The organism is Mucilaginibacter gossypiicola (assembly GCF_900110105.1).
GTDB lineage: Bacteria > Bacteroidota > Bacteroidia > Sphingobacteriales > Sphingobacteriaceae > Mucilaginibacter > Mucilaginibacter gossypiicola.
In genome coordinates this window covers 1-101471 of record NZ_FOCL01000021.1, presented here as the reverse complement: position 1 = coordinate 101471, position 101471 = coordinate 1, and the positions used below count along the sequence as shown (strand labels likewise).

At 42.0% G+C, this 101471-nt stretch carries 82 protein-coding genes; 28 read left to right on the top strand and 54 right to left on the bottom strand.

What is annotated here, in order from left to right; all coding sequences use genetic code 11:
• The 9 genes from BMX50_RS35250 to BMX50_RS33590 all read right to left on the bottom strand — a co-directional run.
• The coding region (locus BMX50_RS35250) for a transposase (protein WP_394332332.1) at positions 1-297 on the bottom strand (297 nt) is incomplete at its 3' end.
• Between the two features lie 348 nt (positions 298-645).
• Positions 646-1368, bottom strand: a complete 723-nt coding sequence (locus BMX50_RS33625; RefSeq protein ID WP_091222521.1) for an SDR family NAD(P)-dependent oxidoreductase — start codon at positions 1366-1368, stop codon at positions 646-648.
• A gap of 208 nt (positions 1369-1576) precedes the next feature.
• Entirely contained in the window at positions 1577-2353 is a 777-nt protein-coding gene (locus BMX50_RS33620; protein WP_091222517.1) for a siderophore-interacting protein, read from the bottom strand.
• Between the two features lie 192 nt (positions 2354-2545).
• Positions 2546-3520, bottom strand: coding sequence for a purple acid phosphatase family protein (locus tag BMX50_RS33615; RefSeq protein ID WP_091222513.1), 975 nt, complete (start codon positions 3518-3520; stop codon positions 2546-2548).
• A gap of 9 nt (positions 3521-3529) precedes the next feature.
• Complete coding sequence (locus BMX50_RS33610) at positions 3530-4849, bottom strand: purple acid phosphatase family protein (RefSeq protein WP_091222511.1); 1320 nt, start codon at positions 4847-4849, stop codon at positions 3530-3532.
• 93 nt (positions 4850-4942) lie between these two features.
• Complete coding sequence (locus tag BMX50_RS33605; RefSeq protein ID WP_091222509.1) at positions 4943-6412, bottom strand: SusD/RagB family nutrient-binding outer membrane lipoprotein; 1470 nt, start codon at positions 6410-6412, stop codon at positions 4943-4945.
• A gap of 10 nt (positions 6413-6422) precedes the next feature.
• Complete coding sequence (locus tag BMX50_RS33600; protein ID WP_244281167.1) at positions 6423-9881, bottom strand: SusC/RagA family TonB-linked outer membrane protein; 3459 nt, start codon at positions 9879-9881, stop codon at positions 6423-6425.
• Positions 9882-10031: 150 nt separating this feature from the next.
• On the bottom strand, positions 10032-10994 hold the full coding sequence (locus BMX50_RS33595) for a FecR family protein (RefSeq protein ID WP_091222505.1): 963 nt from the start codon (positions 10992-10994) through the stop codon (positions 10032-10034).
• Between the two features lie 67 nt (positions 10995-11061).
• Complete coding sequence (locus tag BMX50_RS33590; protein ID WP_091222500.1) at positions 11062-11664, bottom strand: RNA polymerase sigma factor; 603 nt, start codon at positions 11662-11664, stop codon at positions 11062-11064.
• Between the two features lie 184 nt (positions 11665-11848).
• Between BMX50_RS33590 and BMX50_RS33585 the strand changes: the two genes are divergently transcribed.
• Entirely contained in the window at positions 11849-12418 is a 570-nt protein-coding gene (locus BMX50_RS33585) for a Crp/Fnr family transcriptional regulator (protein WP_091222494.1), read from the top strand.
• Between the two features lie 26 nt (positions 12419-12444).
• Here BMX50_RS33585 and BMX50_RS33580 read toward each other — a convergent pair whose 3' ends face one another.
• The 8 genes from BMX50_RS33580 to BMX50_RS33540 form a co-directional block, all read right to left on the bottom strand.
• A complete protein-coding gene (locus BMX50_RS33580) occupies positions 12445-12759 on the bottom strand; it encodes a DMT family transporter (protein WP_091222545.1) in 315 nt (104 codons plus the stop codon).
• 374 nt (positions 12760-13133) lie between these two features.
• The gene (locus BMX50_RS33575; protein ID WP_244281166.1) at positions 13134-16115 is read right to left on the bottom strand and encodes a DEAD/DEAH box helicase; all 2982 of its coding nucleotides are present in this window, start codon (positions 16113-16115) and stop codon (positions 13134-13136) included.
• Positions 16116-16155: 40 nt separating this feature from the next.
• Complete coding sequence (locus BMX50_RS33570; protein WP_091222489.1) at positions 16156-17514, bottom strand: ATP-binding protein; 1359 nt, start codon at positions 17512-17514, stop codon at positions 16156-16158.
• Between the two features lie 290 nt (positions 17515-17804).
• Complete coding sequence (locus BMX50_RS33565; RefSeq protein ID WP_091222485.1) at positions 17805-18125, bottom strand: helix-turn-helix transcriptional regulator; 321 nt, start codon at positions 18123-18125, stop codon at positions 17805-17807.
• 895 nt (positions 18126-19020) lie between these two features.
• Complete coding sequence (locus BMX50_RS33555) at positions 19021-20571, bottom strand: hypothetical protein (RefSeq protein WP_091222478.1); 1551 nt, start codon at positions 20569-20571, stop codon at positions 19021-19023.
• Positions 20572-20991: 420 nt separating this feature from the next.
• A complete protein-coding gene (locus BMX50_RS33550) occupies positions 20992-21411 on the bottom strand; it encodes a hypothetical protein (protein WP_208864857.1) in 420 nt (139 codons plus the stop codon).
• Positions 21396-21980: a hypothetical protein gene (locus BMX50_RS33545; protein WP_091222474.1), complete on the bottom strand. Its 585-nt coding sequence runs from the start codon at positions 21978-21980 to the stop codon at positions 21396-21398. Before BMX50_RS33545 ends, BMX50_RS33550 begins: the two co-directional genes overlap by 16 nt.
• A gap of 4 nt (positions 21981-21984) precedes the next feature.
• Positions 21985-22554 carry a toll/interleukin-1 receptor domain-containing protein gene (locus tag BMX50_RS33540; protein WP_091222470.1) on the bottom strand — a complete coding sequence of 190 codons (570 nt, stop codon included), beginning with the start codon at positions 22552-22554 and terminating at the stop codon, positions 21985-21987.
• 94 nt (positions 22555-22648) lie between these two features.
• On the opposite strand from BMX50_RS33540, the gene BMX50_RS33535 reads away from it, so the two are divergent.
• The 5 genes from BMX50_RS33535 to BMX50_RS33515 are packed head-to-tail and all read left to right on the top strand — an operon-like array spanning position 22649 to position 27112.
• A complete protein-coding gene (locus tag BMX50_RS33535; protein WP_091222467.1) occupies positions 22649-24085 on the top strand; it encodes an SIR2 family protein in 1437 nt (478 codons plus the stop codon).
• Between the two features lie 16 nt (positions 24086-24101).
• The gene (locus tag BMX50_RS33530; protein ID WP_091222463.1) at positions 24102-24986 is read left to right on the top strand and encodes a nucleoside triphosphate pyrophosphohydrolase family protein; all 885 of its coding nucleotides are present in this window, start codon (positions 24102-24104) and stop codon (positions 24984-24986) included.
• The gene (locus BMX50_RS33525; RefSeq protein WP_091222458.1) at positions 24987-25997 is read left to right on the top strand and encodes a nucleotide kinase domain-containing protein; all 1011 of its coding nucleotides are present in this window, start codon (positions 24987-24989) and stop codon (positions 25995-25997) included.
• On the top strand, positions 25961-26455 hold the full coding sequence (locus tag BMX50_RS33520; RefSeq protein ID WP_091222454.1) for a TIR domain-containing protein: 495 nt from the start codon (positions 25961-25963) through the stop codon (positions 26453-26455). The genes BMX50_RS33525 and BMX50_RS33520 overlap by 37 nt, the downstream gene beginning before the upstream one ends.
• A 3-nt stretch (positions 26456-26458) precedes the next feature.
• The gene (locus tag BMX50_RS33515) at positions 26459-27112 is read left to right on the top strand and encodes an Nmad2 family putative nucleotide modification protein (RefSeq protein ID WP_091222451.1); all 654 of its coding nucleotides are present in this window, start codon (positions 26459-26461) and stop codon (positions 27110-27112) included.
• Positions 27113-27190: 78 nt separating this feature from the next.
• On the opposite strand, the gene BMX50_RS33510 is transcribed toward BMX50_RS33515, so the two are convergent.
• From BMX50_RS33510 to BMX50_RS33500, 3 genes are all read right to left on the bottom strand, one after another.
• Positions 27191-27790: a recombinase family protein gene (locus BMX50_RS33510; RefSeq protein ID WP_091222448.1), complete on the bottom strand. Its 600-nt coding sequence runs from the start codon at positions 27788-27790 to the stop codon at positions 27191-27193.
• Positions 27791-27942: 152 nt separating this feature from the next.
• Entirely contained in the window at positions 27943-29250 is a 1308-nt protein-coding gene (locus BMX50_RS33505) for a 5-methylcytosine restriction system specificity protein McrC (protein WP_091222445.1), read from the bottom strand.
• Positions 29234-31105 carry an McrB family protein gene (locus BMX50_RS33500; protein WP_091222441.1) on the bottom strand — a complete coding sequence of 624 codons (1872 nt, stop codon included), beginning with the start codon at positions 31103-31105 and terminating at the stop codon, positions 29234-29236. Before BMX50_RS33500 ends, BMX50_RS33505 begins: the two co-directional genes overlap by 17 nt.
• A gap of 109 nt (positions 31106-31214) precedes the next feature.
• Here BMX50_RS33500 and BMX50_RS33495 point away from each other — a divergent pair, with 109 nt between their 5' ends.
• The 3 genes from BMX50_RS33495 (at position 31215) to BMX50_RS33485 (ending at position 32412) form a co-directional block, all read left to right on the top strand.
• Positions 31215-31493 (top strand): helix-turn-helix transcriptional regulator, encoded by a 279-nt coding sequence (locus tag BMX50_RS33495; protein WP_143065331.1) that lies wholly within the window; start codon positions 31215-31217, stop codon positions 31491-31493.
• A gap of 153 nt (positions 31494-31646) precedes the next feature.
• Complete coding sequence (locus BMX50_RS33490; RefSeq protein WP_143065330.1) at positions 31647-32051, top strand: hypothetical protein; 405 nt, start codon at positions 31647-31649, stop codon at positions 32049-32051.
• A gap of 13 nt (positions 32052-32064) precedes the next feature.
• Positions 32065-32412 carry an LPXTG cell wall anchor domain-containing protein gene (locus BMX50_RS33485; protein WP_091222435.1) on the top strand — a complete coding sequence of 116 codons (348 nt, stop codon included), beginning with the start codon at positions 32065-32067 and terminating at the stop codon, positions 32410-32412.
• Positions 32413-32529: 117 nt separating this feature from the next.
• On the opposite strand, the gene BMX50_RS33480 is transcribed toward BMX50_RS33485, so the two are convergent.
• The 6 genes from BMX50_RS33480 to mnmE all read right to left on the bottom strand — a co-directional run bounded on the left by BMX50_RS33480 (position 32530) and on the right by mnmE (position 38737).
• The gene (locus tag BMX50_RS33480) at positions 32530-33456 is read right to left on the bottom strand and encodes a DUF6371 domain-containing protein (protein WP_143065329.1); all 927 of its coding nucleotides are present in this window, start codon (positions 33454-33456) and stop codon (positions 32530-32532) included.
• A gap of 93 nt (positions 33457-33549) precedes the next feature.
• On the bottom strand, positions 33550-35094 hold the full coding sequence (locus BMX50_RS33475; protein WP_208864856.1) for a DNA primase family protein: 1545 nt from the start codon (positions 35092-35094) through the stop codon (positions 33550-33552).
• A complete protein-coding gene (locus BMX50_RS33470; protein WP_091222426.1) occupies positions 35091-35441 on the bottom strand; it encodes a helix-turn-helix domain-containing protein in 351 nt (116 codons plus the stop codon). Before BMX50_RS33470 ends, BMX50_RS33475 begins: the two co-directional genes overlap by 4 nt.
• A gap of 4 nt (positions 35442-35445) precedes the next feature.
• Positions 35446-35658, bottom strand: a complete 213-nt coding sequence (locus BMX50_RS33465) for a helix-turn-helix transcriptional regulator (protein WP_091222423.1) — start codon at positions 35656-35658, stop codon at positions 35446-35448.
• Between the two features lie 299 nt (positions 35659-35957).
• Positions 35958-37055 carry a tyrosine-type recombinase/integrase gene (locus BMX50_RS33460; protein WP_091222419.1) on the bottom strand — a complete coding sequence of 366 codons (1098 nt, stop codon included), beginning with the start codon at positions 37053-37055 and terminating at the stop codon, positions 35958-35960.
• Between the two features lie 314 nt (positions 37056-37369).
• Positions 37370-38737 (bottom strand): tRNA uridine-5-carboxymethylaminomethyl(34) synthesis GTPase MnmE, encoded by a 1368-nt coding sequence (gene mnmE, locus BMX50_RS33455; protein WP_091222415.1) that lies wholly within the window; start codon positions 38735-38737, stop codon positions 37370-37372.
• A gap of 191 nt (positions 38738-38928) precedes the next feature.
• Here mnmE and BMX50_RS33450 point away from each other — a divergent pair, with 191 nt between their 5' ends.
• Together BMX50_RS33450 and BMX50_RS33445 are read left to right on the top strand one after the other, a co-directional pair.
• On the top strand, positions 38929-39987 hold the full coding sequence (locus BMX50_RS33450) for a nucleoid-associated protein (RefSeq protein WP_091222411.1): 1059 nt from the start codon (positions 38929-38931) through the stop codon (positions 39985-39987).
• Positions 39988-40152: 165 nt separating this feature from the next.
• Complete coding sequence (locus BMX50_RS33445) at positions 40153-40362, top strand: hypothetical protein (protein WP_091222408.1); 210 nt, start codon at positions 40153-40155, stop codon at positions 40360-40362.
• Between the two features lie 10 nt (positions 40363-40372).
• Here BMX50_RS33445 and BMX50_RS33440 read toward each other — a convergent pair whose 3' ends face one another.
• The 5 genes from BMX50_RS33440 to proS all read right to left on the bottom strand — a co-directional run bounded on the left by BMX50_RS33440 (position 40373) and on the right by proS (position 44933).
• Entirely contained in the window at positions 40373-41212 is an 840-nt protein-coding gene (locus tag BMX50_RS33440) for a TIGR02757 family protein (RefSeq protein ID WP_091222404.1), read from the bottom strand.
• Between the two features lie 18 nt (positions 41213-41230).
• On the bottom strand, positions 41231-41638 hold the full coding sequence (locus BMX50_RS33435) for an SMI1/KNR4 family protein (protein ID WP_091222401.1): 408 nt from the start codon (positions 41636-41638) through the stop codon (positions 41231-41233).
• Between the two features lie 22 nt (positions 41639-41660).
• A complete protein-coding gene (locus tag BMX50_RS33430; protein WP_091222397.1) occupies positions 41661-42800 on the bottom strand; it encodes a cystathionine gamma-synthase in 1140 nt (379 codons plus the stop codon).
• Positions 42801-42924: 124 nt separating this feature from the next.
• Positions 42925-43296 (bottom strand): four helix bundle protein, encoded by a 372-nt coding sequence (locus tag BMX50_RS33425; RefSeq protein ID WP_091222394.1) that lies wholly within the window; start codon positions 43294-43296, stop codon positions 42925-42927.
• A gap of 164 nt (positions 43297-43460) precedes the next feature.
• Positions 43461-44933, bottom strand: coding sequence for a proline--tRNA ligase (proS, locus tag BMX50_RS33420; RefSeq protein WP_091222390.1), 1473 nt, complete (start codon positions 44931-44933; stop codon positions 43461-43463).
• Positions 44934-45033: 100 nt separating this feature from the next.
• Here proS and BMX50_RS34835 point away from each other — a divergent pair, with 100 nt between their 5' ends.
• The 3 genes from BMX50_RS34835 to BMX50_RS33405 all read left to right on the top strand — a co-directional run bounded on the left by BMX50_RS34835 (position 45034) and on the right by BMX50_RS33405 (position 49486).
• A complete protein-coding gene (locus tag BMX50_RS34835) occupies positions 45034-45990 on the top strand; it encodes a hypothetical protein (RefSeq protein WP_208864855.1) in 957 nt (318 codons plus the stop codon).
• 33 nt (positions 45991-46023) lie between these two features.
• Positions 46024-47505, top strand: coding sequence for an OmpP1/FadL family transporter (locus BMX50_RS33410; RefSeq protein ID WP_091222380.1), 1482 nt, complete (start codon positions 46024-46026; stop codon positions 47503-47505).
• 196 nt (positions 47506-47701) lie between these two features.
• The gene (locus tag BMX50_RS33405) at positions 47702-49486 is read left to right on the top strand and encodes a DUF885 domain-containing protein (protein ID WP_091222376.1); all 1785 of its coding nucleotides are present in this window, start codon (positions 47702-47704) and stop codon (positions 49484-49486) included.
• A 325-nt stretch (positions 49487-49811) separates the two neighbouring features.
• Here the strand turns inward: BMX50_RS33405 and BMX50_RS33400 are convergent, their stop codons facing one another.
• The 3 genes from BMX50_RS33400 to kduI form a co-directional block, all read right to left on the bottom strand.
• Positions 49812-50591 (bottom strand): DUF4350 domain-containing protein, encoded by a 780-nt coding sequence (locus BMX50_RS33400; protein WP_091222373.1) that lies wholly within the window; start codon positions 50589-50591, stop codon positions 49812-49814.
• Positions 50592-51052: 461 nt separating this feature from the next.
• On the bottom strand, positions 51053-51868 hold the full coding sequence (locus BMX50_RS33395) for an SDR family oxidoreductase (RefSeq protein WP_091222364.1): 816 nt from the start codon (positions 51866-51868) through the stop codon (positions 51053-51055).
• Between the two features lie 27 nt (positions 51869-51895).
• The gene (gene kduI / locus BMX50_RS33390) at positions 51896-52726 is read right to left on the bottom strand and encodes a 5-dehydro-4-deoxy-D-glucuronate isomerase (RefSeq protein WP_091222359.1); all 831 of its coding nucleotides are present in this window, start codon (positions 52724-52726) and stop codon (positions 51896-51898) included.
• A 267-nt stretch (positions 52727-52993) separates the two neighbouring features.
• Between kduI and BMX50_RS33385 the strand changes: the two genes are divergently transcribed.
• Positions 52994-53608 (top strand): NanQ anomerase/TabA/YiaL family protein, encoded by a 615-nt coding sequence (locus tag BMX50_RS33385; RefSeq protein WP_091222352.1) that lies wholly within the window; start codon positions 52994-52996, stop codon positions 53606-53608.
• A gap of 119 nt (positions 53609-53727) precedes the next feature.
• On the opposite strand, the gene BMX50_RS33380 is transcribed toward BMX50_RS33385, so the two are convergent.
• A complete protein-coding gene (locus tag BMX50_RS33380) occupies positions 53728-54246 on the bottom strand; it encodes a lipocalin family protein (protein ID WP_091222349.1) in 519 nt (172 codons plus the stop codon).
• A gap of 111 nt (positions 54247-54357) precedes the next feature.
• Here BMX50_RS33380 and BMX50_RS33375 point away from each other — a divergent pair, with 111 nt between their 5' ends.
• Complete coding sequence (locus BMX50_RS33375; protein WP_091222345.1) at positions 54358-55158, top strand: SDR family oxidoreductase; 801 nt, start codon at positions 54358-54360, stop codon at positions 55156-55158.
• 132 nt (positions 55159-55290) lie between these two features.
• Here BMX50_RS33375 and BMX50_RS33370 read toward each other — a convergent pair whose 3' ends face one another.
• From BMX50_RS33370 to BMX50_RS33320, 11 genes are all read right to left on the bottom strand, one after another.
• On the bottom strand, positions 55291-57468 hold the full coding sequence (locus BMX50_RS33370) for a GH92 family glycosyl hydrolase (protein WP_091222341.1): 2178 nt from the start codon (positions 57466-57468) through the stop codon (positions 55291-55293).
• Positions 57469-57474: 6 nt separating this feature from the next.
• Positions 57475-59781, bottom strand: a complete 2307-nt coding sequence (locus BMX50_RS33365; RefSeq protein WP_167668174.1) for a glycoside hydrolase family 3 N-terminal domain-containing protein — start codon at positions 59779-59781, stop codon at positions 57475-57477.
• 246 nt (positions 59782-60027) lie between these two features.
• Positions 60028-62298: a beta-N-acetylhexosaminidase gene (locus BMX50_RS33360; protein ID WP_091222330.1), complete on the bottom strand. Its 2271-nt coding sequence runs from the start codon at positions 62296-62298 to the stop codon at positions 60028-60030.
• A 21-nt stretch (positions 62299-62319) separates the two neighbouring features.
• Positions 62320-63480: an acyltransferase family protein gene (locus BMX50_RS33355; protein ID WP_091222325.1), complete on the bottom strand. Its 1161-nt coding sequence runs from the start codon at positions 63478-63480 to the stop codon at positions 62320-62322.
• Positions 63481-63498: 18 nt separating this feature from the next.
• The gene (locus BMX50_RS33350) at positions 63499-66264 is read right to left on the bottom strand and encodes an alpha-L-rhamnosidase (protein WP_091222321.1); all 2766 of its coding nucleotides are present in this window, start codon (positions 66262-66264) and stop codon (positions 63499-63501) included.
• Between the two features lie 174 nt (positions 66265-66438).
• Positions 66439-67932 carry a RagB/SusD family nutrient uptake outer membrane protein gene (locus tag BMX50_RS33345; RefSeq protein WP_091222317.1) on the bottom strand — a complete coding sequence of 498 codons (1494 nt, stop codon included), beginning with the start codon at positions 67930-67932 and terminating at the stop codon, positions 66439-66441.
• Between the two features lie 44 nt (positions 67933-67976).
• Complete coding sequence (locus BMX50_RS33340; protein WP_167668173.1) at positions 67977-71297, bottom strand: TonB-dependent receptor; 3321 nt, start codon at positions 71295-71297, stop codon at positions 67977-67979.
• A gap of 269 nt (positions 71298-71566) precedes the next feature.
• Positions 71567-72724, bottom strand: a complete 1158-nt coding sequence (locus BMX50_RS33335) for a FecR family protein (RefSeq protein ID WP_091222308.1) — start codon at positions 72722-72724, stop codon at positions 71567-71569.
• Between the two features lie 152 nt (positions 72725-72876).
• Positions 72877-73461, bottom strand: coding sequence for an RNA polymerase sigma-70 factor (locus BMX50_RS33330; protein WP_091222304.1), 585 nt, complete (start codon positions 73459-73461; stop codon positions 72877-72879).
• 271 nt (positions 73462-73732) lie between these two features.
• Positions 73733-74356 carry an alpha/beta hydrolase gene (locus BMX50_RS33325; RefSeq protein ID WP_091222300.1) on the bottom strand — a complete coding sequence of 208 codons (624 nt, stop codon included), beginning with the start codon at positions 74354-74356 and terminating at the stop codon, positions 73733-73735.
• A gap of 8 nt (positions 74357-74364) precedes the next feature.
• Positions 74365-75300 (bottom strand): ring-cleaving dioxygenase, encoded by a 936-nt coding sequence (locus BMX50_RS33320; protein WP_091222295.1) that lies wholly within the window; start codon positions 75298-75300, stop codon positions 74365-74367.
• Between the two features lie 181 nt (positions 75301-75481).
• Here BMX50_RS33320 and BMX50_RS33315 point away from each other — a divergent pair, with 181 nt between their 5' ends.
• From BMX50_RS33315 to BMX50_RS33290, 6 genes are all read left to right on the top strand, one after another.
• Positions 75482-77791 carry a glycoside hydrolase family 20 protein gene (locus tag BMX50_RS33315; protein WP_091222291.1) on the top strand — a complete coding sequence of 770 codons (2310 nt, stop codon included), beginning with the start codon at positions 75482-75484 and terminating at the stop codon, positions 77789-77791.
• Positions 77792-78037: 246 nt separating this feature from the next.
• Positions 78038-79459, top strand: a complete 1422-nt coding sequence (locus BMX50_RS33310) for a serine/threonine protein kinase (protein WP_091222287.1) — start codon at positions 78038-78040, stop codon at positions 79457-79459.
• A gap of 18 nt (positions 79460-79477) precedes the next feature.
• Positions 79478-80443 (top strand): hypothetical protein, encoded by a 966-nt coding sequence (locus tag BMX50_RS33305; RefSeq protein WP_091222282.1) that lies wholly within the window; start codon positions 79478-79480, stop codon positions 80441-80443.
• A 90-nt stretch (positions 80444-80533) separates the two neighbouring features.
• On the top strand, positions 80534-81961 hold the full coding sequence (locus tag BMX50_RS33300) for a PP2C family protein-serine/threonine phosphatase (protein WP_091222278.1): 1428 nt from the start codon (positions 80534-80536) through the stop codon (positions 81959-81961).
• A 3-nt stretch (positions 81962-81964) separates the two neighbouring features.
• A complete protein-coding gene (locus BMX50_RS33295) occupies positions 81965-86041 on the top strand; it encodes an FtsW/RodA/SpoVE family cell cycle protein (RefSeq protein ID WP_091222273.1) in 4077 nt (1358 codons plus the stop codon).
• 25 nt (positions 86042-86066) lie between these two features.
• Positions 86067-86861, top strand: coding sequence for an FHA domain-containing protein (locus BMX50_RS33290; protein ID WP_091222268.1), 795 nt, complete (start codon positions 86067-86069; stop codon positions 86859-86861).
• Between the two features lie 248 nt (positions 86862-87109).
• Here the strand turns inward: BMX50_RS33290 and BMX50_RS33285 are convergent, their stop codons facing one another.
• The 3 genes from BMX50_RS33285 to BMX50_RS33275 form a co-directional block, all read right to left on the bottom strand.
• Positions 87110-87919, bottom strand: a complete 810-nt coding sequence (locus BMX50_RS33285) for an N-acetylmuramoyl-L-alanine amidase family protein (RefSeq protein WP_091222262.1) — start codon at positions 87917-87919, stop codon at positions 87110-87112.
• On the bottom strand, positions 87916-88362 hold the full coding sequence (locus BMX50_RS33280) for a Fur family transcriptional regulator (protein ID WP_091222256.1): 447 nt from the start codon (positions 88360-88362) through the stop codon (positions 87916-87918). The genes BMX50_RS33285 and BMX50_RS33280 overlap by 4 nt, the downstream gene beginning before the upstream one ends.
• A 211-nt stretch (positions 88363-88573) precedes the next feature.
• Positions 88574-88993: a MerC domain-containing protein gene (locus BMX50_RS33275; protein WP_091222251.1), complete on the bottom strand. Its 420-nt coding sequence runs from the start codon at positions 88991-88993 to the stop codon at positions 88574-88576.
• 145 nt (positions 88994-89138) lie between these two features.
• On the opposite strand from BMX50_RS33275, the gene BMX50_RS33270 reads away from it, so the two are divergent.
• Entirely contained in the window at positions 89139-89777 is a 639-nt protein-coding gene (locus BMX50_RS33270) for a phosphatase PAP2-related protein (RefSeq protein ID WP_091222246.1), read from the top strand.
• A 202-nt stretch (positions 89778-89979) separates the two neighbouring features.
• Here the strand turns inward: BMX50_RS33270 and BMX50_RS33265 are convergent, their stop codons facing one another.
• Positions 89980-91473 (bottom strand): gluconokinase, encoded by a 1494-nt coding sequence (locus BMX50_RS33265; RefSeq protein WP_091222243.1) that lies wholly within the window; start codon positions 91471-91473, stop codon positions 89980-89982.
• A gap of 218 nt (positions 91474-91691) precedes the next feature.
• On the opposite strand from BMX50_RS33265, the gene rhaT reads away from it, so the two are divergent.
• From rhaT to BMX50_RS33240, 5 genes are all read left to right on the top strand, one after another.
• A complete protein-coding gene (gene rhaT, locus BMX50_RS33260; protein ID WP_091222237.1) occupies positions 91692-92771 on the top strand; it encodes an L-rhamnose/proton symporter RhaT in 1080 nt (359 codons plus the stop codon).
• A gap of 54 nt (positions 92772-92825) precedes the next feature.
• Positions 92826-94946, top strand: coding sequence for a bifunctional aldolase/short-chain dehydrogenase (locus tag BMX50_RS33255; RefSeq protein WP_091222233.1), 2121 nt, complete (start codon positions 92826-92828; stop codon positions 94944-94946).
• Between the two features lie 181 nt (positions 94947-95127).
• On the top strand, positions 95128-96402 hold the full coding sequence (locus BMX50_RS33250) for a sugar isomerase (protein ID WP_091222228.1): 1275 nt from the start codon (positions 95128-95130) through the stop codon (positions 96400-96402).
• A gap of 4 nt (positions 96403-96406) precedes the next feature.
• Positions 96407-97795 (top strand): FGGY-family carbohydrate kinase, encoded by a 1389-nt coding sequence (locus BMX50_RS33245; RefSeq protein ID WP_091222225.1) that lies wholly within the window; start codon positions 96407-96409, stop codon positions 97793-97795.
• Positions 97796-98043: 248 nt separating this feature from the next.
• Positions 98044-98826 (top strand): polysaccharide deacetylase family protein, encoded by a 783-nt coding sequence (locus BMX50_RS33240; protein ID WP_091222219.1) that lies wholly within the window; start codon positions 98044-98046, stop codon positions 98824-98826.
• Here BMX50_RS33240 and BMX50_RS33235 read toward each other — a convergent pair whose 3' ends face one another.
• From BMX50_RS33235 to BMX50_RS33225, 4 genes are all read right to left on the bottom strand, one after another.
• Positions 98827-99678, bottom strand: coding sequence for an alpha/beta fold hydrolase (locus tag BMX50_RS33235; RefSeq protein WP_091222209.1), 852 nt, complete (start codon positions 99676-99678; stop codon positions 98827-98829).
• Between the two features lie 300 nt (positions 99679-99978).
• Entirely contained in the window at positions 99979-100152 is a 174-nt protein-coding gene (locus tag BMX50_RS34705; RefSeq protein WP_167668172.1) for a hypothetical protein, read from the bottom strand.
• 40 nt (positions 100153-100192) lie between these two features.
• On the bottom strand, positions 100193-101131 hold the full coding sequence (locus BMX50_RS33230; protein WP_262494063.1) for a glycosyltransferase family 2 protein: 939 nt from the start codon (positions 101129-101131) through the stop codon (positions 100193-100195).
• Between the two features lie 9 nt (positions 101132-101140).
• Positions 101141-101471: transposase (locus BMX50_RS33225; protein WP_143065327.1), on the bottom strand; the 331-nt coding region annotated here is incomplete at its 5' end.

The window sequence follows — 101471 nt, the reverse complement described above, 5'->3', positions numbered from 1 at the left end:
ACCTAAATCCCTGGCAAGTTGGCGGGCAGATAAGCCTTTTTTAGCATTCAGGATTAAACTAATAGCCAGAAACCATTTGGGTAAAGGCAGCTTCGTATCTTCGAAAATCGTCCCAACCAATACACTGTAGCTACGATTGCATTCATGGCATTGATGCCGATGGGTGGCTGTACGTTTGCTGCTTCGCTTTCCGCCACAATAAGGGCATGTAGGCGCTTCCTGCCACCTTAGGTGCTCAAGATAACTTATGCAGGTAGCCTGATCTGGAAATCTACTAATCGTCTCTATTATATTCATTTCCATAAAGATACATATTTTTCATGTCAATTCATGGGCTATTACTCTCGAGAGAGTACGGCTGTTGCCTTCTAATATATAGTTGCAAGTTCAAGCGTCTTTCGCTTGAATTATTACTCAAGTAACCGTCCACGCTTACTTTTTTGATGTTGTTACGCGGGCGTGGACGCTCGACCGTGTCATTTTCAAAGTACATTGATTAAGAATGCAATAAGCCCTGCTCTCAAGAAGGGAATCGCACTTTCCCGCGCTTTTTTCTTCCTTAGGTTAACGGCCATGATAAAACACCTACCGGGTTCAAATTCAGTTACATGAAGTCTGGTTCCTTGCAGCGGAAACCCCGGCTTGCTACCAGGGCACTTCTCCGCCATCCTTAAAGAACATTGCAGTAATGTCCGGATTATTTTCTGTGGCCAGCTTTACGATGGGTAGCGCACCTTGTTCAACTGTTTTTGCACCCTGGAACTGGTTTAAGTCAGTAGCAGTATACCCCGGCGTAACGCTGTTAACCCTGATCCCGGTATCCGTAAGTTCATTTGCAAGCATTACAGTAAAGGCATTCAATGCTGTTTTAGAAGCACCATAGGCATTGTATTTATCCCTGTTTGTATTCCTTCCGGCGGCTGTACGTAAGGCTATAGAGCCAACCTCGCTTGAAACATTAATGATCGAGGCTGCGCCCGACTTTTTTAGTAAGGGCAAAAACTCCAGCGTGATTTGTATGGCACCGAAAAAATTAGTGTCAAACACCCTGCGCAAATTCTCCACATCACCGTTAACAAAATCCTGAGGCTGATCGCCGGCAATAGCTGCATTATTGATCAAAATATCTAAAGCATTGATCTTTGTTTCCAATTCCTGCCGGGCCTGCCTAACCGAATAAATATCAGCCACATCAACCACTAAAGTTGCCACGTTGGTTATCCCCATTTCATTTAACTTTCTGATGGCCTCAAGCCCATTTTCGCTATCCCGGCTGCCTAAATAAACAAAATAGTTAAGCTGCGCCAACTGTCTGGCGGTTTCAAACCCAATTCCTTTATTTGCCCCGGTAATTAATATGTTTTTCATAATGATATCTATTTTACTCAGACTGCAAAGAAACGGTCCTGACTGCTCAACAACAATGCATGAACAGGGGTAGTTATTGGACTATTCGCGGCAATACCTTTTAGCCCGGCAGTTTATTGGGTTGATGCAGGTGGTTTAATGAAATAACATTCAAAAAAAAGTTACAATCGGCAAGCATGGGATGTTGTTTATAACCGAAACAAGGTGATTACCCTTGCCGTTCTTCCCGGCGCCTGGCCGATGATTGGTCTTCCGACTCGCCGCGCTTCCAGTACGACATAGCCGAAAATGTTTCCGGCGGCCATAGCAGCTCATTTTTAAAATAGCTTTTAAGGTACTTCGCTGTATCGTATTCCGCTGCCACAAAAACGAATCTATTTCCACTGGGCAGCAACATATTCCGCACTATTGCCGCAAGGTTGCTGCCTTGTTCAGGCTGCGGGTTGTACACCCAGCTGACAGCCAGACGCGCTTGCGACGACAGTTTAAGTTCATCTGCCTTTCCGGGAATTTCCATAATAACCTGAGCAGATACACCAGAAGGTAATTGCTCCAGCATAGCACCAATTACGGGTAAGGCGGTACTATCGCCAACAAACAAATAGTCATCCGCTTCAGGGAAAAGCGGCCTTCGCCCCTCCTTCATCCCAATGGCAATACAATCGCCGGAACGTGTACGATTAGCCCAGGCAGAAGCCGGCCCATTATCACCATGCGCAACAAAATCTATCCATAACTCCTTTTCCACAAAATCAATGTGCCTTGTGGTATAGGTACGCCTGATACCCTCCGCTAAAAAAATCTTATTATGTGCCCCGGTCTGCACGTTACTGAATAGCTCCAATTGATCATCAGTCATCGCAAATTTCACGCGGATATAATGAGGCGTCAGGAAAATCTTTTCTCTGACTGTAAAAACAGATTGCCCCCCCGCTCGTGTTATCTTGTTCAATCTTCCGGATATCTCTATTTTATTTCCCGACATTTCGTTTTCATCTTTTAAGACTACAAAAATCGGAGGAAAAGACATTCAATCAGATAGCTGTTCCATGGCATTCATAGGACAATTTGCGGTTTTTTGTGCCTGCAGCATTAAATTTGGTATTTATAGAGCGTGCTCCGGATTTTTCCGAAGGGCCGGGTCGATACCTGATTACCGCATCAACCCGGCCGTCTGTTATCTGCTCAATATGGTTTCGTAAAGCACCCTGCCCTCGTCATTAATGGCATTTACCCTTAATTTACCGGCATTGATAGAGAAGTACATAAAGCCATGTTCGGAGGCCTGGAAACGGCAGTAAGGGGTCCCGGCAGTAACTTCTGTAAGTTCTGATCCTGCACCTGATATAAACTGGTGCGTGTGCCCATCGGCTTTCAAATGCTGTAGTGAGTGTTCATGTCCCGACAGGTAAACATCAACCTTATGCTTTTCAAAAATGCCAGATAGCGCCTTTCTGATAGACAGCGTATCATAATTTTTTATTCTGGGACCAACGGTATAGCAAGGATGATGACCGATCACAATTTTCCACTTCACATCTGCCGGGGCATTTGCCAGTGTTTGATCAAGCCATTGCAGTTGTTTTTCGGGTTCGCGTTCTTTAAAATCGTAAACTATAGGCTGCGTGTCAATAAATACCAACAGTGCCTTACCGCTTTGTTTATCAATATCTATCTCTTTGCTGTAATAAAGCGCTGGCATATTCCAGCGGCGGCTTACTTTGCTATAGCGCACCTGCGCTTCCGGATCGGTACCGTAGTCATGATTGCCCAAAACAGGGTACCAATCATATTGCAGTGAATGTGCCGTATACACATTTTCAAAAGAGTAATGCCAGAGGGGATCGTTTTCACTCACAACACCTTTGGGATAAAAATTATCACCCACCGAAACGATGAATTTGTTGGCATGGGTGGCAGCCCATTTCCCCATTTGATCGGCCACTTCTTTCTGACGGTACTCGCCGTTACGACCCCAATCGCCAATGGCCACAAAATTCAGGGGATAATTATCATCGGCAACAACGGCATTTGACAGGTCATCACTTTCCAGATGTGTTTCCCGGCTGCCAGCCAATGTTTCAAGCGGGGCAATAATTGATGCGCCCAAAGCCGTTAAAGCCGTTCCCTTGACAAAATCTCTTCTTTTCATATATAGTTGTTATTTTTTGTTGATCAGTTGATTGGGTTTTCCCTTTCTTTTAACCAGGTCAAAAGCATCGGCAATTTCGCCGGTGGCCAGGTATGCTTTAAATTGCAGCGTATCGTCATTAATATTAATGGTTTGATAAACCTGGGTATGATTAATGATGATATCGGCCCAATCCATTGGCTCGGTTTCGTACATTTTTGAACCACTCACCGATACAACGTAAACCGTATGCGAGGTGGCGTTCGGACCGCCGTTGGTCAGACTAATTTTGCTCATACCGCGGGCGTAAGCATGATCATGCCCCTGCAATACGATATCCACACCATATTGATCAAATATGGGTTTCAAATGCTCCCGCGATTTTTTGTTATCCCGTCCTTTTTTTGTTGAGTACATAGGATGGTGCATTACCACGCAAGTCCATTGCCGGCGATTTTGCTTCAATACACTGTGTAACCATGTTACCTGCCGCTGTATGCAATCATCAGACGGGGCTTCCTCAATCATTTGGGTATTAAGCGAGATAAACCTTACACCTTGTAAGTCGGTATAATAGCAGCTTCCTCTCAGCAACTCATCATCCGGGCCATTAGCGGGCAGGCTAAATTGTTCGTTCCAGTAAACAGACAGATGGGGTTTACCATCATCGTGGGTATATTCGTGGTTGCCGGGTGTCATTAAAGCTGGTGTACTGGCATGGATATAATTGCCTGCAGCAAACCAGTCGCCCCACTCTTCATCTTTATTTGCCCGGTTTACAAGGTCTCCGGCATGAATTACCAGCTGTGCATCTGGTTGTGTAGCGTAAGCTTTGCGTATAACACGGCTCCATAATGGCTTTATGCCGATCTGAGCATCGCCAAGGTAAATAAAGCTTAGCCTGGCTTTTTCAAGATTCGCCTTAGCGGTACGAAATTGAAACCATTCGCTCCTGTTTTCACCATATCCTACCCGATAAGCATATAGCGTATCCGGCTGAAGATCATTTAAAGTAACCCGGTGATTAATAAACTGAATATTTTCAAAGCTGAACTTTTTTGAAACAGCGTTTACTGTTTTAGCGCCCGATACAAATTCGGGGTGTGCATCGGCTATCGTGTATTCTACAGAATTTACTTCGGAGGTTTGTGTTGTTCGCCAGTTGACGGTAATGCTAACCGCCGGGTTTTCTGTTATGGTCAATAAAATACGATCAGGTGTTTCGGTTGCCGGGTAGCCGGCACTTTCGGCATCGCTACTAAATAACTTTACCGGCGAGCCGATCACAGGCAATAATGCACCCATTTTTAAAGTGCGGCCGATAAAATTCCTTCTTGCTATTTTGCTCATAAAACGTTGCTAAAAGGATACAGGACAACGAGGTTCATTTACCCGCTGTCCCTATCCTTATTGATATATAGTGTAGTTATCAGGGGTATGATCTTACTTGAGGTACCACATTTTGGTGTTGATATCATCGGCGCCAAATACAGCGATGGCAGCACGGTAACTATCGTTATTAACGTTAGGCTCGCTGGTTGGCCAGCAATACCTTACCGGGAACTGCGGCTGGAACGCCATTGGTCCGGCTACAAACTCAGGGAACCCTGTGCGGCGGAAATCAAACCAGCCTTCAGAACCACGGAATAGCATGGCCAGCCATTTTTGAATGATCAACTGTTTTTGCGTGCCATCATATTTCACCAGCGGCAAATCATAGTAAGCCTGGGTTGCGGCCTGAGCCTTTACGCCGTAATAATCCATTGAGGCCTCAATGCCGTCGTGATATAATGATTCGGCCGTTTTTGAGGGGATAGTTACTTTACCACTTTGCGCGGCTTCGGCAAGTATGAAACATACTTCGGGATAGATCATCAAGCTGGCCTTTAAACCGGTAGCCTTATCCTGCCTGAAAAATGACGACAATACCGACTGATGAGTTTCACCGCCGTTATAATCTGCAGGGTTAGCCAGGGCATGAGGTACGCCCACATACTGGTTATGATCAACCGTTGAACCAGTGGTTGAAGCAACCGGTGCTACCCATACAGCCAAACGCGGGTCATTACGGGCTATCAGCGCGTCAACCAGTTCTTTGCTGGCTTTGGTTTTAGCAAAGTCGGCATCGATCATGTTTTTCGCACCGCCGGGCCAACTGTCATCTTTCTTAACTCCCTGGTATATCACCTCGGCATTATCAGTATTGCTGGTGAAGATGGGGTACAGATCGCTGTTATTAACGATTTCCTGCATATCCGTAAACGCTTTGGCATAAACCTTCGAACAGCGGAGCAACAACCTTAACCGCAGCGAATTAGCTAATTTCCGCCATTGAAGTGCTTTGCCTGCATACAACGCATCGGCACTGGCATCAATGCCGGTACCTGAGGTACGCAGCTGTTCGTTGGCATCTTTAAGTAATTGCAGCAAGTTCATATAAATATCCTGCTGCTTATCATAGGCCGGTTTTATATTACCTGTAGATACCGACTGTAGCGCCTGTGAATAAGGAACATCGCCATACAAATCGGTTAGATACGATATATTGAAGGCCATCAAGATATTACCGGTAGCTATATACACAGGCTGTGCTGTGGTTGTAGCCTCATCCTGCATAGTTTTGATGATCATAGCCCGCTGATAAATGTCATTCCAGTCAACGGCTGTCCATCTGAAAGTTTCGTAATCATTGTTACGTACCAGGGTGATATACCGGCCTAATGCAGCTGGGCGACGATCGAACGCGTTTTCCTCATATGCATAAGCGGTTTGGGTAATAGCCTCGGTAAAATGATATTCGGGGCGGGTTGATGACGGACTGTTATTGTTGGTATTGATTTTTTGAAAATCCTTGGTACATGATGTAAAAAACATCGCGCCAATTGCTAAATATAAAAGAGAATAAGCTTTCATTTGTTGGTTGTTAAAAATTGGCACTCAGTTTAAAACCGTATGAGCGGGTACCTGGCAGTGTCCAGTGACCAACGCCCTGGTAACGCAGGCCCGAAAGGCTCATGGTTGTTTCAGGATCGAAACCCATTTTAGCGGCAGTCCAGGTATACAGGTTATAGCCTACGGCCGATATTGACAAATTGCTCATGAACGGGATATGGCGCATGATCTTTTTATCAAACGTGTAGGTTAATGAAACTTCCTTCAATTTTACGTAGGTAGCGCTGAAAGTGTCGTTCTGGTAATATTTCCAATACTTGCTATCGTAATAATCGCTTGCGGCAATAATGGTAGTATTAGGACTATAAGAGCCATCGGCGTTAGCAACATAACCCGGCATAATCATACCATCGTTTCTTTTTACACCATCGCCATCAGTCCACGCTAAACCGCCATGGGCAGCGTCACGACCGGGCAAAGTGGTTTCCAAAAAACCATCGTCGATAAGGCTTTTGGCTACGTATGAGTAATAACTACCGCCTTTACGCCAGTCTATAAGCACGTTCATAGTAACCGGCCCGTAGGTAAAACTGTTATTTATCCCTAAAATAAAATCAGGATTGTAGTTGCCAATCTTCTCAAAATCTGTTGATTGCTGTAACAGGCCATTACTGTTTAATAACGGTTGGCCGGCATAAGGGCCGCTTGGTACTTTTTTCCAGCTGCGGGTATAAAAATCGCCCATTTGGGTACCTTCGCTAATCAGGTATTCAACGTTGCTGCCGTCTGTACTGCCCAATAAATAATTGGTGATACCGGGCGTTAATGAAATAACTTTATTGCGGTTGCGGGTAAAGTTAAGATCGGTACGCCAGGTGAATTTACCTTTAAAAGGTACTGCGTTCAACGAAAGTTCAATACCTGAGTTTTGGATATTACCCGCGTTGATCAGTTTGGTACTTGCGCCCGAAGCAATGGTTGTTGGCACCTGGATGATCTGGTTTTTGTTGTTGGTTTTGTACCAGGTAAAGCTTGCGCCCAATCTATCGTTAAAAAAGCTGATATCGGCACCTGTTTCGTATGATGTTGCTATCTCTGGTTTTAACTGACTGTTTTTTTGATCGTAGGATAATGAAGCCCTTTTTACCGAACCCCAGTCGGTATCAAACGGAACCACGTTATAAAGCTGATAAGGATCTGTATCTGAACCTACCTGCGATATATTTCCGCGAAGTTTTAAATAAGACAGCTTATCCCATTTAATCCCCAGCAGATCGGAAGCGATAAGGCTTAAGGAAGCTGATGGATAGAAATAGGAATTGTTGGCTTCAGGTAAAGTACTGCTCCAGTCGTTACGGGCAGTTAAGTTTAAAAAAGCCCATTGCTTATAGCTGATCTCACCCAAACCGTAAATACTGTTAATACGTTTTTGCGAGGCCGATTCAGCGTAGATCATAGAACCGGCGGCAGCGTTTGATAAATTGTAGATACCCGGCAAAGTAAGCGTGCCAGTATAATTGCGTACGGTACGTACCTTTTGATCCATCTGGTTACCACCCGCCGAAACTGAATAATTCCAGTCATGACCTATTTTAGACTTATAGGTTAACAGAAAATCGCTGTTTTGCTCTTTAAAATAATCATTCTCGGTAAGGTAGGCTCCGGTAGGGTTACGCTTTGCGCTGAACGGGCGTTTTTCGTTCAGATCGGTTGAGTAGTAATCAAGACCTGTACGTGCTGTAAGCGTCAGGTTTGGCAACAGATCAACAGCAAGCTGTACATGACCGGTTAAACGGTTACGGTTAAAACCGTTGGTTTCTTCGTAAGCAATTAAAAAGGGGTTATCATCGCTTGATAATGGATTGTATTGCTTTACCCCTTCTTTACCCGGTACCCAGTAATTGCGCAGGTCATTAATATTGATGTTAGGCGTAAGTTTGTACACTTCAGAAGTTACGCTTTCGCTGTAAGCAGAAGGCCGGTTATCACTCTGGTTATTGGTGTAAGCAATATTTGTACTAAGCCTTATATATTTTTTAAGGTTGTAGTTACCCGCAAAATTGAGGTTATTACGTTTGATATCGGTGTTAGGCACAATACCCTTGTTTTGCATATTGGCATAAGACAACCTGAAATCACCGGCCTCACCCGATTTTGAAACAGCAAGGTTATTGGTAATGGTATGGCCTGTTTTAAAGAAATCCTTTACCCGGTTAGGATAAGAAACCCAATCGGTAGCTATTTGCTTACCATCGCTGCCAACCGGGCTGTTCCACTGAACCAATTTTGTGCCGGTATTAAGGCGCTGTCCCCATGCACTTGTACTGATGGTATTATCGGATACCGGGGAGTCACCCGAACCATACTCGTTTTGGAAATGAGGAAACAAGTAAGCCTTATCAAAAATGGTGGTTGAGTTAAAACTGATCCCCAAACCTTTTTTTTCTGCACCTGATTTTGTTGTGATCAGGATAACGCCGTAGCCCGCCCTGCTGCCATATAAAGCAGCCGCGCTTGCGCCTTTTAATACGGTAACACTGGCAATATCGTCGGCACTTAAATCACCTATGGGGCTGCCATAGTCAATAGTTTGTTTCCCGTCTATGCCAGCAGTAGGATTTTGAAGTGCAGGCGCTACCGGGATTCCGTCTATTACATATAAAGGCTGATTATCTTTAGTTAATGACGATTGGCCACGAATAGTAACCATTACGCTTGAACCCGGATCAGAACCTGTTGACCGTACATTTACACCGGCAACCCTCGCCGAAAGCGAATTTAAAACGTTAGGCTGCGGAACAGTACTTACATCTTTAGCGCTTAACTGCGCGCTGGCATAACCCAATGAACGTTCGCGTTTTTTGATACCCAGGGCGGTAACCACAACTTCGTTAAGTGAATTAGGCTGAGCTTTCATTATAACTGAAACTGAGGCTGAACGATCATCGCCTACCAAAACATTTTTCAAAACCTCTTTTTGAAAAGAGATAAAGGTAACTTCAAGGGTATACGAACCGGCAGATACCGGGATGTTAAACAAACCATCTTTATCGGCAGTTGCAGATACGCCAGCTTCAACTACAGTTACGGTAGCACCAGGCAAAGGTTCTGAAGCTTCATCAACTACTTTGCCGGAGATATGCCCTTTACCACCAGTGCTTTTGCCTGCATTTGCTAAGCTGAGAATGATATAATTATCAATGGCTTTATATTTTACAGGTAAATCGGCAGTAAGCCATTTTAGTGCATCAGCAACGGTTGTTTTCTTTTTCCTGACGGTGATTTTTTTTGCCATCAGGGAATTCACATCCTGATCGAACGTAAATTCAATTCCCTGCTGATCTTTTACCTGCTTTATAAACTGTTGCAGTGTTATCTGACTGCTGTTAAATGTTATGGCGCGTTCGGTATTTTGCGCTTCTGCGCGCGGCACAATGGCGCATAGCATAAAAACAAGCATCAAAAATTGATACCTTAGTATTTTTTTCATTATTTTAGTGTTGATTATCGCAGGTGGTCGAAAACCCGCGTGTTTTTGTTAATTGAATCTCCAAATTCAGTTGATATTCTGCGCCCTGCTCCAACGGGGCGCATACTTTTTGTAAAGTATCTTTTTGGGGTACCTCCTTGTTTAATGGGTTTAATCAATATGTATTTCGCTATTAGTCAGCTGATAAGTAAATCCGGCTGTCTGCGATAGGATAACCATCACCTGCGGCAATGTTTTCTGTTTAAAAGCAGCGGTAACCTGCTTACCCGGATTGTTGTTTTTGCCAAAGTAGATGTGCACGCCGTAATACCGTTCCAATACCGGTGCTATATCGCGGATACTTTCCTGATGAAAAACAAGAATGCCTTTTTGCCATCCCAGTACATCATCGGGGCTAACATGATCCGTTTGAATATTGCCATTATAGCTTAGCCTGTCGCCAGGCAGAAGCATATTTGCATGGGATGAATTAGAAACGTTTACGCCTACTTTTCCGGTTGCCACACTTACCGTAGTTTTCCTGTCATGAACATAAGCACTTACGTTAAACGAAGTCCCCAGTACGTGAACATTTAACTTTTGAGTATGCACTACAAAAGGATGCCGGGCATCGTGAGCCACGTTAAAAAAAGCCTCCCCTTCTAAGTAAACTTCGCGCTTGGCTCCGTTAAAATCTTTATATTGAAGTGTGCTCAGGCTATTCAAAATAACCTCAGTCCCATCGGTTAAGGTGATCTTTTTTTGTTGCCCTGCCGACGAAGTGACACTCAGCAATGGTTGGCTACTTAAAACAGGACTGCGATTGTTGAAAAACAGGTAACCCGCCGAAAGCATAATTAATATAGCAGCAGCGGCCCCCAGGCTCCAGCGAGGGAAGGTTAGCTGTTTAACCGGTTTTATGCTACGGTTTATCCGGTTTAAAACTTCGCCTTGCCTAAAGTCTGGCACATTCGAAAATCCGGTATCTTCAGTTAAAGCTTCCTCCTGCAAAACAGCGTCCCATTCGCCTTCGTATTGGCCGGATGTAATGAGTTGCCTCACACTCTCCAATTCCTGGGTATTACAGTTATTGTTAACGTATTTGCGTAATAATAAAATGATTTCCTGGTCCATATTCCTGTCCTACATTAATAAAGACACCCAGGTTAAGCGGTATAACTATCGCAAATGAAAAAATATTTTATTTTTTTAAGAGGAGAATAAAAGCCACCATAGCGCTAATGGCTCCGGTAGCCAGCAGATGCTCTTTGATAGATTTAAGCGCTTTTACAATCTGGTTGTTAACTGTGCTATCGGCTATATTCAGTTCGCGCGCTATTTGTTTGTGGCTCATGCCTTCGCTGCGTCCCATTTCAAATATCAGTTTTCTTTGCGGAGGCAAATTATCAATAGCCTGCCGGGTTTTGGCAAGGGTTTCGCGATATTCAATGGTTTCCTCAGTGTTCTGACTAAATTCAGCAGCGGTCTTCATCATTTCATCAATATAACGACCTTCAACCGCTTCCCGCCTGATCAGGTTTAGCAAATGATTATGAGCCAGCTTATACAGATAAGCCTGAATAGAAACCTGAATATCTAAATCGGCTGCGTTATTCCAGAGCTTAACAAAAATGTCATGAACGGCATCTTCTGCAATATCATTTGATTTCACAAAGCGTATGGCGTAACGATAGATTTGTTTGGAGTAAGCGTTATAGATAATTGTAAAAGCGCTTTGGTCCTGATCTTTCAACCTGTCCAGGATTTCCCGCTCATTCAATATCTCATTAATTTTACCAGCCATTATACCCACTTGTTGGATACGGGCAAAATTATTAAACTGTGTTTTGAGCCAGCGATAAGGAATCTTTAAGTTATTGTAAACAACCCCATGCTTTTATAAGTCTAAATAATGAAGCAAAAAAGAACAGCGTTATAAATTTCAGTTGTTACTTTAGCCCTGTTAGCCGGCAACAAACATAAACAGTATGAACTTCCGCGAAATTGTATTTACCATCAAAGCGATACCTGAAGAATCATTTCTGAAGTTAGAAGACATAGTGAAGCAGGTTGCGTTACCAAAAGGACATTTGTTATTTAAAGCAAACAAGATCAATAACCGTATTTATTTTATTGCAAAAGGTATTTCGAGGGCTTTTATTGAGGGCGATCAAAACGAAGTAACTTTTGCTTTTTTTGACGAAGGAAAAATCCTGCTTTCTATTCAAAGCTATGTAATGGATATTGCAGGCTATGAAAGTATTGAACTATTAGAAAACTGTGAACTGTTCCAGCTCCATAAAAACGACCTGGAAGCGCTATACAGCACCGATATCCATTTAGCTAACTGGGGCCGGAAACTTGCAGATATCTCGTTTGTAGAAACTGAAAAACAAATGATCTCAAGGCAATTCAAAAGCACACTTAACCGCTATGAAGAATTTGTAAAATCACATCCGGACATTTTGCAGCGGGTAAAACTCAAACACATTGCATCATACCTTGGCATGACCCAGGTTTCCCTGAGCCGCATCAGGGCAAAGACAAGAGACGCTTAAAACAAATTCAATTGAAAAACGCGGGATCAGGCAAAAGCCTTTAATCCAACAACAGAAGCAATAAGCGTAGTGATGAAAAACATCCGGATAAATGACAGGGGTTCGCTAAAGAAAAAAGCACCAACAATAACAGTTCCGGCGGCACCTATCCCCGTCCATACGGCGTAAGCAGTTCCCAGCGGAATGGTTTGTGTAGCTTTATTGATCAGCACGAAACTGAATACGATACAAACGATAAAACCCAAGGTCCATTTCAGGTTAGAGAAATTGTCGGATAATTTTAAACAGGTAGTAAAACCAATTTCTAAGAGGCCGGCGAAAATTAAACAAATCCAGTTCATGATATTTTTTTCGGCAAAACTAACCGGTAATATCATGCGAAAATTTATCCAATGTTAAATTCGTAAAGCATAAATACAAGCCGTCAGCAGTTACAAATGACCGGAACAAGTACCTTCTCCTTTGATTATCGGGACTTATTTGCATTGCGGCTACCTAAAAATGCTTTCAAACCAATGGCCGATTAGAAACACCCTATAATTATGGAATGTGATTAAAATGGTGATATTATTTCTTTTTTACGATACAATAACCACCAATCTGTTGATTATCATAAAGTTACATAGATTAAATAACAAATGAGCAACATATTTATAATATAGTAAAAAATGTTAATAACTCATAATTTTCATTTACCAATCTTGAATGACATTTATCAAAATAGTTTTTCTTCCAATAAGTCCTTCCAAATAATGAAGCCTTTGTCGTCAGAGTAATCATGCACAATACGGCTAAAGTGATCAGGGTTGGTTTCAAGGTATTGCTGCCGCCCTTTTATTCGGATTTGCCCAAGTAGTCCATCTATTCTTTTTATACTAAGTTCAAGCTCATAAGTTGACATTTCAATGTGCCATATATAAGTCGCCTCTTCCGTATCTAATGTTTCCCAAACCAAATGGTACTGATTATTGCCGGAAAGTAAAAACACAAATGAGAAAGGCTCTAATACAAAGCGAAGTTTCAATATTGTTTGTTCATGCTTATTAGAAAGATACTGAAGATGACGGTGGTGTTTATATTGCTTTAGAGCCAGTATGTTTTCCAATAGATCATCCTCGTTTGTATAAATAAATTGTTCACTGCCGCCTTGCACTTGCCCGGCATCCAATAGGTTTTCTTCACCTGCCGGGATACCTTTAATAATTTGTTTATTTAAGAACCGGAACTTTACACTTTCAATGACTTCGCGATTTATTTTATCAAGATCACTGGAGGATGCTGATTTAAACATCAGCCTATTTTGTTGGAATGTAGCCTGTATGTTTACTAACACAGTTGTACTTTTCAGGAATCGAATAAAGTAGGGCTTAAGCACGGTAAACTCAGGCCTGATATTTAAATTCTCTATCTCAAATTCAACTTCCTTGCCGTTAAAGTCAGCAATGATATGTTTAAACGCAATACTGCCAAACCTGAATTCTAATTGTTCAATTGGCACCTCAATTTTCTCTTTGATTTGACCGCTTACTATTTCGCTTTCATCTAATGGACTCGTTAGGTTATGTTGATCAAGCTTTTTGTAATACAGATTTCTCTTTTGAAACAGCCTTTCCAGGTAGCTGATTTTGTGATCACAGTAATCATATATAATTGGTGATATTTCTGATCGTTGTACCCTGCCGATATATTGGATGAGCTTGCCTTCAAAAGCGAACGGGTAAACTAAAAATAAGCATTCTATATTTTGAATATCCGTTCCTTCGCCAAAATACTGGCCTGTTGTAATCAGCACCTGGAAGTCACCTTTATTTATGGCAGCCCATTTAGATTTTTTAGATAAGTCGGAATCTTCGCCACTTAATGCTATGGTATCGTAATTTTGTTTTAAATATTGTTGCAGAGAAGTGATATGCTCTTTCCGTTCTGTGATGATAACAGCTTTTCTACCGGCATTTAGTTGTGATATCACATCATTTAAAATGAGTTGATTCCTCGCTGAATCGTGGATCAAGATCTTAAATAGCGTTTCGAACTTGTCTGTTTTGGTATTAAAAGGTACAAACAGATCGGTATCCCTAATGATAATCTGCGTACCATTTTGATTTTGTACCTCCGGTGCTTTAACCTCATGGATAATTTCTCCCAAATGAATAAATATTAACTTGCCATCGTTATACTTTCTAAATGGTGTAGCGGTAAGGCCGTACATATAGTAGCTATTGAGTTTCCCAATAACACGCTGATAAGTTTCCGCCGGAACATGGTGGCACTCATCAATGATAATGGTGCCAAACGCATTCATCAGCTCTGCATTTTCAGATGTTGCCAGCGCTTTTTCCATGCTTTGGACCATGGCTACAGTAATGTGTTTACCGGGCTTGCTCTTTCCTTGACCAATACGTCCAATATCCTTTTTGGAAATCCCCAGGAAGGATTCTATGCGTTCTATCCATTGGTCTGCCAATTGCTTGCGATGAACTAAAATGAGTGTCGGTTGCTGCTTGTCTTTTATAATAGCCAAACTCAATACCGTTTTACCAGAGCCAGGCGGAGCAACAATAATTCCAAAATCTTTTTTAGTAGCCGCTTGCTGCGCAGGTAATTGATACTCCCTCAATAAAATAGTGCCTTTAAAACTTATTAAGTCTGTTTTCCTTCTTTGATCTTCGAGCACATATTCAATTTGCTGCTCTTTACAAAACCGTAATAACCTACCTATAAATCCACGGGGGATTGAAATAGAATCCGGTGTTTCATTCAATAGTTTAAAGTAGCGTTTTATGCCAAAAGTGTTTTTATTGATATTCTTTTTTACGTGGTATTCATTGTTGAGAAAGTTTAGTTCCTCTTTCAAAAAGCCAACAACTGAAGCAGGTAAGCCTATACGGCTAATATGAATTTCATTGTTCAATACTATTGATAGCTTACTGGCTATGAGCTGTTCTTTTTGAAATAGTCCTGTTGAAAGTTCATCGCGGGCAGTTTGCTCTTTGTAGATGTAATTGAGTTGGCTTATTGTAATCTTGTTAATCGTTTTTAGAAACGCCCACTGGTCATCAAAAGACTGTAAAGTTTCGGGATCGATGAAACAACTATTGCCATTATTTAAACTGGTTTTATTTAAGGGTAAAGCGATGAGGTTGCCTAAGCCTTTTTTTGAATGATAATCTTGATTTGGGAACAACCTGTCAAAACTTGAATTTTTATCAAAAACAGAAATTATACCTGCTTTTTGAAGTAGGGACATCATTATTTTTCTGCTTCTGAATGCTTCATAGGGTTCTTCAAAAAATACCCATACGTGGCCGCCTTTGCCGGAACGAGATCGCTCTAAATATGCGGGCATATCATACTCCTCACAAATTTTGATAAACTTCCTGCATCCATCAATCCAATCTGCTTCATCAAAATCTGCAGCAATGAACCAGGATGTGTTATCTTGTAATAATGGGTAAAGACCTACAACCTGCTCACCTTTGAGATGTTTAATTAAATGGTCATCTGTGAAGGGTTGGTATGTTTTATCTGTGAAGGTTTGAAAAGTGCCACCTTTCATTTGGTGTAGCCTGTATCGGTGAGGGTCAAAACTGTAAGCTGGCATATAGCTACTTTTACCGTTTTTTTCCCACCCTAACGCAAATATATCTTCTCTACCTTTGAATAGGGATTTATACAGATCTAATCGGTCATCTTTCATTCAAAGTAAATATGTTATTCAAACACATCTTATAAAGCATTTAACTATTCTCAATTTTATTTTGAAACCAATGTAGATAGCGTTCTGTCTGAGAAGCCAGATAGTAGGGCAAATTAAGCAAATGATATTTTTTTCCCTCAGGAGTTATTGCTTCTGTAATCAATATTTCCCCGGCGTAGAACCGTACAGCCATTTGATGGGAAACTAAATCCATGTATAAATGCAGGGATTTAAGTTTTCCCTCTGTCCCGGATTTTACTTCAATTGGAATGAGTTTGCCTTCAAAAGGCCAAATAAAGTCCACTTCAGCAGAAGAAGTCGCTTTTTCCCTTACCCAAAAGTTAAGACTACTTAAAGCGTTATATTGTGAAGCCAGCAGTTCTTGTCCAACCAGATGTTCGATCATTGTACCCTGATATACTTTATTTAAATCATTGGTACCTAATATCTCTTTTTGAATACCCGCAAAGTAATTGAGCATGCCAGTATCCAGAATTTGTAATCGTGGTGATTTTTTATGATCTGGTAGCAATGGGAGTTTGGTGTCAGTAGATGGGTAAAGCAACTGTATAAGCAACCCTTTTTCTAAAGTCCGCAGTGCTTCGCTCATATCCCGAGAACGGTAAGAAGAGTTGCCAAAACCTTCAAACTTTATACGTCTCCCAGCTTGTGAAAACGATGCCCGGATAGCATGCCGAATGTATTGTACCTGCGAACTTGTTGCTGCATATTTCTCTACATCATCTATATAAGCTACAATGAGAGATTCGTAAATAGTTTGTAATATAGTTAAATCCTTGTTTAAACTGTAATTATTCACGATTTCGGGCATTCCACCGATCAATGCATAAGTGTGAAAAAGCTGCAACAATTTAGTATGTGTAAATTGCGGGGCTGGCGTGGTTGCTAAATACTCTAACGCAGCACTTTCACCAATGGCATCCAAAAATTCAGGAAATGAGGCAGGTCGCAGCACTTTGTATTCTACCCGTCCAACAGGAAAACTTATGTTTTTGTTAAATAAAGTTTCGAGCATACTACCAGCAGCAATTATTGCTATACCAGGTTCCGACTCATAGAAATAGCGTAAAATATTCAATGCTTCCGGCACCTCTTGTATCTCATCAATAAAAATAAGGGTTTTTCCCTTTTTTGATAGCACTTTATCTTTTATAAAAAAAAGGGTTTGTACTAACACCTCAATGTTATTGAATTGCTCAAACGGTAATCTATCGTTAGCTAATTCCAAATTGAGATAAATGTATTGCTCAAATCGCTTTGCGAATTGATTGATCATAGTCGTCTTTCCAACTTGCCTTGCACCCCTAATTACCAGCGGCTTACGGTCATGTTTATTTAACCATTTTTCTAATTCCGCTACGATACTTCTTTTGAACATGGCACAAAATTAGGGTAAATATTTTAATTTTATGGCACAAAATTAGGGTAACATTAAATTTCATTTGGCACATAATTAGGGTAATTCTTTTAATAAAAAGGCGCTTCTGGACCAAAGTACATCCACCGATCTGGTTGGTGGAGGCTTATACGATGTTACTTATGCTCAGGAGGATAAAACAACCATGGAATATTTTGCAAAATACGGCCGCGATAAAGTGCGTGGTGATCGATTTGTGGGTGCTGGATTTGATGATTAATTTATTCTTTTTTCATAGCTTGGGGGCCGGATTAAGCCTTTAATAAGGCTGGATAATTATTGCTCTTCGGCGTACCCGTGTTTATTAAATGATAAATAAAACTACGCGATACCCCAAGCAATCGTGCAGCTTTTTGAGTATCTAAAAACTCTACATTTTTAAGGGGTTGCATTGCTTGAGCGGACAAAATAATAGGCTGTAGATTTTCCGCTTCAATCTTTTCATTTCTTTGTTTTGCAGCGTTAAACTGTTTATTACACAGCTTGCTGCAAAATCGGGTGACAGTGGTTTTGGCATTGAATGTTTGTTTACAATGCACACATTTTCTTTGGATCGTGAAATTTGAACTCATGTATTTTAAATTTCCACAATTTAATTATCCACATTAACACCCGCCCCAACAAATCATCGCAAAGATATCGGTCGTTGTATCTCCCTTAAATTGTAGTGTTTTGTAACATTTAGTGTCATTTAATGCTGTTTAGTTATCGATAGTTACAACGATTTACATGACACTGAAAAATGAGGAACAAAAGGTACTTTGGGAACCAAAAAAGCAACGAAATTACTTTCTAATAGTAACATAAAGCAAAAATATACCGATTGACTTTATTTGCAACCGCCTGATAACATGGCATTTAAGAAATAAAAGTGTAGATTTTTACTTTCTGTTTTTATTTCATAACTAATCTATAATCAATTAGTTATTTCGACTATTTTCCGATACAGAAAATGAAACTATGTTTAATATCAATCAGTTAGACCACTACAGTTACAAACTAGTAACAAAGAATACATTAAAAGTGAAATTCTCTCAATTTTTCAAATTAAAGGATGCTCATTATAAGCATCCTTCTATTTAGAATGGAACCCGTTTTGGGTTGAAGTTTGTACTTGGTTCTCTTTGTTTGTCTGGTTTGCGGATTTAGTTTTTGCTGCTTCCATGGTGTCCTCCTTTTTTTGATGATTTGTAAATAAAACGTTTTCTATAAAATATTCTTTGACATGCTTGCCTGCCTCGATTGTGTGAAAAACGCCAATTGCCATTATCTCCAATAAAAAAACAAAGTATAAGAACTTTTTCGCTCTCCTCCATAAACGGCCCGAACCACTTTGGGAACCGAATGGATTAGTTAATCCAAATTTAATTATAATCTGTAATAAAGATGGAATAAATTAAATATTGAAATGACGCTTTAATAAGTTAGAAGTTCTACAGGCTATTGGGGCTCGCAGTAATAAAATATCTAGTAATCATCACCAGACTTTTTCAATTTCTTAAGTAATTTTTCCTCAACCTCTCTAATGGACAACACCAGCCGATCCTCATCTTTAGAAAGAGGAATATCTAAATTTGTGATCAGCATTTTTACAACCACGTATTCCTCCAATTTAAAATTGCTACAGGTCGAGAGCCAATCGGTTTTCATGTTCAGTTTGCGAAAAAAACGCTCATCGTCTGCCGAACCAAATTTGGCCAAAATATTACGTGCGGCGTTTAATTCGAAAGGAAAATGCACCATTTTACAATCTGCGATAACGATCACGTGATATTCTTCCGAGACTGCCAGAATATCTATCTGGCCGGGAATACGATCAGGAGATAACAATTTTTCTGGAATCTTAGTACGCCAAATCGACTTATCATTAACCTCGCCTCCTTTAAAGCCATATTGTTCGAAAAGATTTATCGTTGCCTTTTCGAAAGGACCGGAAAAGAAGCGTTCGTATATTTTATTTCCTGCCCTGGAATGCACAAAATCTTCAAGCAGAAAGTTGACTGAATCCCATAATAATGGTATTGACGTTGCAAATACCGATTGAGGATTATAGACACCTATAACGGGCCTGTGGATAATCATTCTTTTGATTTCGTTTGGCGTTCCGTTAATGGCATTATTATGCCAGGTCGGTTCCCAGAAATTGAGCTGATTAGCTAGATTTAGAAAGTTACCAGATTTTTCATTGATTAATAAAGCTTTTTCGGTCAATAGACAAAGGCCAGTAAGTTGCTTACCGGCTACCAAGGAACGTTCTTTACCAATGATTATATAGATCCGGAGTTTACAATATAAGGCTGTCCAAAAATTTGTTTCTGTAAAGGGAATTTCCGAAAGAAAGGTATCACCAAAAAGCCGGTCGCCATTGCGCACTTTCCCCGTCAGAATCTTCTCCACTTTATAAATATTTTCTGGATGAAACCAGAGTTGATCGGTCGCATCTTTTAATACCTTATACTCATTCGGACCTAAACGATTGAAATGATGAATATGAATTGCCAATGATTCAGTAGCGAAAACGCCATCCTCCCGAATTTCCACCTGACCTTCACCAACCAATTTCCATACATTCTTTGCTTGTTCTATTTTTAAAAAAAGCATGGCCATTTTAATTCCTTCGACGATGTCTTTATAAGACCTGCTTCTACCCAAGTTACCTGAATATGTCCCCGTCCATATAAAACTAATCAATACTTTTGATCCTACGAATGCGGTATTGCCCTCATATTTTTCATCTTGCCCGTATAAACCCGAAAAGATTTCGATAAGAACGGGAATACAATACATGGGATCAAGGTGTGAGGCAAGTTCAGTAAGCCTTTTGTAAATAAGCAAACTAAGGCTCTCAAGTTCGCTAATTTCGTCGAAAATAGCGCCGGGGTGAACGTTAATTGAATTTAGAGTCGATGAAAGATCTAAATTATCAGGCTCAAATTGTTTAAGTACCTGATTTGTGATCTTATAAGACTGAGTGTATAGTCTGCCTAACAGAGTCGATGAAGCTTGCCTGTCGATCATTGTGAATCGGTAAAGATTGTTAAATAGTAGAATCTACTAATCAATTATAAAGTTGCTGCGGTCGAAATTACCAATATTTTTCGTATCGAATTACACGTAAACAAAAGATGCATCTATTAGGTTTCAGACGGAGTTTATACGTCTAGCAGTTGTAACAATTTTACCTCTTACACAATTTGAAACGTGACTTCCTCATTCCTTGGTTATTGAATTAATTAAAAAAACAACGGATGTGATTACCTAAAAAAGAATAGCGCAGATAAAATTCTTGTTAGCTACTTTATTTAAATATTAATCTGAAAGTGAATGACAATTATTTTAAAATAGCGGCTAATATACTGTTACTGCTTTCGTGTTAAATCATTGAAAAATCTGATAATAACATTTACATATTACCTAGATCGATTTATCGAAAATTTGTCACCTCTTAACTGCTATCAAAACAGCCAATATTATTATCATCAGTGCGCCATAAAAATATAAGAAGATCTCTGCAAATAGGCTTTTAAACCATGAGTTACGACCTCTGTTGAAAGCTTTTGCATTCATGTCGAAATCTATTTCATCCTCTTTTAAATTACGAACCTTGTCATATAAAGATCTGTATTGCCGTTCTTGGCTTAAATAATATCCGTCAAGCATCCAAAATGCGAATGTTGATATATAGGTAATAACGATAAAATTTTTGTCCGACTCTTTTGCAGCGAAAGCAAATAAAGCTGCTATCAATGTAACAGACCATCCTTTTATTAGAAAGGAATTAACGTTCATTCTTGTTATAACTAATTGGATAAAATCTAAATGCTTTAATTTTTTCTCTATGTTTATCTCGCTAGCCATGCTCCTAATGTTATATATTTTCTAGATCCTTTGTTATCGGCTGGAAAAAACACATAATATCCTTCTGAAATATAATCGCCATCCGTATTTTTATCTCTTCCATCCTCATATTCTATGGATGGATAAATTTGCATGTATTCACTACCTGAATAAGTGGAGTAGTCATTCTTTATAGGGAATAATGCGATGTTATCAATATACTTAAGGCTATCGCCGTATCCTAGTTCCCAATTACACCACTTTGATGCGATGGCACCTTCTGTAGCCAAAAAAATAAATTTTTTGTTTTCCTTTATTTTCTTTTTAATTCTAAGTGCTGTTATTCCACTTGTGGATTTTGGCATGCCTTCATCAAGCCAATCAACATAAACGTTGACTCTGAATCTTTTTAATAAATTAATTGCGCTGTCAAGGTTTTCAGCCTCATCATGTTTATGAGAAAGGAAAATGGTGACTTTATCTTGCTTACTCTCACTTCTAAAAGAATTAAGGCTCTCATTAACACTAAGATTCGTTGGTCTAACTGTATTCCTAAATTGCCTCAGTTGGGATTGGAGTATAATTGCCATCTTTTTAGCGTTTTACTGGCATTGAATTATTTAGCCAACCTGAATAAGACACCCAAATATCTGATGCTTCATGAACGTAAAAACTCGATAGTGTTTTAGTCACATAAGGATATAGACCTAAAAATTCCGCGCCTTTGTACTCCTCTCCACTTTGCGATGTTTCGAATATAGGCGCAATCGAAACTTTCCCGTCGATTCCATCAAAATAACCTAATTCCCATTGAGCCCATTTTGAAAGTACACTATTTACAGAAAATGCATAAATCAGAGATTTACATTGCTTCATACGATTTCTTATTACTGTTGCAGTATAAGATGTTACATTTTCTCTTGTTAAATGATTGTCATCAATCCAATCAACATATACAGAAAAGCCTGCATCTTGAAGATCCTGCCGTAAAGTATCTACATCTTCTGCATCTAAAAATGAATGGGAAAGAAATATGTCATATTTATTTAAATAAGAAAAACTCTTGCTCGATTCATTTAAATTGACAATGCTTTTTAACCTAGAATTTAATCCATGCTTCTGTGAGGACCTGTTTTTGAAATCTTGTTTATTTAATAATGACATTGTGAAATTATATTTATGATTTAAGTTTTTTAATATATAAATTTAAATTTTCAATACATATAATTAAATCAGAAAATAAGCCTAACCCATATTAATGACCTCTCAGCAAGAAAATTTCATAAAAGATTATTTAAAACATTTACTTACTGGAGATGCTGCAGTTTTTGCGGGTGCGGGGCTTTCTGTAGGAGCCGGCTATGTTGATTGGCGCGGCCTCTTAAAAGATATAGCCCGTGAAATTGATCTTGAGGTAGACCGTGAAACGGATTTAATCTCACTTGCACAATTTCATGTTAACGAAAGAGGCGGTAGAGGTGGCTTAAACCAAAAAATCATTGAAGAGTTTAAAGAAAAAGCCGAATTAAGTGATAATCATAAAATTTTAGCTCGCTTACCGGTACATACCTATTGGACGACCAATTATGATTCTTTAATTGAGGATGCCTTGATAGCGGCAAATAAGCGAGTTGATATCAAATATCAGTCGTCTCAACTTCCGTATTCGATGCTGAAACAAGATGCTATTGTCTTTAAGATGCATGGCGATGCAAATCATCCCAATGAGGCAACTTTGACTAAAGACGACTACGAACAATATTATAAAAAAAACGAGCCATTCATCACCTCCCTCAGCGCTGACTTAATTTCTAAAACTTTTTTATTTGTTGGGTTCAGTTTCACTGACCCTAATTTAGACTATATACTTAGCCGTGTAAAGTTGTCTTTGAACAATAATACTCGACCACATTATTGCATAATTCGTAAAACGAACCGCAAGGATTTTAAAAATGACGCAGACTTTGACTACGCTGTACGAAGGCAGGGATTTATGATATCGGATTTGAAGAGATTTCAAATTCAATCAGTCATTGTAGAAGACTATTCAGAGATTACTCACCTTTTTCGTGAAATTGAATTACGTTATAAGCGGACAGCAGTATTTATATCCGGCAGTGCGGCAACATATTCTCCTTACTCCAGCGACGAGGCAATATCATTTATACATAATTTGGCTAAAGAAATAATCAAACAAAAACTCACTGTAGTAAGCGGTTTTGGACTAGGTATTGGCAGTGCTGTTATTAATGGATCTTTAGACGCTATTTATACAAGTCCTAATAAATATTCAGAAGATCAACTAATACTCCGTCCATTTCCTCAGATTAAAACAAGCTCAAAGGAGTTGCCAGAATTATGGGATGAATATAGAAAAAAGATGCTATCATTTGCAGGAATCGCATTGTTTGTATTTGGAAATAAGGAAGATTCGGCGAACTCAAAGATTATAAATGCTAATGGTGTTCAGGAAGAGTTCGAGCTTGCTACTCAATATAATATTTTGCCAATACCTATAGGCGCAACTGGCTATATCGCTAAAAATATTTGGCTTTCAGTTATGAAAAACTTCGACAAATATTATAGTGATTTTAGCGGTATACGCGATTTATTGGATTTATTAAATGACGACAGAAAGCCCTTAATTGAACATATTCCAACAGTGATTCAGATACTTAAAAATATAAACAAATAACCTGAGCCTTTAGATTATGACATTTACAGATTATCAAATACAAGCTACTCAAACACAACAAACGTATAATTCGGAAGATAAAACTAATTTTTTTCTAGGCTATCTCGGGCTTGCAGGAGAAGCTGGCTCTGTTTTAACAACATTAAAAAAACTACTACGAGACGGCGAAGGTTTTGGAACATTTAAAGATAGATTGAGTGAAGAATTAGGAGACGTATTGTGGTATGTTTCATCAATCGCCTCTCACTACAATATAAACCTGGAAGATATCGCTCAACTCAATCTTATGAAAACCCAGGATCGATTTCTTGAAACGTCCCTCGAAAGCATTCCCCGTTTTGATGAAAGCTACCCGGAAAAATTCCCTGATGAATTTGTAGTTATATTTAAAGAAGATTTTGGGCCTAACGATTTACTTACAGTAAGCATGGAGTGGCAAACAGGCGAAGGAGAGCTTCAGCCATTAGGAGACCCCTTAACTGATAATTCTCGCTTCCCTAACAATTATAGATATCATGACGTGTTTCATTTAGGACATGTAGCTTTTCTTGGTTGGTCGCCAGTGATACGGGACCTAATGAAACTAAAACGTAAAAGCGATATAGAAACTCTTGATGGAGAAGATCGAGGGAGACCTCAAGTCGCAGAAGAAGCGGTAACCCTATTTGTCTATAACTATGCCCGTGGAAACAAAATGCTTAAAGAAAGCGATCGACTAGACACGGAGTTGTTAAATACAGTAAAACAATTAGTTTATGATTTAGAAGTATCTAAAGTCACTGCTTTTCAGTGGGAAACTGCCATTGTTCAGTCTTATAAAGTTTACCACCTTATACTTGAAAACCGTGGTGGAAAAGTCTTAGTGTCCCCGAAAAATCGAAAACTTGAGTATCTTGGATAAATGACAACTCACTACACAAAAAAAATAGCACCACGACGCTCTACTGTCTATGATTCTTATTGGCTTTTTGCTGCAGAAAGATTCAAGATCTTCGAAAGACGCTTGAGCGACCCATTAGGACCTTGGACGAAAAATAAAGTGATTTCGGATCATAGATTTACCAATGTTTTTCGAGCATCTGACCGCGTAAGTCAGTATTTAATTAACATTCAATATCAAGGTGATCAAATTGCTGACGTTTTTTTTAAAACGCTGCTTTTCAAGCTTTTTAACAAAATTGAAACGTATCAATATTTACTTAAGGAAACAAATGAATTAAGTTATCGTGCGTTCGATTTTTCAACTTATGATAACCTTCTTACTCGTAAACTTTTAGAAGGTAAAACAATCTATTCAGCAGCATATATTATTCCTTCTGCTGGAAGTGCATTTGGTTATAAATTCAAGCATTCTAATCATTTGGCGCTTCTTAATAAAATGATGGATGATCGAGCTTATGAAAAAATACAACAGGCTAAATCATTACAAGACGTTTATAAAATTTTACTTACATATCCGTCTTTAGGCACTTTTTTAGCATTCCAATTTGCAATTGATTTGAATTATAGCGACATAATTAATTTTTCCGAAAATGATTTTGTAGTTGCGGGGCCGGGTGCAAAAAATGGTATTACTAAATGCTTTACATCCCTTGGGGACTACAACTTTGAAGATGTTATTAGGCTAATGGTTGATGATCAGCAAAGGGAATGTGAGAGGCTGGGTTTAGATACCCCTAATCTTTGGGATCGTCCACTACAATTAATAGATTGTCAAAATTTATTTTGTGAAACGGATAAGTATTTACGGGTAACAAATCCAGAGCATAATCAATCGGGAAGAACCAGAATTAAGCAAAAATTTAGAAAATCAACATTACCAATTACTCTTTTCTTCCCGCCTAAATGGAATTTAAACGAAAAAATTGATTTATCATGTCAGAAGAAAACAAACGCCGTCATCTTTTCATAAGCCATCATCATCAAGATGATGCAGAAGTAACTAAATTGACTAATATGCTGAGTAGCAAGGGCTATGACATAAGGAATAGTTCAGTAAGAATGAAGCCCGAAAATCAGCGTCGAGTTGAAGAAAAAAGGGTGAGTGATACTGTAATTGAAAGAATCCTACGGATGAAGATATCTTGGGCTAGCACCGTGGTGGTTCTGATCGGAAAAGATACCCATACCCGCAATTGGGTAAATTGGGAAATTGACAAAGCACATCAACAAGGTAAAAGGATAGTAGGCGTATTTGTGCGAGGTGGTACAGAAGCTGACATTCCCCCTAGTTTGGAAAAATACGGATCAGCCATAGTAGGATGGAACACAGACAGTATTATCTCAGCAATCGATGGTCAAAATAATTTCCAAACCCCGGATGGAAATTCGCGATCAGCGGTAAATGTTGGCGGCTCTTTAAATTGTTAACAAATGGTAAATGTATTTATTTATGTTGTAGATCGCGACCTTGGTTTTGCCCCCAATCCTTTTCACGGTTATTGCACATTAGCTACTTGCAAACCACGTATTAGAAATAGTGCTAAGATAAATGACTGGATAATTGGAGTAGGTGGCAGCAGACTAAAAGCAGCGGGAAGATGTATTTTTGCAATGAAGGTCACTAACAAAATTACATTCAATGAGTACTGGAATAATGATGAATACAAGGATAAAAAGCCAGTGCGAAATGGCAGTAAAACAATGTTATTAGGTGATAATATTTATTGGCACGATGAAGTAAATGATGTTTGGCATCAAGCACACTCTCATCATAGTCATCCTGATGGATCCTTAAATCAATACAACAAAGACCGCGATACGCAATCGAAAAATGTATTATTGTCTCGTCATTTTTATTATTTCGGAAGTAATGCTCCCGAAATACCAAATGAAATTTTAACAAATATGGGGTATCAAAATGGAATCGGTCACCGGCGCTTTAGTTCGCAACAAGCGGAACCACTAATCAAATGGTTGGAGGAAGAATTTTACAATTCTTTAAACTTGATAATATCTGACCCTTTTGATTTTGATAAAAGTGAAGTTCATTATTCCGTTAAAACTAATAAGATGACGGCTTCTTAGACACTTTCGATAATATTTCCATAGGTAACTATGGGATGATAGTTTTCCGGATTGCGCTTATTCTACTAGCTAATTGAACTATTGTTCAATTAGTTTTTTAACCTTCATTACCGTCCTGGATGACACTCCAACAACCTTGCTTATTTCTCTGATAGTTAAGCCTTTTCCTAACGACTTACGTATTTGTAAAGAAGTGGACTTATTGAGAAAATCGTTTATACTTTCTGTTGTACCCTGTTTACGGCCTAACCTCCCGCCTTTTTGCAAATAAACGAATCGCCCAACAGTGGTACGTTCTCTAATATTTGCTAGCTCCATTTCATAAAGAGAAGACATTACTGATGAAATCATCTTCCAAATTGGATTTTTCACCCCGTTTGGTCGGCTTTGCAGCCCTATATTCTTCACTATAACATTAATCCCGTTAGCGTCCAACCAATCCAGAACATTGATTACATCCCCTGTATTTCTACCAAGTCTCGAAAATTCTTCAACAACTAAATCAGTCACCTTTTTCTCGTTGACTAAGGTAACAATTTGAGCACCTTTGGGTCTATCTCTAAAACTAATGGTTCCCGAAACCTTGTCTAGTAGAACTAAATCATACTTATCAGTATCGGTCTCAAAACGATCTCCCGATTGCCCTATGGTGCTTACACGATTGTATTTTACTTTCATTTTTGTGTTACTTTTTATCTGTGATTAAATCTAACACAAGAATATGATTCTAAGAACGGGTGAGTGCATCTTTTCTTGCCAATCTTGTGTTAGTTTAAATCATAATTTAAACTAACACAAGATTAATGACGTTTATAATGGGGTTTAATTCTTTACCCTTGAAAAGGCAACTCTAAAGCCTTTTTATAAAACCGGTTAAATTGATCAATTTTGGTACGCTTGAGTTCGGTTAACTCCAACGAAGTATTTTGACTTGCTTCCTTGGTTGGATATATTATTAAACAGTCAATCACTTTTAATCGAATGTCTAAATCATAGCTACTTAATATTTCCAAAATACCTTCATCTCTAGAATACCCACTCAGCTGCCTAATATCATCGGCAACATATTGATCATCGTAGTATGGCTTATATTTTGCATCAATTACCATTAGATTGCGCTCACTAACTAATAGGAAATCCGTAGCGCCATAAAATCCCTTGGCTTGGAACTTAATTTGCTTGCCATATTCTTGTTTTCTAAGATTTGACAATACGTATAACTCATATAGTTTACTCATATCAATCCAAAATGGCGGTACTGAAACATCCTTTTTATCAGAATGAACGGAATTTATATTGAACCCATAGCGTTCAAAAATCATTCTGGCTAAATGTAACGCCTGTTTGTAATCTTTAAAAAATGCGCTCACTTTAAAGTTACGCAAATTGGTTTCCTTGGTGACATCACCAACATCTTCGAAAGCAGGAGAAACGTAATCAAGCAACTTTTGAAACGCTGGTTTATGTTCTTTTAAAGAATTGTTATTTAGATATTTAATCGAAAATTGTAAAGCCTTTTTTAATACACGGTTTTCAGCTCCGTCGATACTAAAATTATTGAATCGACAATAGTTTTTTAACAACTGGTTTTTAAAAGTATTCTGTTTTAGTTGCTTGGCAACTAAAATTTTTCCTTTAACTCTATTAGAAAGATTTGCTTCTAGTGGATCATGCGTTTTTTTAAGACCTTTTTTTACTAAACCTTTCAATACACTTAAAAATTGAAATACTAACAATGGTGTAAGTAAATCAAGTTTTGATGAAATTGTAATTTGAGGTTCATCAAGTTTCATTTCGAAAATATCGGGCACGTATGCTGCGACATCTGGATTCCTAAAGCCTTCAAAAAGCATTTTAAAGTAATCTGTATTCTTTGCTTTATCATTTAACTTAGGTTCGATATATACTGCAAGTCTGCCTTTTTCAAGCCAATCAGTCCCGATAAAAAACGAGCTTTGCAATGTTCGATGGCCAGCCCAGTTTTGATTTAACAAAACACAAAATTTTTCCCGGTTACCCTTGAAATAAATGTTATTCCATTCTTTTAAATTGAAACCCTGGTCATACTTATCCAACGAAAGTCCATGTGGATATCCGGCATGCTCACTTAAAGGTGAGCCACTAAGTAAGGGAGTCATACATCTCTTTGATTTTGCTCTCAGGTAATGCAGTTAGTATTCCGTCTCTAACATATTCTTTAAGTATCGGCAACAAATCGTAGGTTAACTTCAACCCAAGAGTTGTGTCGTTATTCGTCAAATAGTAACTGTGGCCCGGTAATACGTCATTGGCGTCAAATTCGCTGCTTAAATAAACAGAATCCTTACCTGCATCATCGATAAATAGGCTTCTAATTTTCTCAAATAGCTTTTTTGCTTTCGGATAGGTGATTACTGATTCGTCTGGACGAACGTCAGCGAACGCAAATCTACGACGGATTGCATAATCTAAATGCCCTACCGACCTATCAGCAGTATTCATTGTTCCAATAATGTATAGGTTTGAAGGAATCGTAATCGCGTCTTGTCCTGTTGGCAGCTCATAAATGCTTTTCACTGGGATATCACGATACTCTAATGCATAAATCAGTTCACCTAATACAGCAGGCAAATTAGCCCTATTAATTTCGTCAATGATGTAAAGAAATGGCTTCTGCTTCGCTTGCTCTAAAGGCTTTGATGGCTCAATTTCTCCTGAATCTATTATAAATCTCTTAAATAACTCTAATACCTTTAACCAATAAGTGCTATTACTTTTTGCAGACAGTGTTAAAGTATCAAGTTTCCTGATTTCATCAAGTGATTGTACATTTTTCAGCGACATTTCGATGATATCTTTGTTCGGTACACCGCCATCAATTTGCCAAGATTCTCCACGGTATCGAATTGTATCATTATTGATTCGATCTATAAAAGCAGCATCAGTCAATTGGATATTACCTGTGTTGGCTAATTTTTCACTGAGATCGAGTCTGAATTTATCTAGCATAGTCTTCGTCCACTCTTCTTTTGTGTAAGCTATTGCTGATTTTTTACTATCTGTAAGGTTCTGATTTGCTCTATCCGCAAATTTTGCAAAAGAACGGTCCTCTGCTTGATATGTGACAGTTTCGCCATTAGGTTTTGCAGATATACCTCTTATAAAATCTTCATAGGAATATGCAGGATGAAATTGCACAAAAGCATACTGATCTGAATCAGTCAACTTAAGCAATTCTGCTTTTCGTAATTCTTTATCGGTACTCATGTGTTGCCCAAAAATCATTTGATAAGCAATTTCCTGTGCAGCAAAAGTCTTTCCCGTACCCGGGGCACCCTGCAATATAAGTTGAGGTTTAATTGATAATAAATCTATGTAGGTGCCTATTTTTTCCATTGCCTGGGATAAGTGTTTTTTAGCTTTAAAGATTAATTCGTATATAGGAAGCTGTCTTTTTAAATCATTAAGAACTGTTGTAAAATCCTCTTCTTTTAGTTCATAAATTTCGCCACTGCCTTGGATCGGCAACGTCTTTCCAAATAAGATAAAATTTCCGTAAGAAGGACTTTTTATTTCAGCTTCGCTTCCTCTTACAAATTTATAATCCGGTAACAGCCTTGTTATTTCTTCTCTATGAGTTAAAAAAGCTCTTGTAAAGGGTTTGATGTAATCAACCGGACTCATCTCATTCTGAAATTGAACATATTGAGCACTAAACCCAAGTCCGTAATAAATCTTCGTGGGGTCGAACGATATATGATATTGCAATTCTGTCCCACCTCCGCTGTTAATAGCCCAATTTTCGTCATCATGACGATTTCCAAGTAAGTGTCGGTCGGAGATGCGGGAAGCTGCTTTTAAGTCCTTTCGTAAATATTGAAAGCGATTTATGAATTCATTGCCTATGCGATTATCTATCTCAATCGCAAGATCAGTTATAGTCTCGAAAGTCATGATAAAGTTTAAAAAGTCACCGAAGGTATGAAAACCGCATGAAAAATCTAATGATAACATATGTTATATAAGTTATCCATGGTCGACAATTGATCTTGCATTTATAGAATTGAAAACACATATACATGCATATGCGATAAAAATTAACATCAATGATTTTTTTGCATTGATGATTAATAAGCCTCTAAAAAACGAACTTGAGCAGTTTATAATTAATAAGGTGCGCGAAAAACGTATAGGGGCGAAGCTATCTCAAAAGCAGCTTTCCGAAGAGTTAAACATCACTTTAGGCTTTATAGGGCACGTTGAAAGCCCCAAAAACCGGGCAAAGTATAATATTAATCACCTAAATAAACTGGCAAAAATTTTCAACTGCGCTATCAAAGATTTTTTGCCCGATCCTTACATCGAAACCTTTGATGATCCTCAACAGCTTAATAAACTTTAAAGCTATATTGTCGATTTCATGCCTGTTACACCTGTAAATTATTTATAAAGCTTAGCAGCTATCGTATTCACGCATTTTTACTGTGGTATGAAAAAATAAAATTTTACAGCTAACACATATACAGGTATATGTTTTGTTTATTAATTTTAAAACATGAAACATATACTAACTTTACCTCTTATCGCTATGATAGTAACCTCGTGCGATTTTGCAGATAGCATTAAGCATTCTGTTAAACACAATCCTAAAGACCTAGATAAAACCTTTACAGGTTTCTACGTACACGTAATTGTAAAAAGCATTGAAGGACATAAACCCACTCTTTCCGACACTGCCGATTTAAAATCAGATTTACTTACAATAACTAAAGGTGTAGAACCTAATACATATAACGTAGGAGGTGAGGTATACACCGTTGAGAATGATAATACGCTGATTCATACCATTGACGGTATTGATGAGCCAAACAGAGTAAACATAGATGAAAATACTGGGCTGTTAAATCAATATTGGGATCCAGCAACAGGAAAGGGCATTAAATATTTTAAACTTAAATAACTATAGTTTATTAATGAAAGCTGCACTTTACTTTTCGATTTTCACAACATTATGCTTAAGCCTGTTAATATCATTGGCGATAGCATCTTTATTTGCTAACGTTGCTTCCAATACCGGAGATAGCCTGACAGCTATCATGAGCCTTATTCCTCTTCTTGTAATATCAATACTGTTTTGGATTGGTTTCAAAAGAAAAACAAAAAAGCTGCTGATAGTTAATATCATTTACTTTGTAACACCGCCTTTGTTGATGTTTATAATTCCTTCATATTATTCCGTTGATTTTATTTTATTGCATTTTTGCATCGCTTTGATCTATTTAGCGATTATAATTGGCAACTATAGCAAGAAGCTGTCTTAAAAGCAAAATCCTGCCTTATAACCGAATGTCTTTAATACACAATAGTTAAAATCGTGCAATTAAAAAAATGGTTATAAGGCAGGATTTAAGGCTTATTTACTGTTAAACTTCTACATCTTAACAGAGCAAGTAAGGCGCAGCCGGTAATAGGTAATCAGCCAAATCGAAACCTTGTTTTTTTTCTTGTATCGTAAGAGCTTTTTCCAAAAGATCACATACACTTACATCGGCAATCGATTTCAACTCTTCTGCTCTTACTACCCAATTTTCATAGGCATCACCATCTGGAAATAACAACACCTTCCGGCCTTTCAAAGCTTTACAAAACTTAACGTTAAGGTTGTTTATACTACCTACCGATACCCAAACGCAATCAGGGTCGTAAATGCTACTGATGATTGCGTTCTTTTCGCTTTCAACTACACAAACAGTTTTTAAAGGATTTTCAGAAAGCAGATGTTCTCCGAACAAGCATTGTTCAAGGTTAAAATCATTAAGATTTAAGTGTCTATGCATCCAGTAGATGTGATCGGATGATTCTTTAATCCGTTTTCCTGTTGCCTCATCATATTGCATAATTTTGCCCGTCCGTATTTTGCCTACTTGATCAATTTGCCAAAAAATAGTTGAGCCACCCCAACGATAAGACGTACCGATCTTATAACGTTCTAATGCAGAATCTACAAGCGAGGCAGGAAAAAGCGCATTTAAGAACTTCACGAAACTATTTTTTTCATAACGTCGCAGACTCGAACCCAAATGCTGTTGTTGGATATAAGAAGGTGTGTTATTAACCGGTTTAGAGATTCGCTGATTGACTATCGGATTATAACCAAGATGTTTTCCTAAAGCTTGAAAATATTGTAATGGCCTGTAATGATAACCACAGCTATTGATTCGATCACACATACCTACATCATCTGCGATATATTCACCTATCCAGTTATCAGTATAACGTGTAAATCTGTTTTTATGCCCACATTGAGGGCACTCATATTTTTTTGATCGACCAAGTGTTGCTTTAAGGCTAAATCTGTATCTCATATAAAAATTTTTATTTTTTGGTTCATTTAGTACACCTCCTTCATTAAAGCGGGTATACTAAATGAACTTAATGAAGTAAATGAAGTGTCTTTATTAATTTATTTTATTCGGCGAAGGTGCGTGTCTATCTTTGGTAAAAACAACCATACCACTTGATTTACGCTCAATCGTAAAACCTAATTTTCTTAAGTTGTCGCTGAAGTTTCTTTTGGCAAATTTACGGTAGCCACATTCTTGGCAGTAATTAACGTAATCACTATACAATGTTTGAAGAGCCATAAAATCATTGATTTCGGGTTTATACTCTTCCTCTTCGATAAACAAGGCCACATTATCGCTTTTCTTTTTATACTCATCAAGTAATTGCATGGCCATTACACTCTCGGTAAATTTTTTCTGTTGGAGAACGCGTTCCAGCCCGCTCAACACCCAGTTAAACACTCCCGACAGTTCTTTATCAATTATTTTTTTTGATAAGTCAGGATCGGCTTCCTCTTCTGAAATTGTAACTGTAAATGGTAAAATAGCGAACCTTCTGAAATAAGCATGCGTTTGTTCTGGTGCAACAGGTAATTGGTTACAGTTAAAGATAAACTTTGCGTAATCAGTCAGGCTAAAAGGATTACCATATAACTTTCGAGCTTCTGTAGGTTCTCCTGAAGCTAGTTGTTTGAATACCGTCCCATCAACTTTATTGCTAATTTCAGAAGCATAGTTCAGCAATTTATTCGCTAATCCGGCACGGTACGAACCTTGCGAGTCCGTCAATTTTTCTAATGAATAATTTGTAACATTGTGGCTTCCCAAAAGTGCTGAAATCACTTCAAACACTACCGATTTTCCATTTGATCCGCTACCGTACAATAACAGCACTTTTTGGATATTTAAATTTGACCTTTTGATAAACAGGTAGCCTAAGTATTCAGCAAGCAGTTTCTGACAATCTTCATCCGGTAAAACCCTATTTATAAAACTATTAAAGAGCGAGGCTTCAGCATTAGGGTCATACCTAAATGGGAGTTGATAGGTGATAAAATCATCGCGGTCGAACGGCCGTAAAATTGGACTACCTAAACCAATTTCAAATGTGCCATTCAATACATTGATTGCACTAATACCTTTTTTGGGTTCAGGATTAGGGAGATTAGCTGAAGCTAGAAATTGTTTAAATAGCTCATCCTGGAATTTAAAGTACCGCGAATCATAAGGGTCGGCACCTAATTTTTCGGCAGCTTTTCCCAAAAACACCTTTAAATCTCCATCATTGATACTTTCCCAGTATTGGGTATTATAAGCAAAAAAAGCACCTTGATTATTACACAGCCCCCAATTATTGGCCTTTGCAGTTTCCATTATTTGTTCTATTGTACAAACTACATAATGCTTGCGTGCAAGGTTAGCCTTATCATCACGTAGATTTACCGCAGAACGAAAGTCTATAGGTTGTAATTCTTTCAACAGCTTTGCCAATACACTATCTTTTTTGAGCGCCCTGATTTCCTTAACATGTTCATCGGTTCTTCCAATAACTTCTTTAGGCGCTTGCATGTTCTCGGGTTTGTTATTAATGCCCAATTCTTTTATTTCATTAAATGGTGCAGCAATTGCTGCACCCTCATTTTCGTTGATTAAATTCATTTGTTAGTTGACTTAAATGCTTCTATTACTGACCGGGGTTCAAAGAATACTTTATGGCCTTGTTTGATAAATGGCAATTTGCCCATAGTGCGCAAACGGCGACTTTTACGATCGCTTATATTAAGTAAGCCACAAAGCTCTTTAACGGTTAAAAGCCGTCGCTTTTCAATAACTGTTTTTGGGAGTAGATTTGATTGTCGATGATGAGCAATACCCTTTAGTTGAAACATACTCTGTTTTATGCTCCCGGCATGTAAAACATATCCATCAGTTGTTTGGCACTTATGCGCGCAAACTTGCCTTTCAGCACTTTTTGAGTGCTTATTTAATGTAATTCTAATAATCATGATTTTAGTTGCTTAAATGGTTAAGTTCCTTTTCAGACATTATCCGGTGGCCATTTAACCATTGATCAATGTCGCTTTTCTTAAACCAAATTTTTCCGCCCGTTGGGCAATACTTTGGTATCGCATTTCGATGCGATAATTTATATGCAAAACTCTTAGAAACCCCGAGATAAGTGCATAGCTCAGCCAGGGTCAGAAAACGATCTGTTTCCGCCATTTTTTTGGATTTTTTTAATAAAAAATTTGTTTGCTGAGTTGGGTTGTGTAGAGTTGAGTGTTTCGGCAAATAGGCCGTCCTGCTTTCCACCCATACTAGAGGTTATGGTCGTTGGTTCCGTAACTAACTTTGAGGCTCCTCTAGGTACCTCCTCATTAGCTTACTTCGCCACGGGATTACAGGTTATTTTAAAGAACGTTTTTGCCGTGATGGCAAGAGACAAAATTATCGTGGAAACTATATTCAAAAAAATTTATTTGAAAATAAAGTTGAGGCTTTATTTTTTAGTACGGATAAAATTACAGGTCAAAGTCAAGCACTTTCACAGCTTGGTTTTTGCGTCGGTCAATTACCTTACCGTAAATCTGCGTGGTTTTAAGCTCTCTATGCCCTAATAACTTCGATACGGTATAAATATCAATATCTTTAGTTAACAGAAGCGTAGCGAAGGTGTGGCGTGCGCAATGGAAGGTAATATGCTTTTTGATACCAGCCGACATTACCCACTGAGCCAGTTTAACGTTGTTCCACGCGCTATACCTTAGTCCCTTGAAAACCTTTTGATCATCTGCCATCCTCTCGCCGAGTTGAGCAATTGCATTATTGTTTAAATCAGCAGTTTCCGCATGCCTAGTCTTTTCCTGCCTATAACGAATGAAGGTTCGATCTCCGGTAGACTGAATATCACCCCACTTAAGGTTAACAACATCCGACCACCTCAGCCCGCAAAATACGCTGAAGAAAAAGGCTTGTTTAAGTAAAGGAAAAGAACATGGAGTTTTCAATAATTGCATTACCTCTTCTTCCGTGAGGAACTCGCGTTTTGTATCTTCGGGCTTTAGCCCTTTAACACGAGATGCAATCTTAACATCTACCAATTTTTCATCGAAAGCAGCATTAAAAGCAGCCTTAACCTTATTAAAGTAGGAAGATGCCGCGTTTCGGGATAACGTTTGGTTGGATTTGGTCCGATACTTTTCACTAATGAATTTCCTGATTGCTACCAAATCTGTTTCCGACATTTCAATCAACTTTTTGGGCCGATTTCCGAAATACTGTTTTAGAACTTTATAGGTACTATCCCAATTGGCGAAGGTCCCGTCAGATCGACGACGCTCTTTGGTCAGTTTCGCAAAATAGTCCAGAAATGAAATTTCGGTCTGCTTACTACCAAACTTACTGTAGTTTGAGTTTATAAGTTCAGCTTCGGTATTTAGGCGAATTTTTTCGGCAAGCCGCTTTACATCCGCATTATGGATTTTTTCAGCTTCGGTTTTAGGCTTTATGGTAGTATAGAGCTTAAGGGATTTAGAAATTCTTTTACCTTCATGATAGATATCCAAGTTCCAACTATATCTACCGGTGTTTGTTAATTTTTGTCGTAGTGTTACACTCATCGTTTTTCTGATATTTTATAATCACAAAATTATCATCAATGAATGAAATGAAAAAATTTATTTTCAAATAAATATTTGATTTACAGATACTTATGAAATAAAATGCAAATAAAAATAATGAAATGAAAAGGAATGAAAAGCTATGAAACGGGTAATTGCGACTGTTTTTGTTTCAAATTTGTAACTTGATCAATCGTTTTACAAATTTGAAACAAACCTGGGCGAAATAAATGAAAAGCGAGGAAGATGGATAAACAATAACTTATTGTAAATCAACACAAAATGAAAAGAAATACAAAGGTATGATAGCCGTCCTATTTACCGATACAAAACTTACTAAAAATATTCTCCAGCAAATCATCAGTAGTAACCACCCCTGTAATCTCACCAAGATAATGTAATCCCTGCTTAATATCCATCGACAAAAAATCAGATGTGATATTGCCATCTATACCACCCAACACTCTTACAAGTGCTTCTTCGGTTTTTTGCAGGGCTTCGAGGTGACGTATATTGGTTACCAGCGTTTCATCACCGCTGAGCTGGTCTTTTACTGCCGATGAGTAAATTTTATGCTTAAGCTCATCAATATGGCGTTTTTCTTTGGCCGAGATAATGATTGCCCTATCGGTATGCGGCAGAGCCGACAATTGTTCTGGATTAAGAAGGTCCGCTTTATTCGCTACCACAAGCATAGTAACTCCAGGTTTCTGCAGGCTTTCTATGTCTTTATTCAGCTCTTCAATGGTAATTTCTGTCGCATCAAAAACATAAACCAACAGGGCCGACTGGCTGATTTTCTCCATGGTGCGTTGTACGCCTATCTGTTCAATGGCATCGGTAGCTTCACGGATCCCGGCGGTATCTATCAGCCTGAAATTAATACCCTGAATATTTAGCACTTCCTCAATGGTATCCCTTGTAGTACCGGGAATATGGCTCACTATGGCACGTTCTTCATTAAGCAACGCGTTTAGCAAGGTAGATTTACCAGCATTTGGCCGACCGGCTATTACGGTGTTTACACCATTTTTAATTGCATTCCCTAACTCGAAAGATTGGATTAACCGACCTACGATCTTCGTAATTTCGAGAATGAGTTTTTTCAGCTGGTCACGATTGGCAAACTCAACATCTTCTTCAGCAAAATCAAGCTCAAGCTCAATGAGTGATGCAAAATTTACCAATTGCTCGCGCAAGGCTTGTAACTGTGTGCTAAAACCTCCACGGAGCTGCTGCAATGCCACTTGTTGTGATGCTTTGGAGTTGGATGCTATTAGATCGGCTACGGCTTCGGCCTGGCTTAGATCGAGCTGACCGTTCAGGAATGCCCTTAGCGTAAATTCCCCGGGTTTGGCTGAACGAGCACCTTTTTTGATGAACAGTTTGATGATACTTTCAATAATATAACCCGAAGCATGACAAGAGATTTCCACCACGTTTTCGCGGGTGTATGACCGCGGACCAACAAACAGCGATACCAGCACCTCGTCCAAAATCAATTCGCCATCGGCAATGCTTCCAAAGTGGATAGTATGTGATGCTTGTTTGCTCAGGTCTTTCCCTTTAAAAACGCTATTGGCAATGGTTATGGCATCCGGGCCCGAAAGGCGGATCACAGCTATGGCGCCCACCCCGTTTGGTGTGGCAAGGGCCACTATGGTATCGGTATTATCTGTCATTTGAATCATTCATTGGGTCATTGAGTCATTAGGTCATTGGTATAGCCAACTGTTCGCAAAATGATCTCAGGGCAAAAGTAAAATAAAATAACAGGAACAATGAGCGGCTCGACCATGAACTACTTTTCAATGACTTAATGACGCGCAGGCAAATGACCTAATGACTAAAAAACGTACCTTCGCAACCAATTATGGTAACTTTTTTTGAAGCTTCGCTCGAAACTATTTCGGTACATCATGTTGGTAATCAGTCGCAGGAAGAGATGTATGCGCTATCTGATCAACCGCTTGAATTGAAAGATGAGATCATCCCTAACCTGCTTATGCAGTATTTTCTGAAACCTTTTGAAAAGGCGAATGAGGTTTACCACCTGATGCACAGTAGCGGCGATCTGGAATTGAACGAGCTGCATCACTTTGCTACGCAGGTATTTGATGACAACACTAAATTTCATGAGGCATCTGAGAAAATAGCGAAGCATTTGTATAAGGTGACCAACCACCCTAACATCAAAGGCGGCGAGCTTTACGTGGTTTACTTCAATAAAGTACAAATTGAAGGCAACCCGCTGGATGCAATCGGTATATTCAAATCAGAAAATAAGGAAACTTATTTAAAAGTTTACCCGGATAAAGGTGGTTTCCAGGTTGACTATGAGCAGGACGCCATCAACATCAACAAACTGGATAAAGGAGTACTGATCTTCAACATTGAGAAAGAGAACGGTTATAAAGTAGTTGTGGTTGATAAAACAAACAACGGACAGGAAGCTGCCCGATTCTGGAAAGATGACTTTCTGCAGCTAAAGATCCGTAACGATAGTTTTAACCAAACCAATAATACGCTCGGCATTTACAAAAACTTTATCACCGAAAAAATCGACGAAGAATTTGAAATGAGCAAGGCCGATAAAATCGACCTGCTCAACCGCTCCATGAAATATTTTAAGGAGAAAGAAACTTTTGATATGGAAGAGTTCTCGAACGAGGTAATTGGCAATGAGCAGGCCATTGAGTCGTTCAAAAACTTCAAGAACCAATATGAGGAAGAGTTTGACAGTCCTATTGCCGATAATTTCATCATTTCAGAAAACGCGGTAAAAAAACAGGCCCGTGTTTATAAAAGCGTGTTAAAGCTCGATAAAAACTTCCACATCTATATCCACGGCGATAAGGAGCTGATTGAGAAAGGCTTTGATGATGGCCGGGCAATGAATTACTATAAGGTTTATTTTAAGGAGGAAGCATAATCGCAAAAAATAACAGATAGTGGATAAACCTTTGTTTTTCGTGACAGTCATACCTGCATAACGAAAAATAAACTTGATCACATGTCTGCCTTAAAAAACTCAATTATATGCTTGTCAATTCTACTGCTCCTCTCTGGATGCAGTGTAAAACACTACACCATCGGGATGAGTGAAAGTGAGTTTAAAAATTCAGAAAAGTACAACCTGGAATTAGTTGAAGAAACATCGCAACATGCCGTATACAGACGAGTAGCTGCGGCAGATCCACAAATGAAACCACTATCATACCATTACTATTATTTTAATAACGGAACATTAGTACGCACAGAACTTGTTGAAACGCCTAAACCGGATGTGGTAGTGCTGAGTAAATAGACTCTTAAACTTAAAACTGCACTCCCCAACGTTCTTCAATCCCCAATCCAAACAAGGCAAAATCATATTTAACAGGATCGTTCGGGTCAAACTCGCGGAGTCTTTCGGTTAATTCAACGGCAGTTTGCCAGTCGGTTTGTTTGCGGTTGATAAGGTTAAGCTTGCGCGATACCCTGTCCACATGCAAATCAAGCGGACAGATCAGGTCGGCTGGTTTAATACGGTTCCAGATGCCGAAGTCAACACCATTATCGTCTTTACGTACCATCCAGCGTAAAAACATATTCAAGCGCTTACAAGTTGATTTTTGCGAAGGCGACGAAACATGCTTTTTAGTTCGATGAGGAAAATCAGGTAAAGAAAAAAAATAAGCCCGAAAATAGTTTAAAGCAATTTCAACTGCCTGCATCTTTTGCTCCCCCTTTAGGGGGCTGGGGGGTACAAAAGCATCCTCCAACGATTCGAACTTTTCATAATGCTGTCTGAAGAAAGCAATGAAATATAAAGTATCCACATCATTAAAGGTGCGGTGTTTAAACTTCAGCAGCTTTTTAAGATCGGGTTCTTCATGGTTAATGATGAAATCATAAGGAGCGCCATCCATTAAGGTGATGAGTTCCTTACATTTCCTGATGATGGTAACCCGTTGTCCCCAGGCTAATGTGGCCGCCCAGAAGCCCATGATCTCAATATCCTGCTTCTGGCTGAACATGTGCGGGATGATAATCGGGTCGTTCTCAATAAATTCAGAGCGATTATATTGGGCAACTTTAGCGTCGAGGAAGGCTTTGAGAGCTTCGCTCCCTATCCCCCTAAAGGGGGAATTGTTCTTATCAGATTCTATATCCATGTGCCGAAAAGTTCACATTTAATATATTTCACGTGAACCGCTGTTTATCATACCTATTGCTTCCATAAAAGTAAGGGCAATAGGTTCGCAGTCGATTGAATAATCATTAAAAATTCCCACCGTATTTCTCTTAAAGCCGATAACGTGGCTCATTATTAAAAAATCACAAAAGCCTATAATATTCTTGTTCTTGCTTTCGACAAATTCTTCTATAATCCTATCGAGTGACCAAAAAGAAAACATATACTCCTGCCATTCATACCCGTAAAATCCGTTTACAACAGCATAAAGCGCTTTAAAATCATCAGGAAAGCTAAAACTTAGAATAGTTTCAGCTTTCTCGAAATCAGCGGCAGTTGCTGGTGGGTTCATTTTCACCTCACATTCATCCCAAAACGCAATAGCTTCCTTTATCCAATCCTCCATAAGAAAGTTTTGATTAAAGGCTTTAGCTCAGCGCTTGTTTAATATCCTCCAGTAAATCCTCAATATCCTCGACACCTACACTCAAACGCAACAGGTTATCAACTACCCCGGCTTTTTCACGCTCAGCTTTAGGGATTGAACCGTGGGTCATGCTTACCGGGTGATTGATCAGTGATTCAACACCGCCTAATGATTCGGCCAGTGAAAATACTTTGAATGACGATGCAATGCGGAATGTTTCCTGCAGATCGGCACCTTTTAATACGATGGAAATCATGCCCCCAAAATCGCGCATTTGCTTTTTGGCTATATCATGGTTAGGATGGTCGGTAAAACCAGGCCAGTAGATCTTTTCAACCTTAGGATGGTCTTTCAAAAACTCAGCTATATGGCGGCCGTTCCCGCAATGCGCTTTCATACGCAGGTGCAGGGTTTTGATACCACGCAGCACCAGGAAGCTATCCATTGGCCCCGGTGTAGCACCGCAGGCATTGTAAATGAACCAGAGCTTTTTGTAAAGCTCCTCATCGTTCAGCATTAAGGCTCCCATTACCACATCGCTGTGGCCACCGATGTATTTGGTTACGGAGTGCATCACGATGTCTGCTCCCAGGTCAATCGGGTTTTGCAGGTAAGGCGATGCAAAAGTGTTATCCACCACAAAAAGTAAATTCTTTTCTTTGGTGATCTTACCTATGGCTTCCACATCAACAATGCGCATGGTAGGGTTGGTAGGTGTTTCTATCCAAACCAGTTTGGTTTTGTCATTCACATGGGCACGTACAAGTTCCGGATCAGACAGATCCAGAAAATGGAATTTAACCCCATAGTTGGCAAAGATCTTGGTAAAAATCCGGTACGAACCACCATACAGGTCATTCCCGGTAATCACTTCATCGCCCGGAGCAAGTAGTTTCATCACCGCGTCGGTAGCGCCCATTCCGCTTGAAAAAGCCAAACCGAACTTAGCATTTTCCAAGGCTGCCAAACAGTCTTCCAAAGCCTTACGGGTTGGGTTAGTGCCACGCGAGTACTCATAACCTTTATTATCCCCCGGCGATTTTTGCCAGTAGGTTGAAGTCTGGTATATCGGCGTCATGATAGCGCCGGTTGTTGGATCGGGCTCCTGCCCTGCGTGTATTGCTTTAGTTGCGAATTTCATATATGGTGAATGGTTGATTGGGTTGATTAAGTGAGTGGTTGTGGTTGGTGAATAGTTGATTGATTTGATCAGGTGAGTGGTTTGCTTCTCCCTAATTAACTACTCACCTAATTGCCCCTTTCACCTAATCAACTGCCCCCTTTTTTGTTTTTAAATATTGAATGTAAGCATTTATTAATCTCAGGCAACTTTCGTATTCCGCCTGAAAAGTTCGTAAGGTTTCATCAGTTATAATCTTTTCATCTAAGGCTACGATTAAATGGTCGAGTGTCTCTGTTAAGGAACCTCTGGCCATTATGCAGAAACGAATATTGTCCTGGTAATGAAACCTGCCATGCCCTTCGGCTAAATTATTGCCTATAGAACGAGAAGAACGAACGATTTGATCTGTCAGTCGGTACTTTTCTTCAACAGGAAACTCTTTTACAAGCCCGGATATCGTATTTCTAATCTTTCTTGCTTGCTTCCATGTTTCAAGATCAGTGAATGAGGCCATCGAATATTAATTTAGTGATTGGTTATTTAGGTTAAACAGATGATAAAATTATTAAGAAACATAGATTACTGCAAATGGGGCTTAAAACCAACCACTCACCTAATCACCCATTCACCAAAAATAAACCACTCACCTAATCAACTCAATCAACCACTCACCCAAACCTAATACGCCCTCGCGAAAAGCACCCTCTGCGTTGAAGGTTTCCCGGTAAAAATACACTTGCCTTCTTCCTGTTTGTTATTCAAAGGTATGCAACGGATTGTCGCCTTAGTTTCCTCTTTTATCTTTTGTTCGGTTTCGGATGTGCCATCCCAGTGAGCACTCAGGAAACCCGGCTGCTCATCTAACAGGCGTTTAAACTCATCCCAGGTATCAACCTCGGTAGTATTTTCAGCACGGAAATCGAACGCTTTTTTGTAGATGTTATTTTGGATCTCTTCAAGCAGGCTTTCTATTTTACCGGCAAGACCTTCCTGTGTGGTAGTTTCTTTGGTTTTAGTATCACGACGGGCCAGCTCAACGGTACCGTTCTGCATATCGCGGCTGCCTATGGCTACGCGCAACGGTACGCCTTTCAGTTCGTATTCAGCAAATTTAGCTCCCGGGCGATGCGTATCACGGTTATCAAATTTCACAGAGATACCTTTGGCCTTTAGCTCTTTTTTCAACGAATCAACGTACGCGCTGATGTTATCCAGTTCTTCCTGGTGCTTGTAAATCGGCACAACTACTACCTGAATTGGTGCCAGTTTTGGTGGCAATACTAAACCCGCATCATCGCTGTGGGCCATGATCAGCGCACCAATCAAACGGGTTGAAACGCCCCACGAGGTAGCCCAAACATGCTCAATTTTATTTTCTTTATTGGTGAACTTTACATCGAAAGCTTTGGCAAAGTTCTGTCCCAAAAAGTGTGATGTACCGGCTTGTAAAGCTTTACCATCCTGCATCAATGCCTCAATACAATAAGTATCCAAGGCTCCTGCAAAACGCTCGTTAGCTGTTTTACGGCCTTTTACCACCGGTAGCGCCATCCAGTTTTCGGCAAAGTCGGCATATACGTTCAGCATTTGCTCGGTTTCGGCAATGGCTTCATCAGCTGTTGCGTGTGCGGTATGGCCTTCCTGCCATAAAAACTCGCTGGTACGCAAAAACAAACGGGTGCGCATTTCCCAGCGCATTACGTTGGCCCACTGGTTTACCAGGATAGGCAGGTCGCGGTATGATTGGATCCAGCCTTTATAGGTGTTCCAGATAATGGTTTCTGATGTTGGGCGGATGATCAGCTCTTCTTCAAGTTTTGCTTCTTCATCCACAATAATATTGCCTTCACCATCATTCTTGAGGCGGTAATGGGTAACAACGGCGCATTCTTTTGCAAAACCGTCAACATGGCTGGCTTCTTTACTAAAAAAAGACTTAGGGATTAAAAGCGGGAAATACGCGTTGCTGTGCCCGGTATCTTTAAACATCTCGTCAAGTACCGCCTGGATCTTTTCCCATATCGAATAACCGTAGGGTTTAATGATCATACAGCCTCTAACCGGCGAATACTCGGCCATGTCAGATTTAATTACCAAGTCGTTAAACCATTGCGAATAATCTTCGTCTTTACTAATAACACCTTTGCTCATATTGATTGGATAGAATTTGGACTTCTGTAATTGTTGTATATTGCTGCCAAATTTATAAATTTAAAACTTATTTGACCTTGCACTTTTTACTTACCTGCATATGAAACGGAACATCGCGATAGGAATGTTTATTATCGGTGCCATGGCGCTGAGTTCCTGCTCTACAACCAAGCTTGCATCAAACCAAAGTAACGACGATGTTTATTTTTCTGACGCGCGAGCGGGCAGTGAACCTGTTTATGCGCAGCAGCCTGCCTACAACCAAACTCCGGTTGCCCAGGAAGATACTTACAGCGATGACGACGATGATTACTTTTATTATGATGATTACGCTTCACGCATAAACCGTTTCAGTTACTTCTCTCCTTTTGGTTATTACGACGATTTTTACTCAGCATATAACAACTATCCTTATTACAATTATGGATTAGGCTATGGTGGTTTAGGCTACTATGACGGCTATTACAACGGCTGGGGATTAGGTTATGGCGGCTACTACGGCGGCTTGGGGCTGGGATTAGGATATGGCTACGGCGGTTACTACAGCGGCTGGGGATTAGGCTACGGATACGGCGGCTATGGCGGTTATTACGGCGGCGGATATGGTTATGGAGGCGGATATGGCGGTTATTACGGTGGCGGATATGCTTCATCGGGTACAGCGCGACCTTACCGTGGCAACGGTAACCCGTTTGCAGGCAGTGGAGGCCGTCCGGTTAACAGCGCAGTTTCGGGTATAGGTTATATTCCGGGAGGCCGCAACAGGCCCATCGGCAGCCGCACAAATACTTACAGTACATACAGCACCGGCAGTAATAACGGCAGTAATAACGGCAGTAATAGCTATAACAACAATGGTACCCGTTATGCACGTCCGGCACGTACGGATGCAGCGCCATCAAGGGGTGATGCACAGCCTGTTTACAGGCAGCCACAGGTTGAACGTACATCGCAGCAACCATCTTATACACCATCGTCAAGCTCAAGCAGTGGCGGCAGTTCACGCAGCACCGGCAGCAGCAGCGGAGGTGGCGGCGGCAGACCATCAAGACCATAAACCTAAATCTTATATTTTATTTACCTGAATTTTATGAAAATCAAGTATTTACTAAGCGTAATTGCTATAGTAGCAATTACTAAAGATAGCTTTGCTCAATACTCACAGGATGCCATCAGGTTTTCTACCTTTCAAACCGGCTCAACATCACGCATCAAGGCTATCGGCAACGCGGGTACGGCCATAGGTGGCGATCTGACCTCAATAAGCGGAAACCCTGCGGGTTTGGGATTTTTTACCCATTCGGAAGTTAGCCTTACACCCGAGTACAATGGTTCAAAAATAAACTCAAGCTTTTTTGGGCAGCCAGGCAGCGCAAACCGCAACGATGTAAACATGAGCAATGCCGCTGTAGTGTTATATCAGCAGCTTAATACCACACACAAGGATAAAAGCAAAGGCTGGCTAAGTATTAATTACGGCGCAGGTTACAGCCGTACCAACAATTTCTATGAAAATGTTGCTTACGGTGGCACAAACCAAACAAGTTCTATTTCTGACTACTACGCGGGTATCGCAAAACGCGAGGTATCTCAATATGGCAGTGTTAATCCCAACGGACTTGATGGCTGGGCCTATGACCATATCCTGATCGATAACTTTGGACCTGCATCTAACCCAGATTCATATTCAAGCACAGTGAATGTTCCGGTGAGGCAGCTGGCTGGTATTACCCGCACCGGTGGGCAGTCGGAGTTTAACCTTTCATTTGGTGCCAATTACAGCAATAAACTATATGTTGGTTTAGGTTTGGCGATTACTGATATCAGGTATAACTCAAACAGCGCCTTCACCGAAAATGGTAACGCTGTTATAACTAATGGCGGTGCCCCTACCGACTTTTCATCAACCTTTTTGCAAAGCCAGGCTACTAAAGGCTCGGGCTTCAATGCCAAATTGGGTATCATTTATAAACCGGTGCAGGCTGTACGTTTAGGTTTCGTATTTACTTCGCCAACATTTTATAATATTGATGACTCATACACCGAAGGCCTTCAAACCCAATACACCGGAGGCAATAGTTACAGAAATCTATCCGATCCGTATCAGCTAAGCTATAATCTGCGTACCCCATTAAAACTGGCAGGAGGCGCAGCAGTATTCATAGGCAAATACGGCTTCATCAGCGGTGATGTTGAATATATAGATTATACAACAACCCACTTAAGCAGTAATGACAGCTACACTGCCGATGGCGATAACAGCGATATCAAATCACTTTACCGTTCAACAGTGAACCTGCACGTTGGTGCCGAAATAAATGTAAACAGCCTGGTTTATTTACGTGGCGGCTACAGTCAGCAAGGCAACCCAATGAAAGATCTGGGTAGTGATATCAAAACTGTTAGTGGCGGTATAGGCGTTCATTTTGGTGCATATTTTATTGACGCTACCTATGCAAGGGTAACCGGCAACCAAACCATCTTCCCTTATGATGTTGGTGCAACAAGTCCTTTTGCTGATTTGAAAAAAGTTAACAACAACGCGTTCCTTACTTTAGGATACCGCTTTTAACCATTGATTTCTTTGATTGATTACGCTGATTGCGTTGATCTGTTCAGCCTCTCTTTCACCTTGAAAGAGAGGCTGTTTTTTTATCAAAAGAATCATCCTTAAAATCCCCTCTCTCCAACATCGTCAGCGAAATCAACGCAATCAAAAAAATCAACGGTCAAATTAAGTAACTTGCCCTTCATAATTTAAATTGACCATGAACAAAAACCTACTAAAAAGTACAGGCATATTTATGTTGCTGACCGGCATCTGCTTTAATGCAGCTGCTCAGCAATCGGCCGAAACAAAAGCCTGGGTAGCCAAATCAAACGAGTACACGAAGATCATCATCGATCTGGACAAAAAATACTCACCCGAGTACGGATCATCACAAGGCCTTGCAGAATACGATAGCCATATAGCCGTACCTACCTTGCAAAATATCAGGGCCGAGCGCAAAGATGAGGAAGCCGTTGTTGCCAAACTTACGGAAGCTCTTAAAACTGAAAAAAACACCTTTATTCAGCAGGATATTAACATCATTATAACCCATCTTAAACTGAGCTTCCGTCAGCAGGACTTTGAACTGAGCCGCCAGGTACCCTTCCTGAACGCATCTTCAACTATTTATAGCGGACTGGAAACATTGCTTGATGACCAAACCCCTGAAGCCCGCCGCCAGGCAGCCGTAATGCGCATTCGTAAATATGCCGGTTTGGAGAAAGGCTATAAACCTTTGGCGACCATTTACAAAGAACGCGTACAACAACAGATGGCAGGCAAAAACATGATCTATCCGTCAAAGCAACAGATGGAAACCGATCTTTCACGCAATGCAAGCATCGTTGGCGGTATTGCCGAGCTTTGCACCAAATACAAGGTGACCGGCTGGGAACAACCCTATGCCACACTTAAAAAACAGCTGGAAGATTATGATAAATGGGTAAAAGCAAATGTATTGGTAAAAGCCCGTACCGATTTCCGCCTACCACCGGAAGAGTATGCCATGAACCTCGAAGCTTATGGTATAGATATTCCGCCGGCTAAAGTTGCTGAAATGGCACATGCGTTATTCAACCAGATCCAGGATGAAATGAAACCTATTGCCGAGCAGATAGCAAAAAAACGCAATTTGCCGTCAAGCGATTATCGTGCTGTGATCCGTGAGCTAAAGAAAGAACAGATCCATGGCGATTCTATCATTCCGTTATACGAACAGCATTTAAAGGATATTGAAGGTATTATCCGCGAGCATCAGCTGGTAACGCTGCCAAACCGCCCGGCTATTATCCGTTTAGCTTCTGCCGCCGAAACTGCACAGAGTCCTGCTCCCCACATGGTACCACCACCATTTCTGAATAATACCGGTCAGCGCGGTGTATTTGTACTGCCATTAAATATGCCTGCATCGCCTGGCGAAAAAGCAACCGACAAATACGACGACTTTACTTTCGATGCCGCCTCATGGACCATCATAGCTCACGAGGCAAGGCCAGGTCACGAATTGCAGTTTGATAAAATGGTAGAAGAAGGTGTGTCACAAGCGCGTGCTCTTTATGCCTTTAACTCAACCAACGTAGAAGGCTGGGGTTTATATTCGGAATATATTACCCGCCCGTATATGCCGCTGGAAGGCCAGCTGGTTTCGTTAGATTATCGCCTGCTCAGGGCCGCCCGTGCTTTTCTCGACCCTGAATTACAGACCGGTAAAATCACCCAGCAGCAGGCACTTGACGTACTGATGAACGATGTGGTACAATCACGCGCTTTTGCCCGCCAGGAAGTTGAGCGTTATACCATTAACGCCCCGGGCCAAGCTAACAGTTATTTTTATGGATTTACCAAGATGATCGCCCTTCGCAAAGACACCGAAGCAGCTTTGGGTAGTAAATTCAACGCCTTGCATTTCCATGATTTCATCCTGTCGCAAGGTATTTTGCCACCGGCATTGATCCGCGAAGCGGTAATGAATGATTTTGTGCCGAAGGAGAAGGCTTTGTAAGACATATTCTCAAACGAAAAAGCCGGATGATTAATATATCCGGCTTTCTCGTTTTTAACCTTCATGGCATTTCAAATGAATTATCCAGGGAATGCGTGGTGGCGTGAGGAGAAATCTTTTACGCTCTGTTTTTACAACATGCATTGCGCACTTTGCATAGCGTCCCCAATGGCGCAAGTGTTGTGTGGTTGACTGGAGGGGGGCTCACTTGTGCCGTGCAATCTGTAACAAGAGAGGCACGAAGCAATCCCCAATTTGCAGGTCCGCCCTGTATAGTTCGCGATTGCTTCGTTCCTCGCAATGACGGTTATTAATAGGCACTACGTTACTTCTTCGCCTGCTTTAACAACCATTCCGCTACATCCTTCGCAGCCTTATCATTCTCGTATCCAGCAGGCAGTCTACCGTTAACATATTCATTATACAACCATGGGTCACCAACGGCTATCACAGTTCCTTTGCCATATTTGGCAGATGCTATAATGGTTGCCCCTTCTTTGTTTTTAAGTACAGGTACAGCAGCGCCGCTTAAACCTATTGAACATGCATCCTTCATAAAAACTTTGGTCGCGGTTTTAAGTACCGGGTTGTTTTTAACGTAAACAGCACCATCCTCAAAATGGGCATCATCAATTACGTGGTTTTGCAGATCATTATTGAAATGCATCCCGAATTTAGCAGCAAGGTTATTGAAATGCGGCAATTCTACGTTCGCACTATCATTTGCCATCATTAGTAAAACACCACCTTTTTTAACCCAGGCGGCAATCTGCTCAATATCCTCTTCCTGGATATAGTTAGGATTTGGGCTTTCCTTTTTGGTATCCGGATCAACTATGATATAAACAGATGATCCTTTCAGGTTGTCCAAAGTTGGCGCTGAACCAAGCGTATCCAGCTTAGCGCCGCGACTTGTAAAAGCCCCGCCAAAGATCTTAAAACCGTTGTTATCCGTTTCATCCCAAAGGTAATGGAAACGCTCCGGTTGCCCGTTTGCACCTTTATGTACTTCGTGATTAAAGTAATAATCGAGCGTTACAGTTTGGGCGTTCGCGGCAAAACCTGCAAGGGTGAACAGGGCGATAAGTGATGATCTTAGTTTCATAATAGGTTTATTATTTGGTTAGCCTGTGTTAGGTGTTGTCACCACAGATTTAACTTTTCTATCTATTTACCAGGTGTTCAGTTTTTTTAGGTGTAAACACTTGCATTTACTTTCAAAAAAAATCAACATTGATAATCAACAAGTTAGCTTCAGTAAAAATAACCTATTTAGCAAAACTGAACACACATGAATTGATAGTCAATAAGTTAACTTTTCGCAAGCTCAAAAACTGAACACCGTGTTTTTTGAAAAACTGAACACTTCTATCTGGGTTCAGTTTTGCAGCTTGTGTTCGGTGTTATCACCGCAGGCTTAATAAAATCATGTCATTGCGAGCGATAGCGTGGCAATCGCATACTATACAGAGCGATTATGCTTCCGTGCGATTGCTTCGTTCCCGAAAAAGGTTCGGGACAGGCTGTTCCTCCACGCAATGACATAACTAACGATATTTTAGTTCTTTATACTCCCCCAAAAATCGAGAACCCGCCATCTACGCAGATCATCGAACCGGTTACAAATGCCGAGGCATCGCTTAATAACCATACCAATGCGCCTTTAAGCTCATCGGCATGACCAAAACGTTTAAATGGAGTTTGTTTAATTACCAGTTCGCCTCTTTGGGTATAACCACCTTCGGGCTTGGTGAGCAGGTTACGGTTTTGTTCGGTAAGGAAAAAGCCAGGTGCCAATGCATTCATCCTGATGCTATCGCCATAACGGTTAGCCAGCTCAACGGCAAACCATTGATTATAGCAATCAACGGCAGCTTTGCCCATGTTATAACCTAACACTTTGGTTATAGCTCTTTTGCTGTTCATTGAGGATATATTAACAATACTGCCTTTACCTGTTTGAGCAATGGCTTCGCCGAAAACCTGCGTAGGGATCAGTGTACCCCAAAGGTTCAGGTCCATCACTTTTTTCATGCCGTCGATATTCATTTTAAAAATATCTTCATCCGGTTGTAAAACGCCTTCAGGCATGTTGCCTCCGGCACCGTTCACCAGGCCATCTATCCTGCCGAAAGCTGCTAACAACTTATCTTTGGCAGCTACCAGTTCGGCCTCGTTCATAACATCGGCAACCAGTGCTATAGCCTTACCTCCGGCTGCGTTTATCGCGTTAGCACGTTCTTCGGCCACTTGAGCGTTACGACCAAGGATGCCTACCGCACCACCTGCTTCAACTATACCATCAATAAAAGCTTTGCCTAATATGCCTGTTCCGCCGGTTACTACAATTACTTTACCAGCTAATGAAAATTGATTATCCACTTATTTATGTTTTCTGTTGATGTATGATTATTTCAGATCAGTTATGGCTATCGCGTCCATATCGGTATAGTCGAGGTTTTCACCTGCCATACCCCAAATGAAGCTGTAGTTTGACGTACCACTGCCCGAGTGGATGCTCCATGGCGGCGATACCACGGCATCATAATTATCCATGGTGATATGCCTTGTTTCCTGTCCCTCGCCCATGTAATGGAAAATCTTTTGGCCTTGAGGAACATCAAAATAAAAATAAGCTTCCATACGCCTGTCGTGCACGTGCGCCGGCATAGTGTTCCAAACACTGCCTTCATGAAGTATGGTTAAACCCATCACCAGCTGGCAGCTGCGTACACCTTCCAGGTGAATATATTTATTGATAGTTCGTTTGTTTGCTGTTGCTACCGAGCCCAGCTCAACCTTAACCGCATCGGCATGGGTGAGCAGGGTTGTTGGATATACCGCATGTGCAGGCGACGAGAGCAGGTAAAATACAGCAGGTACTGATGGATCGGCACTCTCAAAAGTCACGCTTTTAGTTCCTTTTCCAATGTAAAGACAGTCGAGCTTGTTCACTTCAAAAGCTTGTCCATCGGCTTTTACCACACCCGCACCGGCCACACTAATGATCCCTATCTCGCGGCGCTCTAAAAAATAATCGGCGCGCAGATTAGGATAGTTTGGCAGTTCGAGTGTTTTATTTACCGGGTTGGCCATGCCAACAATCATCCTGTCGTAATGGGTATAGGTACAATTAATTTGATCGGGCTGAACCTGTTTATCAATCAAAAACCGTTCGCGTATGGTGGTAGTATCGTAGCTTTTAAAATCCGAGGGGTGGACACTGTGTATTGTTTTCAAAGCAAATGTTGTTTTATCATATACTGGTTAATAATTACAAGTCTACAACCTTAAAAACGATTTCAAAAACCATTTAATCCTTATTTTCACTTCAACGTTATAGTTTATCTGCCGTACCTTAGCGCTAATAAAAATGAAACTATAACGTTAAAGTAAATATTTAACGGTTAGTATATTGTTTTATTTATTTAAGCTTGTATAATTGAATACCTTAACCGCAGCATTTGGCTGTGCTACCAATTCAATAACCGATAAATAACTAAAACTATGAAACATTTAATAACTTATAAAAATATCATGTTGGTAATTCTTCTTTCGCTTACTACTGCGGGTGTTTCGGCCCAACAACAGGAGATCACAGCTAAAAGTGCTAAAACCTGGGTTAAAGACCGCGTTTGGGCCAATGGTTTAAAACTAAAGTTAAACTCATCAACAAACAATGTTGAATTTGCCAAACAATATGCTGCCAATAAAGCCGCCTGGGATAAAGCGTTTGAGTTTCTTCGCGAACGTAACCTTGAGCAAATTGAACCGGGCAAGTATCCTTTAGATGGTGATAATGTTTATGCCATGATCACCGAAGGCCCTTCAAAAGAGCCTGAAAACGCCCTATGGGAATCGCACCAAAACTATATCGACCTGCAATATGTGATCAAAGGGAAAGAAAAAATTGGCGTGGCCCCCATTGAAAGCCTGATGATTACCAAACCTTATGATCCGGAAAAAGATTTTGCCAATTACAGCGGAGATGGTAAATACTTTACTGCTACACCCGATGAGTTTTTTCTGTTTTTCCCAAGCGATGGTCACAGGCCAAATATCAAGGTTGATGGTTATGATAAAGTGAAGAAACTGGTTATTAAGATAAAGGAGATTAAGTAATACTCTTTTTATGTCATTGCGAGGAGGAACGACGAAGCAATCGCACGGAAGCATAGCAGCTCTGTATAGTACGCGATTGCCACGCTATCGCTCGCAATGACATATTTTTCTATTCTGATTCAGACCTGCACCGTTTTCACCAGCTTCCGTACATCAAAACCCTGCTCTGCCGCTTGTACCAATAACTGATTATAAATCTGTTCATCCAACGTTGAACGGCGGCTCAAAATCCATAAGTAATTCCTGTTAGGGTGCCCCACCATAGCATAGCTGTAATCATCGGCCAGGGCTATGATCCAATATTTACCTTTAAACGGCCACTGAAACTGAACTTCCAATTTTGCGTTGCTTGTTCTGTCGGCAACCACAGCACGCCCTTCAACAATCTTTATTTTATTTTCTTTTATACAACGATTTTTAACTATGATGCTGCCGTCTTTGGCTAAACCATAGGCCGCAGAGGTAAAAGTGCATCCTGACTCAAACCATTGCGGGAAAGTTGCAATCTCAAACCAGGAACCGACATATTTTTTCAAATCTACATAAGGAACAGTTTCAAGCGGCTTGCAGCGCGCAGCTTGTAAGGCCAAAGCTGTTAATCCTAATGCTACAGAGGTTGCAATGATCTCTTTCTTCATAAACCAATAACGCCCGTTATGCCCAAAAAGTTTAAAACAAAAGCATATTAACGACAGCCAAGCGCCATATCATTATTTAATTACCTTTGCGCCAAAGCATTATTTTATAACATGCCCGGTAAAACGAAGGTCAGTATTTTAGGCTGCGGCTGGTATGGCAGCGCATTAGGTAAAGCATTAGTTGCCGATGGTATGCAGGTAAAGGGATCAACAACTTCTATTGCAAAAACAGATGATCTGGCGGCACAAGGCATCCAACCCTATATTGTAAATTTCTCGCCGGGCGAGGAAATATATGATGCCGATTTTTTTGATTGTGACGTGTTGTGGATAGCCATTCCACCAAAAAGCCGTAGCGGAGAAGGGGCAGCTTTTATTGAGAAAATTAAAGGTATTATTAATGCTATAAAACAGTTTGCTGTGTCAAACTTGGTGTTTATTAGCTCCACAGGGGTTTATGCCGATAGTAATCAACATGTGAACGAAGAAACCGATCCTCAACCCAATACTGAAGCAGGCAGGGTTTTATTTGAAGCCGAAAACCTTTTCCGTGCTGAAAATAGCTTTAAAACAACCATTATCCGCTTTGCAGGATTGATTGGCCCCGGACGTAATCCCGGCCGTTTTTTTGCGGGCAAAAAGGCCATCCCTAATGGAGATGCCCCTGTAAACTTGATCCATTTGGATGACTGTATCGGTATCAGCAAAGCTATATTGGCCAAGCAGGCCTTTGGCCATCTTTTTAATGGATGCTCACCGGTTCATCCCGCTAAAGCCAATTTTTATACACAAGCGGCCCTTGATTCGGGTTTTGAAAAACCGGAGTTTATTAAAGAGTTGAAGGAATGGAAGATTGTGGAGAGTGTGAATGTTGGGCCGATATTGGGTTATCAATACCAGGTTTTGTTGTAGCATTAAATGCAGGTTCAAGCGTCCACGCTTGAATAACCTCCGAAAGTGAGCGTCCACGCTCACGTACAATAAAATAAGCGTGGACGCTTACCTTCTTAGTTCAAGCGTGGACGCTTGAACTTGCGACGTTTTTTAATACACTGGCACTTTCGCCTGATCCCCCATCAAAAACACCAGCTTCCCGCCGTTCATAATATCCTTGTGGGTAATGTGTTCTTTGGTATAAGGCTTACCATTCAGACTGATGCTTTGCACATATTTATTTTTTCCGGATAAATTCTTTGCTTCAATCACAAAGCTTTTACCGCCAACCAAAGCGATATTTACCTTATCCAATAACGGTGCACCAAAAACATACCGCCCATCGGCAGGGTTAACCGGGTAAAAACCCATCGCCGTAAAAATATACCAGGCCGACATTTGTCCGCAATCATCATTGCCCGACAGGCCATCGGGTTTGTTCACATAAAACTGATCAGCTATCTGCCTCACCAGTTCCTGTGTTTTGGCGGGGTTGCCAGCAAATGTATATAGGTAAGCCACATGATGATTTGGTTCGTTGCCATGAGCGTACTGCCCTATCAACCCAGTAACATCAAGTGTTGAACCTTTGCCAAACACCCTTGAATCCATGGTAAACAATGAATCCAGCTTACCCGAAAACGCCTTCTTGCCACCCATCAATTTAATTAAACCCGGAATATCATGCTGTACCTGCCAGGTATACTGCCAGGCATTACCTTCTGTATAATCGCCGCCTATAGCCAGCTGACCGCTATCCAGGTTGGCAAAGGGCGTCACCCATTCGCCGTTTGATTTGCGACCGCGCATGAGCCGGGTACTTTTATCAAACAGGTTATTATAAAACTGCGAGCGTTTAATGAAATATGAGTAGTCGCTCTGTTTGTTCAGCGCTTTGGCCAGTTGGGCGGCACACCAGTCGTCATAAGCGGCTTCCAAAGTACGGGAAACGGCTTCACGTTTTACCGTGTCTGATGGCAGGTAGCCGTAATGCATGTACAGGCTCCAGTCGTACTTAGGGTTTTTATTTTGTGTGAGCGTATTTTTGATGGCCTCAAAAGCCCTTTGCTTGTCAAATCCCTTGATGCCTTTCAGGGCTGCATCCACAATTACAGGCACAGCATGGTTACCGATCATGGCAAAGCTTTCCTTACCCCACAGCGTCCAGATGGGGAGCATACCGGCCACATCGTTGTGCTGTAACATGCTTTCTACCATCTGTCCGTCCCTGTCAGGGCAAATGATGGTGTATAGCGGATGGGCTGCCCGATAAGTATCCCATAAGGAAAATGTGGAGTAAAATACTTTGTCGACCGAGCGGTGCACCAGGCTATCAGCCCCACGATATTGACCGTCAACATCGGCAATATTATTGGGTTGGATCAGGGCGTGGTACAGGCTGGTATAAAAGGCTATCTTCTCCTTTTCTGTCCCTTCGGCTTTAAGTTTACCGAGGTTGCTTTCCCAGGCGTGGGCGGCTTCAGTTTTTACCTGCTCAAAAGTTTTGTATTGTGTTTCGGCCAGTAGGTTTTTGCGTGCTCCGGCAATGCTTACGCCAGAAATGCCGACCTTAGCTTCAACTACTTCTCCGGGTTTCAGATCGAAATCCAGCACCAGGCGGCGTTTGTTATCCCCATCAATAAAATGGTGACCAGTAAACGGGCGGTTAAATATAGCTGTGAAGTATACCTTTTTATCAACCCACTGGCTTGTAAAAGCATAGCCACTGATGGTTATTTTACTGTCGATGCTGATCTCCCCGTCAGATACATGTTCGGCCAGTTGTTCGGCGCTTTCCACCAGGCCGCTTTGCATATCAACAAGCAGGTGAGCCTTGCCTGCCTTAGTAAAAGTATATCTGTGTAAGCCGGTATGGGCCGAGGCCGTGAGTTGAGCTTTGATATTATTATCGCTCAAAAGCACCTCATAGTAGCCGGGCGATGCTTTTTCCTGTTGATGAGAAAATTTACTTTGAAACTTTTGAGGCTCTTTGCCATGAAATGGGAAGAACAAAACATCGCCCAGGTCAACGCCACCTGTACCGCTCAGATGGGTATGGGCAAAGCCTGTGATCACCGTATCTTCATAACGATAGCCTGAACAATAATTCCAGCCGAAATTGCCGGTTTCCGGGCTGAGCTGTACCATGCCAAAGGGAACCGTAGCCCCCGGAAAAGTGTGGCCTGTGGCAGATGTGCCAATGAACGTGTTTACGTATTTATTATACGACTGGGCATCAGCCTTTACACCCAAAATCAACACAAATAAAATGGCAATCAGCTTTCTCATGATCTGTTACTCTTTATATTCCAGCGTTTTCTTCAACACCACATCTTCGGCCGAACGGGCTATCATCACATCAAATGTACCGGGTTCGGTCACCAGCTTCATTTGGTTGTTCCAGATGGCAAGATCTTCTGACTTTATAGTAAACTTCACTGTTTGGGTTTCGCCGGGTTTAAGGCTGACCTTATCAAAACCTTTGAGCGCCATCGCCGGGGTAGTTACCGAATTTACTTTATTCCCCAGGTACATTTGTACCACTTCTTCACCGGCCATGCCACCGCTATTGGTAACATCTACCGAAACAGTTACCGCCTCGTTTTTACCGAAAGATATTGCCGAAACCTGTATATTACTGTATTTAAACGTAGTATAACTCAAACCATAACCAAAAGGGAACAACACATCGGGCGAAGAAAAAACATAGTCCTGCCCCGGTTTTTCGGGTGAGCCAGGATTATGGTAAAAACCTTTATTGGATGCTACATGATTATAAAAAACCGGGATATGCCCGGTTGACTGCGGGATAGACACTGTGAGCCTACCCGATGGGTTCACCTTCCCAAACAGGATATTGGCAATGGCATTACCTCCCTTTTCGCCGGGGTACCAGGCCTCCACAATGGCCGGAATATTTTCCTTTTCCCAACCGATGCTTTGCGGCCTGCCATGCACCAGCACCAGGATTACCGGCTTACCGGTTTTATAAACAGCTTGTAATAACTCCCGCTGTACACCATCGGGATTAATGTCCGTAACATCATAACCTTCGCCACAGGTAAAAGGGTCTTTCGGTTCGCTTTCGGGTGCGTGGCCATTCCAGCCAACACCCGAGAATACTACACTGGTAGTGCCTAAAACTACCACCACCGCATCGCTGTTCTTTGCTGCTGCAATAGCTTCGGCAAAGCCGCTTTTATCTGAACCCGAAAGGGCGCAGCCTTTGGCGTAATTGATCTTTATTTTGTTACCCGCCAATTGTTTAATGCCATTAAGCACGGTTGTACCCGAGCGACTATCGCGGGTTGAACTGTAATCACCATATTGAACCTGGTTGGCGTTTGGGCCTATTACCGCGAGTGATTTGAGGCTGTTCATATTGAGCGGCAAAAGCTGTTTTTCATTCTTGAGCAGGATGATAGATTCCTCGGCTATTTGTTGCGACAGGGCGATATGATCCGGTGTATGCACCCGTTTTTTTAATGCCGAGGTGTCGGGAAGTCCCTTTTCAAACAAACCTGCTTTAAATTTTATGGTGAGGATGCGGGCAACGGCGCTATCTATTTGTGCTTCTTTTACTTTACCTTCCTTTACAAGGCCGATGAGTTTGCCGTATACATCTGAACTTGGCGCTTCGAGATCAACCCCTGCGCTCAGGCCGATGGGTGCCGCTCCTTCCGCATTTTTAGCAATATGGTGAAAAGTATATAAATGCTTAAGGCCTTCATAATCCGAAAAAACATAGCCCTCAAAACCCCACTCCTGCCTTAAAATGGTTTGCAACAGGAAACGGTTAGCATGTGCAGGGACGCCATCTATTTCATTGTAAGCAGGCATTACCGCATAAATATTTGCTTTTTGCACGGCATCTTTAAAAGGCGGCAAAAACATCGACCTTAACTCGCGTTCCCCTACCGATGCCGGGGCCAGGTTAATACCCGCCACGGGGATGCTATAGGCCGCAAAATGTTTAGCTGTACACATTACTTTATCTTTACCTATGCCGTTTTTTGTTTGTGAAGGCTCGCCCTGCATACCTATCACAAATGAAGTACCCATCTTGCTTACAAGATATGGATCTTCAGCATAACATTCTTCGTTACGGCCATAACGCGGATCGCGGATGAGATCAAACAGCGGTGAAAGCGCCTGGTCAACTCCCGATGAGGATGCTTCATAAGCTATTACCGCGCCCATTTTTTCAATCAGCGCCGGGTTCCAGGTGCTTCCCTGTGCTATAGCCTGTGGAAAAATAGTTGCTCCTGCGGCCAGTTGCCCGTGCAGGCATTCGCCTATTTGTATGGGCGGGATCCCTAAACGCGTTTTTTCTTTAGCATATTTTTTTGCGGCGATGGATAGCGTTGTAATATCGTTGATATTGGTAAAAGGGCTTTCACACACGCCATAAGCAATTGGGTTTTGCATGGAGCCTTTTAAGGAGTTCATGCTCATCTGGCCTACCTTTTCTTCCAGCGTCATGCGGCTCAGCAGGTCTTTTACCCGCTCAGCTATCGGTGCTTTAGGATCTTTATAAACCTGCGCGCCGGCCGTTTTTATTACAAAAGCAAACGCAATGAGTAGGCATAATTTCTTTTGCATAGGTAAGTGGTTTAATAGTTTATTTACTATAAAAACCATGTCATTGCGAGCGTAGCGCGGCAATCTAGTAGCCAATGCATATTCGATCTGCATAACTACGAGATTGCTTCGTCGTACCTCCTCGCAATGACATGGCTTTTTTATCAACATTTCCAACCGATCTTCATCTTTCAAAAACCAATGGAGAAAACGCCTACTCTGTATAGTTCGCGATTGCTTCGTTCCTCGCAATGACGTTGTTTATTTTCAATGCATCAAATAAAATTTCGGATAAAGCTTTTCCCCTCCCACAATTTTCAGTTCAATAAGGGTCTGGTTTTCATTGACTTTATCAGCGATGTAATGCCCCCTCAAGGAATATACGCCCTTTTTCAAGTGCAACAATGCTTTTTGCGGTTCAACATAGGTATTCAACCCCATTTTTATCACCGGCACCTCATCCAAAAACAAAGCCGGACTAACCTCAAAACCTGTAGTTAGCTCATAATCCGCTTCTTTATCAATCTTAATAAAACCTTTAATTTTCACCCAATTAATTAAGCCTTCGCTAACAGGCCTAACAGGCACAATCAGGTTTGTTTCACCCGTTTCTGCTGGCTTTTCATCTTGCAGTTTGGCTATATCACGTTCCCCGGTTTTAAAAACCTCATAGGCCATGCCGGGTTTCAGCTTAGCTACTTTTTCGTGTGCAGGCTTGATACTCACACGCTTGATGCTGGCCGTTTGGCGAATATGCTGATCATTCAGCGTCCAGGTGGTAAATGTTCTTAAGCCGATACTATCTTTTAAAGGTACATTGATATTTACCGGGAAAGGCATAGACGGACTATTATTATCCGGCATTTTACCGTTTAGGGCATAACGTACTTTAGCCCCTTGAAGCGGGTAATTCAGTGTTAATTTAAACCTGCTTTTATTGGTGATGACATTATCAACCCCTTCAATATCAGGCAGACGGGCATTAAAATTCCACAGTTTGAACAAGCCATATTGGTTTTTCATTTTCCAGCCGAAACGTTCAATGTCCTTTTCGTTTTTGGGGCTCCAGGTAAGTTCGGCCACGGCAAGGGCCCGGGGATAAACCATGTATTGCAGGTGCTGCGCGTTAGGCACCTTTTCATTCCAGATATTGCCCTGCGCACCTAAAATGTATTCAGTCTCGGCATTGGTCAGTTCTTTTGATTGCGGCTCGTAATTGTACACCATTTGCCAGGTAACCGGCGGGTTCCAGCCTATGGGTTCCAGGTCTTCATTGGCTTGCGGGGCATCAAAATACATGTATGGTAAAGGTGTCATTACCACGTGATGATGCATTTTGGCGGCTGCTATCCCTCCGGCTTCGCCCTGCCAGCTCATTACTGTTGCAGATTCAGCAAGGCCGCCCTGCAAGATTTCGTCCCAGCCTACCAGTCGCTTATTTTTTGAGAGCAGGAATTTTTCTATTCGTTTAATAAAATAACTCTGAACTTCTTTTTCACTTTTCAAGTGCTCACGTTTCATGAGGGCGACTGCGGTCGGGCTTTTCAGCCAGTCTACCATCTCCGCCTCATCACCACCAATGTGAATGTATTGGTTCGGGAATAGGGCAATCACTTCAGTCAACACATCCTCCATAAATTTGAAGGTATACTCACTTGGGTCGAGCATCCGTACCCGGTGTTTGGCTCCCGTCGAGTCCTGGCAGCCTAACTGAGGATATGCAAAAATTGCAGCCTCGCTATGGCCCGGCATTTCAATTTCGGGCAGGATGGTCACAAACCTGTCCTGCGCGTACTTGATCACATCTCTAATTTCGTCCTTTGTGTAAAAGCCATCGCGGCCGTCATCAATCAGGTTATCCAGCTTACGGAACTCACCGCGTTTGGCATAATAACTGATTTTTGAACCTACTTCGGTAAGGCGGGGATATTTATCAATCTGGATGCGCCAGCCTTCATCGTCGGTTAAATGCCAGTGAAAGGTATTGAGCTTATAGTGCGCCATTACATCAATATACTTTTTCACCTCATCAACAGTAAAAAAATGGCGGCTTACATCCAGGCTCAACCCCCGCCAGCCAAAACGCGGCTGATCGGCAACAGTACATGCACTTATTTTCAATACCGGACTTTTATCTCTCGGCAATAATTGAATCAATGTTTGTACTCCGTAAAACACACCTGCTCCGTTACCGCTGATACTTACCGACGCCGGGGTTACGTGCATGGTATAGGCGCTCTCCGCGTTCGACCAAACATTGTTTAACCTGATAGCTGTATTAGCCGGGATCTTATCAAAAACCTTCACCGTTGTTTGCAGCCCATAATTTTGATTCAGGTAATCCTGCAGATATTTACCTATCGGCTCGGTTTCCTTGTTGACCCCAATAACAGCATTCTTATTCAAAACAAAACTGCCTTTGCCAGCTGTCAAGCTTACCGGTTGCGGGATAATATGAAACTGCGCATTTACTGTTGTTACCGATAAAAACAGCGAGGCGAATAGTACAATATATTTAAAAGATAGTATTTTATTCATTTCAGCAGATGATGAGCAAGGCTATACCTTGATAGTGATATTCTTTTTATAGAGGATCCAAACAGGGATGAAAATGATCAGCACAGTTAAGATAGCACCCGCCAGCGATGCATTTTCGGGCGAAAGATATGGCACAAATGCATTATTGTAAGTAAATGACCATAAATTGGTTTTCCCCACCGGGATTGCCGCTATTACAGCAGGAATAATATCGGCCAAAACATATGCAGCAATGGCGTTACGGCCAAAAGCTAAAAATGGCGGCAGCAATGCCTTATTTCCTCGTATGTCGATAAACCAATAGGAAAGCGCCAGGATATTAATAGCTAATCCTGCAGTAAGCAATACGAATGAGCTTGTCCATAATTGTTTATTGATAGGGAAGAAAGTATTCCAGATCAAGGCAAGCACGATCAATACCAAACCCACACCCATCATTTTAAACAGATCGATACTGGTTTTAAATTTGCCGGTTTTAAGCCAGGTGCCGGTAAATACCCCTAATAAACAAGTGGCAACCGAAGGGATTGTTCCCAGCAAGCCTTCCGGATCCCAGGTTTTAGATGCCCCCCAGAGGTGGTTTTCGGTAAAAACCGATCTGTCTATCCAGGCTCCTAAATTGGTAGCCGGTTCCAGGTTTGGCGTTCCGAATCCGGGAACAGGTACCAGCGTCATTAATAAATAATAACCGATAAGACAGCTTACGGCAATAACTACCTGTGTACGGATGCCGGTTTTAACATACAGCAAGGCAGTTATGCCAAATACGAGCCCGATGCGCTGCAACACACCGGGAAAACGCAGATGCGCGAATTGAAAATCGTTGATCAATGGCAAACAAACACCAAGGGCTATAATGATTAACGTACGTCGTAGGATAGATAATAGCAATTTGTTATGATTGGGCGCCTCCACCTTTTTACTTTGCATGGCGTACACAATGGATACACCCACCATGAATAAGAAGAAAGGAAACACCAGGTCTGTTGGGGTACAGCCGTTCCATTTGGAATGTTCAAGCGGCCAGTAAATATGTCCCCAATCGCCGGGATCATTTACCAGGATCATGGCAGCTACAGTAAATCCCCTGAAAAAATCAAGCGAAAGCAACCTTGGGCGGTTGGCCTTTGTGTTGCCTGTATCTTTAAAGGAACCCTGCTGATTGATTACCGTTGTTGCCATGTGTTATAATGCTCTTAGCTATTTTTTATGCGTTTTTAAGATATATTTAAACTGGTAAATACCCGAGCCTATATCCATTTGCATGTCGCCGCCCACCGGTTTGATATTGGCAATATCTTTATTGGTATTGATATCAATATTACCTTCAGTAACCGGGCCATCAACAGCCGGCAGAGTGATGGTGGCGGTTGTATTTGGCGGCACGATAATATCAAGCGTAAAAATGCCATTATCAATACTCCAGGCCGATTTTACTTTGCCGTAAAGCGTTTCCAGCTCGGCATTGGCATTGGTGAGTTTACCACCCGGATGCGGGAAGATATTTATTTTATGAAAACCCGGAGCAGCCTCATCGGTATTGATGCCTGCGATAACGCGGTACATCCAGTCGCCTATAGCGCCATAAGCATAGTGGTTAAAGGAGTTCATCTCCGGGTCTTCAAAGGTACCGTTGGGTTTTATGCCATCCCAGCGTTCCCATATAGTAGTTGCCCCGTTTTTTACGGGATAAAGCCATGAGGGGTATGACTCCTTCATCAACAGGTCATAGGCGATATCGGTGTGACCGAAACGACTTAACACGTGGCAGATGTAGGGTGTGCCTAAAAAGCCTGTTGTAATGTGCTCGTCATAATCCTCAATATTGTTTACCAGCCTTTTGGCTGCAGATTCGCGCAGGTTTTCGGGCAGCAGGTCAAAGTTCAGTGCAAGTACGTAAGATGTTTGCGTGCCGGAGATCATGCGCCCGTTGGGTGTAACATATTCTGCCAGGAAAGCCTTTTTGATATCGGCCAGCAGATCGGTGTATTTTTTAATATCATCCTGCTTACCCAATATGGTAGCAGCATTGACAACCAGTTGGGTAGAGTAGGCATAAAATGCCTGGGCTATCAGATTTTTATCGGTAAGGGCAGCACCATCGGCATAATCGGTACCGGCGTAAAACAGCCAGTCGCCAAAGTGGTTACCGGTATCCCATAGACCGTTGCGGGTATGTTTAGTAATGTAGCCCACCCAGGCTATCATGCTTGGATATTGATTTTCCAACACCTGCTTATCGCCATAGGCCAGGTAAATGTTCCAGGGAGCAATGGTAGCAACGTCGCTCCAACCCGAAGCCGCTGCCGAAGCACTATCCAGCATATCAGGAATCACATAAGGTACAGCCCCGTTTTTATGCTGATCGGCCGAAAGATCTTTCAGCCATTTGGTAAAAAATCCGGCTACATCCATGTTGAAGGTGGCCGTACGGCAAAAGGCCTGAGCATCCCCCGTCCAGCCCATACGCTCATCACGCTGCGGGCAATCGGTAGGCACATCAATAAAATTACCTTTTTGCCCCCATTGGATATTATGCTGTAACTGGTTAATAAGCGGATTGGAAGTTGAGAACATCCCCGTTTGCGCCATGTCTGAGTAAACGGCATTGGCCACTACATTCGTTGAATCCAGCTGACCGTCATAGCCTTCTACCTTCAGGTACCTGAAACCCTGAAAGGTAAAATGCGGCTCGAAAGTCTCAACGCTGTCCCCCTTGAAAATATAAGTATTTTCCTGTTTGGCAGTACGCAGGTTTTTAGTGTAGAAATTTCCTTTCTGATCCAAAACCTCGGCATGAAAAAGCTTTATGGTATCCCCCGCTTTAGCTTTCAGTTTAAATTGTACCCAGCCAACCAGGTTTTGACCAAAATCAACCACATGTTCACCTGCCGGAGTAGTAAATACTTTTAGGGGCTTAAACATTTCGTGTTTACGCACAGGGGGGCCAAAAGACGCCACTAAATTATCTTTAATGGTATCAATCGTTCGCACCGAATCCCAGTTGAGATCCTTGTATGCAATGGTCGACCAGCCTTTCTTTTCCTTGCGGGCATCGTAAACCTCACCATCAAAAAACGATGATGAGCGGATTGGGCCATAAGCCACCTTCCAGGTTTTGTCGGAATTGATAAGTACACGCTTGCCGTTTGTATATACAACCTCTAACTGAAACAGTAAACCAAGCTTGGTACCATAAACATTTTTTCGGTGATTATAGGTATAGCCACGGTACCAGCCATCGCCAAGGGTTACGCCAATGGCATTATCACCTTTCAGTAAATCGGCAGTTACATCATAAACCTGGTATTGCAGGCGTTTGTTGTAACTTGTCCATCCTGGCGCAAAGTAGTCGCGGCTGATCCTTTTGCCATTAAACTGTGCTTCATATAACCCATGTGCAGTAATGTATAAATGCGCGGCACGCACTTTATGATCAAGTTTAAACGTTTTCCTGAACATGGGGCTCGGGCCACCGGTGGTATCCGACAGGTAATTATCTTCTATCCATTTTGCGCTCCAATCGGTTGGTTTAAGCAAACCCATTTTCCATGAATTAACCATGCTCCAGGGAGTAACCTGCTGCCTGTTATTCCAGATACGTACCTGCCAGTAAACTTTTTGCCGTGAGACAAGCGCAGGGCCGCCATAGTAAACGTGCAACGATTCGCCGGATGCAACTTTGCCCGATGTCCAGAGCAGTTCTTTGCCTTTTAACAGTGAAACAGCATTGCTGCCTACCCGCACTTCATAAGCAACTTGCTGAACGTTTCGGTCGCGGGTAATTAGCTTCCAGCCAAGACGGGGATTGGCCGCATCTATAGAGATCGGGTTTATTTTGTACTCGCAAATCAGATTATCAACCCTGAAAGGCGGCGGAACAGGTGGCGCTTTTTGAGCGTGTACAATGACGGGCAGATACGAAAAAAGCAATATAATGATGCGTGTGCATACCTTTTTACACATACCTTTTTTGGGGTTTAATAGTTTATGCTATTAAATATACTTTAACAGCGATATTGTTTTGATATGCACCTGTAATTTTTATTGAGCAGGCCGAAAAATGATGCGTTCATTGCAATATACAGGTATAAACGTAATATGCCCCGGTAAAAGTTTTAACCGGGACATGTAACATTATCAATGCTCAAGGTTACCCTCGTTAAGAGGATATTGGAAAAGCAAACGAATATTGCTGTAGGCAGCCGAATTAATTTGCCATGAATCATTTTTATAGGCACGTTCGCTGATAGCATGTGCTTTCATTACCTCAGTGGCCTTGCCGGTACGAAGCAAATCAAACCAGCGGTGATTTTCAAAAGCGAGTTCAACCTGGCGCTCATGTGCTATTGCCGCGCGGAACGCATCCTGGCTGGAAACATTTAAATCAGGATTAGCGTTCCCCATTGATTTAGGTTCAAGCCCGGCGCGCTCCCTAACCAGGTTAAGGTATTTGAAAGCATCACCACCGCCTGCAAAGCCTTGCTCATTTAAACATTCGGCAAGCATCAGGTAAACATCGGCATAGCGATAAACAGGGAAATTGTTACCTGTAATCCCCTTAACAGCCCCAATACTTTGATACTTTTTAATAAATGGTAAATCAATGCCGTATTCGTCTGATGTAAAATCAGTTAAGGAGGCGTCCCTTCTTTTATCACCCTCTTCATAAGCATTTACCAGATCTTGCGTAGGGATATTCCAGCCATTTTGAGCGCCGTTAGCTATTTCATAACCGGTAATATCAGTATCATAGTAATCCCAGGGAATGAAAGTATCAACAAAATCACTGCCAAGCCCGTTAGGCCCTTCAATATACTGGATTTCAAATATCGACTCGGGGCCGTTTTCTTTATGAATATCAAAGTTATCGGCATAATCGGCATTCAGGCTATAAGCACCTGACGATATAATTGCACGAAGCAGCGGTATAGCCAGGTCAAATTTCTTTTGGGTCATGTAAACCTCGGCAAGCAGCGTTTCTGCAGCTCCTTTAGTAAGCCGCCCTTTGTCGGTCAGTGCCGAATATCTTAATGGCAATTTAGATACAGCTGCCTGGGCATCCGCAATTATCTGCGTGTAGATATTTGCAGCCGGCACCCGCTTTGCTACTTTAAAAGCATCGCTAACCGACTCTGTTTCGGTAAGTACCAACGGCGCATCGCCATACATACGCACGATGTTAAAATAATTAAATGCCCGAAGAAAATACGCCTGCCCTGCAATGGTGTCTGCCGATGCCGCATCAACTGTACTTGCAGGGAGCCTTGCCAGTATGATATCGCACCGCTGAATATCGGCATAGGAGGTGTTAAAATACGAATCAACAATATCGTTATTGTTTAATTCCCTAAACTCATCAATCTCCTCCTTATCGGTTCCGGAGCGGTCATATGGATCATATTCATATGAAGTATTATCAGAGCGCATTTCGCCCATGGCCCAAAACGAACCGCTATACAAGCCCTGCAACGGCGCATAGGCCCCGTTGATGGCCTGTTGAAACTGAGCTTTTGTATGATAAAAGTTTTCTTTTGTTTGCTGATCTGTTGGTTGAAGCGATAGGTAATCTTTTTTACAACCAGTCATTCCTATTGTTGCAGCAATAAAAAAAATGTATATGTTTTTTTTCATGTTTTCAGTAGTTAAAGTTTTTCGTGTTACTTACTCTTTAGCATTTAAAAAGTCACATTACATCCAATGGTGTAAATGGCAGATACCGGGTATCCTGTAAAATTGACATTGGGCGACAATGAGCGGTTGCCGTCCTGCCCTTCGATAGCCACCTCGGGATTGCCTCCCTTATAACCGGTTATTAGTATGGCATTTTGCGCACTAAAGTAAACTCTGAAGTTTTTGCTGAACTTGGTTTTGAAATTATATCCCAGATCAATATTTTTCACCATCAGGTATGAGTTGCTTTCAACCCAGTACGATGGATAATAATCACGCGCAAGGTTTGTATTTGATACTGTTGTTGGCAATATACCCGCGCCCGGCTGCGAAGCCGAACGCCAGCGCTGCATTACCGATTGTTCAACGTTAAACACCCCATCTAAATTGGTAGTATACTGTTTGTACATATCAAACACATGTCCGCCAACCGAGCCAGCTGATATGATATTCATATCAAAGCTTTTATAGGAAAAATGATTATTAAAACCAAAGGTAAATTTAGGCCATGGGTTACCGACAGGTACCTGATCGCTACCATCAATTACACCATCGTTATTAACATCTTTATACCTGATATTACCAGGCTGTTCGCCATCAAAATGCGGGTATTTATCAAGCTCGGCCTGATTTTGGAAGATACCTTCGAAAATATAACCGTAAAACTGGCCAAGTGGCAAGCCTGCTTTTGTAATACTTGTAGGGTTATCATTAATTGGCGCATCATAAATATGATCAGTTGAACCCAGGCTTAAAACCATGTTACGGTTAAATGACAGGTTAAAATCTGTGCTCCAGTTAAAGCCGCTGCCAACAATATTTTTAGTTGTAACAGTAAACTCCCACCCGCGGTTACGCACATTACCAACGTTGGATAACGCTCCGGAATAGCCTGATGCCGGTGGAATACCGATATATTGCAGCATTCGCTGGGTATAACGGTTATAGTACTCGGCAATGATATATATACGGCCCTTTAGCAATGATAGATCCATACCAATATCAAGTTGCCTTGTGGTTTCCCAGCCAAGTTCCTGATTTCCGGGATCGGTAACAGCCGCTCCGGGTACCAAAACACCTCCGAAAGTATAATTTTCAGGGGTTACAGGCGGAATTGACTCGTAATTACCCACTGCATTATTGCCAGCATGCCCCCAGCTGCCGGTAAATTTAAGCTGATCTATAAAACCTGTTTTAGGGAAAAACGATTCGTCAGAGATACGCCAGCCAGCAGATACTGACGGGAAAGTACCCCATTGATGACCCGGCGCAAAGCGTGAAGAACCATCCCGGCGGATTGAAGCACCCAAAAGATATTTATCTTTATACGCGTAGTTAACCCTTGCAATTACCGATTGCAGCCGCCACACTGCATCACCTGCATCTGCAGTAACAATGGTGGCGTGGTTCATTGATTGTATAACATCATCAGGAAAACCTGTACCATAAGCAAAACGATAATGAGACTCTTCCTGCTGCACCGAATAATCGGCCAACACAGTAAGGGTGTGATCATTCCAGGTATGCTTATAGGTTATTGAGTTTTCGTTTAACCAGTTAAGGGAATTTGAAGAGCTGAAGTTTCCGGTTGCTTTAACCTGCGTTCCATCACGGTTAGGCTGGTTAAAAGCACCAAGAAATGAAGGGCGAAAATAATCACCACTGTTGTTTTGATAATCAATACCGAAGGTTGATTTAATATCAAGGCCTTTTATAACCTCCCAATTAACATAAGTATTTGCCAGTGTGCGGAAATTTTTATACTTGTTGGTTGTATTCACAAGCGCACTTACAGGGTTATTATTTTGAAAGGTTCCCGGCGAGCCGATCACATTTGTATATGACCCATCAGGTTGCTTTACCGGCACCAGCGGGCTTTCAAGGTAAGCCTGACTTAGCGCAGCGGTAAGAAAATGCCCATCCGTTTGCTGAAGGTTACGAAGGCTGTAAGTTGGCGCAACACTGAGGCCCGCAGTAACATTTTTTGTAATGTCGGCATCCATATTGGCTTTGATAGAGTATCTTCTAAATCCAGTATTGATAACCGTACCACGCTGGTCAAAAACCCCTAAAGAAAATAAAGACCTTACCTTGTCGGTACCATTAGCTACGGTTACATCGTAATTTTGCATAGGTGCATTACGGGTTACCGCATCAAACCAGTTGGTTCCGGCACCGTATTTAGCCGGGTTTTGATACTCTGCAGGTATCGGGTTATTTGTTCCGTTAACAGCATTGGCGTCCTGGATAGCCTCCTTGCGCCATTGTGCAAATTCTGTAGCAGTCATCATTTTGAGCTTGCTCTGCGGCAAAATGGTTTGTACACCTGTTGATGTATTTACGGTTACCGAAGATTCGCCTTTTTTAGCTCGTTTTGTAGTAACAAGGATTACACCATTTGAACCACGGGACCCATAAATAGCTGTAGAGGCGGCATCCTTTAAAACGCTTATGCTTTCTATATCATCCGGATTGATCGTGCTTAACGGATTTTGATACTGGTCAAAGCCCGGCGAAATCGGGAAACCATCAATCACATACAGCGGATCATCCCCTGCACCTACCGAACCAGCACCACGTATATTAACAGATACGCCGCCACCAGGGGTACCGGTTACCTGGTTCACTGTAACACCAGCCAACTGGCCCGCCAGTTTCAAATCAAGACTTGCCGTCTTGATCTCTTTAACGTTATTCATTTTAACGGATCCAACTGCCCCAGTTACATCCTTCCGTTCCTGGTTACCGTAGCCCACAACCACAACCTCTTTTAATTCCTTGTTATCCTCCTGAAGAACAACGTTTATGGAGATGCGTTTATTCACCGGTTCTTCTTTGGTTTGAAAACCGATGAAAGTAAACACCAATACCCCGTTGTCCTCGGCACTAAGCGTATACTTACCGTCTACTCCTGTTATAGCGCCAACATTAGTACCTTTTACTTTAACATTAACACCCGGAAGCGGTTGGTTTTTATCATCTACAACAGTACCCGTAATGGTAATAGGTACCTGCGTGGCGCTTGCGGCGGCATCTTTCTTATTTACGATGATATTCTTATCGTCAATAACAAAAGTTAATGGCTCATCCTTAAAACACTGCAGCAGTGCTTCCTGTAATGTGGCGTTAGTTAATGACAGACTAACCGGTTTGATTTTTGAAATATCCTTATACCTGTAGAAAAAATAATAACCGCTTTGCTTTTCAATTGCTTTAAAAGCCTTATCAAGCGTTATAGATCTCTCGTTCAGCGTTATAGATTGTGAAAAGCTTTTAGCACTTAGCTGCAGGCAGCCGATAGTTAGTAATAAGACGGTTAATCTCATCGTCAAAAACAGTTTTGAATGTGTACCAAAGGCACTAAATACTTTACCAGTAAAGTTTAAATGCATAACTTCGTGATGTTTGGGTTAAAAAAATCTGTTATTGAAAACTCAGGAAAGCTTGATCCAATTCATTATGCCGGAAGCGTTGCAGCGCTTCCGGCTTTTCTTTCATTTGGATAAGGAAACTTAGGTTGGAATATTTTGAGGAATTATAGTCAGTTTTTCTCCATAGGTTGATGTTTAGCAGTTAAAAATCAGTTGCCGTTATTTTAAGGGGTAACAATTATCTTTTTGTTCTCAATCCTAAAACGCACATGGCTTAATTCAAGGATATGTAACACCTGTGATAGTTTTACATCCCTCCTGATCTTACCTACAAACTCATCATCAGGTATTTTACCTTCGTACATAACTTCGGTACCATACCACCTCGAAAGCTGCTTCATAATATCTTGTATGTTTGCCCGCTCAAAGTCAAAGAAGCCGTTTTTCCAGGCTACCGCTTCGTCGGTATCAACATCAATAATTTTAATGCCTTTATCATTTATAACACCCTGCTGACCAGGCTTTAACATATCACTTACATTACCCTGTGTTAACCGAACAAGGCCTTCAAGCAGGGTAGTTTTAACAGCGGCCTCATCATTGTAGGCCATGATATTAAAATGCGTACCCAGTACTGTCACATTAATATCCTTAACTTTTACATTAAAAGGTTTTGCCTTATTCCTGGCTATTTCAAAATAACCTTCGCCGGTAAGGTCAACGGTACGTTCGTTACCGGTAAATACTGTAGGGAATTTCAAAGATGACGCAGAATTAAGCCATACTTTTGAACCATCAGCAAGCACAACCTGGTACTGTCCTCCACGTGGGGTACTGATAGTATTATAGGCAACAGGACCATTTTGCTGATCTTTGTCGGCAGAGTAAACTACTTGTCCATCTTTGGTTTTATTAACACTGATATTACCCGTCTGGTTCAGCAAGCCGATCCTGGCAGAGTCCAATATCAGTTTAGAGCCGTTGGCAAGTGTCAAAACCGCCCTGTTATCACCAGGATCAACGTCATGTTTTACAACGGCTTTGTTTTGGGCGGCTAATTGTTGCTGTTCGTGTTTGTGATACCAATGATAAACAGCGGTACCCGATACGGCCAGTAGTATAGCTGCTGCAGCAACATTTCTGAAAAAATGCAGACTTACAACTTTAGGGCTTTTGTTAAGCACCGGTTGGGCTATCGCCTGCCTGATGTTATTTAACATCCGGCCTTCCAGTTCCTGCCTAACCCCAATAACCTTTTCGTCCCATTCGTCGGTATCCCCCTGAAAGCTTTCAAAAAAATTCAACAGCTGTTCCTTCTCCGCGGCAGTTGTTTGCCCGGCCAGGTATTTTTCTATCAACTGTAAAAATTCTTGTTTTTGCACAACAGTGGTTTTGTGAGGGAGAGTAAAAAAACAGGGGTATCCCCTACTCCGAAATGAAAAAAAATTAAAATAATTTTAGCGGGATATTTAAAAAGTAAAATACAAACTGATTACCAGACACTTAACAGTAATCTATTAAAATAAAATCGGTGTTATTTATCTAAGAAAAACATCAAAGCTTCTACAATAAAAGCGGCTCCCAACGAACCGCGCAATTCGCGAAGGGCTTTGGTTAAATGGTTCTCAACGGTCTTGGTAGAGATATTTAGCTGCAGCGCAATTTCCTTATGACTAAGGCATTCTTCGCGGCTCAGCTTGTAAACTTCCCGGCATTTATCGGGCAGAGTATCAATTACCTGGCTTATTTGCAATAAGAGTTCTTTGTGTTCGATGCTGTTATGTGTAGCCGGGGTATGCAGGCGTTCTATCAAATCATCAAAAATCTCGCTTCTCACGAGGGTGCCGGTCCTGATTTGCCTGTAAACGCCGTAGCGTACCGAAGCATATAAGTAAGCTTTCAGCGATACACTGATCTCCACTTCGGCACGGCAATCCCAAAGCTTAATAAAAAGCTCCTGGATAATGTCTTCACAGGCCTGCCTGTCTTTCAAAATATTATAGGCAGCCTTAAAGAGCGAAGCCCAGTATCGTCTGTAGATCATGGTAAGCGCCGTTTCATCATCAGCCTTTAAGCGGCTAATGAGCACCGTATCGCTCATCACAATTTTATCAGACATAGTCTACCAATTAAGTTATCAGAAAAACAAAGGCTAAAATTACTTAAATATTAACTTATTATATTTAAAAAGTAAAAATAAGCTTACTTGCTAATTATGAAACATTTAGCAACAATTTCAAAGTGTTAAATATTAATAAAAAATAAGCAAAAAACCGTCGGTAACTGCACACAATACCTCATTTATCACACCGCCGGTTAATACCGAAAACAAAAAAGAGCTACCCCTCCGGGCAGCTCTCCACTCTTAAAACACTCAACTTTGAAAACAATCAATTCTTCAATATCTCATTTGCCAATACTATTTCTTCGTGCGAGATAGTATGCTGGCGGCCTTTATATATTTTGAGGGTAACATCAGCATTCAATGCTTTTAATACATCAACGCTGTCGTTAACCCTGCTCACGGGTACGTGTGGGTCGGGGTCGCCGGTGGTGATCAATAGCGGGGTGTTATTAAAATCACCCTCATAGTTTTCTTTAACCAACTGCTCGCCTATCAACCCGCCGGTAAAAGCTATAATGCCCCCGTATTTGCCGGCATTGCGACCGGTAAATTCAAGTGTTAAACACGCCCCCTGAGAAAACCCGAGGAAATAGATATTTTCCTGTGCTATTCCTTTTTGTTTAATATCCTCAACCAGTTCGCCAATTACTTCAAGTGCCGAATCAAGGGCTGGTTGATTGTTTTGCACCGGCGCCATGAAGCTGTATGGATACCAGCTATGCTCATTAGCCTGCGGCGCGAAGATGGCATATTCATCCAACTCAAGATGATCTTTAAGCGATACTATACTGCTTGCCGATGCTCCGCGGCCATGCAGCATAATAATAGCTTTTTTAGCCTGTTCGGCGGGAACTCCCGCCGAAACAACCTGTTTAGTGTGCCTGTACATCTATCTGATTAAACTAATGATGGTAATGTTTTTTCTAACTCGCCCCGCAGGTTTTCGTACTGTGTAGGTAATTTTAAGCCGGTGCCTAATAACTCGGCGGGTTCATCAACTGCAAAGCCCGGGTTATCGGTTGCTATTTCAAACAAAACACCACCCGGTTCGCGGAAGTATAATGAGTAGAAATAGTTCCTGTCTATTTTATCGGTGATATGCAAACCAAGGCTGGCTATTTTTTCGCGATATTCCATCAACACTTTTTCGTTAGGTACACGGAATGCAACGTGATGAACAGAACCACCTGCTACATGACCGGCAACTTCTCCCGGAACCTCAACCAGGTCAACTATGGCGGCATTTTCAACTGCATCGGTGATAAACCTGTAGCGGTTAACATGCTGCTCCAGCAAGCGGTAGCCTAAAACACCGGTTAATATTTTGGCAGTAGCCTCAATTTTGTTTGATGTAATGGTAATACTGTGAAAACCTTTGGTAGCATTGGCAGCAGTTACTTCGGTCGTTTCCCACGGTGTGCGGTTATCGGCAGTTTTTGGCACGATAAGCTCAAACTTTAAACCATCAGGATCCAGGAAAGTAAGATACTGTTCGCCAAATTTTTCGGCCGGTTTGTTGTAGATCACGTTGTTGTCTTCAAACCTTTTCAACCAAAAATCAAGACTGCCTTCTGGTACCGAATAACCAATCTCAGTTACCTGGCGCGCGCCGCGCCTGCCGGCTGTTATACCTTCCCACGGGAAGAAAGTAAGGATAGAGCCGGGAGTACCGTTACCATCGCCATAATATAAGTGATATGTACCTGGGTCATCAAAATTTACAGTCTTTTTAACCAACCTTAAGCCCAATACACGGGTATAAAAATCATAGTTCTTTTTAGCATTGCCAGCAATTGCAGTGATGTGGTGAATGCCGTTTATAGTGTTTTCCATTGTTTTCCTTGTTTTAAATCGTTTAATACTTGCTGTGTTATTATGATTCAAAATTACGGTCAAAATCACCGGCGGCACTTGATGTAGGATAAGAAAAACGGGGAAGTGTTTTTTTGAAGAGAAGCGATTTTATTACCCGCCTTTCCTCAAAAAAAGTATATTCGGCTTTACATTTACTTTGATGATCAGTTATAACTTATTCTTCCTCAGATTTATAAAAACCATTGCTTTTATTTTGTGTATAGCCTTTGTCTTGCCGGGTAAAGCCCAAATCTATACGGAGGGTGTCATACCCCAGCCAGTTAAAATAAAAAGTAACAATAGCACCTATGCGTTTCCCAGGGAATTTGTTATTGGTTTAGGTCCCGGCATCAAAGCAAGTAATGTCACTTTTTTTAGGCATTACATAAGTTTGGTCAGAGATATCCATGAAACCGGACCTTTTGTAAATCACAAGATGGCTGCATCAAATTTGTGGCTGCAGCTCGACCCAAAAAGTATTAGCCAACCCGAAGGATACACCTTAGTGGTTAAACCTCATCAAATAATCATTACCGGACATGATGAGGCCGGTGTTTTTTATGGCTTGCAATCGCTTATTCAATTGTTGGATATCGGTAAAGATAAAATAAGGGTTAAAGGTTACACTATTACTGATTATCCCCGCTTTGCCTACCGGGGCATGCACCTTGATGTAAGCCGCCATTTTTTCAAGCCGGACGCCATTAAACAATGGATAGATCTGCTGGCACTATACAAGATCAATACTTTCCATTGGCACCTTACCGATGATCAGGGCTGGCGCATAGAAATAAAAAAATATCCTTTGCTGCAAAGCATTTCGGCTTACCGCGATGAAACCATCATCGGCCATAAAAAAGACAGTCCGCATAAGTTTGATGGCACCCGTTATGGCGGCTATTACACCCAGGATGAGGTAAAGGAAATTGTAAAGTATGCTACCCAAAGGCATATTACCGTAATCCCGGAAATTGAAATGCCGGGACATGCACTGGCGGCGTTGGCTGCTTACCCACAATTAGGCTGTACCGGCGGGCCATATAAAACCGCTACTTACTGGGGAATTTTTGATGATGTGTATTGTGCCGGAAACGAAGAAACTTTCACCTTTTTGCAAAATGTGATGGATGAGGTACTTCCGCTGTTTCCTTCAAAATACATTCACATCGGCGGCGACGAATGCCCTAAAACCAAATGGAAAACCTGTCCTAAATGTCAAAAACGGATCAAAGACGAACATCTGAAAGATGAAAAGGAACTGCAAAGCTATTTCATCGGCCGGATGGAGAAATACCTGAACAGCAAAGGCAGGCAGATCATTGGCTGGGACGAGATACTGGAAGGCGGCCTAACACCCGGTGCAACGGTAATGAGCTGGACAGGTGAAGAAGGCGGCATAGCTGCTGCCAAACAACATCATGATGCCATCATGACACCCGAAAAATATGTGTACCTGGATTATTACCAATCGCTTTATCCTGCCGAACCATTAGCAGGCGGAGGTTATACGCCACTAAGCAAGGTTTATAATTATGAACCAATAACCGCTGAATTGAGCGGAGAGGAAGCAAAGTATATTAAAGGCGTACAAGCCAACGCCTGGAGCGAATACATGGCCAGCCCGGCACAAGCCGAGCGGCAGTTATTTCCGCGGATGCTGGCTTTGGCTGAGGTTGCATGGAGCCCTAAGCAAAGCAAAAACTATGATGATTTTTTAAAACGATTGAGGTATCATCAACCTTTAAGCAATCTGAATATAAATGCTGCTGAGGTATTTGACGAGATCACCGATTCTGTAATCGAAACAGCTAATCATCAGGTGGCGTTAAATCTCCAAACAACTTTACCCGGCGCTAAAATATTTTATACAACAGATGGTACCAAGCCGGGCTTAAACAGCAAAGGTTATACAGGTGCAATTACAATAGCATCATCAGGCATCATTAAAGCAGCTGTTTTTAATAATGGCAAACAGCATGGCCGGACTTATGAAAAATTGTTTACTATTCATCAGGCCATTGGCAAAACAGTAACACTTAAAAACCAGCCACAGGGCGGCTACAATCCGGGTAACACCTTTGGGTTGGTTAACGGTGTTTTCGGCAGTAAACTGTACAACGATGGTCAGTGGTATGGCTTTGCTGGAGATGATCTCGAAGCAGTAGTTGATCTGGGATCGATGCAAAATGTATCCAAATTAGGGATCAATATCTTAAAATACCACTGGCAAAAAATGTGGGAACCAACATTGCTTACCTTTGAGGTATCAACAGATGGAAGCAATTATACCGAAGTTTACCGCCAAACCGATTTCCCGGATAACGGTATCAACGCGGTAAGGGCAAACATCAAAACCCAACAGGCAAGGTATATCAGGGTAAAAGCAACCAACAAAGGCATTATCCCGCCTGGAGAGTATATTCCGGGCGCAAAGGCATGGCTGATGGTGGATGAGATAGTGGTGAATTGAACCATGATTGTCTGAACTCGAATTTATTGAATTGTGGGAATTTATTGAATTTACTAAGCATTCTGTCTATTCTTTTAATTCAATAAATTCAAATTCAGACAGAATTCTTAATCAGCGCAATCAACGAAATCATCCTAATCAGCGGTTATTTTTTTATATTTTTATACCAAACACTAATGCCTGCGTTATGTTGAGTAAAAAGTTTTTAATATTTGTCACTAATACTGATTCCCCAAGTATAACTCAATGAGCAAAGTATTTACTATTACCGAAGGTTTGGAAAACATGGGGGCTTTACGAACGGGCGGTCAGGGCTCTGTTTATAAAGGCCGGCGTTATGGGCCAATTATCACAGCGGTAAAACTCCTGCCCACACCTATTCACACCGAAAGCACCGACGATAAAAATTTTCGCAACTTCCAGAACGAGGTCGAAAAACTAAAAAAAGTAAACGAAGAACCTAACCCCAATGTGGTTAAGATCCTTAATTCGGGTATTACCGAAAGTGGTTCGTTCCCGTTTATTGAAATGGAATATATTGATGGCCCCGATCTGGAAGATCTGCTGAAGCCGCCTCACGAGGCTATCTTCAGCATTAAAGAGGTCATCAAACTTGCCGATCAGCTGGCAAACGCTTTATCGCACTGTCATAAAGTGTCGGTGAAGCATGGTGACATCAAGAGCAATAACGTAAAATTCAACGTACACACAGGCAACTATGTATTGCTTGATTTCGGTCTTTCGGCTATGTCTGATGATCAGCGCCGCACCAGTATCCGCCATGCCGGGGCTATCGAATTTATGGCGCCCGAGCAAAACGAAGGCTTGATGTATTTCCAAACGGATGTATACAGCTACGGCATCATCCTGTATGAATTAATTGGCGGACAGGTTCCCTTCCCGTTAAAAGATAACGGCGAAACTGCCCGCAATGCGGTAATGCTGGCCCATATGGAATCGGAAATTCCGGATGTAATGGAGCTGCGCCGCAAAAACCTGCCCGAAAGCTGGTCGGAAGAGCAGAAGGAAATGCAAATGCAGGTGCCTGCATGGTTGTTGAAGGTGGTAGCTAAATGTTTACAAAAAGACATTAATAACAGATACGCCAACGGCATCGAACTGCAGGAAGCTTTAATGCAGGGCAGCATTGGTGCCATCAGCCCGACACACCCTGACGAATCATGGAACACGGAAGTTTTATTGAAGGAAAACGAACGGCTGCAAGGCCTGGTGTTGTACTACCAGGAAAACGAGAATAAACAACCAGTAGAGGTTGTTAACAGTGCTCCTGTTGATCCCAAGGCAGTGCGCATGTCAAAGCCGATCTTTATCATGTTCATGATATTGCTTTGCGGCTTCACGGTGTTTTCGGCAGTGGTGATGGATAAGTTTGGCGGTCGTATTTATCATGGCGTGGTGGACAGGCTGTTTAAACCGTCAAAAAAGCCCGCTGATACTGCCGCTACAAAGGTCATTCTGCCTGCAAAAAAAGACTCTGTTGAAACTAAGCCCAATGATTTCAGGGACGAAAGCAATATCCCGCCAGAAGTTGATTCAACGGCCGATTCGATATTGCGAAATATACAACGTGCAAAACAACAAAAAGAAGACACCCAGTTTTACCGCGACAGCGTGAAAAAAGCGGATACTTCTAACTTAAACTTTTAATGATTTAGCAGATACGAAATGGAACCTAAATCAACATTTTGGAAACGGATTGGCCTTCAGGACTGGTTTTTACCCAATGGTAAACCGGTGAATGCTGAGGCTGTAAAAATAAAAGCGCTCACGCCCGATGATGTGTATATGTACATCATCGAAAAATTCAAAGAGTCGATCAAACAGCTTTCCTTTGCCGACAGGATAGTTTTTTACCATGAGTTTATCATCAGCTTTAACGAGGAAGATTACCAGGACTTTGTGAACAACCGTTCGGGGTTATTCGGTATTATCGTTAATGAGTCGGTAAAAAAATTTTACGAGCTGCTGCGCGAACACCAGGAAGTAGGCAAAAAGGTGGAACCTTCAAGCTCTAAATGGGTATTCAGGCTGGTATCCCACCCCGATTATAAACGGGGCGATAAAGGTTTTATAGGCAAATTGCTGCCCGGTACAAGCACCAAAAAGGAAGAGAACCTGCGGGTTACCTTTATTCCGCGCCAAACAGGTGTTGCCCAAACGCTGGATATCAGTAACGAAGTTTTGAAAGGCTTTACATATTACAGCGAGGGTTATTATGAACTGCCTTATGCTAACGACCTTCATTATAACGAAAAGGACGTGGCCAAACCCGGCACTAAAGTACTTGCCCGACTGGAAACTATTATGCCCGATAAGCAGTTTGTGGGCCGCAAGGTAGAGTACCTGATCAAGGATGACGATATTGTGGTGTCGGGCGATGATGAGGAAAGGGACGAGCAGGCGGTGTTTAAAGTACCTTCGGAGTGGGTAAACACCCCTCACCTGCGCATCAGGCTAAACAAGGCCGATGGCAAGTTTTACCTGGCATCGTTTGGCGAGCGTACCCTGATCAATGAACTGGAAGTAGCCGGGAGCGATGTAAACTCGCCGCAATGGGTTGAGCTGCCGTTCAACTCCAGGATCTTGCTTAATGGTATAGTAGGTATCAACATATTTAAACCCGAACCATAATGTCACAAATATTATCAATAGGGCTGCTGGCTGTATGTGTGCTGTTATTGGTAGCTCATTTTATCGACATAAAAAAATCCAGTTAAAACCATGGCAAATAATTTTTTCGGGATAACAGATACCGGTAAACAAAGGCAAAACAATGAAGATGCCTTTATTGCCGAAAAATCAGGCGATGGTAATTTTATCATAGCCTGTGTGGTTGATGGGGTTGGCGGCTACGCCGGCGGTGAAATAGCTGCCGAAATTGCCCGCGCTACCATCCTGGAGCAATTGCAATTTATTGCAGGCGATATTGTACCACTGCTGGTAAATACGTTCACTATTGCCAATCAACGTATTTACGAGGAAAAAGTACAGAACAAAGATCTTGAAAACATGGCCTGTGTGCTTACACTGGCCGTGGTGGATGTGATCAACAATAAGTTTTACTATGCCCACGTAGGGGATACCCGTTTGTACCTGTTGCGCGATTATTCGCTCATCAAGATCTCAAAAGACCACTCCTTTGTTGGTTTCCTGGAAGACTCCGGCAGGTTGACCGAAGAGGCTGCAATGGATCACCCGAAGCGGAACGAGATCAATAAAGCGCTTGGTTTTGCAGGGCAGATCAATAAAGATCCTGATTTTGTGGAAACAGGTAGTTCGCCCTTTTTGCCGGGCGATATCCTGTTGCTGTGCAGCGATGGACTTACCGATCTGGTTGATAAAGGGAAGATTACCGAGATCCTTACCAGCAGCGATAACCTGCCGCAAAAAGGGAAAAGGCTGATTGATGCAGCCAATAGCCGCGGCGGTAAGGATAACGTGACTGTGGTTTTAGTGCATAATGACAAGGAACGCAAACAGCATAGCGCTACCAAACCGGCAGTCGCTGTAAAAATACCCGAACAGCCTGAGATAATACCGGCCCCTGTAAAAACGCAGAAGGAACCAGAACCCGTGGTGAAAACAAAAGGTAACGGTGGTACGGTAGCTATACTCACCCTGCTGTGCTTTATTTTTTTAGGCGGATTTATCTGGCAGTTTAAAAAGAATGCCGATCAGGCCGCCATCCCTAAAAAAACAGATACACTTGCAGTTCAGCATATCAAAAACGCTGCCGAGTTAAAACTTCAGGATACCATCAATAAACTAAAAGGCCATACCCTGTTACTTTCAGCTGCTGATTTTCAGCAGCCTATTATATTAAGCGATACGCTGCATATCAATAAGGACAGCCTCTACATTAAAACAAAAGGCGCTATCGTATTTAAAAAAGATTCCACCTACTCGGGGCCTGCCATTGCACTGGCTGCTAACTGTAAATATGTGGTGCTGGATAGTGTTGCTTTTGATGGTTTCCCTACGGCTATCGTTACGCACAACGATGCCTTGGTGTTAAAAAATGTGCAGTTCAATAACTGCTTAACGCCGGTACAGGTATCGTACCTGTTCCCTAATAAAAAATACATTTCGGGCAGGTTGTTTGGCAGTATGTTCAAAACCGATTCTGTTCCAACTAAAGCTACCCACTAATAAATGGCCCAGGAAAATCCAAAAGTACCCGGCAGGCGAATGGAACGGCTGTTCCTGTTGCTTACAGGCATATTGCTGGCCGTTTTATTTGTAAGGCTGTACAGTGTACTACAGCTTAAATTTACTGATGTTGATAAGCGCCTGAAGGATGGTACTATCGTAAACCTTAACTCGCCTAACACAGCTCAAAATGTAAAGGCCTTACTTAAAAAAGGTTACTATTTTGATGACCCGAAGGATGTGGATTACATTGAATCGGTAATTGCATCGCGTAAAGCAGCAGGCGACCTGGTTGATAATACCGGCGAGCTCAACAAACGCAAATACTACGTAAATGCCGATGAGGCTTTTGAAAAAGGCGGCGAAACTTTTAAGAAACGCGTACTTACCTCCCGCACACTTTTAGGTTATACCGGCGATGATTCAACCCGCTTTGAGCAGGAATTGAAAAACCCGCCAGCTTTAGGCGCACAAACAGATCTTAACCTCGGCGAATACAGCATTAAAGGTACTATACAGCATAAAGGCGAGCCCATACCCGGTGTATTGGTAAAGCTGACCATGATATTACCCCGCGATAGTATTTTTAGCGATGAGGAAACGGGAGCAAAAACCTCCTATTCAGAAAATGGCTCTGCCTACAAAAAGCTTTACGTACTTAACGATCAGAAAAAGAAAGTACTGCAATCATTAACCGCTTTTGCCCGTACAGATGCCGAAGGGCGCTTTGTATTTGCCAAGCTGCCGACCGGTAAAGCATTTTCAGTATTGCCGATGCAGCCGGGTTTTGAGTTTGGCCGCTCGCAAGGGATTGATGAGCTGGATAAAGACGTAACGTTTAAATTTAACCAGGCCCCGCATAGCATCAAGCTGCTCTCCACCCGCGATTTTAACATCCTGAAAAAGGAAGGCGCTTTCATTGTACGTTATCAGGATGAGTTTAACATGTGGTACTGGATCATTGCCGTTTGCTTTTTTGCCGGTTTTATCATTGTACACCTGTTGCTCAGTGCCCGGTACCCAAACGCTGATCAGATCATTTTACCGCTCATTATGATGCTTACCGGCATCTCGCTCCTTACCCTTTTAAGCTTACAGGATCCGCTGCGCGACAGGTTTTTGGCTAAGGATACACTTATTTACCTGGGTATCGGCATAGCAGGGATTTGTATTATTCAATTATTCAATCTGCGCAAGCTTAACCCAGATTCAGGCTTTTACCGTTTGCTAATTTTTAAGTGGAGCAGGACCGCGGCTAACGGCTGGCCCTGGGCTATTGTAGCCATGGCCATACTCTTCTCTACAATTTTGTTTGGAACAGGTCCGGAGGGTAGCGGTGTTAAAGTAAACCTTTTGGGTTTTCAGCCAAGTGAGATCGTAAAATATTTGATCGTTATTTTCCTTGCGGGATTTTTTGCTACGAACGAAAAGTTCATCAGTCAGTACGCCAGTTGGAGCAAGCGCTGGTCGTTCTTTTCATTCGCGCTTATTGCTACTGTAATCACCTTATTATTATTCTTGGTTTTAGGCGATTTAGGCCCGGCTATGGTGATCTGTTTTACGTTTATTATCCTGTTCTCGTTTTCGCGGGGCGATTTCCTGTACATGGCAGGTTTCGTTGTATTATTTGTGCTCACTACCTGGTTCTTTGATAATATCTGGCTTAGTGCAGGCATTACATTCTTTTCGCTTGGGGGCGTGGTATTTTTCAGGCGCAGGAGGCTGAGCGAATCGGCCATTATGGCTTTGGTGGTGATCACTGCCTTTTTAACCATCGATAAAATTCCCGGTCTTGATAAAATTATTCCCGGTCCGGTTGAGCGCTTGGTGGAGCGTAAGGCCATTTGGCAGGATGCCTGGAATAACGAAGTATACGGCGGCGACCAGGTAGCTAACGGCCTCTGGGCTATGGCCAGCGGAGGCTTAAGCGGACAAGGTGTAGGACAAGGTTTTGCCAAAACCATCCCCGAAGCCCATACCGATATGATCCTGCCATCCATCGGCGAAGAATTTGGCTGGGCTGGTATGGCCGCAGTGTTCATCCTGTTTTTGTTGTACCTGCACCGCTCGATCATTATTGGCAGACAAACGGGGATGCCGCTGTTGTTTTATCTCAGTGCGGGCATAGGTGTATGTACCTTTGTGCAGTTTCTGCTGATAGCGGGCGGCTCCATCGGGGCATTACCGTTATCAGGGGTTTCCCTGCCTTTTGAAAGTTACGGCGGTTCATCATTGGTGATCAACCTGTTGGCAGCGGGCTTCCTGTTGTCGGTGTCATCGGTAAGGGGCACAGCCGTACAAATGGATTATATCACCAAACAGCAGGATAAAAATTTGGTACCTGCGTTGGCAGCCGCGCTTGCCGGCGTAGTTTTACTGGTGGTCAATGTATCCCGCTATACTACAGATAACAAGCAATGGGTGGTAAAGCCGGCTTTGGTTGCTGATAAAAGTGGCCTGAGGATGTTTAGCTACAATCCGCGTATAGCCATATTGATGAACAAGTTGCAGGCCGGTACAATTTATGACCGTAACGGACTTATCCTCGCAACCAGCAAACCCGAGCTCATCGAAAAACAAAAGAATAAACTAAGCGCTTCGGGCATGCTGCATTATGACCTGGATTCGGCTATGCATAAGCGGTTGGACAGGTTTTACCCATTTGAGGAACAAATGTTTTTCTGGACGGGCGATCAAAACACAGGCGTTTTTAATGGCAGTACCAACGGTTATTTCGCCGAATATGAACATGCTGCGGAACTCCGCGGGTTTCATATGCCCATCACCAATTACAACGTAAAAGCATCGCGCTACCAGGAAGACAGGTTTTTACCCCGCGGCATGAAGGAAATGACCGTAGCCAAAAAAGACTACAGTGCATTAGCCAACCTGCTCATCAGCGACATTAACGGCCCTGAAGTAAGTGCATTTAAAAATAAAAACCGCGATGTAAAACTCACCATGGATGCGGATCTGCAAACAAGTATCCAGCAATCCATTGCATCTGATACTTCGCTATATGATAACCGTGTATCGGTAGTGATTGTTGAATCCAATACCGGCGATGTGCTTACCTCTGCACAATATCCGTTGCCACCGGTTCATAACTGGGACCAGCTTACCATGCCGCTTGCCGATCAGAATAAACTGGCAACCTGGCTAACCACTACCGATCTGGGCTTTACCTATGCCAGTCAGCCGGGTTCAACAGCCAAGGTTTTAACGGCTATGTCGGCATTTAATAAGTTGGGGATAGCTGCCGCCGAAGTACAATATCATGTAAGTACTGAAGAGCGGATCCGTACCAAAGGCATCGAACCGGACGAAACCGGTATGATCACTATGGAGCGGGCCATAGCCAAATCAAACAACGTTTATTTTATTAAGCTGGCCAACCAGGAACATCTTGAAGAGTACATGGCCACACTGTATCTTAAAACAGGTATGTTTTTACACGGCGTAGGTGGTTACTATTATAATAAACCGGTATTGAATGTTACCCAGGAAGATAAGTGGCGCGCCCTATGGCGTAAAACGGAATTTAATACCAAACCGAGGTATGATCCTAACAACATCCATAAAACAAGAGCAAAAGGTATTTCGGGTATGGCCTGGGGACAGGGTGAACTTATCGCTACCCCGGCGGCTGTAGCAAGGCTGGTATCCGGCGTAGCCAACAGTGGTGTATTGATGCCTAACAGGTATGCGCTAAAAATTGCCGACTCGACGGTGGCCGTAAAAAGCGGTATCAAACTGGCCGATGATCCGCGTTATGCAGCATTGTTAAAGCAATACATGATTGAGCAAAGTGCGCCTAAAACTCCTATATTAGGGATAAAGGTGGCCGGTAAAACAGGTACGCCTGAACGTATTGTCAGGAACCAGAGCGTTAACGACGGCTGGTATGTTTTCTTTGCACCAAAAGAAAAGGGCAGTGGTTATATAGTGACATGTATCCGGGTTGAGTCGACTCGCGGATCATCTGACGCGGTGCACCTCGCGGGTAACCATGTGATCCCATTCCTGTTAAAGAAGGGCTATATTAAAAGCATGGAAACGGAAACCACTACCGAAGAATAGTGTTTAAGCAGAAAGGAAAGAGCAAATGGCATTTAGTTTATTTAAAAGAAGCGGCGAAAAGCAACCCTGGGATGTAAAAAGCTTGCGCGAAGCAATACTACGTTTCATAAAAGAATCGCTGCAAAAGATAGAAGGTGGCGAAGGCGGCCATATCAAAGAGTTGAAACTTTTTATAGCTTCCGATGCTGATGACAAGTCTATCTACGAAGGGGCAGTTTATGTGCACGATAAACAGCTATTCAAAAACGAAGTTCAAAAAATAGCCGACGATTTTGCCATTAACTTACCTCCGGATTGGACACTTGATGTTGAATTCACGGAGCAGTTTCCGGCAGATGCCAGAAGGATGCACGACCTGGACGTAGCTTTTGTCATGAACACCCGTAAGCAGGTTGCCCATAATGCAGCCTCCTTTACAGCCTATTTACGGATACTGAGCGGTGAGGCCGAAAAAGAAGAATACCTGATCAAAGCTACCGACCCTAAGCTCAATATCGGCAGGGATAAAAAGGCGGTTACCGAAAATGGTTCGTTCAGGCTTAATCAGTTGGTTTTTCCGGGAGAAAGCAGGGATGACAGTAATAAATACATCAGCAGACAACATGCCCATATTGAATGGGATGCCGAAAGCGAACGCTTCATGATCTTTGCCGATGAAGGTGGTGTCCCCCCGCGCAACAAAACCAAGATCCATATAGCTGCCGATGGCAAAATGATCAAACTTAATTCCACCCAGATAGGTCACCCTTTAAATGAAGGCGACCAGGTGATATTGGGGGAATCGGCGGTGTTTTTGTATAGTACGGTGGCAGAGCGTTAAATAACAACTTTTAGCGTTGTTCGTTCTGCTTTAAGTCTCAAAAGCTGTTTAAAAATACAAAAGATTCATTGCCGTTGGTTTTAACCAACGGTAAAAAGCTGAGAAGCCTTGGCTTTAGCCTAATTATACATGAGGATTGGGCTAAAGCCCTCTTACCCTTGCTCATTATTCCGTTGGTTAAAACCAACGGCAATGAAGTATTAGCTGCCTGTGAACTATATCACCAAATTTAAATGGTCTCTTAAAGATTACGACCCTATCGCCTTCCTGTAATTCCTTAGTGCCCTGATGATCGACATTACAATTTGGTGCTGCCCTTCGTCCGAATTAAGGTATTCTTCCTCTTCCGGATTATTGATAAAACCGGTTTCTATCAGCACGGCCGGCATAGCGCTGTGGGCCAGCACCAGTACGCCCTGCTCTTTAACGCCATTACTCTCGCGGCCATCTACCCCGGTGAACTCATCATCGAGCAGATCGCCGAAACGGATACTTTGCTTGCGATATTTTTGGATATAAGCATTCAGTACGATCAGGTTTGAAGGATCACTTTCATCATAACTTTCATAGTTCTGCTTATAATCCTTCTCCTGAAAAATAGAAGCATTTTCACGTACGGCCTCTTCCTGTTCCTTAAGGCGGTGGAAACCATATACCAGCAACAACACCCCTTTTTGTTTATGTGCACGGGCGGCAGTGCCCTCAGGCGATGAGTTGCAGTGAATAGATATAAACAGGTTACCATGATTTTGATTGGCAATAGCCGAGCGCTGGTTTAGCGGGATAAAGGTATCATCGGTACGGGTAAGGATGGACTTAACATCGGTAATAGCTGTATCAAGCGCGGCCTTAAGCTTCAGGGCTATAGACAATGTTACATTTTTCTCAAACGAATGTGAGCCGCGCGCACCTGCATCTTTACCTCCGTGTCCGGCATCAATGATAACTGTTTTAAACTTAAAGGTAGTAACAGCCGGGATAGTATCTTTTTGCTGCGCGAATGAATTTTGAAACCAGAATACCAGGACAATCATCCCTAAGAAAGCGATGTATCTCATTTCTTCACCGCCTTTTTACTGCACTTAGGGCATAAGCCATGAGCATACAAAGTAAAGCCATGTGGTTCAAAACCTGCAGGCAGGTTTATAGCAGGCAGGTTCATATCATTAAGGCAATATACATTTTTGCACTGGGTACAATTAAAATGCAGGTGCTCATCATGATGATCATGCTCGTTACAGTTTGACGAACACAGCGCATAATTTGCCGTACCGTTCAGATCAAAAACCTTATGGATAATGCCTTTTTCTTCAAAAGCGTTGAGAATACGATAAAGGGTAACCCTGTCTATATCATGCATCAGGCTCTCCAGGTCGGGCTGTGAGGTAGCTGTATGCCTTGATGACATCATCGATAAAACCCGTAATCTTGGCGCAGTTTTTTTCAGGTGATGCTTATCAAGCAGGTGCTCAAAATGATGTATATCCCGGGTTTGTGTCATGTATTAATCAGGTAATAATTATAAGGCCGCTAATTTAATAATGGTACGTATAATATTCGCCATTAGTTGCCGGCTTTTATAACGGTATTTTTTATTGGCTTAGTATGATGGTCCGGCACCCCACTGTTATGCTTTTCATGATTACAAGCCGGGCTTAAAAAGCAATTAAACAGCAAAAATGCGTAAAAGAATTTCCTGTGGCGCTTATCCATTATTCAACTTTTTTAAGTTTATATGTTTTATGATCATGATTGCAGGCACCGGTATACCTGTAGTTTACATAATGCGCGGCGGCTATCATCAAGCCGCCAAAAGGAACTATCATAGCTTCCATTTTTCCTGTCGTCGCGAACGCATGCCCGCCCATAATGATGGCAAAACCCAATACCAGCATCATTAACGGCACCAACCGATGATGAGTACGTTTATATGACAAGCCAATAGAATAAATGCCTATAGCCAGTGCAAAAATGATCATCCCCCACTCTACCCAGGCATTGGCTAAAAACCCAAGACCAACCAGCGGCAAACTGGTAAACAACAAAGGCACTACTGCACAATGAACGGCACAAAGCGTTGAAGCGGTAATACCGATATTATCCAGCCTGGGCGAAAGCTTTTGAAAATCCATGATGCAAATATAAATAAGTTAATGCAACTAAATTGCATTTGTTTTCATTATGCATATTTGCGCGTATTAAATTAACAAACACCTGACAATTACTTAATATTAATCAGCAAACCGTATTTTTGCGGCCTTACATAGAAAAACGCAATTGAATTTACAGCCCCTGTATCATATAAAACAACTTTGGCAAAGCGCCTATAGCACAAAAGCCAGCAGGCTCAAGCTATTGAGTGCTACCATTGTCATAGTCATCATCATTAACCTGCTGCCCACCTTTTTTAAGCATATCGAACGCCGCACAGATGGCGTTGTATTACATGATTGGATATTGGCTCATTTGCCATCTTACGATCTTTCGGTTCCGATTTTTATACTTATCTGGGGTATGGGCCTGCTCATGATGTGGCGTGGATTGTATAATCCAAAGGTATGTATCAGTTACATTTGGACGCTGAATTTAGTATGTATAGCCCGTTTTGTTACCATAAGCCTGGTTAAACTTAATCCGCCCGTTGGCCTTGTTCCATTGATTGATCCAAGCACGAGCGTTTTTTACGGCCACACCTTTATCACTAAAGACCTGTTTTTTTCGGGCCATACGGCAACTATGGTATTAGTGTACCTGCACTTGCAAAAGCGCACGGACAAAATAATAGCTTTAATTGCAGCACTATTGTTGGTAATAATGCTGCTGATACAGCACATCCACTATACCATTGATGTATTGGCTGCACCTGTTATTGTGTATGGATGCTGGAGATTGGCAAAGTGGTTGGGATTGGAATGATTATATCATAAACCGTCATCCTGAATGTTTAAATCCAGTGGACTCTGAAAGAAGAACGACATTAAACAAAAAGGGACTGGTCACCCTGAGCTTGTCGAAGGCGAGCGCGTAGAGGCCCGCCCGCTATGCTTCGACAGGCTCAGCATGACACCCATTTTAAACTTTACCACCTTTTATAATTTGGCAGGACGACATTCTGATTTCACATCCATTCATCTGCCAAATGCATGCTCTCCTTTAAATCGTTATACAACTTTTTAAATACCGGGAACATCTTGCTGTAAACTTCATGGTTTTTAGTATCAGGTTCGATAAAATCCTGTTGTTCAACCCTGGTGAGCACATCATAATTTTCAGGATGCAATACCCGCGCAGCGAGATAAATAGCACCCAGTGCTGATGAATCTTCAGACTGAAGCACGGCCAGTCTTTTACCTGTGATATCAGCCAGTATTTGTGTCCATACCGCCGAACTGGTAAAACCTCCACTGATGTTTACCTGCACAATCTCTCCGGAAGCATCTTCCAATGTTTTAAGCACATCGTTCAGCGCAAAGCAAATTCCTTCAAGCCCCGCACGTAAAAAGTGAGAGCGGGTGTGTGCCGGTTTTATGTTAAAAAATGTACCACTGGTTTTGGTATCCCAAAGCGGCGCGCGTTCGCCGTATAAATAAGGTAAAAATATCAATCCATTGCTTCCGGCTGGTACAGATGCTATTTCAGCAAATAAATCATCATAATCTGCAGCGGTTAGGTTTTCCTTTTGTAAAAAGTTTTTGAGCAACCAGTTTACCGCTATGCCACCGTTGTTTACTGCTCCGCCGCAAACATAAGTTTGCTCATCGAGCAGGTAATTAAAAACCATCGCATCGTAATTGTAAACCGGCTTCGGGCTGGTAATGCGTACTGCGCCGCTGGTACCAATAGTAAGTGCTGCCACATCAGGGCCGGTGGTGTGACTGCCTAAATTAGCGCAAGCGCCATCACTTGCTCCCACTACAAACGGCGTATCGGCATTAATACCGGTTAACGAAACAACTTCCGGCTTGATGCCATTACGATAATAAGTTGTATTAACCGGGGTAGATAACTTTGAGGTTGTAATGCCCGTTACGGTCATAGCCTCTTCATTCCATTCCTTTTTAACAATATCAAACAGTCCGGTTGCAGAGGCAATAGAATAATCCACCTCAAAAACACCAAAAAGCCTGAACCAGATAAACTCTTTTATCGAAATAAATTTATGCGCGACCTCAAAAACATCGCTTCGATTTTCACGCAGCCAAAGCAATTTATTTAATGGCGACATAGCATGGATAGCGGTACCGCAATTATGATATAACGATGCGCCCTGCCCTGTTTTTCTTAACGCCTGCGCAATGTTCTCGCTCCGGGCATCGGCCCAGGTCATCATAGGCAGCAATGCTTCTCCATTTTCATCAACCGGAATAATGCTGTGCATAGCGCTGCTCAGGCTTACGGCCTGCGGAACTGCCCCCAATTTGCTGGTAATACCTGCAAGGCATTTTACAAAAGCATCCCATATCAACAGCGGGTCCTGTTCGCTATAGCCGGGTTCGGGGCTGTTAATCGGGTAATGATTGGATATTGTGCCCAGGGGGTCGCCCGTTAAACTTATAGCTACGGCCTTAGTACTGCCGGTGCCAATATCAATCCCTAAAATATATGCCTGCATGGTGATGTATTTGACGCCAAAATAATAAACAGAACCGGGATTGTCTGAACCGGAATTAAACGAATAGGAAGAATTTATTGAAGTTCATATTCTATCCATTCTATAAATTCTTCAAATTCGAGTTCAGACAGTCAACAGTCACATCCATGACAGCAAAGGACAGTTCCGGCATTTATATTATCTACATTAGCCTTACCAATATAAACTAATTAGAGAATATGCAAATAATTTTAGGAGTCATCTTTCATTTTATCGGTGGCTTTGCTTCGGGGAGCTTTTACATCCCCTACAAAAAAATAAAAGGCTGGGCCTGGGAAAGCTACTGGATAGTAGGCGGCATTTTTTCATGGCTCCTTGTACCGCCACTTGCGGCATGGTTAACCATACCAGGCTTTGCCGATATTATAAGCCATACGGATACTGCAACCCTTGGTTGGACATACCTTATGGGTTTGTTATGGGGCATTGGTGGTTTAACCTATGGCTTAGGGGTACGCTATTTAGGTGTATCATTAGGAAGCACTATTATACTTGGACTATGTTCGGTTTTTGGATCGATAATCCCATCGGTGTATTATGATTTTTTCCCGAAGGAAGGGAAAGACACTTTTACGCTGATGTTGCATACCCAATGGGGACAAGCAGTTTTATTAGGCATTTTACTTTGCGTTGTAGGCATTATCATATGCGGCAAAGCCGGCACAATGAAAGAAAAAGAGCTATCGGCAGATAAAACCATAGCACAGGAAAATAAGGATTACCGCTTTGGTTTGGGTATAGTAGTAGCCATAGTATCCGGCATATTGAGTGCATGCTTCAACTTCGGTATCGAGGCCGGTAAAACCATGGCCGATACGGCCAATCATGCATGGCAGGCAGGCCATCCGGGCCAGGGTAATTTTCTGTACGCCAACAATGTAACCTATATCATTATACTTTGGGGGGGCCTAACAACCAACTTTATATGGTGTATGATATTGAACGCCCGCAACAAAACGTTTGATAATTATACCGATAAAAAAACGCCGTTACTTAAAAACTACCTGTTTGCAGCGTTGGCGGGTACAACGTGGTTTTTACAGTTCTTTTTTTATGGCATGGGCGAAAGCAAAATGGGTAACGGCGCAAGTTCGTGGATATTGCACATGGCTTTCATTATCCTGATAGCCAATACATGGGGCCTCGTGCTTAAAGAGTGGAAAGGTGTAAGTAAAAAAGCATTCGCAACGGTAATAGCCGGTATAGCAGTCATTATACTATCGGTGCTGGTTGTGGGATATGGTAACTCAATTAAATAATAAAAAAATAAAATTCACTAAGTCAATAATTCGCTAATTCACTAATTGAAAAATATGTCATCGAAAACAACTGAATTTAAACATGTAAGCTATTTGTGGGACGAAGCAAAAGCCGCCGAACTGGAAGGCGATGAAGTAGCCCTGCTTATATACCGCTCCAACCTTTTGGGTGCCGATTTGCGCCTTACCAACTATGGAGGTGGTAACACATCATGCAAGCTTAACAGTAAGGATCCTTTAACCGGCAATGACGTTGAAGTAATGTGGATCAAAGGCTCGGGTGGTGATATTGGTACCCTGAAAAAAAGCGGTTTAGCTGCCTTGTACGTTGATCGTTTGCGCAGCCTTAAAAACATCTATCGCGGTGTTGAATTTGAGGACGAGATGGTTGAGTTGTTTAATCATTGCATCTACGATCTTAATTCAAAAGCGCCATCTATTGATACCCCGCTTCACGGCTTTCTGCCATTCAAACACATCGATCACCTGCACCCTGATGCTGCTATCGCCATCGCGGCAGCAAAAGACGGTAAAAAAATAACCCAGGAACTTTTTAATGGTACCATTGGTTGGGTTGAATGGAAAAAACCAGGCTTTGAATTAGGCCTGCAGTTGAAACAATGTTTAGACGAAAATCCTGGTATCCGCGGCATTATGCTGGGCTCACACGGTTTATTTACCTGGGGCGATACCGCTTATGAAAGCTACATGAACACGCTTGAAGTTATTGAGCGTTGTGCCGAATATCTTGAAGAAAACTATGGCAAAAAAGGGCCTGTTTTTGGCGGACAAAAAGTTGAAAGTTTGGACGAGGCCGACCGTAAAAAACAAGCTGCTGCACTTGCACCGGTATTACGGGGCTTTTGCTCAAGCTACAGGCACATGGTAGGTCATTTTACTGATGATGCCCGTGTATTAGAATTCATCAACTCCAATGATCTTGACCGTTTAGCTCCACTTGGTACCAGCTGCCCTGACCACTTCCTGCGTACTAAGATCAGTCCGCTGGTGCTCGACCTTGCGCCGGGTGAAGATTTGAGCGATGTAACCGCATTGAAAGCGCGTTTGGCCCCTGCATTTGAGGCCTACCGCCAAATGTATACCGACTATTACAACACCTGTAAACACGATAACAGTCCGGCCATCAGGGATACCAACCCGGTAATTATACTGTATCCAGGCGTAGGCTTATTCTCTTTCTCAAAAGATAAACAAACCGCCCGTGTTGCTGCAGAGTTTTATACAAACGCTATCAATGTAATGAAGGGTGCCGAGGCTATCTCTGAATATACTTCGTTGCCACGCCAGGAAGCTTTTGATATTGAGTATTGGTTGCTGGAAGAAGCTAAATTACAGCGTATGCCTAAGCCAAAAGCACTGTCAGGTAAAATCGCCCTGATCACAGGCAGCGCAGGCGGTATAGGTAAAGCTATCGCCAAAAAATTTGTTGACGAGGGCGCTGTGGTTATCTTAAATGATATGAATGCAGAACGTTTGGAAGGTGCCGGCGAAGAGTTCAAAAAACAATATGGCAAGGATTCGTACACAACGGCCGTACTTGACGTAACCAATGCCAGCCAGATAAACGAAGCGCTTGAGATAGCTGCCTTAGCTTTTGGCGGTGTGGATATCGTGGTGAATAACGCCGGTTTATCTATCTCTAAATCAATTGCCGACCATACCGAGAAAGATTGGGATTTATTGTATGATGTATTGGTTAAAGGCCAGTTCTTCATTACCCAGGCAGCTGTAGCTGTTATGAAAAAACAAGACATCGGCGGTGATATCATTAACATTGTAAGCAAAAACGCTTTGGTTAGCGGACCAAACAATGCGGGCTATGGCTCAGCAAAATCGGCCCAGTTACACCTGAGCAGGTTAAACGCTGCCGAACTTGGTACCGACAAAATCCGTGTGAACGTAGTTAACCCGGATGCAGTGATCAGCGACAGCAACATTTGGGCTGGCGGATGGGCCGAAGGTCGCGCTAAAGCTTACGGCGTTACTGTTGAAGAGCTACCGGCTTACTATGCCAAACGTACTTTATTAAACGAGGTAATTTTACCTGCCGATATTGCCAACGCATGTTTCGCCTTTACGGGCGGTCTGCTCAACAAATCAACCGGCAACGTGTTAAATGTTGATGGCGGCGTGGCGATGGCCTTTGTGAGGTAGTTTCAATAACCCATGTCATTGCGAGCGATAGCGTGGCAATCGCACGGAAGCATGGCCGCCATGTGTAGCCGCTCTGTATAGCATGCGATTGCTTCGTTCCTCGCAATGACATATTTATAAATTTAGCAAGTTCAAGCGTGGGCGTCTGAACTTGCTCATATAATCATAACCAATACCAATTATGCAGTTAGAAAAATATAAAATTGATGAAGCCAATCATCAGCAGCAAAAAGATCATCAGCGCAAATTTGATTTTGTTGCCGGTGATGTAAAAAATCTGGATGCTATCCTGCAAAAACTGATTGATTTTAATATTGCCATACCAAGCTGGGCTTTGGGCACCGGCGGTACGCGTTTCGGCAGGTTTTCGGGTGGTGGTGAGCCACGCAGCCTGGAAGAAAAAATTGAAGATGTGGGCCTGATCCATGCGCTTAACCGCAGCAGTAACTCCATATCATTGCATATTCCCTGGGATATCCCCTCAAACGCTTTGGCTATAAAAGCGCATGCGGCACAATTGGGTTTGCATTTTGACGCGGTAAACTCCAATACCTTTCAAGATCAGCCCAACCAGGAGTTTAGCTACAAATTTGGCTCATTACACCATGTAGATAAAGCGGTGCGCAAACAGGCTGTTGCACACAACATTGAGGTTATTAAATATGGCGTTGAGCTTGATTCAAAGGCTTTATCTGTTTGGCTGTCGGACGGATCAAACTTCCCGGGTCAACTGAATATGCGCGGTGCTTTTGAGCGTACTTTAGAGAGCTTACAGGAGATTTATGAAGCACTGCCTGATGATTGGAAAGTTTGGGTAGAATACAAACCGTATGAGCCAAACTTTTATTCAACCACCATTGGCGATTGGGGCCAATCATACCTGCTGTCATCTAAATTAGGGCAAAAAGCACAAACATTGGTTGATCTTGGTCACCATTTACAGGGTACCAACATTGAACAGATAGTTTCATTATTGCTAATGGAAGGCAAGCTGGCAGGTTTCCATTTTAATGATTCAAAATACGGTGATGACGACCTTACCGTTGGCAGTATCAATCCATATCAGCTATTCCTGATCTTTAACGAACTGGTTGAAGGTATGGACGCCCGCGGCATGACACATGCTACTTCAATAGGTTGGATGATCGATGCATCGCACAACATAAAAGACCCTATTGAGGATTTGATTCAATCTGTAGAGGCCATTAAGATAGCCTACGCACAAGCACTTTTAGTTGATACTCCTGCCCTGGTACAAGCCCAACAGGATAATGATGTAGTGCTTGCACAAGAAATTTTGCAGCAAGCTTACCGCACAGACGTTCGTCCGTTGTTGGCCGAAGCAAGGTTAAGGGCAGGCGGTGCATTGAACCCATTAGCTGTTTACAGGCAACAAAGCATCAGGGAGCAGCTAATTGGCGAACGAGGAGCAAAAGCAGTATCAACCGGATTGTAAGCCTATGGAGCCGATACCCGTTATAGCCGTTTTTGATGTGGGTAAAACCAACAAAAAACTGTTCCTGTTTGATGAAAACTACAAGATAGTTTTTGAACGGACAGCCCGTTTTTTGGAAACCCACGATGAGGATGGCGACGCATGCGAAAACCTCGACAGCCTAAGGCTATCAGTGTTTGACTCATTGCGCGAAATTTTTAAGCATAAGGAATTTGATCTTAAGGCGGTCAACTTTTCTACTTACGGCGCCAGCTTTGTTTATGTTGACGAATATGGTAAACCGCTTACCCCATTGTATAATTACCTGAAACCATATCCGCCGGAACTGGGCAGGCAGTTTTATGAAAACTATGGTGATGAAGCCAGGTTTGCGCTGGAAACTGCTTCGCCCGTTCTGGGCAATCTTAATTCGGGATTACAACTTTACAGGCTAAAATACGAGCAACCGGAAGTATTTAAGCGGGTAAAGTACGCCCTGCATTTACCGCAATACATGAGCTACCTCATCAGCGGACAAATGGTGAGCGACTTAACCAGCATTGGCTGCCACACTGCTCTTTGGGACTTTGGTAAAAACACCTACCACAACTGGCTCAGTGATGAAGGTATCCTGCCTAAAATGGCTCCACTACACCCTGCAGATAGTGTACTTACTGCCGAGTTTCCGGGCAGCACTTATAAGGTTGGTATCGGGCTGCATGACAGTTCGGCAGCACTGATACCTTATCTCGTGAGCTTTAATATGCCCTTTGTGCTCATCTCCACAGGTACATGGTCTATCAGCCTAAATCCATTCAATCAAACGCCGCTTACTGCCGATGAGCTCAAGCAAGATTGTCTTAATTATCTGCAATATAAAGGCAGCCCGGTAAAGGCATCGCGCTTGTTTACCGGCTATGAATATGAGCAGCAGGTAAAAAGGATTGCCGCTCATTTTAAGCAAGACGAGATCAGGTACCGTACCATAAACTATGATCCTGCTATAGCAGCACGATTAAATAATCAACCTGCGTTGCAGGCAACTGAAAATAGCGGACAGTTACAGAAATCGGCATTTGAACAACGCGATTTAAACAGTTTTGCCGATGATGTTGAAGCTTATCATCAACTCATGATTGACATTGTTGCCCAGCAAACCATATCCACCAATTATGTTTTAAATGGCTGCAAGGTAAAACGCATTTTCGTTGACGGCGGTTTTAGTAAGAACAGCGTTTTCATGCATTTGCTTGCGCTTGCGTTTCCGCATTTGGAAGTGTACGCGGCCTCAATGGCACAAGCCACTGCTGTTGGTACCGCCCTTGCCATTCATCATGCATGGAATACCAAAACATTGCCGCATGATTTGATTGAGCTCAAGTATTATTCGGGGGTGCAGAGCGAGGTTGTATAATACAGACTCCATGAACCCCTCCCTGTTGTCATTTCGGCGAACACCGGGGAGGGCAAAGGGATAGCCTGAGGAGAAATCTTATACGTTATGCATTTGGGTTTGACAAGGCGTATAAGATTTCTCTTTCGCCCCCGAGCTCAATCCATTCCGCTCAATCGAAATGACATTTCTTTATAAGCCACTCATTTAAAAATCCGGTTATCAGCCGGATTTTTTTATTTTAGGGCAACCAATTAACCACCCGCTTCATGAAAAGATTATCCATCTTTCTTTTATTGCTCAATTTTGTAGTCGTTGCTAATGCACAACAAACTAAGCGCAAAAAAGCCATCATTGTGCTTACTTATGACGATGGTATCAATTCGCAATTAAACATCGCTATCCCCCAGCTCGATTCAGCACACCTTACAGGCACGTTCTTTTTAATGGGTAATATGACCGAAGCCACTTTGCCTCGCTGGCGCGAGGTGGGCAAAAAGGGCTATGAACTGGCCAATCATACTTTATACCATCCTTGCCTGCTCACCAATGTAAAAGCCAACCCTGCCAATAATTCGGCTATTTATACTCCCTATATGATGCTGCGCGAGATCAATGAGATGAACACGCTGCTTTTTGCTGTAGATGGAAAAACAGGTAGCCGCACCTATGCATATCCATGTACAGAGGTTGAGGTTGGAGGCGTGAATTATGTTGATACCCTGCGTAAAGCAGGCCTTGCAAAATACGCCCGTATAGGCGGCGGTCCGGATGCTGTGATCACCGATTTTAAAAATCTCGACCCTTTAAAAGTGCCTTCATGGGGCGTGTCAGGCAACCCGGTAACTGGTGAAGCCCTGATAGATTTTGTTAAGAAAGTGCAGCAAAGCGGAGGCCTCGGCATTTTTATGTTTCACGGTGTAGGCGGCGATTATCTGATTACCCCAGCCGATGCACACCGGCAATTACTTAAATACTTAAGTCAACACCGAAACGAGATTGAGGTAACAACCTTTATGAAGGCGATGGACGAGGTTATGGCAACTAAATAATTACGCTATCAGGCTAATGATGTCTGCAATAACAGTTTCATCTTTAATTATCCGTTCATGACCGCGACCTTCGTATACTTTAGTTTCAACCTCGGGATGAGCTGTAAGGACAGCGTTAAGGAAGGGGAATGGCGCAACTCTATCTTCCGGATCATAGGCTAACCAATGCCGGGAAATTGAACCTGCGGGGTATAAATTATTGAAGGCAAAACCAGAAGCGTTCATATCAAATTTCTCTTCAAAGTCTGCAAAAAAATTATCCTGCGCAGTCTGGGCTACATCAGCTGCGTTCAGGCTGGCTATAAAATTTTCCTTTAGATTGGTTAGCGGGGCAATACTGATAAGTAAATCAGGTTTAGCCCCGGTTTCCTTAATTGCCATGGCATTAGCCATACTACCCAACGAATGCCCAATAATTACATCCGGCGCACCATAGGTTTTGATCACCGCTTCAGCTGCTTTGGCAAACAGCAGCAGGTTTGACAGCTCACCTTCCGAGCTTCCGTTGCCAGGCGTATCAAAGGCTATTATCCGCACACCATCAATGTTTTTTAAAGCGGCGATAAGTTCTGCAAAATCAGCAGCTTTTGAGCCCCAGCCATGAGTGATCATGATCTTGCGGTTGCCTTCACCCCAGATAAATCCGTTAAATTTCAAAGCCGATTTGGCAAAGTGAGGATCATCAACTTCAAGCGTAAATTGGTGGGCTTCATCAAGCAATTGCTGTTGCTGCAAACGCACCGGCATTTTAGGCGAATAACAAATGAGCTGCCAGAGTAAGCTGTTCATATCAGGCGCCTCGGCACCTTCAAGGGATTTTACCTGGTTAAATACCGTTTTAAATTTTTTCATAAAGGAGGGAAGAGCTGCTTCGCAAGGTAAGTAATAATCTATAAAAATATACCGAAAGGTATTTTATTTACATTACCCGGACGAAAAAAAGTTCTTTTATTGTCACCCGCCCTACTCCATACGTGATGAGCAGATGAAAATCGACAGCAAAAACAAATAAAAACCATGTCATTGCGTAGTGTGGCAATCTCGTAATCAATGCATCTCCGATCTGAATAGCTACGAGATTGCTTCGTCGTCCCTCCTCGCAATGACGTGATTGTAAGTTATTGATTATTAAGTGTGTTTTAGGCGACGATTTTATAATATGGGCGTTGCCTGCGGCCGGGCTGTACGCTCATACTGCGCAGGCATTAGCCACAGGCCGGTATCCGCTCCCATCCCTAACGCGGCCCGCGCACCATCCCTGAAATGTATTTTACACGTCATCACGTTTTTTTTCAGGATTTCCCTGATAGTTACTCGCAATGACATAGTTTTTTACGCTAACATTCCCAGCGATCCCTCATCTTGCCTACTCCTCCCCTTTCAGCACCTTCAACGAATAAAAACTATCCCGCCAGTAGATGCCGCCCCGTGCAACAGTAACAACAGATGCTTTTAAAAAACACCATGCCAAAAAGAACGCTGAAAAAGGGATCATAAACGCATACCACCACTTATTGGGCGGTACTATCACCATATAAATCATATGGAATACCAGCATAATCCCGGCCATGATCCGGATTGTTGTATCGCCAAAAATGAACATCAGCGGCATTGGTAAAGCCACGGTTAAAAGCATATGAATGACGTTAAAAATGGCTTGTGCCAGGTTATAATTAGCTATAGAGAATGAGTTTTTCTGAACGCCACGCCCAAGCTCGCCAAGGCTTTTATACCATTCCAGGCAAACAGCTCCTTTGCCGGCTAAAACATCCTGCCTGAAACCTTCGCGCTTCATGATCCGACCGAGTTGCAGGTCATCATCCGGACGGAGTTTGATGCGCCGGTGAGTGCCAAATTTTTCGTACGCTGTACGTCTAACCAAATTGAAAGCCCCTATACCCGATGATGCTTTTGATTTGGGATTTTTGGCTTCCCATGGCTTCATATCAACCATAAGCATAATGCTGAGGGTTGCAAACACACTGTTTAAAATGGCAGACCGGGATATGAGTTCTGGTAATATGGTTAAATGATCGAGCTGCTGTTTGACCGCGTAGCCGACTGCCTTGTTGATAGCATCAGGATGAAAAACGATATCGGCATCGGCAAAAAGGACCCATTCTTCGGTAGTGCTCATATACCCCTGGTACAAGGCATTGTTTTTACCCAGCCAGCCCTCTGGTAAAGTGTTTATGGTAGTCACCTGAAGTTTTGGATAGCGTAAGCTAAAATCTTTCAGGATATCGGCAGTACGGTCGGTTGAGCGATCATTCACAACAATAACCCTATGGTTGCTATAATCGATTTCTATGATTTAGGCAATAGATGTTTGATAATTTTTTTCATAGGGTCTATTTTGATTGACACATGCGAAGATTCTTAGGATGAGTTTGTTTCTGACAGCATTAATTACACTCATTTTATTTTTCTTTTGCTGTTCTACTTTACGTTCGTAGAAGCGTTTTAGATCGCTATTATGTTGTATAGCAACTATTGCTGCCAAATGCAGCAATGTCTTCACCTTCTTATTAGCCATGTGTGAGACCCTGGCTTTTTTGACAACTCTACCGGATTCATCTGTAAAGGGGGCCACACCTGAATAGCAGGCAAATTTCTTCGGGTCATTAATGTCTTTGAATTCATTG

Coding starts and splice junctions, on each gene's coding strand:
- BMX50_RS33290 (WP_091222268.1), top strand. CDS start 86,067: ATGGCATTTAGTTTATTTAAAAGAAGCGGCGAAAAGCAACCCTGGGAT.
- BMX50_RS33515 (WP_091222451.1), top strand. CDS start 26,459: ATGGTAAATGTATTTATTTATGTTGTAGATCGCGACCTTGGTTTTGCC.
- BMX50_RS33445 (WP_091222408.1), top strand. CDS start 40,153: ATGAGTGAAAGTGAGTTTAAAAATTCAGAAAAGTACAACCTGGAATTA.
- BMX50_RS33465 (WP_091222423.1), bottom strand. CDS start 35,658: ATGGCGGAAACAGATCGTTTTCTGACCCTGGCTGAGCTATGCACTTAT.
- BMX50_RS33505 (WP_091222445.1), bottom strand. CDS start 29,250: ATGACTCCCTTACTTAGTGGCTCACCTTTAAGTGAGCATGCCGGATAT.
- BMX50_RS33470 (WP_091222426.1), bottom strand. CDS start 35,441: ATGATTATTAGAATTACATTAAATAAGCACTCAAAAAGTGCTGAAAGG.
- BMX50_RS33430 (WP_091222397.1), bottom strand. CDS start 42,800: ATGAAATTCGCAACTAAAGCAATACACGCAGGGCAGGAGCCCGATCCA.
- BMX50_RS33300 (WP_091222278.1), top strand. CDS start 80,534: ATGGCAAATAATTTTTTCGGGATAACAGATACCGGTAAACAAAGGCAA.
- BMX50_RS33620 (WP_091222517.1), bottom strand. CDS start 2,353: ATGTCGGGAAATAAAATAGAGATATCCGGAAGATTGAACAAGATAACA.
- mnmE (WP_091222415.1), bottom strand. CDS start 38,737: ATGACAGATAATACCGATACCATAGTGGCCCTTGCCACACCAAACGGG.
- BMX50_RS33530 (WP_091222463.1), top strand. CDS start 24,102: ATGACATTTACAGATTATCAAATACAAGCTACTCAAACACAACAAACG.
- BMX50_RS33480 (WP_143065329.1), bottom strand. CDS start 33,456: ATGAGATACAGATTTAGCCTTAAAGCAACACTTGGTCGATCAAAAAAA.
- BMX50_RS33255 (WP_091222233.1), top strand. CDS start 92,826: ATGTCATCGAAAACAACTGAATTTAAACATGTAAGCTATTTGTGGGAC.
- BMX50_RS33590 (WP_091222500.1), bottom strand. CDS start 11,664: ATGGCTGGTAAAATTAATGAGATATTGAATGAGCGGGAAATCCTGGAC.
- BMX50_RS33245 (WP_091222225.1), top strand. CDS start 96,407: ATGGAGCCGATACCCGTTATAGCCGTTTTTGATGTGGGTAAAACCAAC.
- BMX50_RS33280 (WP_091222256.1), bottom strand. CDS start 88,362: ATGACACAAACCCGGGATATACATCATTTTGAGCACCTGCTTGATAAG.
- BMX50_RS33325 (WP_091222300.1), bottom strand. CDS start 74,356: ATGTACAGGCACACTAAACAGGTTGTTTCGGCGGGAGTTCCCGCCGAA.
- BMX50_RS33305 (WP_091222282.1), top strand. CDS start 79,478: ATGGAACCTAAATCAACATTTTGGAAACGGATTGGCCTTCAGGACTGG.
- BMX50_RS33605 (WP_091222509.1), bottom strand. CDS start 6,412: ATGAAAGCTTATTCTCTTTTATATTTAGCAATTGGCGCGATGTTTTTT.
- BMX50_RS33355 (WP_091222325.1), bottom strand. CDS start 63,480: ATGGCAACAACGGTAATCAATCAGCAGGGTTCCTTTAAAGATACAGGC.
- BMX50_RS33610 (WP_091222511.1), bottom strand. CDS start 4,849: ATGAGCAAAATAGCAAGAAGGAATTTTATCGGCCGCACTTTAAAAATG.
- BMX50_RS33580 (WP_091222545.1), bottom strand. CDS start 12,759: ATGAACTGGATTTGTTTAATTTTCGCCGGCCTCTTAGAAATTGGTTTT.
- BMX50_RS33475 (WP_208864856.1), bottom strand. CDS start 35,094: ATGAATTTAATCAACGAAAATGAGGGTGCAGCAATTGCTGCACCATTT.
- BMX50_RS33585 (WP_091222494.1), top strand. CDS start 11,849: ATGAACTTCCGCGAAATTGTATTTACCATCAAAGCGATACCTGAAGAA.
- BMX50_RS33350 (WP_091222321.1), bottom strand. CDS start 66,264: ATGTGTAAAAAGGTATGCACACGCATCATTATATTGCTTTTTTCGTAT.
- BMX50_RS33520 (WP_091222454.1), top strand. CDS start 25,961: ATGTCAGAAGAAAACAAACGCCGTCATCTTTTCATAAGCCATCATCAT.
- BMX50_RS33570 (WP_091222489.1), bottom strand. CDS start 17,514: ATGTTCAAAAGAAGTATCGTAGCGGAATTAGAAAAATGGTTAAATAAA.
- BMX50_RS33545 (WP_091222474.1), bottom strand. CDS start 21,980: ATGGCAATTATACTCCAATCCCAACTGAGGCAATTTAGGAATACAGTT.
- BMX50_RS33490 (WP_143065330.1), top strand. CDS start 31,647: ATGAAACATATACTAACTTTACCTCTTATCGCTATGATAGTAACCTCG.
- BMX50_RS33450 (WP_091222411.1), top strand. CDS start 38,929: ATGGTAACTTTTTTTGAAGCTTCGCTCGAAACTATTTCGGTACATCAT.
- BMX50_RS33320 (WP_091222295.1), bottom strand. CDS start 75,300: ATGGAAAACACTATAAACGGCATTCACCACATCACTGCAATTGCTGGC.
- BMX50_RS33345 (WP_091222317.1), bottom strand. CDS start 67,932: ATGAAAAAAAACATATACATTTTTTTTATTGCTGCAACAATAGGAATG.
- BMX50_RS33600 (WP_244281167.1), bottom strand. CDS start 9,881: ATGAAAAAAATACTAAGGTATCAATTTTTGATGCTTGTTTTTATGCTA.
- BMX50_RS33535 (WP_091222467.1), top strand. CDS start 22,649: ATGACCTCTCAGCAAGAAAATTTCATAAAAGATTATTTAAAACATTTA.
- BMX50_RS33370 (WP_091222341.1), bottom strand. CDS start 57,468: ATGAGAAAGCTGATTGCCATTTTATTTGTGTTGATTTTGGGTGTAAAG.
- BMX50_RS33550 (WP_208864857.1), bottom strand. CDS start 21,411: ATGGCTAGCGAGATAAACATAGAGAAAAAATTAAAGCATTTAGATTTT.
- BMX50_RS33435 (WP_091222401.1), bottom strand. CDS start 41,638: ATGGAGGATTGGATAAAGGAAGCTATTGCGTTTTGGGATGAATGTGAG.
- BMX50_RS33380 (WP_091222349.1), bottom strand. CDS start 54,246: ATGAAGAAAGAGATCATTGCAACCTCTGTAGCATTAGGATTAACAGCT.
- rhaT (WP_091222237.1), top strand. CDS start 91,692: ATGCAAATAATTTTAGGAGTCATCTTTCATTTTATCGGTGGCTTTGCT.
- BMX50_RS33285 (WP_091222262.1), bottom strand. CDS start 87,919: ATGAGATACATCGCTTTCTTAGGGATGATTGTCCTGGTATTCTGGTTT.
- BMX50_RS33330 (WP_091222304.1), bottom strand. CDS start 73,461: ATGTCTGATAAAATTGTGATGAGCGATACGGTGCTCATTAGCCGCTTA.
- BMX50_RS33565 (WP_091222485.1), bottom strand. CDS start 18,125: ATGAGTTCAAATTTCACGATCCAAAGAAAATGTGTGCATTGTAAACAA.
- BMX50_RS33375 (WP_091222345.1), top strand. CDS start 54,358: ATGCCCGGTAAAACGAAGGTCAGTATTTTAGGCTGCGGCTGGTATGGC.
- BMX50_RS33365 (WP_167668174.1), bottom strand. CDS start 59,781: ATGCAAAAGAAATTATGCCTACTCATTGCGTTTGCTTTTGTAATAAAA.
- BMX50_RS33460 (WP_091222419.1), bottom strand. CDS start 37,055: ATGAGTGTAACACTACGACAAAAATTAACAAACACCGGTAGATATAGT.
- BMX50_RS33235 (WP_091222209.1), bottom strand. CDS start 99,678: ATGAAAAAATTTAAAACGGTATTTAACCAGGTAAAATCCCTTGAAGGT.
- BMX50_RS33360 (WP_091222330.1), bottom strand. CDS start 62,298: ATGAATAAAATACTATCTTTTAAATATATTGTACTATTCGCCTCGCTG.
- BMX50_RS33410 (WP_091222380.1), top strand. CDS start 46,024: ATGAAAATCAAGTATTTACTAAGCGTAATTGCTATAGTAGCAATTACT.
- BMX50_RS33525 (WP_091222458.1), top strand. CDS start 24,987: ATGACAACTCACTACACAAAAAAAATAGCACCACGACGCTCTACTGTC.
- BMX50_RS33275 (WP_091222251.1), bottom strand. CDS start 88,993: ATGGATTTTCAAAAGCTTTCGCCCAGGCTGGATAATATCGGTATTACC.
- BMX50_RS33315 (WP_091222291.1), top strand. CDS start 75,482: ATGATCAGTTATAACTTATTCTTCCTCAGATTTATAAAAACCATTGCT.
- BMX50_RS33340 (WP_167668173.1), bottom strand. CDS start 71,297: ATGAGATTAACCGTCTTATTACTAACTATCGGCTGCCTGCAGCTAAGT.
- BMX50_RS33240 (WP_091222219.1), top strand. CDS start 98,044: ATGAAAAGATTATCCATCTTTCTTTTATTGCTCAATTTTGTAGTCGTT.
- BMX50_RS33440 (WP_091222404.1), bottom strand. CDS start 41,212: ATGGATATAGAATCTGATAAGAACAATTCCCCCTTTAGGGGGATAGGG.
- BMX50_RS33495 (WP_143065331.1), top strand. CDS start 31,215: ATGATTAATAAGCCTCTAAAAAACGAACTTGAGCAGTTTATAATTAAT.
- BMX50_RS33555 (WP_091222478.1), bottom strand. CDS start 20,571: ATGATCGACAGGCAAGCTTCATCGACTCTGTTAGGCAGACTATACACT.
- BMX50_RS33295 (WP_091222273.1), top strand. CDS start 81,965: ATGGCCCAGGAAAATCCAAAAGTACCCGGCAGGCGAATGGAACGGCTG.
- BMX50_RS33400 (WP_091222373.1), bottom strand. CDS start 50,591: ATGAAACTAAGATCATCACTTATCGCCCTGTTCACCCTTGCAGGTTTT.
- BMX50_RS33385 (WP_091222352.1), top strand. CDS start 52,994: ATGAAACATTTAATAACTTATAAAAATATCATGTTGGTAATTCTTCTT.
- BMX50_RS33540 (WP_091222470.1), bottom strand. CDS start 22,554: ATGTCATTATTAAATAAACAAGATTTCAAAAACAGGTCCTCACAGAAG.
- BMX50_RS33575 (WP_244281166.1), bottom strand. CDS start 16,115: ATGAAAGATGACCGATTAGATCTGTATAAATCCCTATTCAAAGGTAGA.
- BMX50_RS33265 (WP_091222243.1), bottom strand. CDS start 91,473: ATGCAGGCATATATTTTAGGGATTGATATTGGCACCGGCAGTACTAAG.
- BMX50_RS33250 (WP_091222228.1), top strand. CDS start 95,128: ATGCAGTTAGAAAAATATAAAATTGATGAAGCCAATCATCAGCAGCAA.
- BMX50_RS33500 (WP_091222441.1), bottom strand. CDS start 31,105: ATGTTATCATTAGATTTTTCATGCGGTTTTCATACCTTCGGTGACTTT.
- BMX50_RS34835 (WP_208864855.1), top strand. CDS start 45,034: ATGAAACGGAACATCGCGATAGGAATGTTTATTATCGGTGCCATGGCG.
- BMX50_RS33310 (WP_091222287.1), top strand. CDS start 78,038: ATGAGCAAAGTATTTACTATTACCGAAGGTTTGGAAAACATGGGGGCT.
- BMX50_RS34705 (WP_167668172.1), bottom strand. CDS start 100,152: ATGTCATTGCGAGTAACTATCAGGGAAATCCTGAAAAAAAACGTGATG.
- BMX50_RS33615 (WP_091222513.1), bottom strand. CDS start 3,520: ATGAAAAGAAGAGATTTTGTCAAGGGAACGGCTTTAACGGCTTTGGGC.
- proS (WP_091222390.1), bottom strand. CDS start 44,933: ATGAGCAAAGGTGTTATTAGTAAAGACGAAGATTATTCGCAATGGTTT.
- BMX50_RS33485 (WP_091222435.1), top strand. CDS start 32,065: ATGAAAGCTGCACTTTACTTTTCGATTTTCACAACATTATGCTTAAGC.
- BMX50_RS33595 (WP_091222505.1), bottom strand. CDS start 10,994: ATGGACCAGGAAATCATTTTATTATTACGCAAATACGTTAACAATAAC.
- BMX50_RS33625 (WP_091222521.1), bottom strand. CDS start 1,368: ATGAAAAACATATTAATTACCGGGGCAAATAAAGGAATTGGGTTTGAA.
- BMX50_RS33405 (WP_091222376.1), top strand. CDS start 47,702: ATGAACAAAAACCTACTAAAAAGTACAGGCATATTTATGTTGCTGACC.
- BMX50_RS33510 (WP_091222448.1), bottom strand. CDS start 27,790: ATGAAAGTAAAATACAATCGTGTAAGCACCATAGGGCAATCGGGAGAT.
- BMX50_RS33425 (WP_091222394.1), bottom strand. CDS start 43,296: ATGGCCTCATTCACTGATCTTGAAACATGGAAGCAAGCAAGAAAGATT.